Annotated in this window: 69 protein-coding genes and 2 tRNA genes (1 of these 71 only partly in view); 33 read left to right on the forward strand and 38 right to left on the reverse strand. The window is 62.9% G+C overall.

What is annotated here, in order from left to right:
• On the forward strand, nt 1-5,131 hold the 3' portion of the coding sequence (locus AC3WR3_RS09990; protein WP_492291774.1) for a retention module-containing protein. The gene continues 8,099 nt to the left of window position 1, outside the view; the window shows 5,131 of its 13,230 coding nt (coding positions 8,100-13,230); its start codon lies beyond the left edge, outside the window; it ends in the stop codon at nt 5,129-5,131.
• 117 nt (nt 5,132-5,248) lie between these two features.
• Here the strand turns inward: AC3WR3_RS09990 and glpC are convergent, their stop codons facing one another.
• The 4 genes from glpC to AC3WR3_RS10010 form a co-directional block, all read right to left on the reverse strand.
• The gene (glpC, locus tag AC3WR3_RS09995) at nt 5,249-6,451 is read right to left on the reverse strand and encodes an anaerobic glycerol-3-phosphate dehydrogenase subunit GlpC (protein WP_492291775.1); all 1,203 of its coding nucleotides are present in this window, start codon (nt 6,449-6,451) and stop codon (nt 5,249-5,251) included.
• Between the two features lie 103 nt (nt 6,452-6,554).
• Nucleotides 6,555-7,832 carry a glycerol-3-phosphate dehydrogenase subunit GlpB gene (gene glpB / locus AC3WR3_RS10000; protein ID WP_247625996.1) on the reverse strand — a complete coding sequence of 426 codons (1,278 nt, stop codon included), beginning with the start codon at nt 7,830-7,832 and terminating at the stop codon, nt 6,555-6,557.
• The gene (gene glpA, locus AC3WR3_RS10005; RefSeq protein ID WP_492291776.1) at nt 7,829-9,505 is read right to left on the reverse strand and encodes an anaerobic glycerol-3-phosphate dehydrogenase subunit A; all 1,677 of its coding nucleotides are present in this window, start codon (nt 9,503-9,505) and stop codon (nt 7,829-7,831) included. The genes glpB and glpA overlap by 4 nt, the downstream gene beginning before the upstream one ends.
• A 222-nt stretch (nt 9,506-9,727) precedes the next feature.
• A complete protein-coding gene (locus tag AC3WR3_RS10010) occupies nt 9,728-10,183 on the reverse strand; it encodes a YchJ family protein (protein WP_492291777.1) in 456 nt (151 codons plus the stop codon).
• A 131-nt stretch (nt 10,184-10,314) separates the two neighbouring features.
• Here AC3WR3_RS10010 and AC3WR3_RS10015 point away from each other — a divergent pair, with 131 nt between their 5' ends.
• The 4 genes from AC3WR3_RS10015 to AC3WR3_RS10030 all read left to right on the forward strand — a co-directional run bounded on the left by AC3WR3_RS10015 (nt 10,315) and on the right by AC3WR3_RS10030 (nt 15,544).
• Nucleotides 10,315-11,982, forward strand: a complete 1,668-nt coding sequence (locus tag AC3WR3_RS10015) for a methyl-accepting chemotaxis protein (RefSeq protein WP_454009622.1) — start codon at nt 10,315-10,317, stop codon at nt 11,980-11,982.
• Nucleotides 11,983-12,086: 104 nt separating this feature from the next.
• Nucleotides 12,087-13,298, forward strand: a complete 1,212-nt coding sequence (locus AC3WR3_RS10020; protein WP_454009621.1) for an ROK family protein — start codon at nt 12,087-12,089, stop codon at nt 13,296-13,298.
• A complete protein-coding gene (locus AC3WR3_RS10025; RefSeq protein WP_202045869.1) occupies nt 13,295-14,878 on the forward strand; it encodes an ATP-binding protein in 1,584 nt (527 codons plus the stop codon). Before AC3WR3_RS10020 ends, AC3WR3_RS10025 begins: the two co-directional genes overlap by 4 nt.
• Entirely contained in the window at nt 14,879-15,544 is a 666-nt protein-coding gene (locus AC3WR3_RS10030) for a response regulator (RefSeq protein WP_202045868.1), read from the forward strand.
• A 61-nt stretch (nt 15,545-15,605) separates the two neighbouring features.
• Here AC3WR3_RS10030 and AC3WR3_RS10035 read toward each other — a convergent pair whose 3' ends face one another.
• The 6 genes from AC3WR3_RS10035 to AC3WR3_RS10060 all read right to left on the reverse strand — a co-directional run bounded on the left by AC3WR3_RS10035 (nt 15,606) and on the right by AC3WR3_RS10060 (nt 23,088).
• Nucleotides 15,606-17,138 (reverse strand): tripartite tricarboxylate transporter permease, encoded by a 1,533-nt coding sequence (locus AC3WR3_RS10035; protein ID WP_139434283.1) that lies wholly within the window; start codon nt 17,136-17,138, stop codon nt 15,606-15,608.
• Nucleotides 17,139-17,147: 9 nt separating this feature from the next.
• On the reverse strand, nt 17,148-17,609 hold the full coding sequence (locus AC3WR3_RS10040; RefSeq protein WP_139434284.1) for a tripartite tricarboxylate transporter TctB family protein: 462 nt from the start codon (nt 17,607-17,609) through the stop codon (nt 17,148-17,150).
• A gap of 42 nt (nt 17,610-17,651) precedes the next feature.
• Nucleotides 17,652-18,617 carry a tripartite tricarboxylate transporter substrate binding protein gene (locus AC3WR3_RS10045; RefSeq protein ID WP_492291778.1) on the reverse strand — a complete coding sequence of 322 codons (966 nt, stop codon included), beginning with the start codon at nt 18,615-18,617 and terminating at the stop codon, nt 17,652-17,654.
• Nucleotides 18,618-18,821: 204 nt separating this feature from the next.
• Nucleotides 18,822-20,345: an MltF family protein gene (locus AC3WR3_RS10050; protein ID WP_454009619.1), complete on the reverse strand. Its 1,524-nt coding sequence runs from the start codon at nt 20,343-20,345 to the stop codon at nt 18,822-18,824.
• Nucleotides 20,346-20,554: 209 nt separating this feature from the next.
• Entirely contained in the window at nt 20,555-22,240 is a 1,686-nt protein-coding gene (locus tag AC3WR3_RS10055) for an aspartate:alanine antiporter (RefSeq protein WP_139434287.1), read from the reverse strand.
• 772 nt (nt 22,241-23,012) lie between these two features.
• Nucleotides 23,013-23,088, reverse strand: a tRNA-Asn gene (locus AC3WR3_RS10060).
• Between the two features lie 132 nt (nt 23,089-23,220).
• Between AC3WR3_RS10060 and uvrB the strand changes: the two genes are divergently transcribed.
• The 3 genes from uvrB to AC3WR3_RS10075 all read left to right on the forward strand — a co-directional run bounded on the left by uvrB (nt 23,221) and on the right by AC3WR3_RS10075 (nt 26,218).
• Nucleotides 23,221-25,233, forward strand: a complete 2,013-nt coding sequence (uvrB, locus tag AC3WR3_RS10065; protein ID WP_139434289.1) for an excinuclease ABC subunit UvrB — start codon at nt 23,221-23,223, stop codon at nt 25,231-25,233.
• Nucleotides 25,230-25,487 carry a YkvA family protein gene (locus tag AC3WR3_RS10070; RefSeq protein WP_492291779.1) on the forward strand — a complete coding sequence of 86 codons (258 nt, stop codon included), beginning with the start codon at nt 25,230-25,232 and terminating at the stop codon, nt 25,485-25,487. The genes uvrB and AC3WR3_RS10070 overlap by 4 nt, the downstream gene beginning before the upstream one ends.
• A gap of 80 nt (nt 25,488-25,567) precedes the next feature.
• A complete protein-coding gene (locus AC3WR3_RS10075) occupies nt 25,568-26,218 on the forward strand; it encodes a DedA family protein (protein ID WP_139434290.1) in 651 nt (216 codons plus the stop codon).
• A 108-nt stretch (nt 26,219-26,326) separates the two neighbouring features.
• On the opposite strand, the gene AC3WR3_RS10080 is transcribed toward AC3WR3_RS10075, so the two are convergent.
• The 3 genes from AC3WR3_RS10080 to nhaB all read right to left on the reverse strand — a co-directional run bounded on the left by AC3WR3_RS10080 (nt 26,327) and on the right by nhaB (nt 28,704).
• Nucleotides 26,327-26,497, reverse strand: coding sequence for a hypothetical protein (locus tag AC3WR3_RS10080; RefSeq protein WP_492291780.1), 171 nt, complete (start codon nt 26,495-26,497; stop codon nt 26,327-26,329).
• 24 nt (nt 26,498-26,521) lie between these two features.
• The gene (gene dsbB, locus AC3WR3_RS10085; RefSeq protein ID WP_492291781.1) at nt 26,522-27,043 is read right to left on the reverse strand and encodes a disulfide bond formation protein DsbB; all 522 of its coding nucleotides are present in this window, start codon (nt 27,041-27,043) and stop codon (nt 26,522-26,524) included.
• A gap of 86 nt (nt 27,044-27,129) precedes the next feature.
• On the reverse strand, nt 27,130-28,704 hold the full coding sequence (gene nhaB / locus AC3WR3_RS10090) for a Na(+)/H(+) antiporter NhaB (RefSeq protein WP_247626003.1): 1,575 nt from the start codon (nt 28,702-28,704) through the stop codon (nt 27,130-27,132).
• A 333-nt stretch (nt 28,705-29,037) separates the two neighbouring features.
• Between nhaB and fadR the strand changes: the two genes are divergently transcribed.
• Nucleotides 29,038-29,751, forward strand: coding sequence for a fatty acid metabolism transcriptional regulator FadR (gene fadR, locus AC3WR3_RS10095; RefSeq protein ID WP_139434293.1), 714 nt, complete (start codon nt 29,038-29,040; stop codon nt 29,749-29,751).
• 61 nt (nt 29,752-29,812) lie between these two features.
• Here fadR and AC3WR3_RS10100 read toward each other — a convergent pair whose 3' ends face one another.
• The 4 genes from AC3WR3_RS10100 to AC3WR3_RS10115 form a co-directional block, all read right to left on the reverse strand.
• The gene (locus tag AC3WR3_RS10100; RefSeq protein ID WP_492291782.1) at nt 29,813-31,333 is read right to left on the reverse strand and encodes a SpoVR family protein; all 1,521 of its coding nucleotides are present in this window, start codon (nt 31,331-31,333) and stop codon (nt 29,813-29,815) included.
• A gap of 10 nt (nt 31,334-31,343) precedes the next feature.
• A complete protein-coding gene (locus tag AC3WR3_RS10105; RefSeq protein WP_492291783.1) occupies nt 31,344-32,615 on the reverse strand; it encodes a YeaH/YhbH family protein in 1,272 nt (423 codons plus the stop codon).
• 24 nt (nt 32,616-32,639) lie between these two features.
• Entirely contained in the window at nt 32,640-34,562 is a 1,923-nt protein-coding gene (locus AC3WR3_RS10110) for a PrkA family serine protein kinase (protein WP_202045858.1), read from the reverse strand.
• A 562-nt stretch (nt 34,563-35,124) separates the two neighbouring features.
• The gene (locus AC3WR3_RS10115) at nt 35,125-37,047 is read right to left on the reverse strand and encodes a RecQ family ATP-dependent DNA helicase (RefSeq protein WP_492291784.1); all 1,923 of its coding nucleotides are present in this window, start codon (nt 37,045-37,047) and stop codon (nt 35,125-35,127) included.
• Nucleotides 37,048-37,383: 336 nt separating this feature from the next.
• On the opposite strand from AC3WR3_RS10115, the gene sstT reads away from it, so the two are divergent.
• Complete coding sequence (gene sstT / locus AC3WR3_RS10120; RefSeq protein WP_492291785.1) at nt 37,384-38,634, forward strand: serine/threonine transporter SstT; 1,251 nt, start codon at nt 37,384-37,386, stop codon at nt 38,632-38,634.
• Between the two features lie 742 nt (nt 38,635-39,376).
• On the opposite strand, the gene AC3WR3_RS10125 is transcribed toward sstT, so the two are convergent.
• The 3 genes from AC3WR3_RS10125 to pabB all read right to left on the reverse strand — a co-directional run bounded on the left by AC3WR3_RS10125 (nt 39,377) and on the right by pabB (nt 42,889).
• Nucleotides 39,377-40,675, reverse strand: coding sequence for an HAAAP family serine/threonine permease (locus tag AC3WR3_RS10125; RefSeq protein WP_492291786.1), 1,299 nt, complete (start codon nt 40,673-40,675; stop codon nt 39,377-39,379).
• A 197-nt stretch (nt 40,676-40,872) separates the two neighbouring features.
• Nucleotides 40,873-41,457, reverse strand: coding sequence for a CoA pyrophosphatase (locus AC3WR3_RS10130; protein ID WP_492291811.1), 585 nt, complete (start codon nt 41,455-41,457; stop codon nt 40,873-40,875).
• Nucleotides 41,458-41,512: 55 nt separating this feature from the next.
• Nucleotides 41,513-42,889: an aminodeoxychorismate synthase component I gene (pabB, locus tag AC3WR3_RS10135; RefSeq protein WP_492291787.1), complete on the reverse strand. Its 1,377-nt coding sequence runs from the start codon at nt 42,887-42,889 to the stop codon at nt 41,513-41,515.
• A gap of 209 nt (nt 42,890-43,098) precedes the next feature.
• On the opposite strand from pabB, the gene AC3WR3_RS10140 reads away from it, so the two are divergent.
• Nucleotides 43,099-44,622: a fumarate hydratase gene (locus AC3WR3_RS10140; protein WP_202045854.1), complete on the forward strand. Its 1,524-nt coding sequence runs from the start codon at nt 43,099-43,101 to the stop codon at nt 44,620-44,622.
• A gap of 154 nt (nt 44,623-44,776) precedes the next feature.
• On the opposite strand, the gene AC3WR3_RS10145 is transcribed toward AC3WR3_RS10140, so the two are convergent.
• Nucleotides 44,777-45,256, reverse strand: coding sequence for a cell division inhibitor (locus AC3WR3_RS10145; protein ID WP_492291788.1), 480 nt, complete (start codon nt 45,254-45,256; stop codon nt 44,777-44,779).
• Nucleotides 45,257-45,489: 233 nt separating this feature from the next.
• On the opposite strand from AC3WR3_RS10145, the gene AC3WR3_RS10150 reads away from it, so the two are divergent.
• The gene (locus AC3WR3_RS10150) at nt 45,490-45,687 is read left to right on the forward strand and encodes a DUF4250 domain-containing protein (RefSeq protein ID WP_005323525.1); all 198 of its coding nucleotides are present in this window, start codon (nt 45,490-45,492) and stop codon (nt 45,685-45,687) included.
• Between the two features lie 396 nt (nt 45,688-46,083).
• Complete coding sequence (locus AC3WR3_RS10155) at nt 46,084-48,558, forward strand: glycogen/starch/alpha-glucan phosphorylase (RefSeq protein WP_492291789.1); 2,475 nt, start codon at nt 46,084-46,086, stop codon at nt 48,556-48,558.
• 64 nt (nt 48,559-48,622) lie between these two features.
• Here AC3WR3_RS10155 and AC3WR3_RS10160 read toward each other — a convergent pair whose 3' ends face one another.
• From AC3WR3_RS10160 to trxC, 3 genes are all read right to left on the reverse strand, one after another.
• Nucleotides 48,623-49,177, reverse strand: coding sequence for a cytochrome b/b6 domain-containing protein (locus tag AC3WR3_RS10160; protein ID WP_492291790.1), 555 nt, complete (start codon nt 49,175-49,177; stop codon nt 48,623-48,625).
• Between the two features lie 301 nt (nt 49,178-49,478).
• The gene (locus AC3WR3_RS10165; protein WP_139434304.1) at nt 49,479-50,864 is read right to left on the reverse strand and encodes an SLC13 family permease; all 1,386 of its coding nucleotides are present in this window, start codon (nt 50,862-50,864) and stop codon (nt 49,479-49,481) included.
• A 154-nt stretch (nt 50,865-51,018) separates the two neighbouring features.
• Nucleotides 51,019-51,459 (reverse strand): thioredoxin TrxC, encoded by a 441-nt coding sequence (gene trxC, locus AC3WR3_RS10170; RefSeq protein ID WP_492291791.1) that lies wholly within the window; start codon nt 51,457-51,459, stop codon nt 51,019-51,021.
• 154 nt (nt 51,460-51,613) lie between these two features.
• Here trxC and AC3WR3_RS10175 point away from each other — a divergent pair, with 154 nt between their 5' ends.
• From AC3WR3_RS10175 to AC3WR3_RS10185, 3 genes are all read left to right on the forward strand, one after another.
• Entirely contained in the window at nt 51,614-54,412 is a 2,799-nt protein-coding gene (locus AC3WR3_RS10175) for a response regulator (RefSeq protein ID WP_492291792.1), read from the forward strand.
• 142 nt (nt 54,413-54,554) lie between these two features.
• On the forward strand, nt 54,555-56,291 hold the full coding sequence (locus tag AC3WR3_RS10180; RefSeq protein ID WP_492291793.1) for an ABC transporter transmembrane domain-containing protein: 1,737 nt from the start codon (nt 54,555-54,557) through the stop codon (nt 56,289-56,291).
• Nucleotides 56,288-58,039 carry an ABC transporter transmembrane domain-containing protein gene (locus tag AC3WR3_RS10185; RefSeq protein ID WP_429107720.1) on the forward strand — a complete coding sequence of 584 codons (1,752 nt, stop codon included), beginning with the start codon at nt 56,288-56,290 and terminating at the stop codon, nt 58,037-58,039. The genes AC3WR3_RS10180 and AC3WR3_RS10185 overlap by 4 nt, the downstream gene beginning before the upstream one ends.
• Nucleotides 58,040-58,098: 59 nt before the next feature.
• On the opposite strand, the gene AC3WR3_RS10190 is transcribed toward AC3WR3_RS10185, so the two are convergent.
• Nucleotides 58,099-59,280, reverse strand: coding sequence for a hypothetical protein (locus tag AC3WR3_RS10190; protein ID WP_492291794.1), 1,182 nt, complete (start codon nt 59,278-59,280; stop codon nt 58,099-58,101).
• 431 nt (nt 59,281-59,711) lie between these two features.
• Here AC3WR3_RS10190 and AC3WR3_RS10195 point away from each other — a divergent pair, with 431 nt between their 5' ends.
• Nucleotides 59,712-60,185, forward strand: a complete 474-nt coding sequence (locus AC3WR3_RS10195) for a DUF4442 domain-containing protein (RefSeq protein ID WP_139434310.1) — start codon at nt 59,712-59,714, stop codon at nt 60,183-60,185.
• 250 nt (nt 60,186-60,435) lie between these two features.
• On the opposite strand, the gene ybcJ is transcribed toward AC3WR3_RS10195, so the two are convergent.
• From ybcJ to AC3WR3_RS10215, 4 genes are all read right to left on the reverse strand, one after another.
• A complete protein-coding gene (gene ybcJ / locus AC3WR3_RS10200; protein ID WP_010674882.1) occupies nt 60,436-60,669 on the reverse strand; it encodes a ribosome-associated protein YbcJ in 234 nt (77 codons plus the stop codon).
• Between the two features lie 171 nt (nt 60,670-60,840).
• The gene (locus AC3WR3_RS10205; RefSeq protein WP_404836537.1) at nt 60,841-61,245 is read right to left on the reverse strand and encodes a MaoC family dehydratase; all 405 of its coding nucleotides are present in this window, start codon (nt 61,243-61,245) and stop codon (nt 60,841-60,843) included.
• A complete protein-coding gene (locus AC3WR3_RS10210) occupies nt 61,242-63,026 on the reverse strand; it encodes a class I poly(R)-hydroxyalkanoic acid synthase (RefSeq protein WP_492291795.1) in 1,785 nt (594 codons plus the stop codon). Before AC3WR3_RS10210 ends, AC3WR3_RS10205 begins: the two co-directional genes overlap by 4 nt.
• A gap of 92 nt (nt 63,027-63,118) precedes the next feature.
• Nucleotides 63,119-63,469: a phasin family protein gene (locus tag AC3WR3_RS10215; RefSeq protein WP_342058384.1), complete on the reverse strand. Its 351-nt coding sequence runs from the start codon at nt 63,467-63,469 to the stop codon at nt 63,119-63,121.
• 301 nt (nt 63,470-63,770) lie between these two features.
• Here AC3WR3_RS10215 and AC3WR3_RS10220 point away from each other — a divergent pair, with 301 nt between their 5' ends.
• The 3 genes from AC3WR3_RS10220 to pdxY all read left to right on the forward strand — a co-directional run bounded on the left by AC3WR3_RS10220 (nt 63,771) and on the right by pdxY (nt 66,379).
• Complete coding sequence (locus AC3WR3_RS10220) at nt 63,771-64,334, forward strand: VC2662 family protein (protein WP_202045843.1); 564 nt, start codon at nt 63,771-63,773, stop codon at nt 64,332-64,334.
• Between the two features lie 78 nt (nt 64,335-64,412).
• Complete coding sequence (locus AC3WR3_RS10225; protein WP_492291796.1) at nt 64,413-65,168, forward strand: DUF429 domain-containing protein; 756 nt, start codon at nt 64,413-64,415, stop codon at nt 65,166-65,168.
• Between the two features lie 335 nt (nt 65,169-65,503).
• Nucleotides 65,504-66,379 carry a pyridoxal kinase PdxY gene (gene pdxY / locus AC3WR3_RS10230; RefSeq protein ID WP_492291797.1) on the forward strand — a complete coding sequence of 292 codons (876 nt, stop codon included), beginning with the start codon at nt 65,504-65,506 and terminating at the stop codon, nt 66,377-66,379.
• Nucleotides 66,380-66,417: 38 nt separating this feature from the next.
• On the opposite strand, the gene AC3WR3_RS10235 is transcribed toward pdxY, so the two are convergent.
• From AC3WR3_RS10235 to AC3WR3_RS10250, 4 genes are all read right to left on the reverse strand, one after another.
• Nucleotides 66,418-66,711: an antibiotic biosynthesis monooxygenase family protein gene (locus tag AC3WR3_RS10235; protein ID WP_025327104.1), complete on the reverse strand. Its 294-nt coding sequence runs from the start codon at nt 66,709-66,711 to the stop codon at nt 66,418-66,420.
• Nucleotides 66,712-66,825: 114 nt separating this feature from the next.
• Nucleotides 66,826-67,332: a GNAT family N-acetyltransferase gene (locus tag AC3WR3_RS10240; RefSeq protein ID WP_139434317.1), complete on the reverse strand. Its 507-nt coding sequence runs from the start codon at nt 67,330-67,332 to the stop codon at nt 66,826-66,828.
• 272 nt (nt 67,333-67,604) lie between these two features.
• Nucleotides 67,605-67,997 carry an NUDIX hydrolase gene (locus tag AC3WR3_RS10245; protein WP_492291798.1) on the reverse strand — a complete coding sequence of 131 codons (393 nt, stop codon included), beginning with the start codon at nt 67,995-67,997 and terminating at the stop codon, nt 67,605-67,607.
• Nucleotides 67,994-68,566: a class IV adenylate cyclase gene (locus tag AC3WR3_RS10250; RefSeq protein ID WP_492291799.1), complete on the reverse strand. Its 573-nt coding sequence runs from the start codon at nt 68,564-68,566 to the stop codon at nt 67,994-67,996. Before AC3WR3_RS10250 ends, AC3WR3_RS10245 begins: the two co-directional genes overlap by 4 nt.
• A 270-nt stretch (nt 68,567-68,836) precedes the next feature.
• Between AC3WR3_RS10250 and AC3WR3_RS10255 the strand changes: the two genes are divergently transcribed.
• The 4 genes from AC3WR3_RS10255 (at nt 68,837) to AC3WR3_RS10270 (ending at nt 71,130) form a co-directional block, all read left to right on the forward strand.
• On the forward strand, nt 68,837-69,682 hold the full coding sequence (locus AC3WR3_RS10255) for a DUF5718 family protein (RefSeq protein WP_492291800.1): 846 nt from the start codon (nt 68,837-68,839) through the stop codon (nt 69,680-69,682).
• A 129-nt stretch (nt 69,683-69,811) separates the two neighbouring features.
• Entirely contained in the window at nt 69,812-70,144 is a 333-nt protein-coding gene (locus AC3WR3_RS10260; RefSeq protein ID WP_492291801.1) for a YnfA family protein, read from the forward strand.
• Between the two features lie 34 nt (nt 70,145-70,178).
• Complete coding sequence (locus AC3WR3_RS10265) at nt 70,179-70,640, forward strand: GNAT family N-acetyltransferase (RefSeq protein WP_492291802.1); 462 nt, start codon at nt 70,179-70,181, stop codon at nt 70,638-70,640.
• A 49-nt stretch (nt 70,641-70,689) separates the two neighbouring features.
• A complete protein-coding gene (locus tag AC3WR3_RS10270) occupies nt 70,690-71,130 on the forward strand; it encodes an acetyltransferase (protein WP_247626021.1) in 441 nt (146 codons plus the stop codon).
• Between the two features lie 68 nt (nt 71,131-71,198).
• Here the strand turns inward: AC3WR3_RS10270 and AC3WR3_RS10275 are convergent, their stop codons facing one another.
• Nucleotides 71,199-72,587, reverse strand: coding sequence for a DEAD/DEAH box helicase (locus tag AC3WR3_RS10275; RefSeq protein WP_429107728.1), 1,389 nt, complete (start codon nt 72,585-72,587; stop codon nt 71,199-71,201).
• Between the two features lie 267 nt (nt 72,588-72,854).
• Nucleotides 72,855-73,331, reverse strand: a complete 477-nt coding sequence (locus AC3WR3_RS10280; protein WP_202045835.1) for a glutathione peroxidase — start codon at nt 73,329-73,331, stop codon at nt 72,855-72,857.
• 209 nt (nt 73,332-73,540) lie between these two features.
• Here AC3WR3_RS10280 and AC3WR3_RS10285 point away from each other — a divergent pair, with 209 nt between their 5' ends.
• Both AC3WR3_RS10285 and AC3WR3_RS10290 read left to right on the forward strand, forming a co-directional pair.
• Complete coding sequence (locus AC3WR3_RS10285; RefSeq protein WP_429107729.1) at nt 73,541-74,149, forward strand: 2OG-Fe(II) oxygenase; 609 nt, start codon at nt 73,541-73,543, stop codon at nt 74,147-74,149.
• A gap of 212 nt (nt 74,150-74,361) precedes the next feature.
• The gene (locus AC3WR3_RS10290; RefSeq protein ID WP_171276225.1) at nt 74,362-75,348 is read left to right on the forward strand and encodes a D-alanine--D-alanine ligase; all 987 of its coding nucleotides are present in this window, start codon (nt 74,362-74,364) and stop codon (nt 75,346-75,348) included.
• A gap of 172 nt (nt 75,349-75,520) precedes the next feature.
• Here the strand turns inward: AC3WR3_RS10290 and AC3WR3_RS10295 are convergent, their stop codons facing one another.
• A complete protein-coding gene (locus AC3WR3_RS10295) occupies nt 75,521-75,949 on the reverse strand; it encodes a VOC family protein (RefSeq protein WP_139434326.1) in 429 nt (142 codons plus the stop codon).
• 182 nt (nt 75,950-76,131) lie between these two features.
• Between AC3WR3_RS10295 and AC3WR3_RS10300 the strand changes: the two genes are divergently transcribed.
• Together AC3WR3_RS10300 and AC3WR3_RS10305 are read left to right on the forward strand one after the other, a co-directional pair.
• Nucleotides 76,132-76,908: a tRNA-uridine aminocarboxypropyltransferase gene (locus AC3WR3_RS10300; protein ID WP_404836529.1), complete on the forward strand. Its 777-nt coding sequence runs from the start codon at nt 76,132-76,134 to the stop codon at nt 76,906-76,908.
• Between the two features lie 380 nt (nt 76,909-77,288).
• The gene (locus AC3WR3_RS10305) at nt 77,289-78,068 is read left to right on the forward strand and encodes a TSUP family transporter (protein ID WP_202045833.1); all 780 of its coding nucleotides are present in this window, start codon (nt 77,289-77,291) and stop codon (nt 78,066-78,068) included.
• A 1-nt stretch (nt 78,069) separates the two neighbouring features.
• Here AC3WR3_RS10305 and AC3WR3_RS10310 read toward each other — a convergent pair whose 3' ends face one another.
• Together AC3WR3_RS10310 and AC3WR3_RS10315 are read right to left on the reverse strand one after the other, a co-directional pair.
• Nucleotides 78,070-79,011 (reverse strand): LysR family transcriptional regulator, encoded by a 942-nt coding sequence (locus tag AC3WR3_RS10310; protein WP_492291803.1) that lies wholly within the window; start codon nt 79,009-79,011, stop codon nt 78,070-78,072.
• 52 nt (nt 79,012-79,063) lie between these two features.
• Nucleotides 79,064-79,981, reverse strand: a complete 918-nt coding sequence (locus AC3WR3_RS10315; protein WP_265437253.1) for a DMT family transporter — start codon at nt 79,979-79,981, stop codon at nt 79,064-79,066.
• 157 nt (nt 79,982-80,138) lie between these two features.
• Between AC3WR3_RS10315 and AC3WR3_RS10320 the strand changes: the two genes are divergently transcribed.
• The 5 genes from AC3WR3_RS10320 (at nt 80,139) to AC3WR3_RS10340 (ending at nt 84,085) form a co-directional block, all read left to right on the forward strand.
• Nucleotides 80,139-81,026, forward strand: a complete 888-nt coding sequence (locus AC3WR3_RS10320; RefSeq protein WP_492291804.1) for a helix-turn-helix domain-containing protein — start codon at nt 80,139-80,141, stop codon at nt 81,024-81,026.
• 62 nt (nt 81,027-81,088) lie between these two features.
• Nucleotides 81,089-81,211 (forward strand): hypothetical protein, encoded by a 123-nt coding sequence (locus AC3WR3_RS10325; protein WP_262110571.1) that lies wholly within the window; start codon nt 81,089-81,091, stop codon nt 81,209-81,211.
• Nucleotides 81,212-81,287: 76 nt separating this feature from the next.
• Nucleotides 81,288-82,922, forward strand: coding sequence for an ATP-dependent endonuclease (locus AC3WR3_RS10330; RefSeq protein ID WP_492291805.1), 1,635 nt, complete (start codon nt 81,288-81,290; stop codon nt 82,920-82,922).
• Between the two features lie 102 nt (nt 82,923-83,024).
• Nucleotides 83,025-83,744: an HI_1241 family integral membrane domain gene (locus tag AC3WR3_RS10335; RefSeq protein WP_492291806.1), complete on the forward strand. Its 720-nt coding sequence runs from the start codon at nt 83,025-83,027 to the stop codon at nt 83,742-83,744.
• A gap of 267 nt (nt 83,745-84,011) precedes the next feature.
• A tRNA-Met gene (locus AC3WR3_RS10340) sits at nt 84,012-84,085 on the forward strand.
• Nucleotide 84,086: the final 1 nt, after the last annotated feature.

Consider the following 84,086-nt stretch of genomic DNA (forward strand, 5'->3'; position numbering starts at 1 on the left):
GGAGACGGCCCTTGGCGATCCCATCGAACTGGTGATCAACGTCAACCCGCAGGCGGATGACGCCAAGCTGACGGTGCGCGACATCCAGGGCAAGGAAGACAACCTGCTGGATCTGGGCAGCAAGATAGTGCTCGCCCATCTGGGGGATACCGCAGATGGCTCCGAGCAGATGTATGTGCGCATTAGCGGCCTGCCCGCCGGTGCCACCCTCTGGCTCGGCGGCGTGGCGGTCACCCCGGATGCGAACGGTTATTACGAGGTGCCCTATGCCCGTATCGGCGAGCTCAAGCTGGAGCCGCCGAAGGACAGCAACGTCGACTTCGATCTCGGCATCCAGGGGGTGGTGAAAGACACCGCCACCCTGACCGATGCCAACGGCCAGACCCATACAGTGGTCAGCGAGAAGGTGACCGGCAGCCAGAACCTGCATGTGGATCTGGTGGGGGTGGTAGATGAGCCTCACTTCAATCTGGACAGCACCGGCTGGAGCCAGGATGGCAAGGGCTATGTCACCACCATAGGGGAAGATGGCAAGGCGCCACTGGACTTCAAACTGGCGTCGGGAGAGACGACGGGCGATGGTTCCGAAACCCTCAACCTGGTGCTGGAAGGCTTGCCGGAAGGAGCCAAGGTGTTCGATGGCAACGGCAAGGAGCTGACCCTGACCTTCGCCGGGCTCGACGGCCAGGGCAAGCCGACCTATCAGGTCGACGTCTCGAGTCTGGGCAACCTGCAGATCCAGCCGCCCCCCAACAGCACCGCCGACATCCACCTCATCGGCCACGTGGTGGTGACCGAAAACGACGGGGATCACAAGAGCTTCGATGTGCCGCTCACCATCAAGGTGGAGCCGGTGATCGACGCCGGTGACTATGCCAAGACCAGCCAGGGTCTGGAGGATCAGTTCACCGTCCTCGACTGGCAGCCGGACCTGACCGACGGCGCCGAAAAGGTGACTCACCTCAGCCTCTCCGGCATAGAGCCAGGCTACGAGATCTGGATCCGCGTAGGTGGGGTTGAGACCCAGCTCACCGTGAACGGCGGTGCGGTGGCGTTGAGTGACGCTGATCTGAAGAGCCTGCTCGGCGGCGGTCAGCTGCTGGTGAAGGGACCGGAGGACAGCGACAGGGACACCACTATCCAGAGCCATGTGACCGTGACTCAGAAGGATGTGGACTCCAATGTTGTAGTCAGCAAAGAGGTCAATGGTCAGCTGCATGTGGATATCCAGGCCGTGGTCGAACCCGATGGCAATCTGGTACAGATTGGCGGCGCGCTGGAGAGCCTGGACGGGCACGATATTCCGCTCAATGGCGTCTTCGTGTTCGAGGATCTGGATCCCAGCAGCGTCGAGACCATCGACTATCTGGTGATCAGCGATCTGCCGCCCGGCTTCGTGGTGGTGGGGGGGATCAACGATGGCCAGGGCAACTGGACAGTGCCGAACAGTGCCCTCGGGAGCTTCTCCCTGCGCTCGCCGGATGACTACAAGGGCACAGTCACCTTCAAGGTCAGCGCCAGGGTGATCGATCTTGGCGACAACAACGAAGGGGATGTGAGCGCGCCGGCTTATCGGGAGCTCACCGCTAGCGCCGAGTTCAAAGACGCGACCCACTCGGGCCAGGTGGCCGCCGATGTCGATTTTGACAACAGCGCCCCCATCACAGGGGTGGAGGATCACAGCGTCAACTTCGGTACCCAGCTCAAGAACATGGTGACCCTGGGTACGGCAGATATCGGGGATGACGAGCTCAGCATCGTCATCACGGGCTTGCCCCCCGGCGTCAACGTGCAGGGGCTCACCTTCGACTTCGTCAACAACGAGTATTTGATCAAGCTGCCAAATGGCCTCGGCGATCTCGACAAGCTGACGCTTTCCCTGCCGGAAGACTATGCTGGCAAGGATTTGACCCTGCATGTGCTTCTGGTGAATACGGATACCGTGAGTGGCAATACCAAGCAGGCGAATGCGGATATCACCCTATCCATCACCCCCGAGGTGGACATCAAGGGCGGCGCCGATGGTCAGCCCGAGCTGCACCTGCAGGTGAAGGATGTGAACGGCGACGGCCAGCCGGATAACCTGGAAGACACCAAGATCCACCTCGATCTCTCGGTCAAGCTGGCGGACATCAGCCCCTCGGTGGCCAATGGCGGCCTGGAGACGGTGGAGAAGGTCACTGTGACCGTCGATGCCCAGTATGGCCATTTCCTCGATGGCAACAATAATCCCGTCCAGTCGCTGGTGGTGGATGCCAACGGCCTCAAGGATCTGGTGTTTAAGCCTAAGCAGCACTTCAGCGGTCAGGTCCCCCTGGAGATCAAGGTGGACATTCTGGACACCGCCACCACGGGGACGGATCGCGGCAGTTGGAGCGGCAATGCCAGCTTCGAGGTGCTGCCGGTCAACGATCCGGCCCAGCTTACGGTGAAGGATGTGAGCGGCAACGAGGATGGCAGCGTCAACCTCGGCGGGCTGGGCGCGACCCTGATCGACAATGATGGCTCCGAGCAGATAGTGGCGCTGCAGATCAAGGGCGTGCCGGACGGCTTCACCCTGTCGGCTCCGGCGGTCAACAACGGCGGCGGCGTCTGGCAGGTGCCGGTGGGCACAGATTTCTCCAAGCTGACCCTGATCCCGCCGGCAGACTTCAGCGGCAGCGTGGAGCTCACCCTGAGCGCCTTCACCCTGGACAAGGGGCTGACCCTGCCTCTCGAGACCAAGGGCAGCTTCACCGTCACCGTCAACCCGGTGGGGGATCCCATCATCACCGACATTCAAGACAAGGCGAGCGGCACCGAGGGGGATGTGATCACCCTGAACCTGGGGCTGGAGACCAAGGACACCCAGGCCACCGGCGGCAGCGCCAGCAATGTCCATGAGAATGGCCCCGAGCAGGTGCGAGTCACCATCGAAGGGGTACCCGATGGCGCCGAAATTCGCCTGCCAAACGGGGTCAATGGCACAGTAGTGGATCTGGGCGGCGGCGTCTGGCAGGTCACCACGGATGGCACCAAGCTGGCTGCCGTGGAGCTGGTGACCAACGATGCCAATGGCACCCTGGATCTCAAGGTGACGGCCCAGAGTTTCGACAACGGCGCCCTCGGCCCAGAAGTCAACGGCGCCATCCAGGTGGAGGTGAGCCCGGTCAACGACGCCCCCATCAACGTGCTGCCAACGGATCCTCAGGTGGCGCAGGAGGACAAGCCCTTCGTCATCCAGGGATTGCAGGTGAAGGATGTGGACGCGGGCAGCGGCACCATGGAGGTGCGTCTGTCGGTGGAGCACGGCACCCTCAACCTGCCGGCAGGGAGCGGCGTGACAGTGACCGGCAACGGCACCGGATCTCTGGTGCTGACCGGCACTCTGGCGGATCTCAACGCCTTGCTCTCCGGTGGTGTGACCTATCAGGGCAACACCGACTATCACGGCAACGACAACCTGACCATGGTCACCAATGACAATGGCAACACCGGCAGCGGCGGTGCCCTGAGTGACACCGACGTGCTGCCCATCGAGGTGCAGCCGGTCAACGATGCCCCCGTCAACGTGCTGCCAGACACCCCTCAGGTGGCGCAGGAGGATACTCCCTTCGTCATCAAGGGTCTTCAGGTACAAGACGTGGATGCGGGCAGCAGCCCCATGGAGGTGCGTCTGTCGGTCCTGCACGGCACCCTGGTGCTGGCGGATGGCAGCGGGGTGACAGTGGTCGGCAGCGGCAGCAATACCCTGGTGCTGAGCGGATCGCAAGATGCCATCAATGCCCTGCTGGCGGGGGGCGTGACCTATCAGGGCGAGCAGGACTTCAATGGTCAGGATGCCCTGACCATGGTGACCAATGATCAGGGCAACACCGGCAGCGGTGGCGCCCTGGCCGACACCGACGTGCTGCCCATCGAGGTGGAGGCGGTCAACGATGCCCCTGTGACCCAGGTGCCGGGGGCCATGCAGGTGAAGGAAGATGGTTCACTGTCCCTCTCCGGGATCAGCGTGAAGGACGTGGATGCGGGCACGGCCCCCATGTCCATGGTGCTGCGGGTCGAGCACGGCGTGCTGACCCTGCTCGGGGCGGCGGGCGCCGTCTCGGTGCAGGGGGCGGGTACCAGCGAGATCACCCTGGTGGGCTCCCTTGATGATCTTAACAACCTCATCAATGGCAACCTGCATTACGAGCCGGCCAAGGACTTCTGGGGACAGGACAACCTGACCATCACCACCTCGGATCAGGGCAATACCGGGTCGGGCGGCGTCCTGACCGACAGCGCCCAGATTGGCATCCAGGTGACCGCAGAGGCAGACGATCCCCAGCTCAGCCTGGGTACCCACGACATCCATACCCTGCAAGGGGCCTGGGTGCCGCTCAACCTGAGCGCCAGCGTGGTCAACCCGGCAACCGGCGAACTCTCCATCCGCATCCAGAATCTGGGGGGGGCCCAGGTGGTGGACGAGCACGGCCAGAGCGTGGGCCATGCGGACAGCAACGGCGACTGGCTGCTGCCGGGGGATCAGTCCGTGCCCCTCTACCTCAGCGGTCTGACGGCGGGGGATCATGCCCTGACCCTGAGTGCGGAATCCAGCGCGGGTGGCAGCACCCTGAGATCGGCCGAGGAGACCCTCAATATCCACAGCCAGAGCGGCCATGATCTGCTGGGCTCGGATCAGAGTGACTGGCTGTTCGGCTCCACCGGTGACGATCGCATACTGGGCGGCCTGGGGGATGACATGCTCCGGGGCGGTCAGGGCAACGACATCCTGACCGGTGGTGCGGGCAGCGATCTCTTCGTGTGGGGCAGCGGCGATGAGGGGACGGCGGCCTTGCCGGCCATCGACACCGTCACCGACTTCCACCCGGAGGAGGGGGACAAGATAGATCTGGCGGATCTGCTCAAGGGGGTGACCGACAACAGCGTGGATGGCTTGCTGGGCCACCTCTCTGCGTCTGTGACCACGGGCAGCGCGGGCCTGAGCGATGTGAATCTCTCGGTCTCTCCGACGGGGGATGGTCAGGTGACCCAGCAGATCACCCTGAAGGACGTGGATCTGAGCGGCTGGAACCTGAGCGGCTCCTCCTCTCACGACATACTGCAGTCCATGCTGGATCAGCACAGCCTGATCATCCAGCACCCCTGAGTCTGAGGGAGACAGCACCATAGAAAAGAGCCGGCGATTGCCGGCTCTTCTTTTGCCAGGTTTTTACCCGTCGGCCCCTTTGATGAACGGGCCGTCCGGCGGGATGTTGGAAGAAGATCAGGCCAGCGCCTGGGCCAGCAGATGGATCGGATGCTCGCAGCGGAAGGCGGTGCTCATCTCTATCTGCCACTTGCAGGTCTCGCAGTCGGTGATCACCAGATCGGGCGCCAGCCGGTTTATCTGATCGAACAGCCCTTCGCCTATGGTCTGGCTGGTTTCGTAGTTCTCCGACTTGAAGCCATAGGTGCCGGCGATGCCGCAGCACTGGGACTCCAGTACCGTCACCTTGACCCCGGGAATGGCACGCAAGAGTTCCAGGGTGTAGATGACGCCCCCCATCTTCTCCATGTGGCAGGGAGTGTGGTAGGCGATGTGCAGATTGAGCGGCTTCATCGCCGGCTTGTTGCCCTGGTAGAACTCGTTCCAGATAAAGCGCGTCACCAGCGAGATGCGATCCCGCACCTTGTGGTTGTCCTGCTCCAGCAGGTGGGGGTATTCGTCGCGCAGGGTAAAGCCGCAGGTGGAGGAGGTGGCCAGCAGCGGCATCTCGTTGCCGAGCAGGGAGTTCTCCATCTGCTGGATGTTGAACGCCGCCTGGCGTTTGGCCTTGTCCATGAAGCCGTTGGCAATCAGCGGCACGCCGCAGCACTTCTCCCGCGCAAGCAGTTGCACGCCGATGTTCATGGCGTTGAGCACCTGCACCAGCTCCTTGCCAAGCTGCGGGTGGTTGTAGTTCACATAGCAGCCGTGGAAGTAGGCTATCTGGCGCGCATAGCTGGCCTGGGTGGCCTTCTGCTTCTTGTACCAGCCGCGGAAGGTGCCCTGGGAGTATTTGGGCAGGTCGCGGTGGGAGGAGACCCCCAGCGCCTTGTCCAGCACCAGTTTCATCGGCTTGAGGCTTGTGGTGAAGTTGACCACAGGGGCCATCAGGGTGGACATGCTGCCCATGAGATCCGTGTGGGAGAGCACGAACTCGCGTACTCCCGGTTTGAAGCCGCTGTACTGGTGCTTGGCTTTGGCGATGATGTCGCCGATACGCACTCCGCTCGGGCAGACCACTTCGCAGCGCTTGCAGTTGGTGCAGTGCTTGAGGGCGCTGTCAAAGAGCTCCGGGCTCTTGATCCGCAGCCGCTCCCCATCCGGGCCCGCCTGTTTGGGGCCGGGATAGGCGGGGTTGGCCTTGGCCACCGGGCAGTAAGCGGTACAGACGGTGCATTTGATGCACTGATCGAAGGTTTGGTTGGCGTGATCCAGTAGCATGATTTACTCCTCCCGGGCCGGATAAAAAGCGCAAGGGACGCGGCAATGGGATTGTCGAACGGGCAGTTGGCTGCCCGCAGTCAGGAAGTGAAGGGGAGGCATCTCAGCCCTCCGCCAGAATATGGCCGGCGGCCTGCCAGCCGGTGGCGACGGCGACCCCGGAGCCCGAGCCCTCTTTGACGGGGTCGTAGTGGGCCAGCACGCTGCCGGCGCCATAGAGGTTGGCAAGGGGCTTGCCGCCGCGCAGCACCCGCAGCTGGTCGTCGGTCTTGACCCCGAAGCCCATGAAGGGGTGGTGGTCGAACAGTCGGCGACCGGCCCAGGCGTCGCGCTCGGGGAGGCTCAGGACGTCGGCGTCGAAGATGGGCTCGCGAATGCCCCCGAGGCGGGACTCCAGCCCGCGGCTGAAGAAGCTGCCGGAGGCGAGCACGAAGTGGTCCGCCTCGAACAGCTGATCGTCGCCATTCTGGCTGTGTACGCCTACCACCCTGTCGCCCTCGTAGCGGGCCCCCAGCACCCGCTCGCTGGTGAGGAAGGTGCCGCCGAGGGCCAGGAAGCGGCGCTTGAGGGCCTCCTGCATCCGCATCCCGATGAGGGACGGCGGCATGGTGGCCACCTCCTTGATGGTGCAGCCGGTGCGCTGCTCCAGCTCTGCCAGACGGGGGCCGACCAGCCCCAGGGACAGGCAGGCGGGCAGCACTATATGGCGGCAGCCCGGCTCGCCGCACTCCTGCACCATGCGGCCTATCTCGCGGGCCAGATCCGTCAGCAGGTCCTGCTTGTCGTGCTGCTGTTTGTCAAACAGGCGGGCGATGTCGGCGGAGCGAAACTCGTGGGGATTGCGGCTGAACGCGGCGAGCTGGGGCAGGCGAATTTCACCGGTCAGGATGCGGCTGTGGGCGAAACGCGAGTGGGTCGCCAGATTGGCCGCTGCCAGCGCCGGGTGGAAGTCGCGAAAGCCCTCGAGGGTGGCCAGCAGCAGGACGTCCGGTGCGGGCGCCTCCGTGACGCAGGCGCAGGTCTCGGGGGAGAGCCAGGTCGATTTCAGGGTGCCGATGGGGGTCAGGCGCTGGTGGTTGCGCTCCTGGCGAAACAGGGGCAAGCCCTGCAGGGCGCAGTGGCGCTGCAGATCCGCGAGGCTCGCCTCTATGCTGGCAAGACCCACCTTGCTGTAGGGGTGATCCGGGTGGGCGGCCATAAAGGCGGGCAGGGCGGCGCGAGGGTCGCCTTCGCTCTCCAGCAGATCCACCGAGCCGGAGGAGAAGTGCAGGGCGCTCTGGCCCGAGGCCATCAGCAGCGCCTTCTGGCCCGCCTCGGCCAGACGCAGGGCCGCCGACAGGCCTGCCATGCCGCCGCCTATCACGATAGTGTCAAATTTCATGGCTGCACTCCTTGGCTGGATGGGCTGGACGGGGTCCGGGCGAGGGGGAAGGGGGGCTCCGCCACCAGGTGGGGCGTCGTCCACGCCCCCAGACCAAAGAGCCCTTCGTAGATCCAGTAGGTAAACTCGGCTTCGCGCAGGGCATCGCCCCAGAGCACGGGGCGGGTGCCCTTGTAGCGCTCCTCCAGGAACTGGCGCAGCATGACGCAGGCCTCACGGCCATCGGCCTTGCCGTACTCCTGCATCAGGCCGGCGGCGCGGTAGGCGCACAGCTCCCCCTGACAGGGACCCATGCCGAGGCGAGTGCGGCGGCGCAGATCCACCAGGTTGTCCACGTCGAGCTCCCGCAGGGCGTATTCGATTTCGCCAGCGGTGACCATCTCGCACTCGCAGATGAGGGCGTTGGCCTTGGGGTTGTCGCGGAAGAAGGCGATGACCCGCTCGCCGTGGCGGTACTGGGCCGAGCCTTCGACCGGCACCGAGAGACCGGGGGCGGAGACTTTCTCCGGATCTCGCGAGCCGGGCAGATTGAGTTCGGCGGTGCGGCAGGGCCTGTTGTTGCCGAGCTTGCTGGCGACGAGATCCGTGGCCCACTCCGCCATCAGGCGGTAGGTCATCAGCTTGCCGCCGGTGATGGTGTTGAAGCCCTTGAGACCATCGCGTTCGGCATGATCCAGCAGCACTATGCCGCGACTGATGTTGCGGCCGGTGTCGTCACCGTCCACCGCCACCAGGGGGCGCACCCCGGCGTAGGCGCGCAGCAAGCGGGTGCGGGCCATGATGGGGGCGAGCTTGATCCCCTCGCGCAGCAGCACCTCCACCTCGTCGGGCTCGACGGTGAGCTGGTCAATCTTGTGGTAATCGATGCGACTCGACGTGGTGCCGATGAGGGAGATGGTATCGCCCGGCACCAGGATGTCCGCATCCGCCGGTTTGCGGGCGCGGTTGAGCACCAGCTGGTTGATGCGGTAATCCATGATGAGCAGGGAGCCCTTGGCCGGGAACATGCGGATGCCGAGGTCGGCGTATTCGCAGATCTGCTGGCCCCAGATGCCGGCGGCGTTGATCACCTCCTGGCACTCCACCTCGAACGCCTCACCGGTGCGGGTGTTGATGGCCTTGACCCCGTGCACCCTATCCTGAGTGCGGAGCAGCCCCAGCACCTTGCTGTGGGTGAAGATGCGGGCGCCGTGTTCCTTGGCGTCCAAGACGTTTGCGGCGGCCAGGCGGAAGGGATCGACGGTGCCATCCGGCACATGGATGGCGCCTATCATCGCCGGGTTGGCGTTGGGTTCGAGCCGCAGCGCCTCGCGGGGATCCAGCTGGCGGGTGTCGATACCGGCCAGGGCGCAGGCCTCCATGAAGGTGCTTTGGAAATTGATGTCATCTTCCGGCAGGGTGACGAAGAGGCCGCCGGTCGCCTCCACGCAGTGGCTGGCGATCCGCTTGAGGATGCGGTTCTCCTGAATGCACTCGCGGGCGGACTCCGGATCCGTCACCGCGTAGCGGGCCCCCGAATGGAGCAGGCCGTGGTTGCGCCCCGTGGTGCCTGCGGCGATGTCGTCCCGCTCCAGCAGGATGCAGTCGATGCCGCGCAGCGCGCAGTCGCGCATGATGCCGGCGCCGGTGGCGCCACCCCCTATGATGACGACTTCTGTGGTGATTCTTTTCATTCTTGCCCGTCTCATCTCTTCCAGATGAGGCCAGTGTGGCGCCTGTCTGGCTGAAAATGTTTGATATGGGCCAAATTAATGTTCGTAAACGCTCATTATATGTGGGGTGATGAGCGAAATGTGATGAGGGTCACGTCACCGCCGAGGCGGGCAGGGGGCTGCGCGAGAAGAGGAGGGGAAGGCCAGCCCGCGGGCTGGCCGGATGGCGGCATATAGGGAGGGTCAGCCGCAGCACTTCTTGAACTTCTTGCCGCTGCCACAGGGGCAGGGATCGTTGCGACCCGCTTTGGGCTGCGCCGGATCCTGCTCGCCGTCGGTGTAGACCCAGCGCCCCTGGTGGCGCACGAAGCGGGAGCGCTCGTGCAGGCAGTGGCGCTCATCCCCCTCCCAAAACCAGGCCTTGAACTCCACCATGCCGGTCTCATCAAGGGGGCCGCCCTGGCTGGCGAGGATCTCGAGGCCATCCCAGCGGGTGTCGGTCGATGAGAGGTCGGCCGCGGTCAGCCCGTTCAGATAGTCCGGGTGCCAGCTGTGGACCAGGTACTCTCCCAAGCCCAGCACGAAGGCGCTGTAGCGGGAGCGCATCAGCTGCTCGGTGGTGGCGGCGGCCTGGCCTTCGTGAAGCGCGCCGCAGCATTGGGCGAGGGAAAGAGAGGAACCGCAAGGACATTGGCTCATGGGTCAGTTCATCGGGTCGATAATAGAAGGTGGCGGGATTGTAGCGAAGGCACTCCCCCTTCGGCCAGCACTCCATGGCTGAGCGAGCAGGAACGAAGCACCCACAATAAAATGGCTAAAGGAAGTACAAGATGACGCTAAAGCAGAAAATTCTGTTGCTGGGGGCCATCCCCGTGCTGCTGATGGCCCTGGTGGTCAACCTCAGCAACTACCTGGTGGCCAGGAGTGACCTGGAGTCCGAGCTGGTGGTGGCGAGGGACAAGGCGGTCAAGGAGCGCAAGGCCCTGCTCAGCAGCTACCTGATGCTCGCCAAGACGGCCATCGAGAAAGAGTATGCCGCGCCGGACAGCCCGGAGGCCCGTGCCCGGGTGAAGGAGCTGCTGCGCCCCTTGCGTTATGGCAGTGACGGTTACTTCTTCGTCTACGACTTCCAGGGCAATACCCTGCTGCTGCCCACTCGCCCCGAGGTGGAGGGCAAGAACCGCTGGCAGGACAAGGATACCAAGGGCACCTTCCTCATTCAGGAGATCGTCAAGGCGGCCCGTGAGGGGGATGGCTACTCGGAGTACTGGACCAACAAGCCCTCCATCGGGCGGGATGCGCCCAAGCTCTCCTTCAACCTGGTGCTCGACAAGTACCAGTGGGTGGTGGGGACCGGTTTCTACATAGATGACATCGACACCGAGCTGGCGGCCCTGCGCAGCGAACGCGAGGAGAACATGCACGGCTCCTTGCAGAGCAGCGTGCTGCTCATTCTGGTGATCCTGGGGGTGACCCTGGCGGTAACAGTGGTGCTCGGCAACCGGGTCACCCGGCCGCTGGCGGATGCGGTCGCGGCCCTCAATGACATCGCCGACGGGGAGGGGGATCTGACCCGGCGCCTCAAGGTGCAGAGCGAGGACGAGGTGGGCCAGCTGGCCAGCGCCTTCAACCGCTTCGTGGAGCGGATCCAGTCGGTGGTGAGCCAGGTCGGGGAGACCAGCCATCAGCTGTTGGGGGCCGTGGATCGCCTGCACAGCTTAAGCGAGCATGCCGACCGGCAGATGCAAGGCCACGGCAAGGAGACGGATCAGGTGGTCACCGCGGTGACCGAGATGAGCTCCACCGCCCAGGAAGTGGCGGCCAGCGCCTCCAACGCGGCCACGGCCACCAGCGACGCGGCGCGGGAATCCGATGCGGCCCGCGAGGTGGTGGGCAGCGCCATCGGCAGCATCAACCGCCTGGTGGAGGAGGTGCACACCGCCTCCGGTGTCATCGAGCAGCTGGCCCAGGAGACCGGCAAGATAGGATCCGTGGTGGAGGTGATCCGCGGCATCGCCGATCAGACCAACCTGCTGGCGCTCAATGCCGCCATCGAGGCGGCCCGAGCCGGTGAGCAGGGGCGCGGCTTTGCGGTGGTGGCGGACGAGGTGCGATCGCTCGCCGGTCGCACCCAGCAGAGCACCAAGGAGATCAACGAAATGCTGCAGCGGCTGCAGGGCGGCGTGCGTCAGGCGGTGGAGGTGATGCAGGCCAGCGAATCGCGCAGCCAGGAGACGGTGCAGGAGGCGAGCCACATCGCCAGCTCCCTCGACAGCATGGTGACGGCGGTCAGCACCATCAACGACATGAACATCCAGATAGCGACCGCCGCCGAGGAGCAGCATGCGGTCTCCGAGGAGATCAACAAGAACCTGGTGGCCATACAGCAGATCGTCAGCGAGCTGACCGAGGCCGCCGGGGAGTCCAACACCACCACCCGGGCCCTGGCCGGCACGGGTGACAAATTGCGTCAACTCGTCTCCCGCTTCCGTTACTAGTCACATTTTTGCCGTCTGGACGTCATTTCCAGACGGCAAATTTGGGGATCGGCGCAGAATGTGGGAAAATCGCGTCATTCGTTCCTTTCGTTAGCCCCTACCCTATGAATGAGATCGTGAAAGGCAGTATCGATTTGATCCGTCAGCTCAACTACGGCCTGGTTTACGCCAGCCTGGAAGAGCACAAGGAACTGTCCCGTACCGATCTGTCCCGTTTGACCGGCCTCTCACCGGCCAGCATCACCAAGATCACCCGCGAACTGCTCGATGGCGGTCTGGTGGTCACCTGTGGCGAGAGCTCGGTGGGCCGTGGCCGTCGTCAGACCTTGCTGCGCATCAACGAACGCCGCTTCCAGTTTCTCTCCATGCGTCTTGGCCGCGGTTACGTGGACATGGCCCTGTTCGATCTCGCCGGCCACTCCCTGGCGCGTCATCGTCACCTGTTCAGCGAGTCGGAGCGCGACGATCTGCTGGCCAGCCTGGTGCGGGCCATCGAGGTTTTCCTGCCGAAGAAGGCCCTGCGGCTGGCCTGCATCGCCCTCTGCCTGCCCGGGCAGGTGGAGCGCCACTCCGGCATGGTCAAGCACTTCCCCTTCTATGATCTGCGCAACTGGCCGCTCGGGCCCAGCCTGCAAGAGGCCTTCGAGGTACCCGTGCTGGTGAGCGGCGACGTGCGCACCTGGATCCAGGCCGAGCGGGAGTGGGGCGCCGCCAAGAACTGCGCCGATGCGGTGCTGGTGTTCGTCCACAACGACATAGGGGTGGGCATGGTGGTCAACGGCCAGCTCATCGAGAGCGAGTCGGCCCTGCTCGGGGATCTCAGCCACCTGCAGCTCGAACCCTATGGTCAGCGCTGCTACTGCGGCGGCTTCGGTTGTGCCTGTACGCTGGTGACCAACCAGGCCCTGGAGGCCCAGTACCGGGACCTGCGCGAGCGGATGCAGGAGCACGATCTGCCGGCGAGCGTCAACATCCGCGAGCTGTGCGAGCTGGCGCTGGCGGGCAACAGCCTGTGCCAGGACATACTGCACCAGGCGGCGGGCCGGCTCTCCCGGGTGCTGGCCAACCTCATCTGCCTGCTCAACCCGGGCAAGCTGCTGCTGGGGGGGGAGATCACCCGGGCCGATCGGCTGCTGTTCCCCATGCTGCATCAGTCCCTGGCGAGCCAGCTGCCGGCGGAATACCTGGTGCGGCTGCAGATAGAGTCCACCCATTTTTACGAAGATCCCACCAAGCCCACCTCGGTGCAGGTGCACAAGGCCCTGCGGGATGGCAGCCTGCTGCTCGATCTGTTGCGAGGTGACAGGGAGGCATGAAGCTGGGGTTGCAAGGACGCATCCTGCTCATGCTCTGCCTGGTCAGCCTGCTGCAGCTGGTGCTGCTGAGCGGGGCCAGCTACTACTATGTCGCCGAGCAGCGCTACCGGGAGGTGGGGGATCAGGCCCTGGACGTGGCGCGGCTGGTGGCCCGTGAGCCCGGCGTCATCGCCGGGGTGAAGCGGGTCGATCGGGCGCGGCTCAACGTGCTGGTGGAGCGGATGCGGGCCGAGGTCGGTGCCAGCTACATCGTCATCGGCGATGAGGAGGCGCGCCGCCTGGTGCACCCCAATGCGGACCGGATAGGCAAACCCATGATGGGGGACGATCCTGCCCGTGCCCTGCAGGGGGAGTTCTACATCTCCCGCGCCCAGGGCTCCCTCGGGGTCTCGGTGCGCGGCAAGGGGCCCATCCGGGATGAGATGGGCAGGGTCATCGGCGTGGTCTCGGTCGGTTATCTGGTGCGGGACATAGAGGCGGACCTCCAGGGTTTCCTGCGTTTCGGCCTCGCCATGACCCTCCTCATAGTGCTGCTCAACAGCGCCGCCGCGGCCTGGCTGGCCAAGCGCTACAAGCGGGCCCTGCTGGGGTTTGAGCCCGAGCAGATAGGGCGCCTCTATGCGGAGCTCGACTGCACCCTGCGCACGGTGCGCGAGGGGATACTCACCATAGACGAGCAAGGGAGGCTCACCTCCCTCAATCCCAACGGCATCCGGCTGCTGCGCCTCGATGAGCGGGCCGCGCAGGCCGCCATAGGCCAGCCCGTCACCCGCTTGCTGCCCGGCAGCCGCATGCTCTCCCTCATCCAGGATCCCCGGCCCCAGTATGACGAGGAGATAGTGCTCAACGGCCAGTCCCTCATCGTCAACCGGCTGCCCCTGGTGCAGGAGGGCAGACTGATTGGCGCCGTCTCGAGCTTTCGGCGCAAGGACGAGCTGGCCGAGCTCAGTGCCCAGCTCTCCCAGGTGCAGGCCTACAGCGATCTGCTGCGGGTGCAGACCCACGAACACAACAACCAGCTCGGCACCATAGCCGGTCTCATCGAGCTGGGTGCCACCCGGGAGGCGCTCGCCTTCATCGGCCGGGAGGCGGCCACCGAGCAGACCCTGCTGAGCTTTTTGATGGGGGCCATCGCCAAGCCCAAGGTGGCGGGTCTGCTGCTTGGCAAGTACCACAGGGCCCACGAGCTGGGACTGGTGCTGGAGGTGGACCCGGATTCCCGCCTGCACGACATCCCCGCCCGGGTCAGCGGCTCCCAGCTGGTGACCCTGCTTGGCAACCTCATCGACAACGCCTTCGAGGCGACCCGCCGCCATGGCGCCCCCTATCAGCCGATCCGGGTCTCTTTGAGCGATCTTGGCCAGGATCTCATCCTGGAGGTGGAGGACGGGGCCGGTGGGGTGGATCCCGCCCTGGCGGACACCCTGTTCGAGCGCGGGGTGAGCAGCAAGGCGGAGCCCGGCCACGGCATAGGCCTCGCCCTGGTGCGCAGGACCCTGGATGCCCTGCAGGGGACCATCACCATCGAAGCCACGGCGCAGGGAAGTTGCGTCGTCTGTTACATTCCCAAGGAGGTGTGAGTGATCAAGATCCTGATCGTCGAGGATGATCCGGCCATTGCCGAGATCCACCGTCGCTTCGTGCAGCGGCTGGCGGGGTTCGAGGTGTTGGGGGTGGCGCTCACCCTGTTCGATGCGAGAGAGCAGATAGCCATCCTCAAGCCGGATCTGGTGTTGCTGGACGTGTGGCTGCCGGACGGGGAGGGCTTCTCCCTGCTACGGGAGCTGCGCCAGTGCGGGGCCCACCTCGACGTCATCCTGCTCACCGCCGCCCGTGAAGCCGCAGCCCTGCAGGAGGCGATGCGCCTCGGGGTGGTGGATTTCATCTTGAAGCCCGTGGTGTTCGAGCGACTGCGCGACACCCTTGATAAATATTGCCAGAGCCGCGCCGCCCTGGCCGCCCTGGCGGACATCGATCAGCAGGCGGTGGATGCGCTCTTTGGCACCCCGCTGCAACAGGTGGCGGCGGGCGGCCTGCCCAAGGGAATAGACGCCCTCACCCTGCAAAGGGTGCTGGCGGCTCTCGATCAGCAGGGGGCCAGCGCCGAGGAGATAGGCAACCGGGTCGGGGTGAGCCGCACCACGGCGCGCCGCTACCTGGAGTTTCTGGTGGGTCAGCAGCTTGCGAGCCCCGAGCTCGAATACGGCACCGTCGGGCGGCCGGAGCGGCGCTATCGCCAGCGGTGAGTGGCCGGTTCCAACCCAAAAAAAAGAGCGCCTGTTGGCGCTCTTTTTGTGATGACTGGGATCAGGTCGGGTCGGATTGCAGGGTCGCCACCGGCGTGCGACGGGCCTGCCACCACTGCCAGAGCGGCAGCAACAGCATCACCAGGGTGACCAGGGTGAAGCCCAGGGTGATGGGGCGCTCCCACAGGAAGCTCAGGGAGCCGTCGTTGATCACCAGGGCCCGGCGCAGGTTGTCCTCCAGCATGCCCCCCAGGATGAAGCCGAGCAGCATGGGGGCCATGGGGAAGTCCAGCAGGCGCAGGCCGATGGCCACCAGGGCCACCAGCACCATCACATAGATGTCCATGGTGTTGAAGGAGACCAGATAGACCCCGATGAGCGAGAACAGCAGCACCATGGGAATGAGCACGGGGCGCGGCACCTGCAGTACCTTGGCCAGGTAGGGAATGAGCGGCAGGTTGAGGATCAAGAGCACCACGTTGCCCAGATACATGGAGATGATCACCGACCAGAACACGTCCGGGTGCTCCATGAAGAGGCGCGGGCCAGGCTGGATACCGTAGGCGATGAGGGCCCCCAGCATCAGGGCCGTGGTGCCGGAGCCCGGGATCCCCAGGGTCAGCAGCGGCACGAAGGCCCCGCTGGAGGCGGCGTTGTTGGCCGCTTCCGGCGCGGCTATGCCGGTCAGGCTGCCCTTGCCAAACTCGTCCCGCTTGCCCTTGCGGGCGAAGTTGCGCTCGGCGCCATAGGCCATGAAGGAGGCGATGGTGGCGCCGGCCCCCGGCAGCACGCCGATGAGGAACCCCAGCACAGAGGAGCGGGCGATGGGGGGCGCTATCTCCTTGACCTCGTCCCGGCTGAGTTTGAGGGAGCCTAGCTGCTGCAGCTTGCTCGCCTCCTCCTTGCTGGTATCCTTGCCCGGGCGCAGCACCGTCATCAGGATCTCCGCCAGGGCGAAGGTGGCCATGGCCAGCAGCAGGAAGGAGAAGCCATCCCGCAGATCCGGCAGGCCGAAGGTGAATCTGTCCACCCCGACGCTGCGGTCGATGCCGACGGTGGAGATCATGATGCCAAACAGCGCCATGATCAGCGCCTTGAGCACCTGGCCCTTGCCGGCAAAGGCCGCCACCGCGGAGAGCCCGAGCACCATGAGGGCGAAGTAGTCCGCCGACTGGAAGGCGAGGGAGACCTTGGCGAGCAGGGGCGCCGCCACCATCAGGAAGATGGCCGACAGGGTGCCGCCGACGAAGGAGGCGTAGGCGGCGATGGCCAGCGCCTTGCCTGCGAACCCCTTGCAGGCCAGCGGATAGCCGTCGATGGCGGTGATCATGCTGGCGGAACAGCCCGGGGTGTTGATCAGGATGGAGGCGGTGGAGCCGCCAAACATGGAGCCGTAATAGACCCCGGCCATCAGTATGATGCCGGAGGCCGGATCCAGCCCGTAGGTGATGGGGATCATCAGGGCGATGGCGGTGACGGGCCCGAGGCCCGGCAACATGCCGATGAAGGTGCCGACGAAGCAGCCGACCACCACCATGAAGAGGTTGATGGGCATCATGGCGGTGCCGAGCCCTTGCAGGATTCCGTCTAACATGGGTTCTCCTTATCCCAGCAACTGGGTGAACAGCCGACCCGGCTCGAGATAGACATTGAGCCCCTTGGTCAGCAGGGCCCAGAAAATGAGGGTGAAGGGGATGCTCACCTTGCAGGCGAAGGCGAGGCTCTGCTCGCCCATCAGCAGGATGCCGCCGATGAGGAACAGGATGGTGGCGATGAGGAAGCCGAGCCAGCCGAGGGCCAGGCCATAGACCAGCATCAGCCCCAGCAGGGCGAACACCAGCCGCCAGTTGCCGGACTCCTTGCCCAGTCGCTCTCCTCCCGGGGAACAGATCAGGATCAGGGAGAGCAGGACCCCGACACCCGCCAGGGCATAGGGCAGGGTGCTGGCGGTAAAGGGTTCATATTCGTCCCCCGGGTAACCGGGGATCTGGGTGGCGTGATAGCCATAGGCGAGGGAGAGCAGCAAAAACAGCAGCCCCCCGAACCTTTCCTTGGTCAGTCGCATGATGACTCCGATGGGCGGGCCTGGCCCGCCACGGGCTGAGGGTTACTTGATGAAGCCGAGCTCACGCATCAGGCCGCCAATTTGCTGCTCCTGGCTGTTGAGGAAGGCAGTGAACTCGGGGCCGGCCTGATACTGGTTGATCCAGCTGTTGCGCGCGCGCACCACTTCCCACTCCGGCTTGTCGTACATCTGCTTGAGCAGGGCGGCGAACTCGGCGGACTGCTCGGGGCTGACGTCGGGAGAGGCGAAGTAGCCGCGCCAGTTGGCAAAGACGGTGGGGTTGCCCTGTTCGCTGAAGGTGGGCACCTCGCTCGCATCCGGCATCCGCTCGGGGGCGGTGACGCCGAGGATCCGCATCTGGCCGGACTTGACTGCCTCCATCGCCTCGCCAAAGCCGGTGGAGAGCACCTGGGTTTCCCCCGCCAGTACCGCCGCCATGGCGCTGCCACCGGCGTCATAGGCCACGTAGCGCAGCTTGCCGGCATCGGCCCCCGCATTCTTGAAGGTCATGGCGGCCACCAGGTGATCCAGGCTGCCGCGGGCGGAGCCGCCGGCAATCTTCACCTTGGCGGGATTGGCTTCATAGGCGGCCAGCAACTGGGCCCAGTTCTGATAGGGGGAGTCCAGGGGGACCGCCAGCGCCTGATAGTCGGCGATGATGGCGGCGACCGGGGTGAGATCCCGGAAGGATTGCGGCAGCTCCTTGGAGAGGGACTTGACGATGATGGGGGTGGAGTTGATCAGCAGCGTCTTGTCGGACTGGGCCGAGGTCTCGATCAGGTGGGCGATGGCCTTGGCGCCGCCGCCGGCCGAGATGTTCTGGTAGGAGGCGGTGGTGATGAGGCCGGACTTGGTCAAGGCCTCGCCGGTGCCACGGGCCGTGTTGTCCCAGCCGCCGCCGGCGCCGCCCGGGATCAGGAAGTGGACTTCGTCTATCTTGGCCTGGACGCCGAGGCTGGCCCCCAGCAGGCAGCAAAGCAGGGTGCGCTTGAAGGTTCCTTGCAACATGGTGTTCTCCTTGTGATTGTTGCAAAGAGGTTAATTAATCGTGTCTGATTGGAAAACAATCTGGCCGTAATGGCTATTAAGGCTGTTCTGCCCATTCTGTTCATTCTGGTCATGGGGAGAAGGGCTCTTTTTGCCTAAGAAGAGGCGGGGCTCGCCTCTGCTGAAGAGGGAGCCCCGCCTGCAACTGGCATTGGTCCTGGCTGCCTATGATTTCTCTGCCGCCGAGACTTTCTCGCCCATCTTCTCCTGCTGCTTGAGGGTGTCGGTGGCCTGCTCCTTGAGCTGCAACTGCTCCATCACCAGCTTGTAGGCGATGTAGTACTTGTAGATGTTGCCCACATAGGTCACGGTCTCCGGGCCTATCTTCTCGGCCGCCACGTACTCGACGTTGTGGAACCAGACATTGGGATCCAGCCCCCGCTTCTTGGCCTCGGCCCGCAGCCGCGCCACCCGGGCGGGACCGGCGTTGTAGGAGGCAAACGAGAACAGGGCCTTGTCGAGGGCCGTCATGGGCTCGTCGGCGTAGTAGTGATCTATCATCCAGCGCATGTATTTGACGCCGCCGTGGATGTTGGGCTCGAGCTGGCGTATGTCCCCCACCTTGAGCCCTTTCCCGGTGGCGGGCATGATCTGCATGATGCCGATGGCGCCGACATGGCTGCGCGCCTTGTGGTTGAGGGCCGACTCCTGATAGCCCTGGGCCGCGATCAGCAGCCAGTCCACGTCGTATTTGTTGCCGTATTCACGAAACAGCTCCACCACCTGCAGAAACTTCTTGCGCTCGGCCTCGGCGGCGGCGCTCTTGATGAACTTGTTCTGCTTGAGGTAGCGGGCCAGGATGGCCTCGCCGGTGGCCTTGCCCCGCAGCGCCTTGATCTGCTCGTTGAGCATGGCGAGCAGCTGGGTGCTCTCCTTGCGTACCGCCCAGGCGATGATGCCGCCGTCGCGGAACACGGGCTCTTCGTGGATCCGGATAGCCGGGAAGATCTTCTGCCAGAAGCGGGCCTTGTGCTCATCCATGACGATGAAGGGGAGCAGGCCCGCATTGACCATCTCCACCAGATCTTCGTCCTCCAGCACCTCGGAGGCGGGCTGGATGTCGATGAGGGGTTCCCCCGCCTCCTTGCGTGCCTGGTTGTAGGCCATCAGGCTTTCGAAGTAGCTGGAGGAGGGCCTGACATAGATACTCTTGCCCCCGAGATCGGCGGCGCTCTCCACCTTGGGGGAGTCCGGCCCCGAGATGAGCAGCTCGCGCACGTTCTCGATGAGGGGGGCGCTGAACTCCACCCCCTGCTGCCTGCGCTTGTCCGTGATGGTGAGGTTGGCGGCGGCGATGTCCCCCTTGCCGTCGATGAGGGCCTTCAGCAGGTTTTCCCGGGCGACCGGAATGAAGACGAAGTTCAGCTTGAGGTGGCGCTTGATGGCCTTGTCCTTGCGCAGCTGCTCGTTGAGCCGTTTTTCAACCTGCATGAAGGCGTCGTAGGTGACCCCCCGTTGCACCCCCTTGTGGATGAAGTAGCCGGTCTTGTTGTAGGTGGTCAGCACCCTGATGGTGCGCCGTTCCATCATGGCGTCGAGGTCTCCCAACATGGGTTTGGCGAGATCCTCGCTGGCGAAGCTGAGGGCGCTGCGCGCCTCTTCTTCGACTGCCGCCTTGTCCGCTTCGGCGCTCCAGGCCAGTGGCAGGGAACCCAGCACCCAAACAAGGAAAATCCATAAGCGTTTCATGACGATCACCTCACTCGTTTTACTGAGTGTAAGTGCCGCGCAGGGGGCGCTTTAGCTCTTTGAGTTTCATCGCCGCCAGCCAATAGCACGATTCCAGCTATCTGGCCTGCAGCCCCTCCCTGGTCGTTGAAAGCCCTCAGCCCCGACGACAAAAAAGGGAGCCCATGGGCTCCCTCTTTGCGGATAGTGTCGGGTCAAGGGGATCTGGGCTAGAACCAGAAACCGATGATGAAGGAGCCCGCCAGGGTCAGCATCACGTTGGCCACCGCATAGGTGCCGGCGTAGCCGAGCGCCGGGATCGAGCTGTTGGCGGCCTCGTTGACCACGTCCATGGCCGGGGCGCAGGTACGGGCCCCCGTGATGGCCCCGAGCAGCAGGGCCGGGTTCATCTTCAGCACCCAGACCCCGAACAGATAGCCCACCAGCACCGGCAAGGTGGTCACCAGCATGCCGGAGAAGAGCACCACTACCCCCACCTCGCTGAGGTGATCCAGGATGCCGCCCCCCGCTTTCAACCCTGTGCTCACCATGAAGACGGCGAGGCCGAGATCCTTGGCAAGGCGCAGGGCGCCGGGCGGTACATAACCGACCGTCGGGTGGTTGGCCCTCAGGTAACCCATCAGAATGCCCGCCAGCAGCAGGCCGACGGCGTTGCCGAGGCCAAATTCGATCTGGCCGAACACCAGGGAGACGGAGCCGATGAGCAGGCCGAGCACGAAGAAGGTGGTGAAGGCCACCAGATCCGTGGTCTGGCTGTGGATGCTGATGAAGCCGATCTTGTTGGCCAGCAGTTTGACCCGCTGCTTCTCGCCGCTGATCTGCAGCACGTCGCCTTTTTGCAGCATGATGTTGCGATCGAACGGCATCTCGATCTGGGAGCGCACCACCCGGTTGAGGAAGCAGCCCTTCTCGGTGAGGTTGAGCTCCACCAGATGGCGGCCCACCACGGCGTCGTTCTTCACCACTATCTCTTCGGTGACGATCTGCAGGTCGAGCAGGTTGCGGTCAAACACCTCCTTGCCGTTGCGGTAGTTGACGTCCAGCTTCTCGTGGCTCTCGGGATAACCCACCAGGGCGATCTCGTCCCCCTCCTGGATCACCGCATCTCCATCCGGGCTTGCCAGTATGCCGTTACGGCGGATCCGCTCCACATAGCAGCCGGTGTGGGGGTAGATGCCGGTTTCGCGCAGGGTGCGGCCACCTATCCAGGCGGCGAGCTCAGGACCGACCCGGTAGGCGCGGATGATGGGCAGGTAGGTCTTGCGGCTCTCGCTGTCGGAGAGCCCCCGCTCGCGGGCGATCTTCTGGGCCTCGGTATTGAGGTCGAGTCGTGCCAGGGAGGGGAGGTAGCGCACCACCAGCATCAGCCCCACCAGACCCACCAGGTAGGTCAGGGCGTAGCCGATGCCCATGTTGTCGAGCACGGGCTGCATGTCGGTGCCGTGGGGCAGGTTGAGCAGGCCGCTGCGCAGGGCATCCTGGGCCCCCACCAGCGCCGGGGTCGAGGTGAGCGACCCCGCCAGTATCCCCGCCGCCATGCCGGGCCCCAGATTGAAGAACTTGGCGAGGCCCACCGTCAGCAGCAAGGCGGTCAGCAGGATCACCAGGGTCAGGGTGATGTAGTGGATGCCGTCGCGCAGGAAGACGCTGAAGAAGTGCGGGCCCGCCTCGATCCCCACACAGAAAATGAACAGCATGAAGCCGACGTTCTCGGTGGAGGTGGAGAACTGGAACCCCATCTGGCCAAACAGCAGGGCGGTGAACAGCACCCCTATGGTGTTGCCAATCTGGAAGTTGCCGATGCGCACCTTGCCCAGCAGCAGGCCGAAGGCCAGCACCACGAACAGCAGCAGGGAGTCGCTTTGATGTAGCAGTGTCACGAAATCTATGGTCATGCCCGGAAAAACCGAGGAAAAAAGTGGGGCCGATATTGTGCCGGATCCCTCATCAAGAAAGAAGCGCGAAAGCGGATTAACGGCCAGTTAAGTGCTGGTCTCCCCGGGGAGGGGAGGGATGCGCGGGCTACTTGGGGAAAATACCTCTATTTTCCGCTGCCGTTCTCGCTGTCAATGAGTGATTTCTGCTGTCGACCAGGGAAGGGGTGACAGCCCTGTGGACAATTTATTACCTGCTGCGCAGGGGGCGATTGAGCATGGTTTTCAGCATTTTTGACTGGCGGGGAGCGAGGGATGCAAAGGAACCCTTTTTGCCGTCAGGCGGAGGCTGACCCATGGCACGGGGCATGGCGAAAAAAAAGTGGCAGGAAGAGGATGTCTCACCCCCGTCCGACCCATTTAGGGGGGAGGGCAAAAACAGGAGAAAATGGGGGGCGAGATGTTTCGCCTCGCCAAAGCGGAGACAATCGCTGCCAACCTAGGCCTGCATTGGGTTTGGCACACTTACCCACAGAAACTGTGGATAACCCTGTTCATGAAACTTGGCGATCAGCCTGCAAGCCGCGCCAATACTGGGGTGCAAGGACTGTTCAAAAAATACCGGTAAAAAAATGTTTCTATAAAAATCAAATAGTTATACGCAGCAGAACAAAACGCTGCTGGCCAGGAACCGGGGATCAAATGGGGAGTGTGCCGCGAGGGACGGCTTGTGCATTAAAATTGGCAGAGGAAAGCACTAAAGTGGATAACTTGCACCGAGATGGTGAGGAATTGGCTCCCCCGACTGGACTTGAACCAGTGACATACGGATTAACAGTCCGCCGTTCTACCGACTGAACTACGGGGGAACATCAGGCAAGGAGGAGCATCATACAGAGGTCGCATTTCGGGGTCAATAGCCGTCAGGGGGCGAGAGCGGATACCCAGGCCCGTCAACTCGGGGTACACTGCTCTCTTGCCGTTTTTTGTCGGGAGTCGTCATGAATAAGCCTTTCAAGCTGGCCAGCCAGTTTAAACCCGCGGGGGATCAGCCTGCGGCCATCGCCCGCCTGCTCGATGGCATAGAGTCCGGCCTCGCCCACCAGACCCTGCTCGGGGTGACCGGGTCGGGCAAGACCTTCACCATGGCCAACGTCATCGCCACCCTGAACCGCCCGACCATGATACTGGCTCCCAACAAGACCCTGGCCGCCCAGCTCTATGGGGAGATGAAGGAGTTCTTCCCCGAGAACTCGGTGGAGTACTTCGTCTCCTATTACGACTACTACCAGCCGGAAGCCTATGTGCCGACCACGGACACCTTTATAGAGAAGGATGCCTCCATCAACGATCACATCGAGCAGATGCGGCTGTCGGCCACCAAGGCGCTGCTGGAGCGGCGGGACGTGGTGATCGTCGCCTCGGTATCGGCCATCTATGGTCTGGGGGACCCCCAGGCCTACCTCAGCATGATGCTGCACCTGAAGGTGGGGGATGTGATCAACCAGCGGGACATTCTGCGCCGCCTCGCCGAGCTGCAATACACCCGCAACGACATGGCCTTCCAGCGCGGCACCTTCCGGGTGCGGGGGGAGGTGATCGACATCTACCCTGCCGAATCGGACAAGCTGGCCTTGCGGGTGGAGCTGTTTGACGAGGAGGTGGAGCGCCTCTCCCAGTTCGATCCCCTGACCGGCGCCATCGAGCAGACGGTGGTGCGCTACACCATCTACCCCAAGACCCACTACGCCACGCCGAGGGAGACCATCCTCGGGGCCATCGATCACATCAAGGAAGAGCTCAAGGGACGCCGCGAGCAGTTGCTCTCCCTCAACAAGCTGGTGGAGGAGCAGCGCATCAGCCAGCGCACCCAGTTCGACATCGAGATGATGCAGGAGCTGGGGTACTGCTCCGGCATCGAGAACTACAGCCGCTATCTGTCGGGGCGGGCCCCCGGCGAGCCGCCGCCCACCCTGTTTGACTACCTGCCGGGGGATGGCCTGCTCATCATCGACGAGTCCCACGTCACTGTGCCGCAGATAGGCGCCATGTTCAAAGGGGACAGATCCCGCAAGGAGACCCTGGTGGAGTACGGCTTCCGGCTCCCCTCGGCGCTCGACAACAGGCCGCTGAAGTTTGACGAGTTCGAGGCCCTGATGCCCCAGACGGTGTTCGTCTCGGCGACCCCCGGTCCCTACGAGCTGGAGAAGTCCGGCGGCGACGTGGTGCAGCAGGTGGTGCGTCCCACCGGCCTGCTCGATCCTGTCATCGAGGTGCGCCCCGTCACCACCCAGGTGGACGATCTGCTCTCCGAGATCCGGCTGCGGGTGGCGGTGGAGGAGCGGGTGCTGGTCACCACCCTCACCAAGCGGATGGCGGAAGACTTGACCGAATACCTGGCGGATCACGACGTGCGGGTGCGTTACCTGCATTCGGACATAGACACAGTGGAGCGGGTGGAGATCATCCGCGATCTGCGCCTGGGTAAATTCGACGTGCTGGTGGGCATCAACCTGCTGCGGGAAGGGCTCGACATGCCGGAGGTCTCCCTGGTGGCCATTCTGGATGCGGACAAGGAGGGCTTCCTGCGCTCCACCCGCTCCCTCATCCAGACCATTGGCCGGGCGGCGCGCAACCTCAACGGCAAGGTCATCCTCTACGGCGACACCATCACCAACTCCATGAAGGTGGCCATCGAGGAGACCGAGCGGCGCCGTGCCCTGCAGCACGCCCATAACCTGGAGCACGGCATCACGCCCAAGGGCCTCAACAAGTCGGTGGGGGACGTGATGGACATGGGGGGCAGCCGCACCGCCGGCAAACCCGGCAGAGGCAGTCGCAAGGCGGCCGAGCCGCAAGGGGAGTACCATGCCCGCTCCGCCAGCGAGATCGCCAAGGAGATCAAGCGGATGGAGGAGCAGATGTTCCAGCATGCCCGGGATCTGGAGTTCGAACAGGCCGCCGCCATGCGGGATCAGATCCAGCGGCTGCGCGGCGAGTTGATCGAATCATGAGCGGCAAGCGTTGGCTGATCTGGCGGCGCCTGCGTCGCCTCTACGCCGGTTTTCGCCATCCGGACACCCCCTGGTGGGCCAAGGCGCTGGTGATCCTCATCCTCGTCTATGGCATCAGTCCGGTGGATCTCATCCCGGATCTGGTGCCCTTCGTTGGCTGGCTCGACGACGTCAGCCTGCTGCTGTTGCTGCTCTGGGGGTGGGAGTCCTGCCTGCCCGCAACGGTCAGGAAGGGGCTGGATACCCTGGAATGAGGGGAGAGACGATGCCGCAGATTGTCGGGCGCAAGGCATTGGCGTAGACTCCACGCCGTTCACTTCATGGGTATGAGAAAATGGATCTGATCCTGTTTGCAATCGACTTTATTCTGCACGTTGACGTGCACCTGAAAGAGCTGTTCGAGCACTATGGCATCTGGGTTTACGCCATCCTGTTCCTCATCATCTTCTGTGAGACCGGCCTGGTGGTGACCCCCTTCCTGCCCGGCGACTCCCTGCTGTTTGCCGCAGGCGCCCTCACAGTGGGCAGCGTGCTGGACGTGCACACCCTGGCGGGAGTGCTGATCATCGCCGCCGTGCTCGGCAACGTGGTGAACTACACCATAGGCCACTTCTTCGGGGATCAGCTGTTTCGCAATCCCGATTCGAAGATCTTCCGGCGCGACTATCTGGTCAAGACCCACGCCTTCTATGCCAAGCATGGCGGCAAGACCATCATCATCACCCGTTTCCTGCCCATAGTGCGCACCTTTGCCCCCTTCGTGGCGGGCATGGGAGCCATGACCTACCCGCGCTTCCTGGCGTTCAACCTGATTGGCGGCTTGCTGTGGGTGTTGTCGTTCGTCTATGCGGGGCACTTCTTCGGCAACCTGCCGGTGGTGCGCCACAACTTCACCCTGCTCATCTTCGGCATCATCGGCATCTCGCTGCTGCCCATGATTGTCGGCATGGTGAAGGCCAGGATGCACACAGCCAAGGCGAGTTGAGCACGTGGTTGTGCAACCGTGCACAGAGACTGCAGAGAATGAAAAGGGAGCCGATGGCTCCCTTTTGTATGTGTTGATGCGTCTTATATGGCTGCGTAAGCGTCAGCGTCAGTTGCAGCAGCGCCCCTTGACCAGGTTGCCGATGGCGACCACCACGAACACCAGCAGGTAGGCGGCGAAGCTGGCCATCAGCCAGATGACAGGGGCATGGAGAAACAGGAGCGGCTTGGGTGACTGACACCGTTGATTGAAAAGGGAGCCGATGGCTCCCTTTTGCATGCGTCGTATATGGCGGCGTCAGCGTCAGCTGCAGCAGCGGCCCTTGACCAGGTTGCCGATGGCGACCACCGCAAACACCAGTAGGTAGGCGGCGAAGATGATGATCAACCACTGCGGCATGGAGAAACTCAGGAACTGCCAGCTGATCTCGCTGCAATCGCCGTCCGGGAAGAAGAGCCAGGGCACCCACTGATCGAGGGGAGCCCAGCTTGGGAAGTCGACGAAACCTTCGCACACATTGAAGGGGGAGGGGTTCACCTGGTAATCCACATGCTTGAGTGCCAGCTTCAGGCCCCAGAAGGCGCTGTAGCCCCACAGCAGCATGGCACTCCAGCGGAGATACCACTTCTCTGGCGCCACCATGCCGAGCAGGCCGGCAGCGAACACCCCGAGGATGGCGATCCGCTCATAGATGCACATCACACACGGGTGCAGACCCAGCACATGCTGGAAGAAGAGGGCGCACAGCTCGAAGCAGAGAGCCGACGCGGCCAGCAAGCCCCAGGCCAGACGATGGCTGGCAATACGGCGAAGAAACTCGATCATCTGATTGATCTCACAGAGAAAAATAATGGCTGAATTAGAGCAGAGCCCCATTTAAAAAGAAAGGGGCCTCATGGCCCCTCGCGTCATCAGTGTGCCGCGGGTGCCAGGGTTGGCACGGCGCCCCCCTGCGTCAGCCAGCCGGCCTGGTAGAACCATTCGGTGGCAGGGGCGAGCAGTTGTTCCACCGCAAAGAATCCCACCAGCCCCAGCACCAGGGTGTAGGGCAGAGCCATCCACACCATGCGGCCATAGGAGAGGCGCAGCAGCGGCGCCAGCGCCGAGGTGAGCATGAACAGGAAGGCCGCCTGGCCATTGGGGGTGGCCACCGACGGCAGGTTGGTCCCCGTGTTGATGGCCACCGCCAGCAGATCGAAATGCTCGCGGCTGATGGCGCCATTGAGCAGGGCAGTCTTTACCTCGTTGATGTAGACGGTACCGACGAAGACGTTGTCGCTCACCATGGAGAGCAAGCCGTTGGCCAGATAGAAGAGGGCGAGCTGATCTTCGGGTTTGGCAGCCAGTACCCACTGGATCACCGGTTTGAACAGCTGTTGATCGATGATCACCGCGACCACGCTGAAGAAGACGGTGAGCAGGGCGGTGAAGGGCAGCGCCTCATGGAAGGCCTTGCCGAGGGCATGTTCCTCGGTGACGCCGGTGAAGGACGTTGCGAGCACTATGACGGTCAGGCCGATCAGGCCCACCGCCGCCAGATGCAGGGCCAGACCTGTGATGAGCCAGATGGCGATCGCCGCCTGGACCAGCAGCTTGGCCTTGTCTTGCGGGCTGCGCCCGGCATCTTCGTCGCGCTCATAGGCTTCCATGATATGGCGCACAGGCTCTGGCAACTTGGTGCCATAACCGAACCAGCGGAATTTCTCCACCAGGATGCAGGTGAGCAGACCGCAGAGGAAGACGGGGATGGTGACCGGGGCCATGCGAATGGCAAATTCACCGAAATGCCAGCCCGCCTGCTCACCAATGATGAGGTTCTGTGGCTCGCCGACCAGGGTGCACACGCCCCCCAGGGCAGTACCTATGGCGGCATGCATCATCAGGCTGCGCAAAAAGGCGCGGAACTCGTTCAGGTGCTGGCGAGACAACTCGTCGATGTCCTCGTCATCCTGATGTTGACCCTCAAACTCGTCGCGGGAGGCCACCTTGTGATAGATGGCGTAGAAACCGGTGGCGACGCTGATGACCACGGCGATCACCGTCAGGGCGTCGAGGAAGGCGGACAAGAAGGCCGACACCAGGCAGAAGGCGAGGGAGAGCAGGGTCTTGGAATGGATGCGGACCAGCATCTTGGTGAAGACGTAGAGCAGCAACTGCTTCATGAAATAGATGCCTGCCACCATGAAGACCAGCAACAGCAGCACTTCGATGTTGGCCACCAGTTCATGCTTGATCTGGTTCGCCGAAGTCATGCCGATGAGCACGGCTTCGATGGCCAGCAGGCCGCCCGGTTGCAGCGGGTAGCACTTGAGCGCCATGGCCAGGGTGAAGATGAACTCGACAACCAGCAACCAGCCAGCCAGGAAGGGATCAATGTGGAAGACGATCGGATTGATCAGCAGGAATAGAACGATGGCAATTTTGTACCACCGAGGGGCATTACCCAAAAAATTCTTTGCAAAAGCGCGCCCTAGGCTGATTGGCATAATGATGGTTCTCTGTTCTGTTGTTGGTATCTGCGTCTATGCAGTCGAGCCCGACTCGACCCGAACATCCGGATATTCACCTTTATCAAATTGATTGCACATGATTTTAATCAAGGGAGCGCTAACTATAAATAACGCCGCCGTACTTGCCCAGCGGTGAGGCGTCGATATCACCATCATTTGGTGTTGCTTGGCTCCGGCCATATGGTCGTATACATATTTTTAACAAAAAGATCGGGTTAATGTGAGCAGAGGACTGACCTTCTGCTTGCCAGCATGACCGGCTTTGCTATTATTCGTGAGCCTTTTTACGCACTACAACAGAGTCACCACATGGTCATAAAAGCGCAAAGCCCTGCCGGGTTTGCCGAGGAATACATCATCGAGTCCATCTGGAACAATCGCTTTCCTCCAGGATCCATTCTGCCGGCGGAGCGCGAACTGTCCGAGCTGATTGGCGTGACTCGCACTACCTTGCGCGAAGTGCTGCAGCGCCTTGCCCGCGATGGCTGGCTCACCATCCAGCATGGCAAACCGACCAAGGTCAACAATTTCTGGGAAACCTCGGGTCTCAACATCCTGGAGACCCTGGCACGGCTCGATCAGGACAAGGTGCCGGATCTGGTGGCCCAACTGCTGTCGGCGCGCACCAACATCTGCACCATCTTCATCCGTGGCGCCATTCGCAACAACCCGGAGCAAGCCGCCGAGATCCTGCGCGGGGCCGATGAGGTCGAGAACACGGCTGAGGCCTATGCCGAGTTCGATTACCGTCTGCACCACCAGCTCTCCTTTGCTTCCGGCAATCCGATCTACGCCTTGATCCTCAATGGGTTCAAGGGATTGTACAGCCGGGTCGGCCGCTATTACTTCTCCGACAAGCAGGCGCGCGAGACGGCGGATGCCTACTACAAGACGCTGTTGGGCTTGGCCGAGACCAAGAATCACGAGGCCGTGTTCATGACGGTGCGCCAGTACGGGATAGAGTCAGGCAAATTGTGGACCCGTCTGCGCCAGGACATGCCGAGCAACCTGTGCGATAACTGATGTGTGTCACAACGAAAAAACGCGCCTGATGGCGCGTTTTTTTATGCTCCTTGCCTGCCCATCAGGTCAGGCTCTTGCGATCCGGGCAGCGCCCTATGATGTCCGCGGTGAGCTCGCCGTTATCCTGCTCCAGCACCACATCGAATCCCCACAGCTGGTGCAGATGCTTGAGCACCTCGTGCCGCGACTCGCCGAGGGGGATCCTGTTGTGGGGGACATAACGCAGGGTGAGGGAGCGATCTCCCTTCACCGCCACGTTGTAGACCTGAATGTTGGGCTCCAGATTGCTCAGGTTGTATTGGGCTGACAGGGTGTTGCGCACCAGCCGGTAACCCTCCTCGTTGTGGATGGCGGAGACCTTGAGGTAGTTCTTCAGATCGTCGTCATCGATGGCAAACAGCTTCATGTCGCGCATCACCTTGGGGCTCAGGAACTGGCTGATAAAGCTCTCGTCCTTGAAGTTCTGCATGGCGAAGTGCAGGGTGTCGACCCAGTTGGTGCCGGCGTAATCGGGGAACCAGTATCTGTCTTCCTCTGTGGGGTGCTCGCAGATGCGGCGCAGGTCGGTGAACATGGCAAAACCGAGGGCATAGGGGTTGATGCCCGAGTAGTAGCGGCTGTTGTAGGGGGGCTGGTACACCACGTTGGTGTGGCTGTGCAGCACCTCTATCATGAAGCGATCGCTGATCTTCCCCTCGTCATACAGGTGATTGAGGATGGTGTAGTGCCAGAAGGTGGCCCAGCCCTCGTTCATCACCTGGGTCTGCTTCTGCGGGTAGAAGTACTGGCTGATCTTGCGCACTATGCGCACCACTTCCCGCTGCCAGGGTTCCAGCAGGGGGGCGTTCTTCTCGATGAAGTAGAGGATGTTCTCCTGAGGCTCGGGCGGATAACGCCTGTCCTCGATACCGGCGGCCTTGTGCTGCTTGGGCAGGGTGCGCCACAGCTCGTTGACCTGGGTCTGCAGGTAATCTTCCCGCGCCTTCTGGCGCCGTTTCTCCTCTGCCAGGGAGATCTTCTGGGGCCGCTTGTAGCGATCCACCCCGAAGTTCATCAGGGCATGGCAGGAGTCGAGCAGCCGCTCTACGGCATCTATACCGTGTTTTTCCTCGCATTCGGTGATGTAGTTCTTGGCAAACAGCAGGTAGTCGATGATGGAGGAGGCATCGGTCCAGGCCTTGAACAGGTAGTTGTTCTTGAAAAAAGAGTTGTGGCCATAGCAGGCGTGTGCCATCACCAGGGCCTGCATCGGCATGGTGTTCTCTTCCATCAGGTAGGCGATGCAAGGGTCGGAGTTGATGACGATCTCATAGGCCAAGCCCATCTGGCCGCGCTTGTAGTTGCGCTCGGTGTGGATGAAGCGCTTGCCGAACGACCAGTGCTGGTAGCCGATGGGCATGCCGACGCTGGAGTAGGCATCCATCATCTGCTCGGCGGTGATCACCTCGATCTGGTTGGGATAGGTATCCAGCCGATAAAACTTGGCAACCCGGGCAATCTCCTGGTGATAGGTCTCCAGCAGCTCGAAGTTCCAGTCAGGCCCATCGTCCAGCGGCGCTATTTTTCTCGCGGTTTCTACCATATGTGATCCCTCAAGCCGCTTGCTTCTTGAACAACTCCCGGAACACCGGATAGATGTCCTCTACCTTGCGAATGTGCTCCATCGCGAAGTGGGGGTACTGCTCGGCCACCGACTCGTACTCGTGCCACAGGGTCTGATGAGCGCGAGTGGTGATCTCGATGTAGGAGTAGTAGCGCACCCGCGGCATGATGTCGCGCATCAGTATCTCCCGGCACTGGGGCGAGTCATCCGCCCAGTTGTCGCCATCGGATGCCTGCGCCGCATAGATGTTCCACTGGTGGGCAGGGTAACGCTCGTTGATGATGTCGTTCATCATCTTGAGGGCGCTGGAGACTATGGTGCCGCCGGTCTCCTGGGAGTAGAAGAACTCGTGTTCGTCCACTTCCTTGGCCTGGGTGTGGTGGCGAATGTAGACCACCTCCACGTTCTTGTAGGTCCGGCTCAGGAACAGATAGAGCAGGATGTAGAAACGCTTGGCCATCTCCTTGGTGGCTTGATCCATGGAGCCGGAGACATCCATCAGGCAGAACATCACCGCCTGGCTGGAGGGCACGGGCCGTTTGACGAAGTTGTTGAACTTGAGATCGAAGGTGTCGATGAAGGGCACCGCCTCGATCCGCCGTTTCAGCTCCCTGATCTCCTTTTCGAGCTGTGCCATCTCGGCAAAATGTTCGTTGGGATCGACGGCCAGCAGGGCCAGCCGCTCCTCCAGTTCACGCAGCTGGCGCTTCTTGCCCGCCTGCAGCGCCATGCGACGCGCCAGCGAATTTTGCAGCGAGCGCACCACGTTGATGTTGGCGGGCACCCCGTTGGAGGTGTAGCCCGCGCGGTAGGTTTTCATCTCCATCAGCTGGTTGAGCTGGGTCTTCTGCAGCCGTGGCAGCTCCAGATCCTCAAACAGCAGGTCCAGGTACTCGTCTTTCGAGATCTGGAACACGAAGTCGTCAGCTCCTTCGCCCTGATCCGAGGCCTGGCCCTCGCCCCCGCCCTGACCGCTGCCCCCTCCCTTGGGGCGGTCAATCTTGTCACCGGAGACGAACTGATCGTTGCCCGGGTGCACCATTTCCCGTTTACCGCCTTGGCCTTGATGGAAATGGGGCTCACCGATGTCCTTGGTCGGGATGCTGATGCTCTCGCCCTTGTCCACGTCCTGAATGCTGCGCTTGGAAACAGCATCCGAGACCGCTTGTTTGATCTGCTTCTTGTAGCGGCGGATGAAGCGCTGCCGATTGACAGCGCTTTTGTTTTTGCCGTTGAGCCTGCGGTCGATAAAATGCGCCATAACTCCCCCTTGAACACGGCAGGGTCAGGATGACTTGCGTACCCTGAGATACCATTCGGAGAGCAGGCGTACCTGTTTGCGGGTGTAGCCCTTCTCCATCATCCGTTCGACAAAGTTATCGTGCTTCTTCTGCTCCTCGGCCGAGGTTTTGCTGTTGAAGGAGATAACCGGCAGCAGCTCTTCCGTGTTGGAGAACATCTTCTTCTCGATCACGGTGCGCAGCTTCTCGTAACTGGTCCAGTTGGGGTTACGGCCTGCGTTGTTGGCCCGTGCACGCAGCACGAAGTTGACGATCTCGTTGCGAAAATCCTTCGGGTTGCTGATCCCGGCCGGTTTTTCGATCTTCTCCAGCTCGCTGTTGAGCGATGCCCGGTCAAACAGCTGGCCGGTCTCGGGGTCACGGTACTCCTGATCCTGGATCCAGAAATCGGCATAGGTGACATAGCGATCGAAGATGTTCTGCCCGTACTCTGAATACGACTCGAGGTAGGCGGTCTGGATCTCCTTGCCGATAAATTCCACGTAGCGCGGGGTCAGATAGCCCTTGATGAACTCGAGGTAGCGATCGTGCAGCTCCTGCGGGAACTGCTCGCGCTCTATCTGCTGCTCCAGTACATAGAAGAGGTGGACAGGGTTGGCCGCCACTTCCGCATGGTCGAAGTTGAAGACACGGGAGAGGATCTTGAACGCAAAGCGGGTGGAGAGGCCGTTCATGCCCTCGTCGACGCCGGCGTAGTCGCGATACTCCTGATAGCTCTTCGCCTTGGGATCCGTATCCTTGAGGCTCTCGCCGTCATAGACCCGCATCTTGGAGTAGAGGCTGGAGTTTTCCGGCTCCTTGAGCCGTGACAATACGGAGAACTGGCCCAGCAGCTCCAGGGTGCCCGGGGCGCATTTGGCCTCGGTCAGCTCGCTGTTGAACAGCAGTTTCTCGTAGATCTTCACCTCTTCCGAGACGCGCAGGCAGTAGGGCACCTTGACGATGTACACCCGGTCGAGGAAGGCCTCGTTGTTCTTGTTGTTGCGGAACTGCTGCCACTCGGATTCGTTGGAGTGGGCCAGCAGGATGCCGTCGAAGGGGAGGGCGGAGAGTCCCTCGGTGCCGTTGTAGTTGCCTTCCTGGGTCGCGGTCAGCAAGGGGTGCAATACCTTGATGGGCGCCTTGAACATCTCCACGAATTCCATCATCCCCTGGTTCGCCTTGCACAGCGCCCCTGAGTAGGAGTAGGCATCGGCATCATCCTGGGCGTAGTGCTCCAGCATGCGGATGTCGACCTTGCCCACCAGGGAGGAGATGTCCTGGTTGTTGTCGTCCCCCGGCTCGGTTTTCGCGATGGCGATCTGATCCAGGATGGAGGGGTTGACCTTCTCCACCTTGAACTTGGTGATGTCACCGCCAAACTCGTGCAGCCGCTTGGCGACCCAGGGGGACATGATGGGCCTCAGGTAGCGGCGCGGTATGCCGTACTCTTTTTCCAGGATCTCGCCGTCCTCTTCGATGTCGAACAGGCAGAAGGGGTGGTCATTGACCGGCGATCCCTTGATGCGATAGATGGGCACTTTTTGCATCAGGGACTTGAGTTTCTCGGCCAGCGAGGATTTGCCGCCGCCGACGGGGCCGAGCAGGTAGAGGATCTGCTTCTTCTCTTCCAGTCCCTGGGCGGAGTGCTTGAGGTAGGAGACGATCTGCTCAATGGCCTCTTCCATGCCATAGAAGTCTTTGAAAGCGGGATAGCGTGCGACGACGCGGTTGGAAAAGAGGCGGCTGAGGCGCGGATTGACGGAAGTGTCGATCATTTCCGGTTCGCCGATGGCAGCCAGCAGTCGTTCGGCGGCGGAGGCGTAGCAGGATTTGTCCTGTTTGCACATATCCAGAAACTCCTGGATGCTGTACTCCTCCTCTCTGGCCTTCTCATACCGCTGTTGATAGTGCTCGAAGATGCCCATAACTTAGCCCTCGTTATAGTCGCTTACCCTGAAAAAGAGTGGATCACTACTTTTGTTCTGTTTACCTCTTAAGCCTAGTCAACAGCCCCCAGTAATCCATCGCCATCATTGGTTTAAGTTTGTACGGGAGCTTCCCGATCCTCATGCGGGAAGAGGCAGCCAATGACATCTCTATGTTACTGACTGTTAAATTATTTTTGCCACGACAGTGATGCAAATGTCAAAGACATAAAAAATAAATGTTTGTGTGGCAGGCGCAGAAAATGATGGCTCCCGGGTTTGTCGAATCGAAGTACAGGCGGGGCAAGGGTGGCAGGGGAGAAGGGATGAAATGCCATTACGCTTACGTTAACGTAATGCGTGTTGTTTGGTGTTTAAGCTCTAATTTTTACATTGACGCTACATTCCGGCTGCTCTAGATTGGCCCTGTGTCGAGCAGTCATCGCTTTAGCAAGAGAGTGGGTGATTGTGCAGATACTAAGCTCTGTTTAAGCACGTTTCCGTTGGCTTGACCCTCGCATCCGCGAGGGTCTTATTTTTTCAGCGTCCGGCAAGCGGGTGATCAAGCGTCGGCAGGATAGATCGCCGACACCGCCGCCAGCACCTCTGCGAAGGGATGAGCCGCCAGCTGGCCAAAACCGGCCAGGTTTCTCGCCTTGGTCCGGGTGGTCAATGGGGTGGCGATACCGCACAGGAAGCGGGTCAGGATCCTGGGATGGCGCTGGTGACACAGGGCAATCAGAGGATCGCACCAGGCGCGCAAGCCGTGCTCGTTGGGCAAGCCCGGAGATGGCAGCGGCGGCAGCACGGCTATCTCCCCCCGGCAGACGGAGCAGTGCCCGCACCGCTCGGGCGCCTCTTCATCGGCAAAATAGCGGGCCAGCTCATGGCTCAGGCAGTGAGTCGAGATAAAGAACCCCAGCAGGGCCTGGAGTCGGGCCAGCTCGCTCTGCTCTTTCTTTTCAAACAGTCCATGCAGCTCTTCGGCCAGTGCCGCCGGGTCGATATGCTGGCGCACGACTCGATACACCTCCGTCATCTGCTTGCTTTCAAGCTCGATCCAGCCCTGCTGCTGCAGATAATCCAGCGCCGCCGCGGCGCGCTGGCGTTCCCCCTGATAACCCTGCCACAGCGCATCGAAGTCCATGGTGCACCAGCTGCGCGCCTGGGGCGCACAGGTGAACAGCTGCTCCAGGAACTGGCGGCGATCGGGATTGAAGCGGGCCAGGATCTCCCGTTTTTCCAGCACAAACTTGAAACGATACTCGGCAAAGTAGCTGTAGGCCGGGGCAATGATCCCCGCCATCTCCAGATAGACCAGCAGGGTCTTGAGGGGCAGTTGGCGAATGTTGGTCTCGTTGGAGAGGCGCAGCAGGCTGAATTCCCACTCGGCACCACTCTGTTGAAGGATCTGGAGCAAGCTCAGGATGGCCTCCCTGTCCGGGGTGTCTCCATAGACGAAGTTTTCCAGCACAGGCAACTGGGCGCGGCTCGCCAGCACCATGCAGCGGGAGGGGAGCCCGTCACGTCCGGCGCGGCCTATCTCCTGGCTGTAGTTCTCGATGGATTTGGGCAGATCGTAGTGAATGACCCGGCGGATATCGGCCTTGTCGATCCCCATGCCAAAGGCGATGGTGGCGACGATGCAGTCGAGTCGGCCGGCCATGAAGTCGTGCTGGATCTGGCTGCGAAGGGCGGGATCCAGCCCCGCATGATAGGCACAGGCGCGAATGCCGATGGCCTGCAGCTGATCGGCGCACTGCTGCGCGCTCTGCTGCAGGGTGACGTAGACGATGGTGGGGGCCGCGGGATCGCGGCGCAACTCGTCACGCAGCCAGCCATCGCGGGCACTGCCGGCCAGCGGGATCACGGCGAGATCCAGATTGGGGCGATAGAAACCTGTCACCACCAGATCTTCGGCCTCGATGGCGAATTTGGCCTGCATGTCTGCCATGACCGCCGGGGTGGCGGTGGCGGTGAGCAGCAGTACCTGGGGAATGGCGAGATCGCGGCGATGGTCCGGCAGCTTCAGATAGTCTGGCCGAAAGTTGTGGCCCCACTCCGAGATGCAGTGCGCCTCGTCCACCACCAGCAGGGAGAGCGGCACCTGGGCGATGAAGCGGCGAAAGCGCTCGTTCTTGAGGCGCTCCACCGAGATCATCAGGATCTTGAGCTGGCCGTCGCTGGCCTGCTGCATCACCCGGCGACTCTCCTCGGGGGTCTGGCTGGAGTCCAGGGTGGCGGCGGCAATCCCCTTGCTCTGCAAGAAGGCGAGCTGATCGTGCATCAGCGCCAGCAGGGGGGAGATGACCAGGGTCAGATGGGGCAGTGCCAGCGCGGGCAACTGGTAGCAGAGGGACTTGCCTGCGCCGGTCGGGAAGATGGCAGCCGCACTCTTGCCGGCCAGCAGGCGGCTGATCACCGCTTCCTGGCCGGGTCGTAGCCGGTCGAAGCCGAAGTGTCGGGTCAATAAAGAGGTGATCATGGCAACAGGCTCCAGTGCAAAGTGAGCGGCATGATACCACTCTCGCCTCCACATCGGCCGATGATAGGACTGGTTTGGTGACAATTTGACCGTAGTTGATATTGTGTTATCACATTGTTGTAGATTTTTTGTGAGGTAACCCTGATATTTTTCAGTGATTATGTGGAAAAAAACGATGGCAGATGGGATATTCCTTGTCCGCAACCCCACGCGTATGGACAGATCCAGAAGAAGGTTTGCCAACGGCACCACCGTCCACAGGCCGGTGTCAATGCGCGCGGCAGGTTGCCAACAGGACTAATGATTCACGCACCATGAGTGCACAGGGACTATTTGATGACACAACAACACCCCCTCATAAAACTGGTCAACAGCACCAGTCTGGTTAGCCAGATCCTGGTCGGTCTGGTATTCGGTATCCTCCTTGCCATGTTCATGCCCGAATGGGCCAAGGCGGCGGGTCTGCTTGGCAGCCTGTTCGTCGGTGCCCTGAAGGCGGTCGCTCCGCTGCTGGTCTTCGTGCTGGTGATGTCGGCGATCATCGGTCACAAGCAGGGTCAGAAGACCAACATGAAGCCGATCTTGCTGCTCTATGTGCTGGGGACCTTCCTGGCCGCCGTGGTGGCCGTGATGGCTAGCTTCCTGTTCCCCTCCAACCTGCACCTGGTGGCCAGCACTGCCGAGATCACCCCGCCGGGCGGCATCACCGAGGTACTGCAGACCCTGCTGTTCAACGTGGTGACCAACCCGGTGAAGGCGCTGCTGGATGCCAACTACATCGGTATCCTGGCCTGGGCCATCGGCCTTGGCATCGCCATGCGTCACGCGGGTGACAGCACCAAGGCGCTGATCAACGACCTGTCCCACGGGGTTTCCAGCATCGTCAGAGCGGTGATCCGCTGTGCCCCGCTCGGCATCCTGGGTCTGGTGGCATCCACCCTGGCCGAGACAGGTTTCGATGCCCTGTTTGGCTATGCCCAGCTGCTGGTGGTGCTGATCGGCTGCATGCTGTTCATCGCCTTCGTGGTCAACCCGCTCATCGTGTTCTGGAAGATCAAGCGTAACCCCTATCCGCTGGTGCTGACCTGCCTGAAAGAGAGTGGCGTGACCGCCTTCTTCACCCGCAGCTCCGCCGCCAACATCCCGGTCAACATGGCGCTGGCCGAGAAGCTGCGTCTGCCGGAAGACACCTACGCTGTCTCCATCCCGCTGGGCGCCACCATCAACATGGCCGGTGCTGCCATCACCATCACTGTGCTCTCCATGGCGGCGGTGCACACCCTGGGGATGGACGTGGATATAGCCACCGCCATTCTGCTCTCCGTGGTCGCCACCATCAGCGCCTGTGGCGCCTCCGGCGTGGCCGGTGGCTCCCTGCTGCTGATCCCGCTGGCGTGCAGCCTGTTTGGCATCAGCAACGACATCGCCATGCAGGTCGTCGCCGTCGGCTTCATCATAGGGGTGCTGCAAGATTCCGCCGAGACGGCCCTCAACAGCTCCACCGACGTGCTGTTCACCGCGGCCGCCTGCATGGCCGAGGATGAGAGCCTGCTGGAGGCGGCGCCGCTGCCCAGCCGCGAAGCCTGATCCCCTTAGCTTTTCCCTGAATGCTGGCGCCCTCTTCGGAGGGCGCTTTTTATTGTCTGCAATCTTGTGTCACCGACGCTTGCGCCTTCCTTAATCCAATCTGCCGGTTGCCGCTGTGGACCTCTCGTCCATGGGTGGACGCGCCTGCCTGCGAGGGCGGTCGCGGCTATCCCTCTGGAAAGGAAGGGCGGCAGGGGCGGCGGGGGTCATATGCTCAGGCGCTGATGGGCAGTCAGCCGCCGTGTCGCCATCGCGGTAAGGCCTCAAGCTCGTCAGCGGGCATATGGGCGCCGACCTGGAGCATCAGAGATTCTGCTCGGCACCGTTGCATCTGAGAGCGGGGCTTGCGATCGACGGCATCCCGCGCATCGGATGCAAAACCAGACCCCTGCGGGGAGGCCCTAGGTGCCCGATGTAGGCGCGGTATAGCGCCCATCCTCCTGCACAGGCACTAGGCAAAGGGCAGAAGGGATCATGGGCGTGGGGGATCACTCGGCAGCATGGGGCTGCCATCCCTTTTGCCCAAGCGCGGGGCCTGAGGACAGGGGCAGATTGCACGGGTGGCAACGCAGCGGGTGGCCGGTGGGGAAAGGTAGCTGATAGGCAGATGGCCTTATCCAGGCCTTTGCCGAACCTCGGGGTACAGCAATGAAAACAGCCCGGCACGCTGAGCCTGCCGGGCTGTGGGTCTCTGGCCAGGGTCAACCGGCGATCCGGTTGACCCTGGCTATCGGGGGCGGGGTTAGCCGACCAGCTGATAGAGGATGGCAGAGATGGCGATGAGGCCCATGGTTGCCACGAACAGGTTGCTGATCTGGCCCTGGTATTTCGCCATGGCCGGGACGCGCTTGATGGCGTACATCGGCATCAGGAACAGGATGGTGGCGATGATGGGGCCACCCAGGGATTCGATCATGCCGAGGATGGAGGGGTTGATCACGGCCACGCCCCACAGGGTCAGGATGAAGAAGGCGATGATGAACAGTTCGATCTTCTTGTGGTTCGGTTCCTTGCCGGAGGAGCGCATCTGCTGCATCACCATGCCCTTCAGACCTTCACGGGCACCCAGATAGTGGCCGAAGAAGGAGGAGACGATGGCGACGAAAGCAACCAGCGGACCGAAGTAGGAGATGATGGGGCTCGCATGCTGGTTGGCTAGGTAGGAGAGCACGGCAATGTTCTGGGACTTGGCTTCTGCCAGCTGGGCCGGAGTCAGGCTCATCACGCAGGAGAAGACGAAGAACATCACGAAGCCCAGCAGTATGATGGCGGTGCGCTTCAAGATGGCGTCGGACTTGGCGACGGCGTTGTCACCGTGATCACGGCGCTGGGCCAGGGCGAAGCTGGAGATGGCCGGGCTGTGGTTGAAGGAGAACACCAGCACCGGGATGGTCAGCCACAGGGTGGTGGCGAAATCCTTGGCGGAAGGCACCTGGGCCAGGGCGGCACCGGTCCAGTCCGGGATCAGGTAGAGGGAGATGCCCGCCAGGATGGCGATGAGGGGGTACACCAGGAACTCGGTGACCTTCAGCATCAGCTTCTCACCGGCCAGCATGACCGACATCATGGCCATGATCAGCACGATGGAGAGGATCCAGCGCGGTGGCGCCGTCATCTGCAGCTGGTTGACCAGGAAGCTCTCGACGGTATTGGTGATGCCCACGCCGTAGATCAGCACTATGGGGTAGATGGCAAAGAAGTAGAGCAGGGTGATTAATTTTCCTGCGCCCACGCCGAAATGCTCTTCCACCACTTCGGTGATGTCCGCATTGGGCTTCTTGGAGGAGAGCACGAAGCGCGCCAGGCCGCGGTGGGCCAGGTAGGTCATGGGGCCGACCAGCAGCGCCATCACTACCAGTGGCCAGAAGCCACCCATGCCGGCGTTGATGGGCAGGAACAGGATGCCGGCGCCGACGGCGGTGCCGAACAGGCTGATAACCCAGGTGGTGTCTTGTTTGCTCCAACCGCGTGATTGGATCGAGCGGATCCCTTGCTCCTGTGCGGCTGCAACGTCCTGTGCGCCAGTGACAGTATTGGACATGTGTCTCACCCCGAATGTGTGGTTTTAATTAGTCGGCGCAAGAATACTTTCTTTTTACCCAAAAATGTTGATCAGATTCACCTTTATGAGGCTGAAACCCGCACTTTCTTATGGAAATGTGATCAAAAGAATAAAAAATCAAAATTTATTTATTATATGCAGTGTTAGTTGAATGTTAACTGGATAATTTCTAACCTCTAAAGGTTATCAATATGTTGTTCTGAGAGGTGCTGGGCCAGTTGGCGGATCATGCTGGCGGTGGCCCCCCAGATGAAGGAGTGTTGCCAGGGGATCCAGTAGATGGTGTGGCGCTTGCCCGCCCTTGGCAGGGTCAGGGCTATGTGGTGGGCCGGATCCAGCACATGGCTGAGGGGCACCTCGAAGGCCAGCTCCACCTCGTCGGGGCTGAGGGCAAGCCGGTAGTCGGGGTCTATCATGGCCAGTACAGGCAGGACGTCATACAGGGAGATGGTGTTGAGCGGGGTGAGGCTGCCGATGACCCGGATCTGGGAGGCGGGGATCCCGAGCTCTTCATGGGTCTCTCGCAGGGCCGTGTGGATCAGGCTCTCATCTTCCGGATCCTGGCGCCCGCCGGGGAAGCTTATCTGCCCCGGGTGGTGGCGCAGGGTGGTGCTGCGACGGGTCAGCAACAGGCGCAGCCCCTGGGGGCGCTCCACCAGGGGGATCAGCACAGCCGCCGGCTTGAGCCCCGCCAGTGCCAGACGGTGGGCGGGGGCGGGGCGCTGCAACAGGAAGCGGGTCAGCAGCTCGGCGCGGTTCATCTCGATATCCATCTCGGTCCTGGTCTCCTTGGGGCGGGCGAGGGCAGTCACAGGCTCATTGGCGCAAGGCAGCCAGCAGCGGCAGGATGCGGGCCACCTTGTCGTAGGTCTCCTGATATTCGGCGTCCGGGTCTGAGTCGGCGATGATGCCCCCTCCCGCCCAGCAATGGAGCCGGCCGGCTTCGGCGATCAGGGTGCGAATGCAGATGCTGGTGTCCATCCGGCCGTGTTGGCTCAGATAGCCGATGCTGCCGCAATAGGCGTTTCGGCGCACCGGCTCCAGCTCCTCGATGATCTCCATCGCCCGGATCTTGGGGGCCCCCGTGATGGAGCCGCCTGGGAAACAGGCCCGCAGCAGATCCACCCCCTGCCAGCGCGCATCCAGTTCCCCGTGAATGGTGGAGACCAGGTGATGCACGGCGGGGAAGGACTCCACCGCAAACAGGCTCGGCACGCTGACGGAGCCTGGGCGACTGACCCGGCCTATGTCGTTGCGCAGCAGATCCACGATCATCAGGTTCTCCGATCTGTCCTTGTCGGCACTGGCGAGCGACTCGGCCACCTGTTTGTCGATAGCGGGATCCGGATGACGGGGCCGGGTGCCCTTGATGGGCTTGGTCTCGATGTGGCGGCCATCGAGCAGCAGGAAGCGCTCGGGGGAGAGGCTCAACATGGCGCTACGGGGTAGCCGGACAAAGGCCGAGAAGGGGGCTTTGTTGGCGGCACTGAGGGCGAGATAGGCGGACCACTCGTCCCCTCCATAGGGGGCGCTGAAGCGCTGGGTCAGGTTGATTTGATAGCAATCCCCTGCCGCCAGATAGGCCTGGATGCGGGCGAACTTTTCGCCGTACTCGGCCCGGCTCATGTTGCTCTGCCACTCGCCCTGCAAGGCGAAGGGGGCGCAGGGCCGAGGGGCTTGCGCCGTCAGCCACTGCAATCGTCTGGCGAGCCCGGCCTCCTCTCCCCAGTGCACCAGCTGCCAGCGACCGGTCGCAACCTCCCGCAGCAGTGCCCAGTCGTAGATCCCCACCGCCATGTCGGGTACCTGGATGTCTGCATTGGCCTGGACGGGCAGACGTTCGAATCGTCGGCCCAGATCGTAGCCAAAGAGCCCCAGGGCGCCCCCGACGAAGGGCAGCTCATGCTCATCCTGCACCAGCTCCCCCAGCAGGGCTCGTTGGGTCTCGGCGAGCAGGGCGAGGGGATCGCCGTCATGATGGCTCTGGTGGCCAGCCTGGGTGAGGCAGGTGCTGGCACCCCGGGTCTCCAGGGTGGCAAGCGGATCGGCGCTGATGATGTCAAAGCGGTTGTCGGCGCCCGTTGGGCCTGCCGATTCCAGCAGGATGGCCCAGGCCTGGTGTTGCAAGCGGGCAAACAGGGCGTGAAGCGATGCTTGCGGGTCGAAATGGTGGATATGCAGTCTTGGTTTCATTTTTTGTTACACAGGCAACAGTTTGCACCCAGCTCCCTAGCCGGTTCGGGTGCTCAAGCGTATCATGGCCGCCGGCATTTTTAAGAAAAACACCGTTATAAAAACACGCCGTAGTCGCCGGCTCTGTGCGCATTCGCCGCCTGCCGAAGGCCCGGCTCATATGGAAGCCCTTGCTCGCGCAAGCGACGACAAGGACCAGTGAGGATGATATGAGCATCATTAGAAAACAGGACTTTATCGATTCCATTGCTGACGCCCTGCAGTACATCTCTTTCTACCACCCCCTCGATTTTGTCCACGCCGCCAAGGCTGCCTATGACCGCGAGATCAACCCGGCCGCCAAGGATGCCCTGGCCCAGATCCTGATCAACTCCCGCATGTCTGCCGAAGGGCATCGCCCCCTGTGCCAGGACACCGGCATCGTCACCTGCTTCGTCAAGATCGGCATGCAGGTGCAGTGGGACAGCGACATGACGGTGCAGGAGATGGTGGACGAGGGCACCCGCCGCGCCTACACCAATCCGGACAACCCGCTGCGTGCCAGCGTGCTGGCGGATCCCGCCGGCAGTCGCAAGAACACCAAGGACAACGCCCCTGCCGTGGTGCACATCGACATGATCCCGGGGGACAAGGTGGAAGTGAGCATAGCGGCCAAGGGCGGCGGCTCCGAGAACAAGTCCAAGATGGTGATGCTCAACCCCTCCGACGACGTGGTCGAATGGGTGCTCAAAACCGTGCCGACCATGGGCGCCGGCTGGTGCCCGCCTGGCATGCTGGGGATCGGCATCGGCGGTACCGCCGAGAAGGCGGCCGTGCTCGCCAAGGAAGCCCTGATGGAGCACATCGACATTCAGGAGCTGATCGCCCGGGGTCCAGAGACCACAGAAGAGAAGCTGCGGGTCGAGCTCTATGACAAGGTCAACCGGCTGGGGATCGGCGCCCAGGGGCTGGGGGGCCTCACCACAGTGCTGGACGTGAAGGTCAAATCCGCCCCGACCCATGCCGCCTCCAAGCCGGTGGTGATGATCCCCAACTGCGCCGCCACTCGCCACGTTCACTTCGAGCTCGATGGCTCTGGCCCCGCCGAATTGACTCCGCCGAGGCTGAGTGACTGGCCGGAAATCACCCGTGAAGCGGGCGGCAACGTGCGCCGGGTCAATGTCGATGGCATCACCAAGGCCGAGCTCGCCAGCTGGAAGAGCGGCGATACCGTGCTGCTGTCCGGCAAGATCCTCACCGGCCGTGACGCCGCCCACAAGCGCATTGCCGACATGCTGAAAAATGGCGAAGGCTTGCCGGAAGGGGTCGACTTCACCAACCGCTTCATCTACTACGTCGGCCCGGTCGATGCGGTGCGTGACGAAGTGGTCGGCCCGGCCGGTCCCACCACCTCCACCCGGATGGACAAGTTCACCGACATGATGCTGGGTGAAACCGGCCTCATCGGCATGATAGGCAAGTCCGAGCGGGGTCCGAAAACCGTCGAGAGCATCAAGCAACACCAGGCCGTCTATCTGATGGCAGTGGGTGGTGCCGCCTACCTGGTGGCCAAGGCCATCAAGAAGGCCCGTGTGGTAGCCTTCGCCGATCTGGGCATGGAAGCCATCTATGAGTTCGAGGTGGAAGACATGCCGGTGACAGTGGCGGTGGACTCCCAGGGCAACAACATCCATGAAACCGGCCCGGCCTACTGGTCTGCCAAAATTGCCGAGCTGGATACCAGGCTCGCCTGATCCGGTACAAGCCCCTGGTGGGGCGCCGGGCAGATGGCAGCCCAGGCCATATGACAGAAGGCGACCTCAGGGTCGCCTTTCTCGTCTTGGTTGCCGCCCTGCCAGACTGACGTGGGGTGGGGAGCCCTGCCAGCCCGAGTCGGCACGATATGACTCAATGGTTCAGGTAGACGTCCTGCCCACCGTAGCAGAGAGTGCCCCCCTGGGAAGGGGCGGGCTCGAAGAAGCGGGTCAGGACACCGGCACGCTGTCCCAGGGTGCTGAGGCGGCTGCGATCCAGGGCAACCCGTTCGGGCAGCCAGGTCAAGACGGCGGCACAATGGCCGTTGGCCAGGCTCTGCTCCAGCAGACGTTGCCAGTTCTTGATCTTGGGGCCGTGAACCACCAGTACCCGGGCGGGATTGATTCCCTGGGCCTGCAGCTGCTTGGCAACGGGCAGCCCTGGCGGGGCTATGAGCAGGATCCAGCCGCTGTCGCTTTGGCTCAATCTTCCCAGCGCATCCAGCAACGGGGCTTCATGGAGATCCATGGCCAGTCGATGCTCATGCTCCGCCTTGCTCTGATGGCGGGTGGGCCAGGTGGTGATCACACCGGCAGAGGAGGAGAGTGGGCGGTGACTCAGGGGCTGGCTCATATGTGTGTCCTGTATGAATAACCATGCTGTATGTGTATACAGTAGTTCTATCTCATGCCAGTGACAAGGCGTTTGTGATTAAAAATGTGAGCCGACTAACAGGGGTTTTTATTAACTATTTGAATTTAAACACTATTTATATTGATGATGGGGCGGGTGTTTTTTAACCTGTAGACAAAGCGCGGGCCGGCGCTCATGGTTATACAGTATGTATGGCAAGAGGAGGGACCAAGATGGATGTGAGCACCTTGCAACGGCTGGACGCCAATATTCTGCTCGGGATCATCAACGAGAAGCTGCGGCTGGAGTGCGATGGTCTGGAAGAGTTGCTGGCTTACTACGACATGACGGAGGATCAGCTGGCCACCCGTCTGCAGCAGATTGGTTATCACTACGACCCTATGAGTAACCAGTTCAAGGCCCATGGTTAATTCAGCTCGGGAAGCTGCCCCAATTGGGGCAGCTTCCTTTTATTGCCGTGCCGATGCACCAAGCATTGAAAGCGATTTCATCACCGGCCGAGTCGGCGCTTATTTTCACGTATTTTCAGCCGCTGGCAATCATTGAAAACCTATTCATGAATCCAACTTTTTGAATTTCACTCAATGATTTGATTTTTAAGGTTATTTTTATTTTGTTCAGGGAGGATATAGGAAAGGGTTTTCATGGTGAAACTGTCATTTTTATACGTTAAAGTGTGACTCACGTTAACTTTTAAACCCCCGGCTTTAGCTAGTATGCCCACGCCGGAACATATTCTGAGATAACAACAGCGCCGGTCCCTCAAGGGGATAACATTTTTTATTTGTAACGAAGGAAAATGGTTTATGGCTACCAAGAAGAAGACAGACCAGGATCTCCAACTGGATAAAGATCAGCTCAAGGCGAGTATCGTGCGTCACCTGCGTTCTACCTTGGGTACAAGCGAACAGAAAGCCTCTCCCGAAGCATGGTGGAAAGCGACCGCTGCCGCCGTCAACGAACAGGTGTACGAGCGCCTGACCCGTACTCAGCAGACTCACTTCAAGAAAGATACTCGTGCGATTCACTATCTCTCTGCTGAATTCCTGATGGGGCGTCTGACCTCCAACAACCTGCACAACCTCTCCCTGTACAAGACTTGCGAAGAGGCCCTGGGTGAACTCGGTCTGGAACTGACCGACCTGTGCGAGCAAGAGCCGGACATGGCCCTCGGCAACGGCGGCCTGGGTCGTCTGGCCGCCTGCTTCATCGACTCCCTGGCCACCCTGAATTACCCGGCGGTGGGCTACGGCATCCATTACGAGCACGGCCTGTTCCGTCAGGAGATCCAGGATGGCCGCCAGATCGAGCGCCCGGACTCCTGGCGTGAATATGGCAACCCCTGGGAGATCTGCCGCCCCGAGTCGGTGCAGGAGATCCCGCTCTACGGCTACGTGGAAACCGTGTTCGGTGACAAGGGCGGCCTGAAGAAGGTGTGGCACGCCGGTCGCAAGATCAAAGGGGTGCCCTGGGACATTCCTGTGGTGGGCTTTGGCGGTCACACCGTCAACATCCTGCGCCTGTGGGAATCCCGCGCCTCCGAGTTCTTCGACTGGGACGTGTTCAACGCCGGTGGTTACATCGACTCCCAGGCAGAGAAGGCCCAGGCCGAGACCATCTCCAAGGTGCTCTACCCGAATGACGAGACAGATGCAGGCAAAGAGTTGCGTCTGATCCAGCAGTACTTCTTCTGTGCCTGCTCCATCAAGGACATCATGCGCCGCTACAAGCGGGTCCATGGTTCGGATTTCCGTAACTTTGCCGCGCAAATTGCCATCCAGCTCAACGATACCCACCCGACGGTGGCCATCCCCGAGTTGATGCGGGTGCTGGTGGACGAGGAAGACTTGAACTGGGATGCAGCCTGGGCCATCTGCTACCAGGTCTTCTCCTACACCAACCACACCCTGCTGCCGGAAGCGCTGGAGAAGTGGTCCGTCAGCCTGTTCGAGAAGGTGCTGCCCCGTCATCTCGAGATCATCTACGAGATCAACGCCCGCTTCCTGAACGATCTGGTGGAGCCCAAGTGGCCGGGCAACGACACCATCAAGGCCAAGCTCTCCATCATCGAAGAAGGGGACGTGCGCAAGGTGCGCATGGGCAACCTGTGCGTCATCGGCTCCTCCAAGGTGAACGGCGTGGCCGAGATCCACTCCAAGCTGGTGAAAGAGGATCTCTTCCCCGAGTATGCCGAGCTGTGGCCCGAGAAGATGTGCAACGTCACCAACGGCGTGACCCCCCGTCGCTGGCTGCTGGCCTGCAACCCCGAGCTTGCCGCCCTCTACAACGAAGTGGTGGGCAAGGAGTGGCCGCTGCAGCTGGACAAGCTGCGCAGCGTGACCAAGTTTGCCGACGACAAGGCGTTCCAGCAGCAGTTCATGACCATCAAGCGTCACAACAAGGAGAAGCTGGTCAAGGTCATCAAGGCGGAAACCGGCATCGATGTCTCGGCCGAGGCGATCTTCGACGTCCAGATCAAGCGTCTGCACGAGTACAAGCGCCAGCAGCTGAACCTCATCCACATCATGGCGCTCTACCGTCGTCTGCTGGCGAACCCGGACTATGACATGCACCCGCGGGTGTTCATCTTCGGCTCCAAGGCGGCGCCCGGTTACAAGCTGGCCAAGGACATCATCTACGCCATCAACAAGCTGGCGGAGCGGGTCAACAACGACGCCCGCATCCAGGGCAAGCTGAAAGTGGTGTTCATGCCGAACTACCGGGTGAGCCTGGCCGAGAAGCTGATCCCGGCGGCGGATGTCTCCGAGCAGATCTCCACCGCAGGTTATGAAGCCTCAGGTACCGGCAACATGAAGATGGCACTGAACGGCGCCATCACGATAGGCACCCTGGACGGCGCCAACATCGAGATCGCCGAAGAGGCGGGGGCCGAGAACTGTGCCATCTTCGGCCTGAACGTGGACGAGGTGAAGTCCCTGAAGGCGCGCGGTTACAACCCGTACGACTTCTACTACGCCAACTCCGAGCTCAAAGCCGTGCTGGACTGGTTCGACACCGACTACTTCACGCCGGGTCGCCCGGGGGAGCTCGCCTCCATCAAGCGCTCCTTGCTGGAAGGGGGAGATCCCTACCTGACCCTGGCCGATTTCGCCTCCTACTCGGAAGCGCACAAGCTGATCGATACCTGGTATCGGGATCCGGCGCTGTGGGCGAAGAAGGCCATCATCAACTCGGCTACTATGGGCAAGTTCAACTCCGACCGCTCCATCCAGGACTACGTGGATCGGATCTGGAAATTGAAGAGCTGCAACGTCGGCTGACCACTCCCGATATGAAAAAACCCCGCATCGCGGGGTTTTTTTATCTCCTCTGATCGAGGAGACCTCAGCGCTTGTCGACGATCTCGGTGTCGGCCGGTACGCGCTTCCTGCCGGTGATCATGGCCCTGATGAGATCCCCCCGGGTCAGGCGATCGAGGACGATGACCGCCAGCACATGGATGAAGATGGCGATCTGCAGCGCCTTGGCAAAGAATTCGTGGAGCTCCTCCATGAGCTCCTCATCAAACAGCTGCTCGTACCCCGTCATGATCCCGGTGACGGCCGTCCCCACCAGACAGGTCAACAGCAGCAGTATCATCAAGGCGCCCAGCGGATTGTGGCCGGCATGATAGGGGTGTCTGCCCTGCCAGCTGGCCTGCAGGTAGCAGCCCAGGCGGGCCGGGGTCGGAAACCACTGGGTAAACCTGGCGTAGTCGGAGCCGACAAATCCCCACAGGATGCGCAGCACCAGCAATCCGGCCAGGGCGTACCCGACATAGCGGTGATTGCGTCTGCCCTCCTCCAGGATGAACAGGTTGAGCACGCACAGCAGGACGGTGGCCCAGTGAAACACCCTGATCAGGGGATCCCATACCCTGATGGCCCTGCCGCTTCCCATCGCTTTCTCCATGATTTTTTTCCTCTCGTTGTGATGCACACCGACTTTCCATGCGCCTGATGTCGGCACGCCCTTGTCCGGATCATGGAGGCACTTTCTTAAGGCCGTGTTAATGGCCCGGGGCGCGTCACAGGGCAGGGCCGGTTGCAGGGAGAAGGGGAGAGACTGGGGGGAGGCGCTGGGGGGAAGAATAAACAAGAGCCCCGACGGTGCGGGGCTCTGGTGTTTCAACGGGCCAGGTGGGCGACGGCTCAGGGGCTGGGCCCGTCAGCATCCTCAGGCCCATCTGTCTGGCCGGGGATCAATGGAGGATGTCACCCATGAAATAGGCCAGCAGGGTCAGGATGACGGTGAACACCAGGTTCAGCACCAGACCGGCGCGCATCATCTCCCGCTGCTGGATGTGACCGCTGGCGAAGACGATGGCGTTGGGCGGCGTGGCCACCGGCAGCATGAAGGCGCAGGAGGCCCCGACGGCGATCAGCACGGACACGACGATGGGGGAGACCCCCAGCGCCTCGGCCACACCGGCGAACAGCGGCACCAGCAGGGCGGCGGTGGCGGTGTTGGAGACCAGCTCGGTCAGGAACACCACGAAGGCGGCAAGGCAGAGCAGTATGATGAAGATGGGCATGGTGGCGAGCGCACTGGAGAGGTGCTCCGCCAGGAAGGCGTTGGCGCCGGTCTGCTTGAGGATGGCGCTTAAGGTCAGGCCACCCCCGAACAGCAGCAGCACGCCCCAGTCGGTGTTCTGGTTGATGTCATCCCAGCTGGCGACCCGGCTGACGGCGATGGCCAGGATGGCGCCCATGGCGATCAGGGTATCGAACTGGGGAATGCCGCCGAGCGCCGCGGCGATGGGCTGGGATCCAATCCACAGCAGCACTGTGGTCAGGAAGATGAGCAAGGTGGTCTTGCGCTGGCCGGTCCACTCTATGGTGACCTGCTCGGTGCTGACCTGGTGCGACAGGTTGGGGCGCGTCACCCAGTAGAGCAGGCCTATGCCCACCGGCATGAAGATGAGCACCACCGGGATGCCGAACTTGAGCCAGTCGGTGAAGCCCAGCCCCATCTGGGCGGCGGCGATGGCATTGGGGGGGCTGCCCACCAGAGTGCCGATCCCGCCGATGCTGGCGCTGTAGGCGACGCCAAGCAGCACGAAGACCAGGGTGCGACGCTCCTTGTGAACGTCGAGTCCCTTGAGCATGCCGAGGGCGAGCGGCATCATCATGGCGGCGGTGGCGGTGTTGCTGATCCACATGGAGAGCGCCGCCGTGATGGTGAACAGCACTATGGCTGCCCAGCCCAGGTGCCCCTTGGCCAGCTGCATCACCTTGGCGGCGATCTGGGTATCCAGCCCCTGCTTGGAGAGGGCCGCAGCCAGGGCAAAGCCGCCGAAGAAGAGGAAGAGGACAGGGTTGGCGAAGTCGGTCAGCGACTTGCTCATGTCAAACACCCCGAGCAGGGTGGCGAGCACCGGGATGGACAAGGCCGTGATGGTGATGTTCACCGCTTCGGTCAGCCAGAGGATGGCGATGAAGATCAGGATGCCGAGGCCTTTGTTGATCATGGGATCAAACGGAAGCCAGGCGAGCATGGCACAGAGCAGCAGGAGATCCAGAATGACGATCCCGGCCTTGATGTCCAGCCAGCGTGTAGGGGCGGAAGGGACTGCAGAGGTATGCATGTTGTTCTCTCGGTTAATTTATGGTTGTTGTTGTGTTGCCGAGGTTACATTTATCCCCCTGTTTGAAACAGGGGGATATGGTCAAAGCATGTGGCGACTCACAGAGTCAAGTGAAAATGGATCTGGGATTAAACAGAAATTAAACATTTCGTTTTCATTTGGGCGCTGCCGTGACGGACAGCAGCCACTCCCTGAACAGGCTCTTGGGCAGGGAGCCGCTGCGCTGAGCCAGGATCTGCCCCCCTCTGAAGATCATCAGGGTCGGTATGCTGCGAATGGCATAGCGGCTGGCGATGGCGGCCTCCTGTTCGGTGTCGAGCTTCACGAAGCGGATGCGGGGTTCGAGCTCCTGGGCTATCTCTTGAAAGACGGGGGCGAACTGCAGGCAGGGGCCGCACCAGCTGGCCCAGAAATCGACCACCACCGGTATGTCGGACTGGATCAGGGCATCAAAGTGTGCCATGCGACCCGACACCGGGGAGTGGGAAAACAGGGGCTGGTGGCAGCGACCGCACTTCGCACTGGCGTCCAGCTTGTCGCCGGGCAGGCGATTGCGGGTAAAGCAGTGGCTACAATAGGTAGTGACAAGTGACATAATTGGCTCCTTTATTCATGGCCCGGCAACATCTTTATTGCATTCACAGAGCAGACTAACGGTAACATAGTGCTCAGTTGTTTTTCACACTCGGCTGTCTGGCCCTGACCCAGGGTCACCGGATGGCCGACCATGACATGAGAATCGAGACGGGATGAAGAGTGTTGCACGGGACAATGGTGTTGTCTTTGGCCTTATCATCGTATCGCTGCTGGCGTTTTCTGCCTATTGCTGGCAGTTGCTGAGCCAGCAGCAACGCGCCTCCGATCTGAGCGTGGCCGCAGAGCTGGTCCTCAACCGGGTCAATACCGACACCGTCTATCTGCTGGGACGCGAGAAGGCCAGCGATGGCAGCGTACAGCAGCGCCTCAGCCTGCTGTCGAGCAGCCTGGATCGTTTCGTGAGCCAGGTACGCGAAGACCCGGGGTCGGTGGATGATCCCAAGTCCCAGGCGCTGCAACGGGACATCGATGGTTATCTGCTGGATCTCGCCAGGCTCTACACCATGGAGATGACCATCGAATACCTGGCGCCCCGTTTCCAGGGCCAGCTCAAGGCGCTGCTGGCAACCCTGCCGGCCGGGGCCGAGCAGGCCCGCGATCTCACCGAGCTCGCCCGCCTGAGCCACTACCTCAGGCGCAGCTGGGACACGAGCGAGCTGCGTCAACTGCAGCAACTGCAACGGCGGCTGATGGAGACCTACTCCGGGCAGCCCAAGGTCATGGCCCTCACCCGGCTCAGTCAGGAGCTCAACCAGCAGGTGATGGAATACCATCGCCTGCGCAACCAGATCGTCGAGATGAAGGGGCTGGCCTCGCTGCCGGCCTGGAAGCAGAGCAAGCTGGACTTGGCCTCCTCCCTCAAGAGCCGCTTCTACCTGATAGTGCTGGGGGGCGCGCTGCTCTGCTTCTCGCTGGTGGCCGCGACCCTGTGGCGCCGCAACCAGAAGCTGAGCGAGCTGTCCCGCCACGCCGCCTTGCTGGCCCAGGCCAAGAGCGACTTCCTGGCCAACATGAGCCACGAGATCCGCACCCCCATGAACGCCATCATCGGCTTCAGTGCCCTGGCGCTGCAGACCAAGCTCGATCAGCAGCAGCGGGACTATCTCAACAAGATAAAGTCATCGTCCGATACCTTGCTGCTGCTCATCAACGACATCCTGGATCTCACCAAGGTGGAGTCCGGCAAGCTGACCCTGGAGGAGATCGACTTCGATCTCAGCGAGCAGCTCGACTCCCTGGCCGCCATGTTTGCGGATCTGGCGGAGCGCAAGCAGCTCGAGGTCATCATCAATAAGTCGCCTGCGGTGCCCGATTTCCTGCGCGGCGATCCGCTGCGCCTCGGCCAGGTGCTGGTCAACCTGGTCAACAACGCCATCAAGTTCACCGAGCGGGGGGAGGTGGAGGTGGCCATCACTCTAGTCAATCAATACCCGATGCGGGTCTGCTTCAGCGTGCGGGACACCGGCATCGGCATAGCGCCGGAGAAGCAGGCGCAGCTGTTCCAGCCCTTTACCCAGCTAGAGGCGGGCAACACCCGCAAATATGGCGGCTCGGGGCTCGGGCTCAACATCTCCCAGCGGCTGGTGGGGCTGATGGGGGGGGAGATCAGGGTGCAGAGCAAGCCCGGGGTGGGCTCCACCTTCCTGTTCGAGATCCCCCTTTCACAGGCGGTCTATGGGGTCTCCGGGCGCCGGGTCTTCTTCGATCACCAGCCCCTCATCCTGATGATGGATGACAACGAACTGGTGCTGGAGCTCGCCAAGGACATACTGGGCCGGGCCGGCGCCTCGGTGATCGCGGTCAACAGCCTCTCCCGCGCCCGCCAGGCGCTGCGTGAGGACGGCCACCACATCCGGCTCGCCATCCTCGACTGGCGCATGGGGCAGGAGGACGGTCTGGATCTCGCCCTCGAGATGTATCAGCACAGCCAGTGGCGGCGCCTGCCCATACTGATGACCAGCGCCTGGTCCAGGGAGGGGCTGCACGGGCGCATGGAGAGCATGGGGCTGACCCACTTCCTGCCCAAGCCCATGACAGAGAACGCCCTGCTGGCCAAGGTGGACGAGCTGCTCAACGGCAGCTCCCACGACAACAAGGTCCGTCAGGCCGAGGCGCAGGGGGATCAGCAGCACTTCAGGGAGCTGCTGCACGGGACCCGGGTGCTGCTGGCCGAAGACAACCGCGTCAACCAGCAGCTCATCATGGAGTACCTGCGCCGGGTCGAGGCCGTGGTCACCGTGGTGGACAACGGGCGTGAGGCGGTGGAGCAGGTGGCGGAGCAGCCCTTTGACGTGATCCTGATGGATTTGCAGATGCCGGTGCTCGACGGCCTGGATGCGACCCGCCAGATCCGCAAGATGGTGGACAAGCACGACGTCCCCATCATAGCGCTCACCGCCAGCGCCATGCCGGGGGACAGGGAGCGCTGCCTCGGGGTCGGCATGAACGGCTATGTCACCAAGCCGGTCAGCAAGCTGGATCTCTACAACAACCTGCTGCAGTGGGTGAAGAGCGCCAGCGGCGAGCGGCGGGTGCCGCTCGAGGTCAAGCCGCCGGACCTGATGGGGGTGCTGGATCTGGAGGATGCCCTGCACCGGCTGGAGCAGGACAGGGAGGCGCTGCAGATCCTGTTCAAGCTGTTCCTCTCCGAGCACAAGGACGACCTGTGGGACATTCGCTCCGCCCTGCGTCGCCAGCAGCCCGAGGTGGCCTGCCGCCTGCTGCACACCTTGAAGGGGGTGTCGGCCAACATCTCCGCCTCCCGGCTGCAGCTGCTGGCCGGCGAGCTGGAGTGGCGGCTGCGGCTGCAAGAGGAGCTGAGCGAGGGGGAGCTCAACCAGTTGCAGCAGGTCTTCACCCAGACCCGGGAGGAGGTCTCCCACTTCCTGCTGACCGGCGAGCAGCAGGAGTCGGTCGCCTTCCCGTTCTCCTCCCCGGACAAGCGGCTGTGAACCGGTGAGATAGCAATCGTTCTCAAGTCGTCCGCTTCAGGCTATGATGACCCACTCCCATCGCCCCCACCTCGGGGGCGATTGTATTGAGCTTCTCTTATGACCACGCGGCCCCCGCTGTGCCGCGAGCAAGGACTTTACTGTGAGCGTATTTTTGCGGCTTGGCTGGTTTTTCAAGGATCAGTGGCGGCGTTATCTGATGGCCATCTCATTGCTGATGATGGTGGCCCTGTTGACCGTGATCCCCCCCAAGGTGGTGGGCTGGGTAGTGGATGGCATCGCCAGGGGGGAGCTCGATGACGGCACCCTGATGGACTATCTGGCGGGGCTGCTGGGCCTTGGGCTGCTCATCTATCTGCTGCGCTACGTGTGGCGGGTCATGCTGTTTGGTGCCTCCTACCGGCTCGCCTATGTGCTGCGCAACCGGCTCTTTACCCACTTCACCCGCATGAGCCCGGATTTCTATCAGCACCACCGCACCGGCGATCTGATGGCCCACGCCACCAATGACATCCAGGCGGTGGAGATGACCGCCGGGGAGGGGGTGCTGACCCTGGTGGACTCCTTCATCGTCGGGATCCTGGTGCTCTCCATCATGTGCAGCCAGTACTCCTGGCAGCTGACCCTGCTCTCCCTGTTGCCGCTGCCGGTGATGGCCTTCTTCATGAACCGCTTTGGCACCCAGATCTACAAGGAGTTCAAGGCGGCGCAGGGGGCCTTCTCCCGGCTCAACAACAAGACCCAGGAGGCTCTCTCCGGGGTGCGGGTGCTCAAGTCCTACGCGGTGGAGTCCCTTGAGGATCAGGGCTTCGCCGAACTGACCCGCCAGGCGGGGGAGCGCAACATGGCGGTGGCCCGCATCGATGCCAAGTTCGATCCCGTGATCTATCTGTGCATCGGCTGCTCCTACTTCCTGGCGGTGGCCGGCGGCAGCGCCCTGGTGCTGCAAGACAAATTGACCCTGGGGGAGCTCACCAGCTTCACCATGTACCTGGGTCAGCTTATCTGGCCCATGTTCGCCATCGCCTGGCTGTTCAACATCATAGAGCGGGGCAGCGCCGCCTACTCCCGCATCGAGAGCATGCTGGGGGAGCGCAGCGACATCGAAGAGCCGGTCCGGCCTGCGGCCTTTGTCTCGGCTCTGCCGCTTGAGGCCAGGGGGCTGGGTTATCGGCTGGAGCAGCGCAGCCTGCTTGCGGGCATCGACTTTGCCCTGCAGCAAGGAGGCATGCTGGGGGTGGTGGGGCGCACCGGGGCGGGCAAGAGCTCCCTGCTCAAGCTTCTGATGCGGCTGGCCAATCCCACGGCCGGTACCATTGCCATGGGGGGCGTGCCCATCGACCAGCTGCCCCTGGGCACCCTGCGCAGCCAGTTTGCCTACGTGCCACAGGAGCCCTTCCTCTTCTCCACCACCATCGCCGCCAACATCGCCCTCGGCAAGCCGGAGGCGAGCCGGGAGGAGATAGAGCGGGTGGCCCGCATCGCCTGCGTCCACGACGACATCGTTCGTTTCCCCAGGGGGTATGAGACCGAGGTGGGGGAGAAGGGGGTGACCCTCTCCGGCGGCCAGAAGCAGCGCCTCGCCATCGCCCGCGCCCTGTTGCTGGCGGCACCTGTCCTGGTGCTGGACGACGCCCTGTCGGCAGTGGATGCCCATACAGAGCAGCAGATCCTGCTGGCGCTCAAGGCCCACAGACGGACCCTCATTCTGGTGAGCCACCGCATGACGGCGGTGGAGCAGGCCGACGAGATCCTGGTGCTGGATCAGGGCGCCATCAGCGAGCGCGGTACTCACGGCGCCCTGATGGCCCACAACGGCTGGTACGCGGACATGGTGCGCTATCAGCGCCTGGAACAAGACGTGGAGGAGAGCCTGTGAATCCAACCATCAAACGGCTGCTCGCCTATTGCGCCCGTTACCCGCGCTGGCTGGTGCAGGCGGGCGTCTGCCTGCTGCTGGCCACCGGCGCCGAAGTGGCCGGGCCCCTGCTCATCAAGCTCTTCATCGACGACTATCTGGCGCCGCGCCAGCTGGTGTGGCCCGACATCGCCGCCCTTGCCGCCGGTTATCTCGGCCTGCAGGTGCTCTCGGCGGCGGGTTTCTACCTGCAATCCCTGCGCTTCAACCGCATCGCCCAGGCGGTGGTGCAGCGCCTTCGCGAGCAGGTGTTTGCCACCGCCATCCGGCTGCCTGCCCGCTATTTCGACAAGCACCGCTCGGGCTCCCTCATCTCCCGCATCACCAACGACACCGAGGCGATCATGAACCTCTATGTGCAGGTGATAGGGCTCTTGGTGCAAAAAGTGGTGCTCTTGTGCGGCATCCTCATCTCCATGGCGCTGCTGGATCTGCGCCTGATGCTGGTGTGCGCCACCCTGCTGCCAGCGGTGGGGGCCGTGATGTGGCTCTACCAGAAATTGAGCGTGCCCGTGGTGCGGGCGACTCGCAGCCTGCTCTCCGACATCAACAGCCGGCTCAACGAGTCCCTGCAGGGGATGCCGGTGATTCAGGCCATGGTGCAGGAGCGCCACTTCGCCAATGCCTTTGCCGAGGTGAACCAGCAGCACTGGCAGGCCAGGATCAAGAGCCTCAAGATCAACGGCATACTGCTGCGCCCCCTCATCGATCTCTTCTACATGATGGTGCTCATCGGCCTGCTGGCGCTGTTTGCCCACGAGGGTTTGAGCACGGGCGGCGCCATCCAGGTGGGGGTGCTCTACGCCTTCATCAGCTATCTGGGGCGCATGATCGAGCCCCTGATCGAGATGACCAACCAGCTCAACCAGCTGCAGCAGGCCATGGTGGCGGGGGAGCGGGTCTTCGCCCTGCTGGACGAATCCCGTGAAAGCACGCAAGGGGAGAGCCCTGCGTTGCAGGGGCGGGTCAGCTTCGAGGGGGTGAGCTTCTCCTACGATGGCCAGCAACCGGTGCTGCAGGAGGTGAGCTTTGCCACCCGTCCCGGCCAGATGCTGGCGCTGGTGGGCCACACCGGCAGCGGCAAGTCCACCATCATCAGCCTGCTGATGGGCTTCTACCCGCTGGATCAGGGCTGCATCCGTTTCGATGATCACCCCATGAGCGCGCTGTCGCTCTCGGCGGTGCGCCGCAGCATAGGCCTGGTGCAGCAGGATCCCTTCATCTTCGTCGGGACCCTGGCGGACAACCTGCGCCTCGGCCGTGACGGCATCGACGAGCAGAGGCTCTGGCAGGCCCTGGAGGAGGTGCAGCTGGCCGCCTTCGTGCGCCACCTGCCAAAGGGGCTGGAGACCCTGATGGAGGAGGGGGGCAAGAACCTCTCCGCCGGTCAGCGCCAGCTGCTCTCCTTTGCCCGCGCCCTGGTGGGGGATCCGCGGATCCTCATCCTGGACGAGGCGACCGCGAGCGTGGACTCCCAGACGGAGCTCGCGCTCTCCCAGGCGCTCTCGGCGGCGCGCCGTGGCCGCACCACCATCGCCATCGCCCACCGGCTCTCCACCATAGTCGATGCCGACGAGATCCTGCTGCTCTCCCGCGGTCAGGTGAGCGAGCGCGGCACCCACGCCGAGCTGATGGCGCTGGGGGGCCACTACGCCCAGCTGTTCGAGATGCAGAGCCAGGGGGCCTGGCTCGAAGAGAAACGGGCCTGAGGTTCCTCATAAAAAAACAGCCGGCAGATGCCGGCTGTTTTTTTATATGGGAATGTGCCTCAGACCGTGGCCTTGCGCCGTGCGATCAGCTTGGGCTCCAGGGGCGGGAAGTCGTCGTTGAAGAAGGTGTCGGCTTCCTCGATCTGGGCCTTGCGCTGCTTCTGGATGAAGTTGTCGAAGTCGCGCTTGATCTCGGGATCCTTCAAGGCCTCGTAGTCGAACACGTTGGCGGCGTAGAGGTAGTTGAAGTGGATGTCGACGAACTCGGCGCTGGCACAGGCGGAGGTGAACTTGCTGTTCTGGCGGTCGAAGTTGACGCGGTACTGCTTGATCTTCGGCACATAGACCAGCTCGCTGCCCACTTTGAACACTTCCACCGTGATGCCGACCGTGATGGTCTTGTAGAAGTCCTTGTTGTTCTCCACCCCGAAGCGGATGGCATCCCCCTGTTTTTGCAGGAACTTGTTGAAGCTCGCCAGCGCCGTGGTGCCCTGGCTCACCACCACGTCCATGATGAAGTTGATGAAGTCGGTGGCGATGCTGAGCCCCTTGATGTGGCGGCTGTAGCTCTGCTGATCGATCTTGCTCGGCCCCATCAGGGGGATCTTGGAGAGGGCCCTGGCCCAGAGATCCGCGTCCGTCTTGTACTGCTCGCCATAGGCCTCGGCGTAGCGGTTGATGTAGGCGGTGACCACAGAGGTGATGGCGATGAGGTAGGCCTTCTGCTCCGCCAGTCTGGCCATGACGGCGGGATCGTCCAGCAGCTCGTTGGCGACGATGAACTCCACCAGACCGTCCTTGTCGGCATAAGGATCACCTCCCACATTCCTGGCGGAGGTGGGCAGGTTGACGTCGTTGAAGAAGGCCTCGGCCTCGGCGAACTGATCATGGTTGCTCAGGCGGTTGGCCGGGGCCTCGCGCACCAGCTGGCAGAGCACTATCTCGGCCTCGTAGTCCGACTCGCGCCACAGGGGGGCCTGGGCCTGGTTGCCGAAGGTCTTCTTGTAGGCGAGGTTGAAGTCGAACAGCACCGAACTGCAGCCGCAATCCATGGCGAAGTCGACGGCGTAGCTGAGCGGCCCGGTGGGCAGGGGCTTGCTCATCTTCCCCTTGGTGCTGAGGTTGGCATAGCACTTGAGGTACTCCCGGCCAAACAGCTCAAAGGCACGGTTGTTGTTGAAGTCGAGCAGGAAGGTACCGGCGCTCTCGCCCCCGTTGAACAGCTGTTGAACGTTACTCATCTCTCTATCCTTATGCTGAGATTGGTGTCACAGGATGGCTCGGTGCCGAGTGGCCATGCACGAGCCAGCAGAGCCTAGCGAGGGGGGCGGCATTTCGTTACTGTGACTAATCCCAGTGGCGCTGGCGGATGAGTGGGCTAGCGCCGGGGCAACCTCGTTTATCGTTAGCTTTCATTCGACTAGGGCTGTCATTAAAGTGCCATATGAGTTCTTTCTTGAAAAAAAACCGCCGCCATCGAGGGGAAATGGCGTCGCTGTGGCGGCGAATGCCCGGGCCCATCATTTGCCCATCGAATGCAATGGCGCCCATCATTTGATTTTCAAATGCACCCGGGAGCCGATCGCCCTCACAACGACGGCAATGGAGGCTTGTCTATTGGGGTGGTGACTGGCAACATTTCGTTCACACTCACTCATCGGATCAGTTTGCAATGGACCTGCAACGCTTCAAAGCCAATCTGGCACTGCGCCTGTTCGCCTGGCGCTATATTCCCGTCATCGGTTTTTGCGCCCCCGTCATCGAGGAGATGAACGCCAGGGCGCTGCGCATCCGCATTCCCCTCGGCTGGCGCACCCGCAACCACCTGGGCAGCATGTACTTCGGGGCGCTCGCCACCGGCGCCGATCTGGTGGGGGGCTTGCTGGTGATGGAGAAGGGGCGGGCAAGGCGCAAGAAGGTGCATTTTGCCTTCAAGGATGTGCAGGGGGAGTTTCTGAAGCGCCCCGAGGGGGACGTGCAGTTTGACTGCGCGGCCGGGGAGGCCATCGACGCCATGATAGACGAGTCCCTGGCGACGGGGCAGCGCATCAACCGCCCCATCCAGGTGGTGGCTACCTGCCCGTCGCTCAACGGGGATGAGGCGATGGCGCGCTTCGTGCTGACCCTGTCGATCAAGGCAAGCTAGCCCGCCACAGTGTGCTGGCAGGGCGGGGGCAAGGGTCCGCAGATCTCGGGGTGGGCCCTTCCTTCAGCACGGTCTTGATGCCCCTGGCCGGCGACAGGCTGACCGCCAGCCCGGCAACTGTGCCGGGCAGCCCTTGGAAGGCAGATCTCGGGCTTAGAGGATCTCGGGGTTGGATCCTTCCTTCAGCACGGTCTTGATGCCCCTGGCCCGGCGACTGTGCCGGGCAGCGCTTGGGGGGCAGCTCTCGGGCTTAGAGGATCTCGGGGCTGACGCCTTCCTTCACCACGACCTTCATGCCGTTGAAGTTGACCACCTGCTCGGCCACTATCTTGCAGCGCTTGCGGGTCTCGACCTGACCGTCCACTTCCACCAGGCCCTCGGCGACCAGCGCCTTGGCGGCACCGCCACAATCGGCCCAACCCTGATGCTTGATCAGGTCACACAAGGCAACGAAGGGGTGACCTTCGAGCAGAAACGTCTCCATGGGAAATCCTCTAGCTGGATGAATGCCTACACGGCAGGGCGGCCATTTTAGGCAGTTAGGCGGGGCAGGGAAAGGGCCTGGGCCCAATTGCCCCGAAAAAGGGGGAACGGAGCGCGGCAAACAATCAGCCCGGCGAGGGCCGGGCTGATTGTGTCTGTGTGCCGTCGGTGCTCAAGGCCGCTTGACCACGGCTTCCCCCGTCACGGCGAGGGCGCCGCCTTGGGTGAAGATGCGGGTGGCCAGGGTGGCGATGGGCTTGTCGCCGCGCAGGGCAATCACCTCCACCTCTGCCGTCACCTCGTCCCCGACAAAGACCGGCAGCTTGAAGCTGAGGCTCTGGCCCAGATAGATGCTCCCCTTGCCCGGCAACTGCTGGCCCAGCAGCCCGGAGAAGAGGCTGGCGAGCAGCATGCCGTGGACGATGGGGCGCTCGAACGCCGTGGTGGCGGCGAAGGCCGGATCCAGGTGAAGGGGGTTGAAGTCCTCCGAGAGCGCGGCGAAGGCGGCCACCTCCGCCGCCCCGAACCGCTTGCTGAGACGGGCCTTCTGGCCTACTTCCAGGGGCAGTGGGCTCATGCGGCGTCCTCCTCGGTGGCGCTGGCAAACACGGGGTTGAGCCGCACCTTGACATAGTGGCCGGGGGCGGGGGCCAGCCCCTCCGCCGGGACCCGCGCAGGGACTGGTTCCGCCCCTTCGTCACGGCTCTGGATAAAGCCCATCATCTCGGGCCACCAGGAGCCGCCCTGATGCGTCGCCCCAGCAAGCCAGCTCTCCGGACTCTCGGCCTCGGCCCCGTTGTGCCAGAAGCCGTACTTGTTGGCGGCCGGCGGGTTGATGATGCCGGCGATGTGGCCCGATTCCGCCAGGAGGAAGCGCTGCTCCCCGCCGAACAGCTTCATGCCCTGCCAGGTGCCCTGCCAGAGGGCGATGTGATCGTCCACCGCCGACACCAGCAGCACGGGGGTCTTCACCTTGGCGAGATCGATGCGGGTGTTGCGGATCTTGAGCTCCCCCTTCACCAGCTGGTTCTCCAGGTAGAGACGGCGCAGCAGGCTGTTGTGGGTCTTGCCCGCCACATGGGTGCTGTCGCTGTTCCAGTGCAGCAGATCGAAGGCCACCGGGCTCTGCCCCTTGAGGTAGCTGTCGATGTAGTAGTTCCAGTAGAGGCTGTTCTCCCGCAGCAGGCTGAAGGAGACAGCCAGCTGGCGCCCGTCCATGATGCCCTTGGCCTCATTTTGCGCCTCGAGCGCCGCTATGATGGGCTCGTGGATGAAGATGCCAAGCTCCCCGGGCTGGGAGAAGTCCAGCAGGGTGGTGAACAGGGTGGCGGTGCGCACCCGCTGCTTCTGGCGCCGCGCCGCCAGCCAGCCCATGGCGAGCGACAGGGCGGTGCCGCCGATGCAGTAGCCGATACCGTGCACCTCCCGCTCGCCGGTGGCCGCCTCCACGGCGTCCAGGGCGGCGATGACGCCGTCCACCACGTAGTCGTCGAGATCGACCTGCGCCTGTGCCACCCCAGGGTTGCGCCAGGAGATCATGAACACCGTCTGGCCCTGGGCGACCAGCCAGGCGACCAGGGAGTTCTGGGGCCGCATGTCCATGATGTAGTACTTGTTGATGAAGGGGGGCACGATCAGTACCGGCGTCTTGCCCACCGTCTCGGTGGTCGGGCTGTACTGGATGAGCTCATAGAGCTCGGTGCGCTGCACCACCCGGCCCGGGGTGGTCGCCAGATCCCGGCCGAGCTCGAAGGCGGATTCGTCGGTCAGGCGGATGTTGAGCTGATCGGCGCTGCGCTCCAGATCCTCGGCCAAGAGGGCCAGCCCGCGCACCAGGTTCTGGCCGTCGGACTCCAGGGTCAGCTTGAGCAGCTCCGGGTTGGTCGCCAGGAAGTTGCTGGGGGCCATGGCGTTGACATACTGGCGGGTGAAGAAACGCAGCCGCTCCCGGCTCTTCTGGGGGACGCCCTCCAGGGCATCCACCGAGGCCAGCAGGTGCCTGGCGGTGAGCAGGTAGGACTGTTTGAGGTAGTCATAGAGGGGTTGTTCGCTCCAGGCCTCGGCCTTGAAGCGGCGATCGCTGCGCTCCGGGGTGATCACCGGCTCGCTCTGCTGGCCTGCGCTTTTCAGCAGGGTGTGCTGCATCAGCTTGAGCTGATCCTGCCACCAGTTCATCTGGGCCTGGATCAGTTGCCAGGGTTGCTGGCTGCCCTGCTCCAGCACCTGGCCCAGATCGTCCAGATTGGTCTGCAGCAGCGCCTGGGCGGTGCGCTCTGTCTGGGCCTTGGCCATGGCCAGCAGCTTCTCGTTGTAGTGGGCCAGGGCCTCGAACAGCGGGCCATAAGATGGTTGGCTCATGTGCTCTCCTTCACCCACACCCGCGGCGGGAACTCGCCCGCACCGTCGAGTCGTGGGGAGATGTGGCTGCCCGAGCGGGCAGCCAGGGGTTATCAGGCCTTGCCCGTGCTCTTCTTGATGCCGTCCGCGGTCAGGGCATCCAGCTCTTCCTTGAACTGTACCCCGAGGGCGTTGAGCTTCTGGATATCGTCCAGCATCTGGCGGGAGAGCTGGCTGGCGGTCTCCAGTTGCACCGTACCCAGGGCAGCCAGACTCTGGGCATCCTGCACCTTGCTCACGGCCTGCAACTGGTTGAGGCCCAGTTCGGCGTAGGCGTTGGCGGAGGCCAGCTGCAACCGGGTCAGCTGCTCTATGTTGCTGGCCAGCAACTGGTTGTAGCGGGTGAGGGGGGAGGCAAAGCCTTGCATCTGCTCGGTAAAGCTCTTGAGTATGTCCATATTCATCATGCGTCTCCATTTCGGCTGAACTGTATTGTTATGAGCCAACTGGCCCAGAGTGGGTACAACTCGTCATCCATGTTTACGTGTTGTTTGCTCTGTTCAAACACACGTTTGAGCATTCTGCAATCAAATGCGGTTTGGTGTAAATGACATAAATGTTAATTTCTGTTTGAATTTTTATGTCAGCGTTCCTCGCCGGGGGCCTGGGTCAGACGAGAGGTGACGCACGGGGCCTGGTGCACGCTCGTCCCGCCAGCGCCGCGCTGGTAGTCTGGCATGTCACTCAGACTGCCAAGGAATCCCGATGAAACCTCTCGCCCTGCTGCTCGGTTGCACCGCGCTGACCCTCGCCGGTGTCGCCCAGGCCAGCACCCCGGTCCAGATCTCCCTGCCCGGCATCAACCTGCCAGCCTCCCACCAGGTGGAAGGGGCGCGCGCCTCCTTCCTGTATGGCCGCACCGGTCAGGTGAAGGGCATCGATCTGCCGGTGTTTGCCCTCTCCGACGTGGATCAGTTCACCGGTCTGCAGCTGGGCATCTTCTTCGGCGCCGCCCGGGTGCGTCACCAGTTCGGCGGGGTCGCCATCAACGCCGTCAACTGGCACGAGGGGCAGGACACCGGGGTCAACCTGGGCTTCGTCAACCTGACCAACAACGTGCAGGGGCTCAACTGGGGGGCGGTCAACATCGCCAAGGGCAATGCCCTGGCCAACCTCGGCTTCGTCAACTACGCCGAGCGCACCACCTTCCAGCTTGGCTTCATCAACGCCACCAAGCACCTCGATGGTCTGCAGATAGGTCTCGCCAACTACGCCGAGAACGGCATCTTCCCCATACTGCCCCTCATCAACTTCAAGAAATCCTTCTAGCAGGGGCACTCGGTCTTGCTTTAGGGGACGCAGCCATTACCCTGTGCACCATCAATAGTGCGCAGAGGTGACAGGGGCATGACAACGGAATACTTGGATGCCATCGGCATCGGTTGGGATGTGAGGGGCTGGCAGGGCAATGCCCAGGCGGTGGCCGTGGTGGGCTGGCAGGCCCGCACGCAGCAGTTGCACTGGCTCGGGGTCTCCCCCCTGTTTCGGTTGAGCTCCCGGGTGGCGCCGGATCTGGACGCCTTGCTGCGCCCGGCGCTGCAAGACGAGATGGCGCAGATGCAGGTGCTGGCCTGCCCGCGACTGGCGCTCGGCATCGATGCCCCGCTGGCCTTTCCCCGCGCCCTCGGCGAGCTGCTGGCGGGGAGGGGAGTCGAGTGCGCCGTGCCCCAGCGGGAGATAGACAACCCCTATGCCTATCGGGACTGCGAACGCTGGCTGCATCATCAATACGGCAAGAAGCCGCTGTCTGCCACCTTCGACAGGCTCGGCAACAACGCCACCCTGGCGCTCTCCATGTTGCCGCGCCTTGGGGATCTGCAGCTTGTGCCAAGGCTCGAGCCCCGGGCCGAGCGCGCCGTGCTGGAGGTCTATCCGGCCCTCGCCAAGGTCGCAGGCAAGGCTTCACCTGCCAGGGAGGAGATAGCGGCCTCCTTGCCGGCTGATGTGGTGGCCGGGACGGATCGTTACGACGCCGCCCTCTGCGCCCTGATGGCGCTGCAATATGCCGCCGGGGGAGCGGCCGCGCCCCTGCCGGATCTTGTCTCTGCGCCCTCCGACTTCCCCCTGGACGAAGGCTGGGTCTATCACTTCGCCAGGCCTTAATCCTTAACTGCAAAGCCCGGGGTCATAGGCCCCGGGCTCAGTGCCCTCCACGCCTCATTGCTTTTCCTCATTTTTTCTCCCGCCATCCGCCACCTTGTATTAAAAATGTTCTCATATGCCATCAAACAAGAGTGTGAAGAGCCCATGTTACACCGAAGAAACCGAGGCGGTTCTGGTTCGCCAGGTTGAGCAAGGGCGGCGGGGGTTGGCGTAACACTCCATTGAATGGTCTTTTTGCCGCATAAATGGCGAGGGTTGCCGGGAATCACTGGCAGAGCCTGCTCTGCATCCGATATATTGCCCGCTTTCCTCATGCTTCTTCAGTGGTGGTGTCGATGAAACGCATTCTCTCTATCCAGTCCCACGTGGTATTTGGCTGTGCCGGCAACAGCGCCGCCGTCTTTCCCATGCGCCGTCTCGGCATGGAGGTCTGGCCCGTCAACACGGTGCAGTTTTCCAATCACACCCAGTACGCGGCGGGCTGGCAGGGGATGGCGATGCCCGCCGGCCATATCAGCGCCCTCTGTCAGGGGCTGATGGATATCGAGGTGCTGGGGCACTGCGATGCGGTACTGAGCGGCTACCTGGGATCGGCGGAGCAGGGGAACGAGATCCTGGCGGTGGTCGCGGCCGTCAAGGCGGCCAATCCGGCGGCCATCTATTTTTGCGATCCCGTGATGGGCCACCCGGAGAAGGGATGTATAGTCGCCCCCGGCGTGACCCGCTTCCTCACCGAGCAGGCGCTGCCAGTGGCGGACATCATGGCCCCCAACCTGCTGGAGCTGGAGACCCTGTGCGGCGCCCACCTGACGACCCTGGCCCAGACCCGCGCCGCCGCCCACCAACTGCTGGAAAGCGGTGTCAAGATGGTGCTGGTCAAGCACCTGGGGCGCGCCGCCAGTGATCCCGGCCGTTTCGAGATGCTACTGACCACCCCCGAGGGGGATTATCTCATCGCCCGGCCGCTCTACGAGTTTGCCCGCCAGCCGGTGGGGGTGGGGGATCTCATCAGCGCCCTGATGCTGGCCAACCTGCAGGCGGGGTTTGATGCGGTGGCGGCCTTCGAGCGCACCAACGCCGCGGTCGATGCGGTGCTGCGCCAGACCTGGCAGGCGGATGCCTACGAGTTGCAACTGATCGCGGCCCAGGCCGACTTCGCCGAGCCGCGGATCGCACATAGGGCCGAGCGCCTGGCAGGCGAGGTGGCGTGATGCGGCAACCGTGATCGGCCAAGCTCATCCTTGGCTGATCAAGGTTGTACCGCCTGAAAATGCTCCACAGTGGGGAAGGGATCGTAGAAGTGATGGAGCAGCGCCTTCCACTCCTGGTACTGGGGGGAGCCGCGAAAGCCCTGGGTATGATCCTCGAGCCGTTGCCAGTTGACCAGCAGCAGGTAGCGGTGTGAGTCGGTCAGTGAACGTTGCAGCTGGTGGCCAGCGTAACCGGGCAGGGTGCTGATGATGCGCTGGGCCTGCGCGAATGCCTGTTCGAAGGCGGCAGCCTGGCCCGGGATGATCTGCAGCGGGGCGACTTCCAATATCATGATGGCTCCTTGCCGTCTCTGGATGAAGGGGCCATTTGAGCAGTGAACGCGCCAATAAACAAGGCCAGCCTCGGGGCTGGCCTTGTTGCGTTGGGCCTTTGGGTTTCTCGCCCCTCAGAGCTGCTTGTAGAAGAACTGGGTCGCCGCCAGGGTGCCGTCCGCGTTGCGGGCGAAGTCCGGGATCTGACCGGCCTCCTGGTAGCCCAGCTGGCGGTAGAGGGTGGAGGCGATGTCGCCGACCCGGGTGTCCAGCACCAGCAGGGTGCGCCCGGCCTCCCGAGCCCCTTGCTCCATGGCCTGCATGAGGGCGCGGCCCACCCCCTTGCCGCGGGCCTGGCTGTGTACCATCAGCTTCTCCACCTCGGCCCTGTGGCCGCCGTTGGCCTTGGTGCACAGGGAGAGCTGCAGGGCGCCCACCAGGTGGTGCTGATCGAAGGCCACCCAGAGCTTGCGCACCCCGTCGGCCAGCTCCCCTTCGATGCCTTGCCAGTACTCCAATCCCCGCTCTTCCTGCAGGGGAGGCAGGAAGCCCACCGAGGCGCCGCTGGCCACGCAATCTTGCAGCAGTGTGATCAACGCAGGCTTGATGCCTCTGGTGCTATCGACCTCAAGGATCTCCATTGAAACTCCTCTTCTTGTATCCAATTGCCAATCAATTCGGGATTAACGGTTCAATCTTGCTCTGTCAGCCGGTGTTACTGGGCGGAGCTGGAAGCCTCTCCACGAGCCATCTCCCTAGCGGATCAGCCCCTGCTCGGCCAGCCACTGGAACAGCAGGCGGGGCATGGAAGATATTCGTCCATGGGCCATGCCGCTAGCGGATCAGCCCCTGCTCGGCCAGCCACTGGAACAGCGGGCGGGGCATGGGAGATATTCGTCCACGAGCCATGCCGCTAGCGGATCAGTCCCTGCTCAACCAGCCACTGGAACAGCAGGCGGGAGACGGGGGAGATCTCGTCAAGATGGCGGCTGTCCAGCCAGCGCAGCTCGGCGATCTCTGCCGAGGCGGTGGGGCTGCCGTCGGCCTCGCCGGTGTAGCAGCGCAGCCTGACTTCTACCCCTTGCGGCTTGCCGTCGGCCTGGGCGCTGAACTCGCAGGCGAGGCGCAGGGTCTCGGGTTTGAGGCTGATCGCCAGCTCCTCCGCTAGCTCGCGCACCAGGGCCGCCTCGTCGCTCTCCCCCGGCTCACGCTTGCCGCCGGGGATGTAATAGAGGGCCTTGCCGTGGGAACGGGCACAGAGCAGTTGCCCCTCCTTGAAGGTGAGCCAGGCGAGTTTGTCGATCATGGGGCTGATTCCTCTTGTCGAAGGTGGGCGGACTGCTCGCACAGGGTGCGATAGGAGCGGGTTTCCCGCATCTCGGGGCCGAGCCCCAGCCGGGTGGCCAGCGCCAGCAGTTGCTCCCGGTAAGCGGGCAGCGCGGCCTCCTCGTCGGTCATGATGGCGAGCTCGGCAAAATCGCCGATCCCGGCCAGGCTGTCCAGGGTCAGGTGGAAGGGGCCAAGGAAGTAGATGCTGCGCCGCTTGTCGATGGTCAGCACCGGCTGGTAACCCAGGGTGCGCACCATGCTGATGGCCTTGTCCGCGTCCGTGATGTTGACCGCCTCGCAGCGATCGGGCCCCGGTCCCTTGACTATCCAGAGCCGGATGCCGGAGGGCGCCATGGTGCGGATCACCAGGCTCTTCTGCTCCCTTGCCAGGGCGCGGTCCGCCGTGTCGAAGTAGCAGTCCTGCTCATGATTGTCCGCCACCATCACCTCGGGGCCGAGGGCCTCGAGGGCACGGAGGAAGGCCGCGCCATCCGTCAGGCGGTATTTGAACTCCACCTCGAAGCGACCCTGAAAATGTGTGGTCATGGCTCGGCACCGGCACCCAAACGAAAAATGAATAGGGCAGACTAGCAAAAGCGCGGGGCTCGCCCAAGCACCGGGATCACAGCTTGGCGCTGACTGCTCTCTTTATGACCATCTGGTGAGGGAAAATCCGCCCTGGTGCACAGCTTGCGGCCGGGCAACTGGGCGCCGCCAGGGGGCTGTGCTCTAATACGCTCCCTCTTTGGCGGTAGTGCTGCCGCCCTGAACATAGACAACGAGGCGGCGGCCCGGGCCGCGCCAATGGAGCCACAGATGCAGATCACCAGATTGAACCGCTTTATCGGATTGGGGGTGGCGGGCAACTTCGCCGGCCATCTGGAGCAGGCCGGCGAGGCGGCGGACTTCGTCGCCGTCAAGGTCGCGGACAAGGTTGCCCCCAAGGCGCTGTTCCCCTTCTATGTGCCGGATCATCCGGGCCAGCTCGGCGTCTTCCCATTGAGCGGCGAGGCCATCTTCCTGCCAGAGGCGGCGGTGAGCGGCGACGAAAAGGTGCAAATCGAACCCGAGGTGGCGCTCTGGTGCGAGCTGGAGTACGCGGGGGAGCAGGTGGTGGCCATCCATCCCAAGGCGTTCGGCGCCTACAACGACTGCTCCATCCGTCGCCCCAACGCCAAAAAGATCAGCGAGAAGAAGAACTGGGGGGAGGAGAGCAAGGGACTGGCTACCACTCTGCTGCCCCTCGGCCATTTTGCCCCGGGTTGCGAGCTCGACGATTACCGCATCGCCTGCTATCTGGAGCGCGATGGGGAGCTGCACCCCTATGGCGTCGACAGCGCGGCGGTGGACTACAGCTACTTCCATCGGCAGCTGCTCGACTGGGCCATCGACAAGTTCAACCATCAGCAGGATGAAGGCCCGGCCGAGCATATCCAGGGGCTGCTGGCCCAGGCGGGGCGCCCGGCCCACGCCCTCATCAGCATAGGCGCCACCCGCTACACCCCCTTCGGCGAGACTCACTTCCTCGCGCCCGGCGACACCGCCTGCGTGGTGGTCTACCCGGCCAGCCGTTACGGCGAAGCGGATATTCGCGAAGCCATTCGTAGCCGAACCTTTGGCCCGGATGTCTCTGCCCTGCTGCAGGCGGTCAGGGTCCGTTGACGTCTCCCTTCCCCCGCGCCCGTGGGGGAAGGATCTCCTTCCTCCTGGCCTGCGCCGTCGCCGTGCTTACATAACCCAATGCGTTGTTTTAACATTCAGCCTCTGTCACCCCCTTGCTAGAGACCCATGATGCTGGAGTTCAAAACGATCGGGTTGTTTCTGATCACCGCGGTGGCCGAGATCGTCGGCTGCTATCTGCCCTATCTGTGGCTGACCCAGGGGCGGAGCGCCTGGTTGCTGCTCCCCGCGAGCCTGAGTCTTGCCCTCTTTGCCTGGCTGCTCTCCCTGCATCCGACCGCCGCCGGCCGTGTCTATGCCGCCTATGGGGGCGTCTATATCTTCGTGGCCATCCTCTGGCTCTGGGCGGTGGATGGCATCAGACCCACCCTATGGGACTGGGTCGGCTCCGGGGTCGCCCTCACGGGCATGGCCATCATCATGTTTGCCCCCAGATCCGCATAGGGCGGCAGGGGCGCAGAAGATCAGGAGGGTTGCCATGGCGGTGATCAGAGAGTGCAGGGAGCAGGATCTGGCGGGTTTGCTCGGCCTTTACGCCGAGCTCAGGCCCCGGGATCCCGTGCTGACGCCATCGGTGGCGAGGGCTGCGCTCAGGCAGTTGCTGGCCGAGCCCGGGGTGCGGATCCTGGTGGCCGAGGTGGAGGGGCAGCTCGCCGCCACCTGCCAGCTCGGGGTGATCCCGACCCTGACCAACGGCGGCAGGCCCTTCGCCATCATAGAGCACGTGGTGACGGCCTCTGCGTTTCGGCGTCAGGGGTTGAGCCAGCGGGTATTGGCGCAGGCCCTGACCCTGGCCTGGGAGCTGGATTGCTACAAGGTGATGCTGCTGTCGGGGGAGGGGCGCGAAGAGGCCCATCGCCTGTACGAAAAGCTGGGTTTCAAGGCCGGCATCGAGAAGGGCTTTGTCATCAAGCAGGCCGAGGCCAGGGCAATCCCCTGACGCTGGGCACCGCATTGCCAACGTTTACCAGAGATTGAGTCACAACATCATGAAGATTGAACAAGCGCAAACCGGGGATTACCAGGCTCTGATCGCCCTCTGGGAGGCTTCGGTGCGCGCCACCCATCACTTCCTGCAAGAGGCGGATATTGCCACGCTCAAGCCCCTGATCCTGGCGCACTACTTTGCGGCGGTGGATCTGGTCTGCGCCAGGGGAGAGGAGGGGGAGATAGCCGGTTTTTGCGGCGTGCACGATGGCAACATCGAGATGCTCTTCATCGCCCCCGAGGCGAGAGGGGGCGGGGTCGGCCGCCTGCTGGTGGCCCACGCCATCAATGGGCAAGGGGCGAGAAGGGTGGACGTCAACGAGCAGAATGCCCAGGCCCTCGGCTTCTATCAGCACCTGGGTTTCGAGGTGACGGGGCGCTCCCCCCTGGATGGCCAGGGCAAGCCCTATCCCCTGTTGCACATGGCCTTGGCCGCCGAATAAGGGCGCCAGAGCATAAAAAAACCGCCCGAAGTGGGCGGTTTTTTGTGTCAGGTCGGCACGGGGTTGCCTCACTCCTCGCTGGAGTTGTCCTGATAGTCGTCCCGCTGGGCCTTGGGCAGGCGGCGCATGGGGGTGAAGCCGATGTCTTCCCCCACGACCTCGCGCTTGCGGGCCGGAGCCGGCTTCTTGGGGCCGTTGCCCTTGCTTTTGGCCGCATCAGGCTTGCCTTTGGCATTGTTGCTCTTGGCGTTGGCATGGCCGCGGGCACGGGGCGGGTTTTGCACCGGCTTGCTGCCTGGCAGGGTCTGGCGGCTCGGCTTGCCGCTCGGCTCGTACCCTTCCAGGATCTCCACGGCCAGGGATTGGCCGATCAGGGCCTCGATCTCCTTGAGCTGGCCCAGCTCGTCCTGGCTCACCAGGGAGATGGCCTCGCCGCCACGACCGGCGCGGCCGGTGCGGCCGATGCGGTGGATGTAATCCTCCGCCATCTGGGGCAGCTCGAAGTTGATCACGTGGGGCAGCTGATCGATGTCCAGGCCGCGAGCGGCGATGTCGGTGGCGACCAGCACCCGCACCTTGCCCTCGCGGAAATCGGCCAGCGCCCGGTTGCGGGCACCCTGGCTCTTGTCACCGTGAATGGCGACCGTATTGAGACCATCCTTTTGCATCTGTTGGGCGAGGCGGTCGGCGATCTGCTTGGTACGCACGAACACCAGCACCCGCTGCCAGTTGCCACGGCCGATCATGTGGGAGAGCATCTCCCGGCGGCGTTCCCGGTCGACCTGGATGACGCGCTGGGTCACCTGATCGGCGGCGGTGTTGCTGGGATCCACCTCGATCAGGGTGGGGTCATTGAGCAGATCGTCCGCCAGCGCCTTGATGTCGCTCGAGAAGGTGGCGGAGAAGAGCAGGGTCTGCCGCTCTTCCGGCAGCGCCTTCATGATGCGGCGAATGTCGGTGATGAAGCCCATGTCCAGCATGCGATCCGCCTCATCCAGCACCAGCACTTCCAGGGCGCTCAGGGTGAGTGCCCCCTGGGTCAGCAGATCCAGCAGGCGGCCCGGGGTGGCGACCAGAATGTCGACCCCGAGCTTGATGGCGTCCAGGTTCGGCTTGATGCTGACGCCGCCATAGGCGATCAGGGTGCGGAACGGCAGATGATGGGCGTACTTTATGATGCTCTCGCCCACCTGGGCGGCGAGCTCCCGGGTCGGGGTCAGCACCAGGGCGCGGACCTGACGGCGGCCGCCACGGCCGTGGTTGGCCAGCAGGCGGTGCAACATGGGCAGGGTGAAACCGGCCGTCTTGCCTGTCCCTGTCTGGGCGCCGCCCAGCACATCCTGACCGGCCAGAATGGCCGGGATGGCTTGCTGCTGGATGGGGGTGGGCTGTTCGTAACCCAGCTCCTTGACGGCCCGAAGGATATGCGGTGACAGACCCAGTTCATTGAATGACATGTTCGAGAGAAACTCCGAGCCTTGGGCTCAACGGGTGACGACAGCCTGGGCCCGTCACGACATGGAAGAAGGTGGGTAGCGGGTCAGGGCATGGCCTGATCCCTTCAGGCCCGTCCCGCGGGCGCTACGACACGAAAAAGATAATGGGCGCGTAATATAGCAGAAGTGACGCAGGCACGCAGTATCGGCGTCACGAATGAGGACTCGGGGCACAAAGGGGGCCTGCCGCGCCGATGGGAGAGGGGCCTGGGCCGTCCGTCGCCCGGCTCACAGCAGCCCCTGGATGGCCCCCGCCAGATCCTCGGGTTTGGTCTGGGGGGCGAAGCGGTCCACCACCCGGCCTTCCCGATCGAGCAGGAATTTGGTGAAGTTCCACTTGATGGCCTCGCTCCCGAGCAGCCCGGGCTTTTGCTGCTTGAGCCAGCGATAGAAGGGGTGGGCCTGCTCGCCGTTGACCTCGCACTTGGCCATCAGGGGGAAGCTCACCGGGTAATCGATGGAGCAGAACCTGGCTATCTCCTCGGCATCGCCGGGCTCCTGGTGGCCGAACTGATCGCAGGGAAAGCCCAGGATCACCAGTCCCGCCGGGCCAAACTGGCGATGAAGCGCCTCCAGCCCGGTGTATTGGGGGGTAAAGCCGCAGCGGCTGGCCACGTTGACAACCAGCAGGACCTTCCCTTGCAGGGCGTCACCGGGAAACTCGCTGCCATCGAGTCGTTGCAGGGGGATAGTGGGCAAGGGCATGGCGCTCTCCTGAGTCATGGATGCAGAGGGAGATCCGTTTCGGGCCTTGTTTTCACGTTAGCGGGCCAGGGGCGGCGGGGCAAGGGGAAATCGGCGCCCGGGGCCAGGCCCTTATTGATGGCGGGACTTCTCAAGAGAAGCAATCCGGTTTGTGCCAAGGGGGGGAAGTCGCTACAAAGCGCACTCTCTCCACTCGCTGCGAGTCAATCTTGGACTATCAAGCCGTCATGGATGCCATTTACACCCGGGGATGGGTGATTGTGGATGATTTCTTAACCGCCGCCGAGGTGGATGCCTTGCGGGCCTGCCTGCCGGGGGCGTGGCAACCTGCAGGGATTGGGCGGGAGGGGCTGCATCAGGGCAACCCTGAGATCCGCCGTGATCAGATCCACTGGCTGGATCCCGACCTGGGCGCCCCGGTGGCCGACTATCTGGCCCGCATGGAGTCCCTGCGTCTGGCGGCCAATCGCAGCCTGATGCTGGGGCTGTTCGACTACGAGGCCCACTTCGCCCGCTACCGCCGGGGCGACTTCTATGCGACCCACCGCGACGCCTTTGCCGGGCGCTCCAACCGCCGTCTCACCTCGGTGTTCTACTTGAACAACGGCTGGCAGCCCCAGGCGGGGGGCGTGCTGCGGGTCTATGACAACGACGAGCAGTTTCTGATGGATGTCTCCCCCAAGGGGGGGCGGCTGGTGCTCTTCCTGTCGGAGGAGTTTCCCCACGAGGTGCTGCCCGCGAGCGAGGAGCGTTACAGCATCGCCGGCTGGTTTCGGGTCAATGGCAATGGCGCCGGGCGGGTCGATCCCCCTCGCTGAATCCGTTTCGTCCCGTTTTTGACACAGGCGCCGCTTTTTACGGGCCAGGATGGGGGGATGGCGCCCCCATCGGCTGACAAGGCTTCCTCTCCCTTGCTACACTGGCCGCACTTATGTTCGTATCTGGCTTCGCCCGTTGTTTGGTGCGCAGGTCGCGCAGCCGGATTTTCCCCGGCCATGACGAAGCCGCTTCTCCCAAGGGATCACATCTAATGAAGAACATGCATGTCTTGCTGCTGTGCGGCGGCGGTGGCGCCGAGCACGAAGTCTCTCTGCGCAGTGCCAATTTCCTCGAACAACAGCTCGGTCTTTTGCCTGGGGTCGAAGTGACCCGGGTCGAGATGTTTGCCGACCGCTGGCTCAGTGCCGACGGCCGCGAGTGCAAGCTGGGTCTGGACAAGCTGCTCTCCTTTGACAGCGTGGCCCGTCCGGTGGACTACGTGGTGCCCTGCATCCACGGCTATCCGGGTGAGACCGGCGATCTGCAATCCTTCCTCGAGCTGGCGGGCCTGCCCTATCTGGGGTGCGATGCCGAGGCGAGCAAGATCTGCTTCAACAAGATCAGCACCAAGCTGTGGCTCTCCGCCATCGGCATTCCCAATACCCCCTATCTGTTTTTGACCGAGCAGGGTGACGAGGCGCTCGCCGAGGCGAGAGCCGCGCTGGCCAAGTGGGGCAAGGTGTTTATCAAGGCGGCCTCGCAAGGGTCATCCGTGGGCTGCTACTCCGCCAGCAACGAGGCGGAGCTGGTGCAGGGGATCAAGGATGCCTTCGGTTACTCCGAGCAGGTGCTGATCGAGAAGGCGGTCAAGCCCCGCGAGCTGGAAGTGGCTGTCTACCAGTATGGCGACGAGCTGGTGGCCACCTATCCCGGGGAGATCTGCGTGCCCCAGGACAAGTTCTACACCTATGAGGAGAAGTACAGCAGCGCCAGCCACACCGAGACGGCGCTCAAGGCCGAAGGCTTGACCCAGGCCCAGTCTGACGCCATCCATGCCTACTCCCTCAAGGCCTTCCGCCAGCTGAAGTTGACCCATCTGTCGCGCATCGACTTCTTCCTGACCGAGGATGGCGAGATACTGCTGAACGAGATCAACACTTTCCCGGGCATGACCTCCATCTCCATGTTCCCGAAATTGCTGGAGCATCACGGTCACAGCTTCGCGGCCTTCCTCGAGCAGAACCTGCGCCCCGTCTGAGGGACCGACAAGGCATATCAACAAGCGAGGGGCCCAAGGGCCCCTCTGTCGTTTCTGCGGTGTTGCATGGTCCTCAGGCTGCTGGCAATCCCCGGGGAAGGGGGTGAACAGCCAGATGTGCGCCCCTTGCGGATCGGCGATGAGCGCCAATGTAGCGCTGTCGTCATGACCCTCAGGGTTGCTGGCAATCCCCGGGAAAGGGAGTGAACAGCCAGATGTGCGCCCCTTGCGGATCGGCAATGAGTGCCATGCGCCCGACGGTGGGGATGTCCATGGCGGGCACCACCAGGCTGCCGCCATGTTGGGTCACCCTGGCGAGCCTGGCGTCCACGTCATCGACCGCTATGTAGGTCGCCCAGTGGGGCGGCACGCCAGCCATCTGGGGGTTGTCCCGGGTGGACTGCACCCCGGCCACCGGTCGGCCGTTGACCACCAGCATGGGGTAGTTGCCCCCCTCCATCTCCATGAGCTGACTCTCCCAGCCGAGCACCTCGGCGTAGAAGCGGATCCCGGCCTCGCCGTCCGGCACATAGAGCTCGTGCCAGGTAAAGGTGGATCCTTCGGCCAGGGCATGCTCCCTGGCCATGTCTGGTTCTGCCATCTTGTCCTCCTTGTCCCATCGGCCTTCCCGTGCGTGGGATGATGGGATGAGGACCAAGTATAGAGCGGTGTGTCGGGCCTGTGCGCCTGGCTGGGCAGATGCCGCGCACCTTGCTCCCGGCAGACCCGCCCGCTACAATCTGCCCCCTTTTTACCGCAGACCCTGTCGCCGAGCCGCGCCCCATGAAGCCCATCCCCGATCATGCCGTCAATCGCCTGCGCATCTGGCGCAAGAGCATCTCAACCCGTCCCTTTCTCGCCCGTGGCGGCAGCGTGCCCCGCTGCGAGGCCTGCCAGCTGCGTCATGCCTGGTGTGCCTGCGAGTGGCGCCCCGAGCTCAAGGCCGAGGCGGGCTTCTGCCTGTTGATGTATGACAGCGAGCCCATGAAGCCGTCCAACACCGGCCGTCTCATCGCCGACGTCTTGCCCCAGACCACCTGGGCCTTCCTCTGGAAGCGCACCCAGCCCCATCCCGAGTTGCTGGCCCTGCTGGCGGATCCCGCCTGGCAGCCCTATGTGGTGTTCCCCGCCTGCGAGAAGAACCCGGCCCGGGTGACCGAGCAGGTGGCCCTGGCCCCCGGCAAGAAGCCGCTCTTCATCCTGCTGGACGGCACCTGGCCCGAGGCGCGCAAGATGTTCAACATGAGCCCCTATCTGGATGGCTTCCCCGTGCTGTCGGTGCGGCCTGATGCGCTCTCCACCTATGGCATGCGGGTCGCCCACTGCGATGAGCACCTCTGCACCGCCGAGGTGGCGGCCTGCGTGCTGGAGGTGGCCGGGGAGCTGCAGGCTGGGCAGGCGTTGCAGCACTGGTTCAATCTGTTCAGTAGCCGCTATATGGCGGGTCGGGTCAGCCGGGCCCCGGGCGAGGACGAGACCTCGCTGTTGCAGGCCCTGGAGGCGATCAAAGGGGAGGTTGCCGAGTCTGCCGCTGAGCGGGGCGAGGCAGCGCTGGCTTAATCCTGTTCAGCAGCCGCTATATGGCGGGCCGGGTGAGTCGGGCCCCGGGCGAGGACGAGATCTCGCTGTTGCAGGCTCTTGAGGCGATCAAGGGGGAGGGCGCTGGACTGGCTGACCCTCTCCTGCAGGGATCGGACGCTGCCTGAGCCACCGGGGTAGAATGATGAAAATCAGGAATTGGATAGATCGCCTGCCACTGCGCCGTTCGCTTTGGCAGCTGATGGCAAAGAAGTGTCATCATTGATGAAAATCAGGAATCAATTGGCTGCCATCGTTTCGTTAGCCTCATGAGCCCGCCCCCGTTAGGATAGCGACCTGCATTGTGCTCAAACAGGACACCCGGGATTGCCGCGGGTGGCCGCATCACACGAGGTTTATGGATGGAACTGGAACTGCTCACCCTGGTTGCCCTGTTCGGGGTCGCCCTCATCGCCGGCTTTATCGACGCCATCGCTGGAGGCGGCGGCCTGCTGACGGTGCCGGCCCTGCTTGCCACCGGCATGCCGCCCGCCCTGGTGCTCGGCACCAACAAGTTGCAGAGCAGTTTTGGCTCCTTCTCCGCCACCTGGTTCTATGCCCGCAAGGGGCTGCTGGAGTGGGCCATCATCTGGCCGGCGGTCATCTGCACCTTCATCGGGGCAGCCATCGGCAGCCTGGCGGTGCAGACCATAGACGCCGCCATCCTGGAGCGCCTGCTGCCCTTCCTGCTGATGGCGTTCGCCTGTTACTTCTATTTCTCCCCCAGGGTGAGCGATGCGGAGAGCCAGCGCCGCCTCACCCCCATGCTGTTCGCCCTGCTGGTGGGGGGCGGGGTCGGTTTCTATGACGGCTTCTTCGGCCCAGGCACAGGCTCCTTCTTTGCCATCGGCTTCGTGGCCCTGGCAGGCTTTGGCATGGCGCGGGCCACGGCCCACACCAAGCTGCTCAACTTCACCTCCAACATCGCCTCCCTGCTGTTCTTCGCCCTCGGCGGCAAGGTGGTGTGGAGCGTGGGCCTGTGCATGGCGCTGGGTCAGTTCATCGGGGCCCGCTTCGGCTCCAAGCTGGTGTTGATCAAGGGGGTCAAGCTCATCAAGCCGCTGCTGGTGACCGTCTCCCTGCTGATGTCCGCCAAACTGGTGTGGAGTCAGTACCCCGAGCTGTTCAGCTGGCTGGTCTGAGTCAGCGCTGGCCTTGGCTCACCCGGGCGAAGTGGGCCCGGATCTCCTCGACCAGTCGCTGGATCCGCAGCCGCTTGAGGCTGCTCGGCCGATAGACCAGGTGCAGCGGGCGCGCCAGCCCCGGCAGGGCGCGCGCCCGTTTCCCCTGATCCCCCACCAGGGCCAGCAGACCGGCCGGCAGCAGCACTGGGCCTATGCCCGCCTTGGCCAGCTCGATCAGCGCCAGGTAGGAGTCGAGCTCCATGGCCGGCACCAGCCCGAGCGCGGCCAGGGGATCCCGCAGATAGCGATTGGAGGGGTTCTCCAGATCCATGGTCAGGATCTTGCACAGCGTCTCCTGCACCCGGGTTTCCTCACCCGGATTTCTTTGCGTCAACGGCTTGCCACTCGCCCCGTCTGGCGAGGCGCCTCTGTGATCCGGCTGCGGCGCCTCCTCCTGATCGTCCCCCACCAGATAGAAGGGCTCCTCCAGCAGCAGCTCGGCGCACAGGCCGTGGCCGGGGGGCAGGCGGCCGGCGCAGATGCCGAGCAGGGCATCGCCACCGCGTACCCGCGTCAGGATCACCGGGGTGTGGTGGGTGGAGAGGGCCAGGTGGGGATCCCGGCCAAGGTAGTCGTGCATGAAGCGGGCGAGGTAGCCCGCCAGCAGGGTCTCTGAGCAGGCGACGGGCAGGGGGGTCTGGTCCGTGAGGGTCTGGCTGTCCGCCAGCACCCCCTTCATCTCCGCCAGGCTCGGGGCCACCCGGGCGAGCAGCTCCCGGGCCTGGGGGGTGAGGCGAGTCTGGCGGCCATCCGGCTCGATGAGCCGCTTGCCAAGGCGCTGCTCCAGCTGGGTGATGCGCTTGCTCACCGCCGACTGGCTGATATAGAGGCGGCTCGCGACCTTGGCCATGGTGCCCTCGCTCGCCAGCAGGCAGAGTGTCTCCAGCCCTTCCAGTAACATGCTTCCTCCGTTCAACCGCTGTTGGGAGGGCCTACCTTAGGGGCTGCCGGCATCAGGGGCAAGTACCGTTTGTAGCCCTCGATAACGGCCAGCGCCACGCCCTGACGGGCGGGGCGAAGATCACCAGGTTGCCGACCAGGCTCACCACCACGCCGACGATGGAGACCGTCTGCCAGACGAAGCCCTCATAGAGGGTGGAGAGGCTCAGCGCCACCAGGGGAAACAGCACGGTGGCATAGGCGGCCTTGCTGGCGCCGATGCGCCCCACCAGGGTGAGGTAGGCGGTGAAGGCGATGACGGAGCCGAAGATGGCCAGATAGACCATGGCCGCGAGGTAGCGGGGCTCGGTCGGCAGGGTCAGGGACTGCCCGAGCACCATGACCCAGCCCAGCAGCAGCGCCACCCCGTACACCATGCCCCAGGGCACCATCTGCAACACCTGATAGCCCTGACGCTGGCCACGGGCAGAGACAAGGTTCCCGAGAGAGAAGCAGAGGGTGCCGCCGCAGGCGAATAGCAGCCCCTTCCAGCCGTTTGCACCCAGTTGCGCATCCGCCAGCACGGGCCAGAACAGCAGCAGTGTGCCCATGAGCCCCAGCAGCGACCCCTGCAACCAGCGCAGGCCCGGGCGCTTGCCCTCGAACAGCCAGAGGTTGAGGCCGTTGAAGATGCTGGCGCTGGCGAAGATCACCGCCGACAGGCCGCTCGGTATATAGAGGGTAGCGTGGTAGAAGCAGAGAAAGTTGGTGGAGAAGAGCAGGGCGCCGAGCAGGGCCGCATAACGCTGGCCCGCCCAGGGCAGGCGCGGGAACTTGCCGCTTAACGTGAGCAGGACAAAGAGCGCCAGCGCCGCCAGGGCGAAGCGATAGAGCACAGAGACCTCGATGGGAATGGGGCCGAGCTGCCAGGCGATGGCGATCCAGGTGCTGCCCCAGATGAGGACGGTAGAAACATACAGCAGGAGATTCATAAGCGGATCCGATGAAAAAGGGAGTGACATGGGGATCAGCATGGGCCCGATGGCCCGCTCTGGCTTGCACCATCTTGCGGTTTTTTGTGGCCGGCAGCAGCGCTTGGCGAGCAGCCGCGATAAGATGACGGCACGGGAACAAGGATGAGGCAGACAGGTGCAGCAGAGACGACAGGCGGGGGTGTTCGATGCCCTGGTCAGCACGGGGGCGCGGCTGGAGGACTCCTGCTGGCTGGAGCCCGGGCTCGGGGTGGCCAGCTGGCGCAACCGCTACGATCAGACCCGCTACCACAAGCCGGGTCACCACACCATCAGCGTCTATCTGCAAGGGGGCGAGCAGACCGAGCGCCTCGACGGTCCCGGCGGCCACGGCGGCACCGGCAAGGTGTGCATCATGCCGGATCACCACAGATCCGAATGGCTGGTGCGCGAGGAGTTTCGCTTCTTCCACCTCTACTTCACCCCTGAGCACCTCTGCCGCATCGCCGAGCAGGTGTGCGACAAGGAGGGGCGCCACCTGGTGTTGCAGGACAAGACCTTCATCGAGGATCCCCAGGCCGCGGCCCTGGTGCAGGCACAGCTGATGAAGTTGGACTGGCAGCACGGGGTCGATCGCATGGCGCTCTCCCACGGCGCCTGGATGCTGATGCTCCATGCCTATCGCCACCATACCCGGGAGGCGCCGGGGCTCCCCGAGGTGCGGGGCGGCCTGGCCCCTGCGGTGATCCGGCGGGTACAGGAGTATCTGCTGGCCCACCTGGCCGAGCCCGTCACCTTGAGCGAGCTCGCCCGGGAGGCGGGCCTGAGCGAATATCACTTCGCCCGCATGTTCGGCCAGAGCCTGGGTTGCCCGCCCCACCGCTACCTGCAGGGGCTGCGGCTCCAGCGGGCCAAGCAGTTGCTGGTGGGAAGCGATCCCCTGGCCAGCATCGCCGCCCAGTGCGGCTTCTCCTCCCAGGCCCATTTTGGCAATCGCTTTCGGGAGGCCTTCGGCCTGAGCCCGGGGCAGTGGCGGGCCCAATTGTCATTCTCCTGTCACAGATAACGCTGAGACTCTGGGTGAAAGAGGTGTACCCTCTACCACTTACCCATAAAAAGGAATGCCCATTGAATCATCGCAAACGTCAGACCCGCACCCGCCACCTCTGGTTCAGCCACTGGAATGCCCCTCAGGATCGCGCCTGCCTGCCCACCCCTCCCGAACCCGTAGTGCCTCACAGTTCCCGCTGAAAACCCCAAGACCCGATAGGATTTTTCCGGCAACTTTGCCACTATTGCGCCATCAGGATGGACTGGATATGGCCGCATGTTTCTGGAACGCATTGAAGTCAAAGGTTTTCGCGGGATAAATCGGCTCTCGCTCGGGCTGGATCACACCACGGTGCTCATCGGTGAGAATGCCTGGGGCAAGTCCAGCCTGCTGCGTGCCCTCTGGTGCCTGCTGGGGGATGCCGAACCCTATCAATTCAGTCGCGATGATTTCCATCAGCCCGAAGATCCCGAGCTGAGCCCGTCGCGCACCCTGCAACTGGTGCTCACCTTCAGCGAGTACCGCCCCCAGATGTGCCAGCACTCCCGCCGATTGGCGCGCCTTGGCGCGGCCTGGATCCCCCACAGGGACAAGTTCCACCGTATCCACTATCGCGCCAGCGCCGAGCTGCTGGACGATGGCAGCGTGCAGAGCACCCATGACTTTCTCGACGGCATCGGCAAGAGCCTGGCCATCGACAACAACGAAGAGCTGGTGCGCCTGCTCATCACCATGAACCCCGTGTTCCGGCTGCGGGATGCCCGTACCGCCCGGGACGGCATAGAGCGGCTGCCCTGGGACGATCTCTCCGAGCAGCGGCTCGGGGAGCTCGCCGGCAAGCTGACCGACGAGCCCCAGCGCATCGGCGAACCCGAGCTGAAAGAGGCGCTGCAGGCGGTGCAGCAGTTGATGGAGCACTACTTCAGCGCCCTGGCCCCCATCAAGCACAAGCCCCGCAGCCAGCGGGAAATCGTCAATCGCCCCATGACCCTGCGCAACCCCGGCAACTTGCAGGTGCTGCTGCGCAATGCGGACAACCGGGCCCTGCAACTGGCCATGGCAGGCATGGCCGCCATGCTGCTCCATGCCCGCGGCAACCGCGAGCTGGAGGAGGGGGCCAGGCCCATACTGATGCTGGAAGATCCCGAGAGCCGCCTGCACCCCACCATGTTGGCGCTGGCCTGGGGCCTGCTCGAGCAGTTGCCCGGCCAGAAGCTGCTCACCACCAACTCGGGGGATCTGCTCTCTTCCCTGCCGCTCAATCAGGTGCGCCGCCTGGTGCGCCGCCAGCATGACATCCTCTGCCACCAGTTGGGGGGGGAGCGTTACAGCAGCGACGACTTGCGCAAAATCGCCTTCCACGTGCGGATCAACAGGCCCATGTCGATGTTTGCCCGCTGCTGGTTGCTGGTGGAGGGGGAGACAGAGATCTGGCTGCTCTCCGAGCTCGCCCAGATCTGCGGCTACAGCCTGCGGGCGGAAGGGGTGCGCATCATAGAGTTTGCCCAGTGCGGTCAGGCCCCCCTCATCAAGGTGGCCCGGGACTTCGGCATAGAGTGGCACCTGCTCACCGACGGCGACGAGGCGGGCGCCAAGTACGCGAGCTCCGCCCGCTCCCTGCTCAAGGGGGAGCGGGAGCGGGACAGGATCACCCAGCTGCCCTCGGCGGACATAGAGCACTACCTCTACCACAACGGATTCGAGGCGGTGTTCAGGCGCGAGGCCGGGGTCGGGGGGCGCTCCACCCTCAACGCCGGGCGCATCATCGCCAAGGCCATCCATCACCGAAGCAAGCCCGGCCTGGCCCTGGCCGTGGTGGAGGAGGCGGAGCGCCTTGGCAGCGAACACATTCCTCCCATGCTCAAGCAGATGTTCTCGCGGGTGGTCGCCCTGGCTCGCGGCCAGAGCTAGTCTCGCAGGCGTTGGGGATGGGGGCGGGTTTGGGTATACTCGCCCCTTGTTTTTTGTTGCCGGGGCCCTTGGCCCTGTCCTCTGTTTGCTGCCGGAGACCCTATGTTCGTCCAACTTCCTTTTTGGCTCTTTTCCCTGACCGGCCTGATGGCCCTGGGGGCCCTGATCGCGCTCGGGATCGTCTTGTGGCGCGGGGATATCTGCCCGGGCCAGCGCTCGCGGATCACCAACCAGCTCTTCTCCATCTGGGTGATCACCGGCCTCTCCCTGATGCTGGGGATTGAAGCCGGGGTGACCGGCTGGCTTCCCTGGTGCGGGGGCACCGCCCTGATCCTGGGGATAGGGCTCTCCCTGGCCCAGTCGCGCCTCGAGGGCAAGCGCGCCATCCCCGCCAGTCTGCTGTGGCTGCCCGCCATGCCGCTCGCCCTCTATGGCCTGGGCCTGCTGCAGATCCAGGGCTGGCTGAACGGTGTGCTGCAGATGGTGCTGCTGGGCTCGGCCTTCGCCCACCTGATGCTGCTGCGTGCCCGCCACCGCCTGCAAGCCTTCAACCTGCTGCTGCCGCTGGCGGGGCTGCTGGCCGCCATGCTGAGCCTGATCTGGCTGGCGGTGCTGGTGAGCGGGCAGGACAATGGCGCCGGGCTGGATGCCCTGATCCCCGGGGTGCTGACCCAGGCGGGTTTGCTCATCGCCGCCCTGCTGCTCTGGTTCAGTCCTGTCTACCGGCAGCAGGAGACGGCCCCCGTGGTGCTGTCCGTGACCCTGTGCGGTCTCATCATCGCCCAGATAGCGGCGACCAGCGTGCTGCACCAGCTGGCCTGAGTCGCACAGTGGCAAGTCTGGGAGCAAGCCCGCGCCTGTATAGACGCGGGCTTTTTCATACATAGAGAGGGGAATGGCACGCCGGATCCGGTAGCTCAACCTTGGCAGGCGAGGGCAGTGAGCGGCAAGGGAAGCACCTAGTTGACTGAAAAAACTACGGTTTGTTGCAAAAGAACACAGGATGTGATGGTTTAATCCCCGGATAAACTTTTTTTAGGATAATTACTTGCAATCTCAGCGTTGGAGCCTATTATTGGCCCCCTCAGACGCGGGGTGGAGCAGCTCGGTAGCTCGTCGGGCTCATAACCCGAAGGTCGTCGGTTCAAATCCGGCCCCCGCAAC

It is taken from the genome of Aeromonas sp. EU05-FHT14A05, assembly GCF_058791175.1.

Excerpts from the sequence above, each read along its gene's own strand:
- glpC (WP_492291775.1), bottom strand. The coding sequence starts at position 6,451 with ATGCTACTGGATCACGCCAACCAAACCTTCGATCAGTGCATCAAATGC.
- glpB (WP_247625996.1), bottom strand. The coding sequence starts at position 7,832 with ATGAAATTTGACACTATCGTGATAGGCGGCGGCATGGCAGGCCTGTCG.
- glpA (WP_492291776.1), bottom strand. The coding sequence starts at position 9,505 with ATGAAAAGAATCACCACAGAAGTCGTCATCATAGGGGGTGGCGCCACC.
- AC3WR3_RS10010 (WP_492291777.1), bottom strand. The coding sequence starts at position 10,183 with ATGAGCCAATGTCCTTGCGGTTCCTCTCTTTCCCTCGCCCAATGCTGC.
- AC3WR3_RS10015 (WP_454009622.1), top strand. The coding sequence starts at position 10,315 with ATGACGCTAAAGCAGAAAATTCTGTTGCTGGGGGCCATCCCCGTGCTG.
- AC3WR3_RS10020 (WP_454009621.1), top strand. The coding sequence starts at position 12,087 with ATGAATGAGATCGTGAAAGGCAGTATCGATTTGATCCGTCAGCTCAAC.
- AC3WR3_RS10025 (WP_202045869.1), top strand. The coding sequence starts at position 13,295 with ATGAAGCTGGGGTTGCAAGGACGCATCCTGCTCATGCTCTGCCTGGTC.
- AC3WR3_RS10035 (WP_139434283.1), bottom strand. The coding sequence starts at position 17,138 with ATGTTAGACGGAATCCTGCAAGGGCTCGGCACCGCCATGATGCCCATC.
- AC3WR3_RS10040 (WP_139434284.1), bottom strand. The coding sequence starts at position 17,609 with ATGCGACTGACCAAGGAAAGGTTCGGGGGGCTGCTGTTTTTGCTGCTC.
- AC3WR3_RS10045 (WP_492291778.1), bottom strand. The coding sequence starts at position 18,617 with ATGTTGCAAGGAACCTTCAAGCGCACCCTGCTTTGCTGCCTGCTGGGG.
- AC3WR3_RS10050 (WP_454009619.1), bottom strand. The coding sequence starts at position 20,345 with ATGAAACGCTTATGGATTTTCCTTGTTTGGGTGCTGGGTTCCCTGCCA.
- AC3WR3_RS10055 (WP_139434287.1), bottom strand. The coding sequence starts at position 22,240 with ATGACCATAGATTTCGTGACACTGCTACATCAAAGCGACTCCCTGCTG.
- uvrB (WP_139434289.1), top strand. The coding sequence starts at position 23,221 with ATGAATAAGCCTTTCAAGCTGGCCAGCCAGTTTAAACCCGCGGGGGAT.
- AC3WR3_RS10070 (WP_492291779.1), top strand. The coding sequence starts at position 25,230 with ATGAGCGGCAAGCGTTGGCTGATCTGGCGGCGCCTGCGTCGCCTCTAC.
- AC3WR3_RS10075 (WP_139434290.1), top strand. The coding sequence starts at position 25,568 with ATGGATCTGATCCTGTTTGCAATCGACTTTATTCTGCACGTTGACGTG.
- AC3WR3_RS10080 (WP_492291780.1), bottom strand. The coding sequence starts at position 26,497 with ATGCAAAAGGGAGCCATCGGCTCCCTTTTCAATCAACGGTGTCAGTCA.
- dsbB (WP_492291781.1), bottom strand. The coding sequence starts at position 27,043 with ATGATCGAGTTTCTTCGCCGTATTGCCAGCCATCGTCTGGCCTGGGGC.
- nhaB (WP_247626003.1), bottom strand. The coding sequence starts at position 28,704 with ATGCCAATCAGCCTAGGGCGCGCTTTTGCAAAGAATTTTTTGGGTAAT.
- fadR (WP_139434293.1), top strand. The coding sequence starts at position 29,038 with ATGGTCATAAAAGCGCAAAGCCCTGCCGGGTTTGCCGAGGAATACATC.
- AC3WR3_RS10100 (WP_492291782.1), bottom strand. The coding sequence starts at position 31,333 with ATGGTAGAAACCGCGAGAAAAATAGCGCCGCTGGACGATGGGCCTGAC.
- AC3WR3_RS10105 (WP_492291783.1), bottom strand. The coding sequence starts at position 32,615 with ATGGCGCATTTTATCGACCGCAGGCTCAACGGCAAAAACAAAAGCGCT.
- AC3WR3_RS10110 (WP_202045858.1), bottom strand. The coding sequence starts at position 34,562 with ATGGGCATCTTCGAGCACTATCAACAGCGGTATGAGAAGGCCAGAGAG.
- AC3WR3_RS10115 (WP_492291784.1), bottom strand. The coding sequence starts at position 37,047 with ATGATCACCTCTTTATTGACCCGACACTTCGGCTTCGACCGGCTACGA.
- sstT (WP_492291785.1), top strand. The coding sequence starts at position 37,384 with ATGACACAACAACACCCCCTCATAAAACTGGTCAACAGCACCAGTCTG.
- AC3WR3_RS10125 (WP_492291786.1), bottom strand. The coding sequence starts at position 40,675 with ATGTCCAATACTGTCACTGGCGCACAGGACGTTGCAGCCGCACAGGAG.
- AC3WR3_RS10130 (WP_492291811.1), bottom strand. The coding sequence starts at position 41,457 with ATGAACCGCGCCGAGCTGCTGACCCGCTTCCTGTTGCAGCGCCCCGCC.
- pabB (WP_492291787.1), bottom strand. The coding sequence starts at position 42,889 with ATGAAACCAAGACTGCATATCCACCATTTCGACCCGCAAGCATCGCTT.
- AC3WR3_RS10140 (WP_202045854.1), top strand. The coding sequence starts at position 43,099 with ATGAGCATCATTAGAAAACAGGACTTTATCGATTCCATTGCTGACGCC.
- AC3WR3_RS10145 (WP_492291788.1), bottom strand. The coding sequence starts at position 45,256 with ATGAGCCAGCCCCTGAGTCACCGCCCACTCTCCTCCTCTGCCGGTGTG.
- AC3WR3_RS10150 (WP_005323525.1), top strand. The coding sequence starts at position 45,490 with ATGGATGTGAGCACCTTGCAACGGCTGGACGCCAATATTCTGCTCGGG.
- AC3WR3_RS10155 (WP_492291789.1), top strand. The coding sequence starts at position 46,084 with ATGGCTACCAAGAAGAAGACAGACCAGGATCTCCAACTGGATAAAGAT.
- AC3WR3_RS10160 (WP_492291790.1), bottom strand. The coding sequence starts at position 49,177 with ATGGGAAGCGGCAGGGCCATCAGGGTATGGGATCCCCTGATCAGGGTG.
- AC3WR3_RS10165 (WP_139434304.1), bottom strand. The coding sequence starts at position 50,864 with ATGCATACCTCTGCAGTCCCTTCCGCCCCTACACGCTGGCTGGACATC.
- trxC (WP_492291791.1), bottom strand. The coding sequence starts at position 51,459 with ATGTCACTTGTCACTACCTATTGTAGCCACTGCTTTACCCGCAATCGC.
- AC3WR3_RS10175 (WP_492291792.1), top strand. The coding sequence starts at position 51,614 with ATGAAGAGTGTTGCACGGGACAATGGTGTTGTCTTTGGCCTTATCATC.
- AC3WR3_RS10190 (WP_492291794.1), bottom strand. The coding sequence starts at position 59,280 with ATGAGTAACGTTCAACAGCTGTTCAACGGGGGCGAGAGCGCCGGTACC.
- AC3WR3_RS10195 (WP_139434310.1), top strand. The coding sequence starts at position 59,712 with ATGGACCTGCAACGCTTCAAAGCCAATCTGGCACTGCGCCTGTTCGCC.
- ybcJ (WP_010674882.1), bottom strand. The coding sequence starts at position 60,669 with ATGGAGACGTTTCTGCTCGAAGGTCACCCCTTCGTTGCCTTGTGTGAC.
- AC3WR3_RS10205 (WP_404836537.1), bottom strand. The coding sequence starts at position 61,245 with ATGAGCCCACTGCCCCTGGAAGTAGGCCAGAAGGCCCGTCTCAGCAAG.
- AC3WR3_RS10210 (WP_492291795.1), bottom strand. The coding sequence starts at position 63,026 with ATGAGCCAACCATCTTATGGCCCGCTGTTCGAGGCCCTGGCCCACTAC.
- AC3WR3_RS10215 (WP_342058384.1), bottom strand. The coding sequence starts at position 63,469 with ATGAATATGGACATACTCAAGAGCTTTACCGAGCAGATGCAAGGCTTT.
- AC3WR3_RS10220 (WP_202045843.1), top strand. The coding sequence starts at position 63,771 with ATGAAACCTCTCGCCCTGCTGCTCGGTTGCACCGCGCTGACCCTCGCC.
- AC3WR3_RS10225 (WP_492291796.1), top strand. The coding sequence starts at position 64,413 with ATGACAACGGAATACTTGGATGCCATCGGCATCGGTTGGGATGTGAGG.
- pdxY (WP_492291797.1), top strand. The coding sequence starts at position 65,504 with ATGAAACGCATTCTCTCTATCCAGTCCCACGTGGTATTTGGCTGTGCC.
- AC3WR3_RS10235 (WP_025327104.1), bottom strand. The coding sequence starts at position 66,711 with ATGATATTGGAAGTCGCCCCGCTGCAGATCATCCCGGGCCAGGCTGCC.
- AC3WR3_RS10240 (WP_139434317.1), bottom strand. The coding sequence starts at position 67,332 with ATGGAGATCCTTGAGGTCGATAGCACCAGAGGCATCAAGCCTGCGTTG.
- AC3WR3_RS10245 (WP_492291798.1), bottom strand. The coding sequence starts at position 67,997 with ATGATCGACAAACTCGCCTGGCTCACCTTCAAGGAGGGGCAACTGCTC.
- AC3WR3_RS10250 (WP_492291799.1), bottom strand. The coding sequence starts at position 68,566 with ATGACCACACATTTTCAGGGTCGCTTCGAGGTGGAGTTCAAATACCGC.
- AC3WR3_RS10255 (WP_492291800.1), top strand. The coding sequence starts at position 68,837 with ATGCAGATCACCAGATTGAACCGCTTTATCGGATTGGGGGTGGCGGGC.
- AC3WR3_RS10260 (WP_492291801.1), top strand. The coding sequence starts at position 69,812 with ATGCTGGAGTTCAAAACGATCGGGTTGTTTCTGATCACCGCGGTGGCC.
- AC3WR3_RS10265 (WP_492291802.1), top strand. The coding sequence starts at position 70,179 with ATGGCGGTGATCAGAGAGTGCAGGGAGCAGGATCTGGCGGGTTTGCTC.
- AC3WR3_RS10270 (WP_247626021.1), top strand. The coding sequence starts at position 70,690 with ATGAAGATTGAACAAGCGCAAACCGGGGATTACCAGGCTCTGATCGCC.
- AC3WR3_RS10275 (WP_429107728.1), bottom strand. The coding sequence starts at position 72,587 with ATGTCATTCAATGAACTGGGTCTGTCACCGCATATCCTTCGGGCCGTC.
- AC3WR3_RS10280 (WP_202045835.1), bottom strand. The coding sequence starts at position 73,331 with ATGCCCTTGCCCACTATCCCCCTGCAACGACTCGATGGCAGCGAGTTT.
- AC3WR3_RS10290 (WP_171276225.1), top strand. The coding sequence starts at position 74,362 with ATGAAGAACATGCATGTCTTGCTGCTGTGCGGCGGCGGTGGCGCCGAG.
- AC3WR3_RS10295 (WP_139434326.1), bottom strand. The coding sequence starts at position 75,949 with ATGGCAGAACCAGACATGGCCAGGGAGCATGCCCTGGCCGAAGGATCC.
- AC3WR3_RS10300 (WP_404836529.1), top strand. The coding sequence starts at position 76,132 with ATGAAGCCCATCCCCGATCATGCCGTCAATCGCCTGCGCATCTGGCGC.
- AC3WR3_RS10305 (WP_202045833.1), top strand. The coding sequence starts at position 77,289 with ATGGAACTGGAACTGCTCACCCTGGTTGCCCTGTTCGGGGTCGCCCTC.
- AC3WR3_RS10310 (WP_492291803.1), bottom strand. The coding sequence starts at position 79,011 with ATGTTACTGGAAGGGCTGGAGACACTCTGCCTGCTGGCGAGCGAGGGC.
- AC3WR3_RS10315 (WP_265437253.1), bottom strand. The coding sequence starts at position 79,981 with ATGAATCTCCTGCTGTATGTTTCTACCGTCCTCATCTGGGGCAGCACC.
- AC3WR3_RS10330 (WP_492291805.1), top strand. The coding sequence starts at position 81,288 with ATGTTTCTGGAACGCATTGAAGTCAAAGGTTTTCGCGGGATAAATCGG.
- AC3WR3_RS10335 (WP_492291806.1), top strand. The coding sequence starts at position 83,025 with ATGTTCGTCCAACTTCCTTTTTGGCTCTTTTCCCTGACCGGCCTGATG.